Origin of the sequence: Larkinella soli, assembly GCF_003703975.1 — a bacterium.
Lineage (GTDB): Bacteria > Bacteroidota > Bacteroidia > Cytophagales > Spirosomataceae > Larkinella > Larkinella soli.
The window spans coordinates 224487-339829 of sequence record NZ_QTJY01000005.1 but is presented as its reverse complement, the minus strand read 5'-3'; the positions used below and the strand labels follow the sequence as shown (position 1 = coordinate 339829).

The 115343-nt window shown below is 59.4% G+C and carries 69 protein-coding genes (2 of these 69 cut by a window edge); 49 read left to right on the top strand and 20 right to left on the bottom strand.

Annotation, left to right across the window (positions count from 1 at the left end):
- Positions 1 to 1172: the 5' portion of a sigma-54-dependent transcriptional regulator gene (locus tag DX909_RS15080; protein ID WP_128546013.1), read on the bottom strand. The gene continues 214 nt to the left of window position 1, outside the view; the window shows 1172 of its 1386 coding nt (coding positions 1–1172); the start codon lies at positions 1170 to 1172; the stop codon falls past the left edge of the window.
- 299 nt (positions 1173 to 1471) lie between these two features.
- On the opposite strand from DX909_RS15080, the gene DX909_RS15075 reads away from it, so the two are divergent.
- The 5 genes from DX909_RS15075 (at position 1472) to DX909_RS15055 (ending at position 8762) form a co-directional block, all read left to right on the top strand.
- Positions 1472 to 2719 (top strand): efflux RND transporter periplasmic adaptor subunit, encoded by a 1248-nt coding sequence (locus DX909_RS15075; protein ID WP_128546012.1) that lies wholly within the window; start codon positions 1472 to 1474, stop codon positions 2717 to 2719.
- A 38-nt stretch (positions 2720 to 2757) separates the two neighbouring features.
- Entirely contained in the window at positions 2758 to 3435 is a 678-nt protein-coding gene (locus DX909_RS15070) for an ABC transporter ATP-binding protein (protein ID WP_128546011.1), read from the top strand.
- Between the two features lie 104 nt (positions 3436 to 3539).
- Positions 3540 to 3743, top strand: a complete 204-nt coding sequence (locus tag DX909_RS15065; RefSeq protein WP_128546010.1) for a hypothetical protein — start codon at positions 3540 to 3542, stop codon at positions 3741 to 3743.
- 16 nt (positions 3744 to 3759) lie between these two features.
- Positions 3760 to 6180 carry an ABC transporter permease gene (locus tag DX909_RS15060; protein WP_128546009.1) on the top strand — a complete coding sequence of 807 codons (2421 nt, stop codon included), beginning with the start codon at positions 3760 to 3762 and terminating at the stop codon, positions 6178 to 6180.
- Positions 6181 to 6344: 164 nt separating this feature from the next.
- A complete protein-coding gene (locus tag DX909_RS15055; protein ID WP_128546008.1) occupies positions 6345 to 8762 on the top strand; it encodes an ABC transporter permease in 2418 nt (805 codons plus the stop codon).
- Between the two features lie 139 nt (positions 8763 to 8901).
- On the opposite strand, the gene DX909_RS15050 is transcribed toward DX909_RS15055, so the two are convergent.
- Positions 8902 to 9345, bottom strand: coding sequence for a PDDEXK family nuclease (locus DX909_RS15050; RefSeq protein ID WP_128546007.1), 444 nt, complete (start codon positions 9343 to 9345; stop codon positions 8902 to 8904).
- 124 nt (positions 9346 to 9469) lie between these two features.
- Here DX909_RS15050 and DX909_RS15045 point away from each other — a divergent pair, with 124 nt between their 5' ends.
- The 17 genes from DX909_RS15045 (at position 9470) to DX909_RS14965 (ending at position 46372) form a co-directional block, all read left to right on the top strand.
- Positions 9470 to 11935 carry an ABC transporter permease gene (locus DX909_RS15045; protein WP_128546006.1) on the top strand — a complete coding sequence of 822 codons (2466 nt, stop codon included), beginning with the start codon at positions 9470 to 9472 and terminating at the stop codon, positions 11933 to 11935.
- Between the two features lie 18 nt (positions 11936 to 11953).
- Positions 11954 to 14353 carry an ABC transporter permease gene (locus DX909_RS15040; protein WP_128546005.1) on the top strand — a complete coding sequence of 800 codons (2400 nt, stop codon included), beginning with the start codon at positions 11954 to 11956 and terminating at the stop codon, positions 14351 to 14353.
- A 33-nt stretch (positions 14354 to 14386) separates the two neighbouring features.
- Entirely contained in the window at positions 14387 to 16798 is a 2412-nt protein-coding gene (locus DX909_RS15035; protein WP_128546004.1) for an ABC transporter permease, read from the top strand.
- 318 nt (positions 16799 to 17116) lie between these two features.
- Entirely contained in the window at positions 17117 to 19570 is a 2454-nt protein-coding gene (locus DX909_RS15030) for an ABC transporter permease (RefSeq protein WP_128546003.1), read from the top strand.
- 143 nt (positions 19571 to 19713) lie between these two features.
- The gene (locus DX909_RS15025) at positions 19714 to 22119 is read left to right on the top strand and encodes an ABC transporter permease (protein ID WP_128546002.1); all 2406 of its coding nucleotides are present in this window, start codon (positions 19714 to 19716) and stop codon (positions 22117 to 22119) included.
- 24 nt (positions 22120 to 22143) lie between these two features.
- On the top strand, positions 22144 to 24564 hold the full coding sequence (locus DX909_RS15020; RefSeq protein ID WP_128546001.1) for an ABC transporter permease: 2421 nt from the start codon (positions 22144 to 22146) through the stop codon (positions 24562 to 24564).
- Positions 24565 to 24605: 41 nt separating this feature from the next.
- Positions 24606 to 27053, top strand: coding sequence for an ABC transporter permease (locus DX909_RS15015; protein ID WP_128546000.1), 2448 nt, complete (start codon positions 24606 to 24608; stop codon positions 27051 to 27053).
- Between the two features lie 12 nt (positions 27054 to 27065).
- Positions 27066 to 29447, top strand: coding sequence for an ABC transporter permease (locus DX909_RS15010; RefSeq protein ID WP_128545999.1), 2382 nt, complete (start codon positions 27066 to 27068; stop codon positions 29445 to 29447).
- Positions 29448 to 29476: 29 nt separating this feature from the next.
- Positions 29477 to 31927: an ABC transporter permease gene (locus DX909_RS15005; RefSeq protein ID WP_128545998.1), complete on the top strand. Its 2451-nt coding sequence runs from the start codon at positions 29477 to 29479 to the stop codon at positions 31925 to 31927.
- A gap of 12 nt (positions 31928 to 31939) precedes the next feature.
- Complete coding sequence (locus tag DX909_RS15000; protein WP_128545997.1) at positions 31940 to 34342, top strand: ABC transporter permease; 2403 nt, start codon at positions 31940 to 31942, stop codon at positions 34340 to 34342.
- A 255-nt stretch (positions 34343 to 34597) separates the two neighbouring features.
- Positions 34598 to 36955, top strand: coding sequence for an ABC transporter permease (locus DX909_RS14995; protein WP_128545996.1), 2358 nt, complete (start codon positions 34598 to 34600; stop codon positions 36953 to 36955).
- A gap of 36 nt (positions 36956 to 36991) precedes the next feature.
- Positions 36992 to 37291: a hypothetical protein gene (locus DX909_RS14990; protein ID WP_128545995.1), complete on the top strand. Its 300-nt coding sequence runs from the start codon at positions 36992 to 36994 to the stop codon at positions 37289 to 37291.
- 162 nt (positions 37292 to 37453) lie between these two features.
- On the top strand, positions 37454 to 39835 hold the full coding sequence (locus DX909_RS14985; protein ID WP_128545994.1) for an ABC transporter permease: 2382 nt from the start codon (positions 37454 to 37456) through the stop codon (positions 39833 to 39835).
- 111 nt (positions 39836 to 39946) lie between these two features.
- Positions 39947 to 40384, top strand: coding sequence for a hypothetical protein (locus DX909_RS14980; protein ID WP_128545993.1), 438 nt, complete (start codon positions 39947 to 39949; stop codon positions 40382 to 40384).
- Positions 40384 to 41343: a winged helix-turn-helix domain-containing protein gene (locus DX909_RS14975; RefSeq protein WP_128545992.1), complete on the top strand. Its 960-nt coding sequence runs from the start codon at positions 40384 to 40386 to the stop codon at positions 41341 to 41343. The genes DX909_RS14980 and DX909_RS14975 overlap by 1 nt, the downstream gene beginning before the upstream one ends.
- A gap of 10 nt (positions 41344 to 41353) precedes the next feature.
- Positions 41354 to 43777 (top strand): FtsX-like permease family protein, encoded by a 2424-nt coding sequence (locus tag DX909_RS14970; RefSeq protein ID WP_164851290.1) that lies wholly within the window; start codon positions 41354 to 41356, stop codon positions 43775 to 43777.
- Positions 43778 to 43954: 177 nt separating this feature from the next.
- Positions 43955 to 46372, top strand: a complete 2418-nt coding sequence (locus tag DX909_RS14965; RefSeq protein ID WP_128545990.1) for an ABC transporter permease — start codon at positions 43955 to 43957, stop codon at positions 46370 to 46372.
- A 96-nt stretch (positions 46373 to 46468) separates the two neighbouring features.
- Here DX909_RS14965 and DX909_RS14960 read toward each other — a convergent pair whose 3' ends face one another.
- From DX909_RS14960 to DX909_RS14940, 5 genes are all read right to left on the bottom strand, one after another.
- Positions 46469 to 47764, bottom strand: a complete 1296-nt coding sequence (locus DX909_RS14960) for a vanadium-dependent haloperoxidase (RefSeq protein ID WP_128545989.1) — start codon at positions 47762 to 47764, stop codon at positions 46469 to 46471.
- Between the two features lie 278 nt (positions 47765 to 48042).
- The gene (locus DX909_RS14955) at positions 48043 to 51414 is read right to left on the bottom strand and encodes a VCBS repeat-containing protein (RefSeq protein ID WP_128545988.1); all 3372 of its coding nucleotides are present in this window, start codon (positions 51412 to 51414) and stop codon (positions 48043 to 48045) included.
- A 44-nt stretch (positions 51415 to 51458) separates the two neighbouring features.
- A complete protein-coding gene (locus tag DX909_RS14950) occupies positions 51459 to 52172 on the bottom strand; it encodes a hypothetical protein (protein WP_128545987.1) in 714 nt (237 codons plus the stop codon).
- Between the two features lie 88 nt (positions 52173 to 52260).
- Positions 52261 to 54126 carry a RagB/SusD family nutrient uptake outer membrane protein gene (locus DX909_RS14945; protein ID WP_128545986.1) on the bottom strand — a complete coding sequence of 622 codons (1866 nt, stop codon included), beginning with the start codon at positions 54124 to 54126 and terminating at the stop codon, positions 52261 to 52263.
- Between the two features lie 14 nt (positions 54127 to 54140).
- A complete protein-coding gene (locus tag DX909_RS14940; protein WP_229311050.1) occupies positions 54141 to 57260 on the bottom strand; it encodes a SusC/RagA family TonB-linked outer membrane protein in 3120 nt (1039 codons plus the stop codon).
- Positions 57261 to 58066: 806 nt separating this feature from the next.
- On the opposite strand from DX909_RS14940, the gene DX909_RS14935 reads away from it, so the two are divergent.
- From DX909_RS14935 to DX909_RS14925, 3 genes are all read left to right on the top strand, one after another.
- Complete coding sequence (locus tag DX909_RS14935) at positions 58067 to 58333, top strand: hypothetical protein (protein WP_128545984.1); 267 nt, start codon at positions 58067 to 58069, stop codon at positions 58331 to 58333.
- Between the two features lie 157 nt (positions 58334 to 58490).
- Positions 58491 to 59057, top strand: a complete 567-nt coding sequence (locus DX909_RS14930; protein WP_128545983.1) for a hypothetical protein — start codon at positions 58491 to 58493, stop codon at positions 59055 to 59057.
- A 275-nt stretch (positions 59058 to 59332) separates the two neighbouring features.
- A complete protein-coding gene (locus DX909_RS14925; protein ID WP_128545982.1) occupies positions 59333 to 61711 on the top strand; it encodes an ABC transporter permease in 2379 nt (792 codons plus the stop codon).
- Positions 61712 to 61731: 20 nt separating this feature from the next.
- Here DX909_RS14925 and DX909_RS14920 read toward each other — a convergent pair whose 3' ends face one another.
- Positions 61732 to 62415, bottom strand: a complete 684-nt coding sequence (locus DX909_RS14920; protein ID WP_128545981.1) for a MarR family winged helix-turn-helix transcriptional regulator — start codon at positions 62413 to 62415, stop codon at positions 61732 to 61734.
- A 423-nt stretch (positions 62416 to 62838) separates the two neighbouring features.
- Here DX909_RS14920 and DX909_RS14915 point away from each other — a divergent pair, with 423 nt between their 5' ends.
- The 4 genes from DX909_RS14915 (at position 62839) to DX909_RS14900 (ending at position 72577) form a co-directional block, all read left to right on the top strand.
- The gene (locus tag DX909_RS14915) at positions 62839 to 65187 is read left to right on the top strand and encodes an ABC transporter permease (protein WP_128545980.1); all 2349 of its coding nucleotides are present in this window, start codon (positions 62839 to 62841) and stop codon (positions 65185 to 65187) included.
- Positions 65188 to 65205: 18 nt separating this feature from the next.
- Positions 65206 to 67635, top strand: coding sequence for an ABC transporter permease (locus DX909_RS14910; protein ID WP_128545979.1), 2430 nt, complete (start codon positions 65206 to 65208; stop codon positions 67633 to 67635).
- Positions 67636 to 67746: 111 nt separating this feature from the next.
- Positions 67747 to 70119: an ABC transporter permease gene (locus DX909_RS14905; RefSeq protein WP_128545978.1), complete on the top strand. Its 2373-nt coding sequence runs from the start codon at positions 67747 to 67749 to the stop codon at positions 70117 to 70119.
- A gap of 49 nt (positions 70120 to 70168) precedes the next feature.
- Positions 70169 to 72577, top strand: coding sequence for an ABC transporter permease (locus tag DX909_RS14900; protein WP_128545977.1), 2409 nt, complete (start codon positions 70169 to 70171; stop codon positions 72575 to 72577).
- A gap of 25 nt (positions 72578 to 72602) precedes the next feature.
- On the opposite strand, the gene DX909_RS14895 is transcribed toward DX909_RS14900, so the two are convergent.
- Complete coding sequence (locus DX909_RS14895) at positions 72603 to 73094, bottom strand: hypothetical protein (protein ID WP_128545976.1); 492 nt, start codon at positions 73092 to 73094, stop codon at positions 72603 to 72605.
- Between the two features lie 215 nt (positions 73095 to 73309).
- Here DX909_RS14895 and DX909_RS14890 point away from each other — a divergent pair, with 215 nt between their 5' ends.
- The 11 genes from DX909_RS14890 to DX909_RS14840 all read left to right on the top strand — a co-directional run bounded on the left by DX909_RS14890 (position 73310) and on the right by DX909_RS14840 (position 94582).
- Positions 73310 to 73648, top strand: coding sequence for a PadR family transcriptional regulator (locus tag DX909_RS14890; protein WP_128545975.1), 339 nt, complete (start codon positions 73310 to 73312; stop codon positions 73646 to 73648).
- A gap of 19 nt (positions 73649 to 73667) precedes the next feature.
- Complete coding sequence (locus DX909_RS14885) at positions 73668 to 76295, top strand: ABC transporter permease (RefSeq protein WP_206513006.1); 2628 nt, start codon at positions 73668 to 73670, stop codon at positions 76293 to 76295.
- 11 nt (positions 76296 to 76306) lie between these two features.
- Positions 76307 to 78922 (top strand): permease prefix domain 2-containing transporter, encoded by a 2616-nt coding sequence (locus tag DX909_RS14880; RefSeq protein WP_128545974.1) that lies wholly within the window; start codon positions 76307 to 76309, stop codon positions 78920 to 78922.
- A gap of 256 nt (positions 78923 to 79178) precedes the next feature.
- A complete protein-coding gene (locus DX909_RS14875) occupies positions 79179 to 81569 on the top strand; it encodes an ABC transporter permease (RefSeq protein WP_128545973.1) in 2391 nt (796 codons plus the stop codon).
- 16 nt (positions 81570 to 81585) lie between these two features.
- Positions 81586 to 83979, top strand: a complete 2394-nt coding sequence (locus DX909_RS14870) for an ABC transporter permease (RefSeq protein ID WP_128545972.1) — start codon at positions 81586 to 81588, stop codon at positions 83977 to 83979.
- Between the two features lie 11 nt (positions 83980 to 83990).
- On the top strand, positions 83991 to 86414 hold the full coding sequence (locus DX909_RS14865; RefSeq protein ID WP_128545971.1) for an ABC transporter permease: 2424 nt from the start codon (positions 83991 to 83993) through the stop codon (positions 86412 to 86414).
- A 158-nt stretch (positions 86415 to 86572) separates the two neighbouring features.
- Entirely contained in the window at positions 86573 to 88969 is a 2397-nt protein-coding gene (locus DX909_RS14860) for an ABC transporter permease (RefSeq protein ID WP_128545970.1), read from the top strand.
- Positions 88970 to 89068: 99 nt separating this feature from the next.
- On the top strand, positions 89069 to 90175 hold the full coding sequence (locus DX909_RS14855) for a PA14 domain-containing protein (RefSeq protein ID WP_128545969.1): 1107 nt from the start codon (positions 89069 to 89071) through the stop codon (positions 90173 to 90175).
- A 75-nt stretch (positions 90176 to 90250) separates the two neighbouring features.
- Positions 90251 to 91291, top strand: coding sequence for a DUF4097 family beta strand repeat-containing protein (locus DX909_RS14850; protein ID WP_128545968.1), 1041 nt, complete (start codon positions 90251 to 90253; stop codon positions 91289 to 91291).
- A gap of 174 nt (positions 91292 to 91465) precedes the next feature.
- Complete coding sequence (locus DX909_RS14845; protein ID WP_128545967.1) at positions 91466 to 93850, top strand: ABC transporter permease; 2385 nt, start codon at positions 91466 to 91468, stop codon at positions 93848 to 93850.
- 42 nt (positions 93851 to 93892) lie between these two features.
- Positions 93893 to 94582 carry an ABC transporter ATP-binding protein gene (locus DX909_RS14840; RefSeq protein WP_128545966.1) on the top strand — a complete coding sequence of 230 codons (690 nt, stop codon included), beginning with the start codon at positions 93893 to 93895 and terminating at the stop codon, positions 94580 to 94582.
- Between the two features lie 8 nt (positions 94583 to 94590).
- Here DX909_RS14840 and DX909_RS14835 read toward each other — a convergent pair whose 3' ends face one another.
- Positions 94591 to 95418, bottom strand: coding sequence for an aminotransferase class IV (locus DX909_RS14835; RefSeq protein ID WP_164851288.1), 828 nt, complete (start codon positions 95416 to 95418; stop codon positions 94591 to 94593).
- 67 nt (positions 95419 to 95485) lie between these two features.
- Between DX909_RS14835 and DX909_RS14830 the strand changes: the two genes are divergently transcribed.
- The 3 genes from DX909_RS14830 to DX909_RS14820 all read left to right on the top strand — a co-directional run bounded on the left by DX909_RS14830 (position 95486) and on the right by DX909_RS14820 (position 99667).
- Positions 95486 to 96991, top strand: a complete 1506-nt coding sequence (locus DX909_RS14830) for a TolC family protein (RefSeq protein ID WP_128545964.1) — start codon at positions 95486 to 95488, stop codon at positions 96989 to 96991.
- A gap of 113 nt (positions 96992 to 97104) precedes the next feature.
- Complete coding sequence (locus DX909_RS14825; protein ID WP_128545963.1) at positions 97105 to 98520, top strand: efflux RND transporter periplasmic adaptor subunit; 1416 nt, start codon at positions 97105 to 97107, stop codon at positions 98518 to 98520.
- 148 nt (positions 98521 to 98668) lie between these two features.
- Positions 98669 to 99667 carry an NAD(P)H-dependent glycerol-3-phosphate dehydrogenase gene (locus DX909_RS14820; RefSeq protein WP_128545962.1) on the top strand — a complete coding sequence of 333 codons (999 nt, stop codon included), beginning with the start codon at positions 98669 to 98671 and terminating at the stop codon, positions 99665 to 99667.
- A 20-nt stretch (positions 99668 to 99687) separates the two neighbouring features.
- On the opposite strand, the gene DX909_RS14815 is transcribed toward DX909_RS14820, so the two are convergent.
- Positions 99688 to 100077 (bottom strand): HIT family protein, encoded by a 390-nt coding sequence (locus DX909_RS14815; protein ID WP_128545961.1) that lies wholly within the window; start codon positions 100075 to 100077, stop codon positions 99688 to 99690.
- Between the two features lie 110 nt (positions 100078 to 100187).
- On the bottom strand, positions 100188 to 100661 hold the full coding sequence (gene greA, locus DX909_RS14810; protein ID WP_128545960.1) for a transcription elongation factor GreA: 474 nt from the start codon (positions 100659 to 100661) through the stop codon (positions 100188 to 100190).
- Between the two features lie 286 nt (positions 100662 to 100947).
- Between greA and fmt the strand changes: the two genes are divergently transcribed.
- On the top strand, positions 100948 to 101868 hold the full coding sequence (gene fmt / locus DX909_RS14805) for a methionyl-tRNA formyltransferase (RefSeq protein WP_229311049.1): 921 nt from the start codon (positions 100948 to 100950) through the stop codon (positions 101866 to 101868).
- A 1-nt stretch (position 101869) separates the two neighbouring features.
- Positions 101870 to 102388: a dihydrofolate reductase gene (locus DX909_RS14800; protein ID WP_128545959.1), complete on the top strand. Its 519-nt coding sequence runs from the start codon at positions 101870 to 101872 to the stop codon at positions 102386 to 102388.
- Positions 102389 to 102394: 6 nt separating this feature from the next.
- On the opposite strand, the gene DX909_RS14795 is transcribed toward DX909_RS14800, so the two are convergent.
- From DX909_RS14795 to rimP, 4 genes are all read right to left on the bottom strand, one after another.
- Positions 102395 to 104461 (bottom strand): BatA domain-containing protein, encoded by a 2067-nt coding sequence (locus DX909_RS14795; protein WP_128545958.1) that lies wholly within the window; start codon positions 104459 to 104461, stop codon positions 102395 to 102397.
- A gap of 194 nt (positions 104462 to 104655) precedes the next feature.
- A complete protein-coding gene (infB, locus tag DX909_RS14790; protein WP_128545957.1) occupies positions 104656 to 107991 on the bottom strand; it encodes a translation initiation factor IF-2 in 3336 nt (1111 codons plus the stop codon).
- 32 nt (positions 107992 to 108023) lie between these two features.
- Entirely contained in the window at positions 108024 to 109268 is a 1245-nt protein-coding gene (gene nusA / locus DX909_RS14785; protein WP_128545956.1) for a transcription termination factor NusA, read from the bottom strand.
- A gap of 101 nt (positions 109269 to 109369) precedes the next feature.
- Positions 109370 to 109849 (bottom strand): ribosome maturation factor RimP, encoded by a 480-nt coding sequence (gene rimP / locus DX909_RS14780; protein WP_128545955.1) that lies wholly within the window; start codon positions 109847 to 109849, stop codon positions 109370 to 109372.
- 238 nt (positions 109850 to 110087) lie between these two features.
- Here rimP and DX909_RS14775 point away from each other — a divergent pair, with 238 nt between their 5' ends.
- Positions 110088 to 111257 carry an endonuclease/exonuclease/phosphatase family protein gene (locus DX909_RS14775; protein ID WP_128545954.1) on the top strand — a complete coding sequence of 390 codons (1170 nt, stop codon included), beginning with the start codon at positions 110088 to 110090 and terminating at the stop codon, positions 111255 to 111257.
- A gap of 4 nt (positions 111258 to 111261) precedes the next feature.
- Here the strand turns inward: DX909_RS14775 and DX909_RS14770 are convergent, their stop codons facing one another.
- The gene (locus DX909_RS14770) at positions 111262 to 111672 is read right to left on the bottom strand and encodes a molybdenum cofactor biosynthesis protein MoaE (RefSeq protein WP_128545953.1); all 411 of its coding nucleotides are present in this window, start codon (positions 111670 to 111672) and stop codon (positions 111262 to 111264) included.
- A gap of 14 nt (positions 111673 to 111686) precedes the next feature.
- Positions 111687 to 111935: a molybdopterin converting factor subunit 1 gene (gene moaD, locus DX909_RS14765; protein WP_128545952.1), complete on the bottom strand. Its 249-nt coding sequence runs from the start codon at positions 111933 to 111935 to the stop codon at positions 111687 to 111689.
- Between the two features lie 143 nt (positions 111936 to 112078).
- Between moaD and DX909_RS14760 the strand changes: the two genes are divergently transcribed.
- Genes DX909_RS14760 through DX909_RS14750 form a run of 3 tightly spaced genes read left to right on the top strand, consistent with a single transcriptional unit; the run spans position 112079 to position 114697 of the window.
- Positions 112079 to 112288: a hypothetical protein gene (locus tag DX909_RS14760; protein WP_128545951.1), complete on the top strand. Its 210-nt coding sequence runs from the start codon at positions 112079 to 112081 to the stop codon at positions 112286 to 112288.
- Between the two features lie 57 nt (positions 112289 to 112345).
- On the top strand, positions 112346 to 113527 hold the full coding sequence (locus DX909_RS14755; RefSeq protein WP_128545950.1) for an aldose epimerase family protein: 1182 nt from the start codon (positions 112346 to 112348) through the stop codon (positions 113525 to 113527).
- 36 nt (positions 113528 to 113563) lie between these two features.
- Positions 113564 to 114697 (top strand): endo-1,4-beta-xylanase, encoded by a 1134-nt coding sequence (locus DX909_RS14750; RefSeq protein WP_128545949.1) that lies wholly within the window; start codon positions 113564 to 113566, stop codon positions 114695 to 114697.
- 57 nt (positions 114698 to 114754) lie between these two features.
- Here the strand turns inward: DX909_RS14750 and DX909_RS14745 are convergent, their stop codons facing one another.
- On the bottom strand, positions 114755 to 115084 hold the full coding sequence (locus DX909_RS14745; RefSeq protein ID WP_206513005.1) for a hypothetical protein: 330 nt from the start codon (positions 115082 to 115084) through the stop codon (positions 114755 to 114757).
- Positions 115085 to 115255: 171 nt separating this feature from the next.
- Positions 115256 to 115343, bottom strand: the end of a protein-coding gene (locus tag DX909_RS14740; RefSeq protein WP_128545947.1) for an alpha/beta hydrolase family protein. It continues 1106 nt past the right edge of the window; the window shows 88 of its 1194 coding nt (coding positions 1107–1194); the start codon falls outside the window, past its right edge; it ends in the stop codon at positions 115256 to 115258.

The window sequence follows — 115343 nt, the reverse complement described above, 5'->3', positions numbered from 1 at the left end:
TCGAGCACGTTGCCCTGCGCCAGAATCACGGCCCGTTCGATGGCATGCTGCAGTTCGCGGACGTTGCCCGGCCAGCGGTATTGCTGCAGCTGGCGGGCCAGCGCCGGGCTGATGCTCGCCACCTTCCGGTTATATTGCTTCCGGTAGGACTTCAGGAAAAATTCGCCCAGGGGAAGGATGTCCTCCGGCCGTTCGCGCAGGGGCGGGATATGAATTTCGATGGTATTGATCCGGTACAGCAGATCCTGCCGGAACGAGCGGTCGGTCACGTGCTGATAGATGGGAGAGTTGGTGGCGCAGATCAGCCGGACGTCGATAGCCTTGGATTTGTTGGACCCGACCCGCGTCACGACCCGCTGCTGAAGCACCGTCAGGAGCTTGGCCTGCTGGGGCAGCGAGATGTTGCCGATCTCGTCGAGGAAGATCGTGCCGCCCTGGGCTTCCTCGAAGCGGCCGGCGCGGTCTTCGCGGGCGTCGGTGAAGGCGCCCTTGACGTGGCCGAACAGCTCACTCTCGAACAGGCTGTCGCTCAGTGCACCGAGGTCCACGCTGATAAACGGCCTGTCGCGCCGGTGCGAACGCTGGTGCAGCGCCCGGGCCACCACGTCCTTGCCGGTGCCGTTCTCTCCGAGAATCAGCACGTTGGCGTCGGTTTCGGCCACGCGGTCGACCGTGGCGAACACCTGCCGCATGGCCGGGCTGACGGCGATGAGGCTGGAGGAGGTTGCCAGCGTGCCGGTGGCTTTCGCTTCACTTTTCGGCTTGCCCGCAACGGCTGCGTCGCCGTCGCTGCGGCCGGTCTGTTCGAGGGCGTTCTGCAGGGTAGCCAGGAGCTTTTCGTTCTCCCAGGGCTTCAGTACGAAGTCTTTCGCGCCGGCCTTGATGGCCCGGACGGCCATCTCGACGTCGCCATAGGCTGTGATCAGCACCACGGCCGTGGTGGGGTTGATGTCCAGAATCCGGTCGAGCCAGAGGAAGCCTTCGCGGCCGCTGCTGTTGTCGCGCTGGAAGTTCATGTCCAGCAGAACAAGGTCGTAATGACCGTTATTAATCAGGAACGGAATGCGCTCGGGATTTTTTTCGATGTCGACCTGAGGGTAATGGCGCTTGAGCAGAAGTTTTGCCGCGCTCAGGACGTCGACATCATCATCGATAATTAAAATTTTTGACATAGTGTAGGGTCTGCAACTATCGGGAGAACGTTGCCGACAGGACTGCAAAAGTTGTACCCGGGAGCGGGGTTTCTCATTTTCAATAGTTTGCAATATAATACATTTTCGGCCGTGTCCGAAACCGGACAAAACTTGTCCGAAGGTGGACAGAAATTATTCTTTTTACGAGAATTAAAACACTGATTATCAGTAGTCTTAAATTACTGGCACGTCAATTGGCTATAAGCTGGCAAGGGTATCACTTACCAATCTCATCAATCGAATAATCAACCGACCCCCGGGTCAATCTTTGAAAAGTAATGGATCGCGTATTACCAAAACGATTTTGGACCAGCCAGCGGATCGCCATAGCGGTCGGTGGCATAGCGGTAATTGGATTGCTGGCCTATAACTTTATCTGGGCCGATCACCGCTCCAAGCTCAACGTCGAAAAAGATAAGATTACCGTCTCCACCGTTTCCACCGGATCGTTCGATGACTTCATTGCCGTAACCGGGGTGGTTCAGCCGCTGAAAACGATTCGACTGGACGCCATCGCCGGTGGGTATGTCACCGACAAACTGGTCGAGGGCGGCACCATGGTGAAAGCCGGTGACGTGCTGCTGAGACTGGAGAACCAGAACCTGCGGCTGAACTTCCTTCAGTCGGAAACGGAAGCCAACCGACTCGTCAACGATTTGCAGAACACCCGCCAGCGGCTGCGGGTCGAGCGGTATACGCAGCAGAAAACCCTGTCCGATCTGGATTTTCAGCTCGACCAGGCCCGCGACGCCTTCGAGCGGCAATCCCGGCTGTTTAAGGAGAAAGCCATTCCCGAGCAGGACTACCTGACCGCCAAACGGGCCTACGACCGGCTGGTCGAGCAACGGAAAATTGAGGTGGAATCGCAGAAATACCAGGAGGAAAACTCCAAGCTTCAGATCCGCCAGCTGGAAGAAACGCTGTCCCGGACCCAGAAAAACGTGGCTCTCTGGCAACAGACGCTGAACAACCTCGTCGTGAAAGCCCCGGTATCGGGTCTGCTCTCGTCGATGGACGTGGAAGTCGGGTCGAACATCAACCAGGGTCAGAACATCGGCCAGATCGATGACCTGAACGGCTTTAAAATGCGGGTCGGCATCGACGAACACTACATCAGCCGCATCTTTGCCGGACTGAAAGGCTCGTTCGAGTTCAACGGCAAGAATCACGAATTGCAGATTACCCGGGTGTATCCGGAGGTCCGGAACGGCCGCTTCGAGGTGGACATGATCTTCCCGAAAGGCGCTCCTGAAGGCATCAAACGCGGGCAGTCGACGCCGATTCAGCTCGAGCTGGGCAAGGCGTCCAAAGCCACGCTGCTGCCGCTGGGCGGGTTCTTCTCGGATACGGGCGGCAACTGGGTCTACGTGGTGGATCCGTCCGGCAAACGGGCCTCCAAACGGTCGATCACGCTGGGCCGGAAAAATCCCGAATACTTCGAGGTGCTGAGCGGTCTGCAACCCGGCGAACAGGTCATTACGAGTTCCTACGAAAACTTCGGCGATAACGAGGTGCTGGAGTTCTGAGAGGGAATGGAATCCTAACATGAAAAAACCGATAAACGATGATAAGAACTGTTAACCTTCAGAAAATCTTCGCTACCGAAGAAGTCGAAACCACCGCCCTGCACGGAATTTCCATGGACGTCAAAGACGGTGAATTCGTGGCCATCATGGGTCCGTCCGGCTGCGGCAAGTCCACCCTGCTGAACATCCTCGGTCTGCTCGACAACCCCTCCGAAGGGGAATACCACTTCTACGGTACGGAAGTAGCCCGGATGTCGGAGCGCCAGCGGGCACAGTTGCGGAAGGGGTCTATCGGTTTCGTTTTCCAGAGCTTCAACCTCATCGACGAGCTGACGGTCTATGAAAACGTCGAATTGCCGCTGCTTTACCTGAAAACGCCGGCCGAGGACCGCAAGAAGCGCGTCGAGGAAGCCCTGGAACGGATGAACATCATGCACCGCCGGAACCACTTCCCGCAGCAGCTCTCCGGGGGGCAGCAGCAGCGGACCGCCATCGCCCGGGCCGTCGTGGCCAAGCCCAAAATGATCCTAGCCGATGAACCGACCGGTAACCTCGATTCGGCCAACGGCGAAGAGGTGATGAAACTGCTCAACCAGCTCAACACGGAGGGAACCACCATCATCATGGTGACGCACTCGCCCTACGACGCCGGTTTCGCACACCGCATCGTCAACCTGTTCGACGGGAAGATCGTTACCGAAAACTTCCACGTCTGAGTGCCCGTCCTGAACTGTGATTACGGTTGTAAAATGACGGGCCCTGTTTTTAAGCAAGAAATCATTCCATCGACATAATCCCGGTTCAGGACTGGACCCCTTTCATGAAAAAGCTTCTTCTGTTTCTCCTCTTCGTCGTTGCAAGTCTGTCGGCCCAGGCCATGGGCCATCCGCACAATGTTTTCTCGGCGCACCGCAAGGCGAAACAGTACGTTCCGAAAACGACCGAGTGCCAGCAGCGTACGGTCTGCCAATGCTCGAAGCGGACGCTGATCGAGTACGTCCGTGCCACCTTAATCAAAGCCTGAGGCTGCTTTCTTCGCCATGCTGGTCAACTATCTCAAGATTGCGCTCCGCAACCTCTGGAAGCACAAGACGTTCGCACTGGTCAATGTTCTCGGTATGTCGGTGGCTTTTGCGAGCTGCCTTCTGCTGTTTCTGACGGCCTGGCATGAGCTTTCCTTCGACGATTTCCACGTCGACGGCGACCGGATGTTTCTGGTCTACGAACAGGCCGGTCCGGCCAATCGCGGAGCTGCCATGGCCGCTCCGCTCACCCCGGCGCTCCGGAAGGAGTTCGGGTCCGAGCTGACCCACATCAGCCGGGTGGTCGACGGCGGTGATGCCGTTCGGGTGGGCGATCAGGTGCTGGAGAAAAGCATCCGGTTCGTCGATCCCGACTTTCTGAAGATGTTTTCCTTCCCGCTGGTCAAGGGCAGCGCCGATGCCGCCCTGAACAGCCTCAGCAGCGCGGTCGTGAGCGAGAAGGCCGCCAAAGCCGTTTTCGGTGATAAGGACCCCATCGGAAAGACGGTCTTTTTTCGGCTGAACGACTCCTGGAAACCCTTCGTGGTGTCGGGCGTCGTGGCCGATTTTCCGGAAACTTCGAGCATCCGCTACGACTTCATCGCCCGGTTCGAGGCCCATCCGGATTACCAGAATAATAAGGACCAGTGGGACAATCAGTACCACTCGGTGTTCGTCCGGCTGGCCGACCGGATCGACGAGACGGCCTTCGAGCAGCGACTTCGGTCGTTCTACAAAAAATATTTTGCCGGAAATCTCCGCAACCTGAAGCGCGACGGCGGCCGGCCCGACGAGAACGGCGACCTGGCCAGCCTGCGCCTGCTTCCGCTCCGCGACCTCCATTTCGATACCGAGATCGGCGGGGGCAACGGCACACCCGTCAAAAAATCCTATCCGTACCTGCTGCTGGTGGTGGCTGGCTTCATCGTGCTGATCGCCTGCATCAACTTTATCAACCTGTCCACGGCCCGTTCGCTGACCCGCTCGCGCGAAGTCGGCATGCGGAAGGTGCTGGGGGCACTCAAGACCCAGCTGGTGTTCCAGTTCTGGGGAGAGGCCCTCATCATCTGCCTCATGGCCCTCCTGCTGGGCGGGGTGCTGACGGCTTCGCTGCTGGCCCAGGTGAAAAACCTGCTTCGCAGCGCCCCCTCCACGGACTACCTCTTCGAGCCGGCCGTGATGGCGACCATTCTGGTTGGTTTTCTGCTCATTACGCTGCTGGCGGGCGGCTATCCGGCCTGGTTCATGGCCCGCTTCAATACCATCCAGGTGCTGAAGGGCCGGCTCTCGCTCCGGGGTGCCGGGTCATTGCGAAACACCTTGCTGATCGTCCAGTTTTCCATCGCCACCTTTCTGATCGCCTGTACGCTGATCGCCTGGCAGCAGATCGACTTTCTCCGGAGCATGCCGCTCGGCTACAACGAAAGCCAGGTGGTGAGCATCCCGGTGGGCAGCGCGGTCAACGGCCGGCAGGCCCTGAAACTCCTGCGCGACCGGCTGGCCCAGGAACCCCGCATCCTCAGCGTCACGGGGGCTTACAAGAACTTCGGTCGGGGGCTGGACGGATCGTCGTTTACGTCGATCATGGGCTTCGACCACAAGAACCGGCAGGTGAAAACCCACTGGCAGCCGGTCGATTACGACTACCTGAAAACGCTCGACCTGAAACTGCTGGCCGGCCGGGATTTCTCCCGGACCTATGCGACCGATACGGTCACGAGCGTCATCATCAACGAAGCGATGGCGAAGGAACTGGGCGAGAGAAACCCGGTCGGAACGCTGCTGAACGTCGATGAAAACGGACCGAAACTGCAGGTGATCGGCGTCGTGAAGAACTACCACCACGAGTCGCTCAAGAAATCCATACAGCCCAATACGCTGGTGATGCACCAGGGCTGGCCGATCTTTTACATCCTGATCAAAATTGCGCCCGACAACGTGCCGTCCACGATGGGTATGCTGAAAGCCGCCTGGACGGAAGTCGCCCCGCGTTCGTCGTTCGAAGGCAGCTTCCTCGACGAAAACACCGACCGGCAGTACCAGACCGAGGAACGGCTGTCGCAGCTGTTCATCAGCGCGGCCGTGGTCGCCATCCTGCTCTCCTGCATGGGGCTGTTTGCCATTGCCGTGATGGTCATTGCCCAGCGCACGAAGGAGATCGGCGTTCGGAAAGTGCTGGGGGCCAGCACGTCCAGCGTGGTTTCGCTGCTGTCTCGCGATTTTCTGAAGCTCGTGCTGATCGGGATCGTCATTGCCTCACCCGTCGCCTGGTGGATGATGCGGCAGTGGCTGGAAGAGTATGCCTACAAGATCGACGTCGAGTGGTGGGTGTTTGTGCTGGCGGGCCTGCTGTCCATCCTGATCGCCTTCGTGACGGTCAGTTTCCAGAGCATCAAAGCCGCCCTGACGAACCCGGTGAAAAGCCTGCGGTCGGAGTAAGACCACCCCCCATCCCCCTCCTTTTGAAGGAGGGGGTGGCTTTGCAGGAACTGGAGAGTGGCGGAGCACTCCCCCTCCTGTTTTAGGAGGGGGCCGGGGGGTGGTCCAGCCGGGAACAGCCTCTACTACCTAACACCCTCCGACCCTCTAAACCCAAACGACAAATGCTACGGAACTACCTCAAAATCGCTTTCCGGAACCTGGTCCGCCACAAGGCATTTTCGGCCATCAACATCGTCGGGCTGGCGATCGGGCTGGCGGCATGTCTGCTGATTCTTCAGTATGTGGCTTTCGAGCTGAGTTACGATAATTTCCACCAGAACCGCGACCGTATCTACCGCGTCCGGCAGGACCGGTACGACAACGGCAAGCTCAGCACCCAGTGGGCGGGCGGGGCGCAGGCGGCCGGCAACTCCTTCAAAAAAGCCTTCGCCGAGGTGGAGGATTACGTGAAGGTGCTGAAACGGAGGGCGGCCGTGGTCGACTTCGGCGACAAAAGCCAGAAGGCAGAGCGGGTCTTCATCGCCAGTGAGTCGTTCTTTAAAATCTTCTCCTTCCCGCTGCTCTCGGGCGACGTCAACACCGTTCTGAGCGAGCCCAACACCGTCGCACTTTCCGAATCGCTGGCCCGCAAGCTGTTCGGCAGCCAGGACCCGATGGGAAAAACCATCCGGATCAACCGGAAAAATGCCGTCCGCGTGACCGGCGTCTATCGGGACATGCCGGCCAACAGCCACCTCAAAGCCGACCTGCTTATCCCGCACCTGACCTTCATCAAGGAGGTCGGGGCGGAAAACAACCCCGACAACGCCTGGATGTGGGACGGCGCCCTGTCGTACCTGCTGCTGCGGCCGGGCATCGACCCGCAGGCACTGGAAGCCAAATTTCCGGCCTACATCAAAAAGACCATCGGGGCCGAACTGAAGAAATACAACGCCGACGCCGTCTACACCCTCCAGCCGCTCCGTGACATTCACCTCTATTCGCATTTCATGGAGGAAGCCGAACCGAACGGCGACGGCAACACCGTCTATCTCCTGCTCGGCATCGCCTTCTTCATCGTCGTCATCGCCTGGGTCAACTACATCAACCTGGCCACGGCCCGGGCCATCAACCGGGCGAAGGAGGTGGGCGTGCGCAAGGCCGTCGGGTCGCAGCGGAGCCAGCTCATCCGGCAATTCCTGTTCGAATCGCTGCTGCTCAACGCCTTCGCCGTCGTGCTGGCGCTGGTGATGGTGGCGGCCGCCCTTCCGGTATTCAACAGCATCTCGGGTCAGCAGCTGACGCTCTCCCTGCTCGGCAACAAACTGTTCTGGCTGGCTCTCACCGGCCTGTTCGTAATCGGCGTGTTCTTCTCGGGCATCTACCCGGCTTTCGTGCTGTCGGGCTTCAAGCCGGTGGCCGTCCTGAAAGGCCGGATGGTGACCTCGCGGCAGGGCATCGTGCTGCGGAAATCGCTGGTGGTGTTCCAGTTTGCGGCTTCGCTGTTCCTGCTGGTCGGGACGCTGGCCGTGTTCCGGCAGATTCAGTTCATGCGGGAGCAGAACCTGGGGCTGGACATCGACCAGACGCTGGTGATCAGCCGCCCCATCGTCGTGACGGATTCCACGTTCCTGCAACAGATGAATGCCTTCAAGGGCGAACTGCTCCGCCGGGCGGGCATCCGGAACATCGCGGCCTCCTCGGTGGTGCCGGGTGAAGCGTCGGACTGGAACGCGGGCGGCATCCGGCTCAAAGGCACCGACGAAAGCAAAGGAACCCAATACCGGGTCATCGCCGTCGATTACGATTATCTGCCGACGTTCAACCTGAAGCTGCTGGCCGGCCGAAACTTCTCGAAGGAGTTCGGTGCCGATCCCAAGGCGCTCATTTTCAATAAAAAAGCCGTTCAGCAACTGGGCTTCAACAAACCGGAAGACGCCATCGGCAAGCAGATCGAGTTCTGGGGGGAGACGTTCACGCTCGTCGGGGTGACGGACAATTTCCACCAGCAGTCGCTGCGGGACGCCTATGAACCGCTGATCCTCCGGCTCATCCCGGACGTTCGCGGTTATTTCTCGGTAAAAATGACGCCGAAAAACCTGAACGCCACCATTGGCGACATCCGCAGCGAATGGAACCGGTTTTTCCCCGGCAACCCCTTCGAATATTTCTTCCTGGACGAACATTTCAACGCGCAATACCGCGCCGATCAGCGGTTCGGGCAGGTGTTCGGCTTCTTCACGGGGCTGGCCATTCTGGTCGCCTGTCTGGGTCTGTTCGGGCTGGCCTCGTTCACCACGGCCCAGCGGACGAAGGAAATCGGCATCCGCAAGGTGCTGGGCGCCAGCGTCGGCGAGATTCTGCAACTGCTGTACCGGGAGTTTGCGGTGCTGGTCCTGATCGCCTTCGTGGTGGCGACGCCTATTGCGTGGTACGCCGTCAGCCGATGGCAGGAGGGGTATGCGTTCCGGGCCGATCTCCAGTGGTGGCTGTTCGCCCTGCCGTTCGTGCTGGTGCTGCTCGTCGCCCTGCTGACGGTTTCGTTCCAGACCCTGAAAGCGGCTTTGATGAACCCGGTCACGTCGCTGAGGAGCGAGTGAGATGGGGTTTGAGGGTTTAGGGGTTTAGGGGTTAAGGAGTTTGGGAGTTTGCGTGTTTAGGCTGGAAAATAGGAAGTGGACACCCCAACTCCTCAACACCCAAACTCCTAAACTCCCCAACTCCTAAACCCCCCAACTCCTAAACGAACTGACCCAGGTCCAGGCCGAGCACCTCCGAAAAGGAGCCGGGCTCGCTGAGGCCCTGGTCGCCGAAGCGGTAACGGAGCCAGTGGCCGGTTTTGTAGTCATAGATAAAGCCTTCGCGGATGCCGTACAGGTCGCTGTCGATGAGTTGAATAACCTTCTGAAGGTCTTCTTTCAGTCCTTTGGAATGACCTACTTCGATAATGACCGGGGTCTGGTCCGTCTCGTTGTCGCACAGGGAAACGTCGGGCACCGGGCTGGCTTTCCCCTCGTCGAGCATGGTTTCCGGCAGGGGTTCCAGTCGAATGGTTTTTTCCCGATAATAAAGAACGCCGAGGCCCATCGTCAGTTTGGCGATGGCCCGCTGATGAGCGGCCGGGGCCCATACACCCTGCTCTTCGTGAAGAAGTGAGGGAGCCGAAAGGGGTGGGAAGTACATAACAATCCGGTTGATGCCGGTAAACCTACTGAAAAAGGAAGGATTCGGCAATCCCGCCGTCCCCGTCAATTACCCGATAACCAAATACCGGCCACCCGTGGGCGGTGGTCAAAAAAGAACACGTATGCTAAGGAACTATCTGAAAATTGCCGTCCGGACCCTGCTGAGGAGCAAGTCGTTTTCGGCCATCAACATTCTGGGTCTGTCCGTCGGGATGACCTGCTGCATGCTCCTGCTCCTCTACATCCGCAGTGAACTGTCGTTCGACAAACACCACGAGCACGCCGGCGAACTATACCTGATGGGTCAGAAAACCACCATCGGGCGCGGAAGCAGCGGGGCCGGCAACGACGAGAGCGGCCATGCCTCGGCGCCGTTCGCCTTCGCCCTGAAGTCCGAATACCCGGAGATCGCGCAGGTCAGCCGGCTCTGGGTCAACCTGATCGACGACAAGGCGCTGCTTCAGGTGCGCCAGCAGGGAAAAGCCCTCAAGTCATTCTACGAAACCAAAGGCTACCAGGTCGATTCGACCTTTTTCGAACTGTTCTCCTACCGGTTTACCGAAGGCAGCGCCCGCACGGCGCTGAGAGAGCCAAACACGGTCGTGCTGTCGGAAGAAGTGGCGCGGAAGCTGTTCGGCGATGCGCCGGCCCTGAACAAAGTCATCCGCATCGGCGGCACGTCCGGCAACGGCCAGGATTTCAGGGTGGCCGGTGTTTACAAGGACGAAGGCGCCCGCTCGCACATCGACGCCCGGTTTTTTCTGCCCCTGTCGGCCGGCTGGGTCGGCGATTTCATGCGCCGGCAGCGCGTCGATTTCGCCAGCAACAACATGTTCTACCATTACCTGCGGCTGCGGCCCGGAACCGATCCGAAGCAACTGGAGCGGAAGTTGCCGGGCTTCATCGAAAAATACGCCCGCAACGACCTGAAGCTGGCCGGTTTCGACAAAAAGCTGTTTCTGATCCCGGTTCCCGAAACGCACCTGTACGACCGGATCAACGATATCGTTACCCCGACCAACAGCACCACCTATCTGTACATTCTGGCTTCCATCGCCCTCTTCACCCTGCTGATTGCCTGCATCAACTTCATGAACCTCAGCACGGCCCGCTCGGCCAAACGGGCGGCCGAAGTCGGCATCCGAAAGGTGATGGGCGCGGAGCGGGGAGCGCTGGTCGGGCAGTTTCTGGGCGAGTCGATGGTGCTGTCCCTGCTGGCGCTGGTGATCGCCCTGGCGCTGGTGAGCCTGCTGCTTCCGGTGTTCAATGGTCTGACGGACAAGTCGCTGTCGGCCGCGGAGCTGTTCGAGCCGAAGATTCTGCTGTCGTTCATGGGGCTGGCTCTGCTGACGGGTCTGGTGGCCGGCAGCTATCCGGCCTTCTATCTGTCGCTGTTCAACCCGGCGCTGGTGCTGAAGGGCAAATTCGCCAATACCCTTTCGGCGGTGGCCCTTCGCCGGGGGCTGGTCGTGTTCCAGTTCGTCGTGTCGATCGGGCTGGTACTGGCGACCTTCGTCATTCAGGAACAGATGCGGTATCTGCGCAACAAATCGCTGGGCTTCACCCAGGATCAGCAGATTGCCGTTCCGCTCCGGGGCGACGAGTCACGGCAGATCTACAATACCTACCGCACCGAAATCCTGAAGAACAACCAGGTGGTGGCCGCGGCCGGCACGCAGTATTACCCCGGCATCATCAACCCGAGCGATTTCAGTCTCTACCGCCCCGACCAGTCGGTCAAGGAAGGCCAGATCGTCAAGACCAACTGGGTCGACTACGACTACCTCCAGACGATGGGTTTCAAACTGGTGGCCGGCCGGATGTTCTCGCGGCAGTTTCCGGGCGATACCAACAACCGGATGGTCGTCAATGAAGCCACCCTGCGGAAGTTCCAGATACCGCTCAACAAGGCCATCGGCCAGCAGCTTATGTTCGACTGGCAGGGCGAAACGAACCGCTACGAGATCGTCGGCGTCCTGCGGGACTTTCACTTCGAAGACCTGCATAAAACCATCGAGCCGTACGGTTTCATGCTCAATAACCGTCCGAGCTACGGCTACATCATCGTTCACGTCAGCACGGCGAATATGTCGAACGTGCTGGGCTTCCTCGAACAGAAATGGAAATCCCTGCGTCCCGACGAACCGTTCGAGTACACGTTTCTGGACGAGGATTTCCAAAAGAATTACCGGGCCGAGGCCCGGACGTCGCGCATCGTCAGCTACTTCACGGCCATCTCCATCCTGATTTCCTGCCTCGGCCTGTTCGGACTGGCGGCTTTTGCGGCCCAGCAGCGGACGAAGGAGATCGGCGTGCGCAAGGTGCTGGGCGCGTCGGTGACCAACATCGTGCTGATGCTTTCCAAAGACTTTCTGAAGCTGGTACTGATCGCCATCCTGATCGCGTCGCCGATTGCGTGGTGGGCCATGAGCAAGTGGCTCGAAGACTTCGCCTACCGCATCGATATTCCGTGGTGGGTGTTCGTCGTGTCCGGGGTGCTGGCCGTGGCCATCGCCTTCCTGACCGTCAGCTTCCAGAGCATCCGGGCGGCTCTGATGAACCCGGTGAAGAGTCTGCGCAGTGAATAACCCTAACCTCCTGAAACCATGTTCAGAAACTTTCTGGTTACGGCCTGGCGTAATCTGACGAACCATCAGATGGTGACGCTCCTTAACATCGTCGGCCTCGCCCTGGGGGTGGCGACCTGCCTGCTGATCGGTGTCTGGCTTCGGCGTGAACTTCAGTTTGATGATTTCCACCCCGCCGGCCACCGCATCTACCGGCTGAGTAATACGTTCAAATCCGAAAGCGAATCGTTCTCACAGGCTCCCTCCGGGCCGGCCTTCGGGGCTCAGCTGCCCCGGCAGCTGCCCGCCGTCGAGGCCGCCTGCCGCATTTTCCGCGACCAGTTCAAGCTCAAGGCCGGCAACGAAGTGTTCTTCGAATCGGGCGGAATGTTTGCGGATTCGAGCTTCTTCCGGTTCTTCGGCTTTCCGCTCCGGCTCGGCCGCCCCGAACAGGTACTGGAGACCCCGAACCAGATTGTGCTGACCGAGAAAACCGCCCTGCGGTATTTCGGACGCGAGAACCCGGTCGGCCGGACACTCCTGCTGGACGGCACCTTCCCTCTGACGGTTTCCGGGGTGGCCGCCGACCCGCCGATTCATTCCCACATTCAGTTCGATTTCGTCATTCCCGTATCCTTTCTCAGAAAGCAGGCGCAGGAACAGTATAAACTCGATATCGACAACCTCTGGGTCGGAGGATGGCCCAATACCTACGTCCGGCTGGCCGACCCGGCCGACCCGGAGGGCGTCGGGAAACGGATCAACGAGATTGCCGCCCGAAATTCCCGGAAGGAATGGAAGGAAAACCGGATGTCCTACCAGTATTTTCTTCAGCCGATTCGGGATATCCATCTGAAATCCCATTTACGGTATGATGCGCAGAACAACGGGAGTCTGGCCCGGGTCAACGTGTTTACGGCGGTGGGCCTGGTCGTGCTGCTGCTGGCCTGTATCAACTACATCAACCTGACCACGGCCGGGGCCGTCCGCCGGGCGAAAGAGACGGCCGTCCGGAAGGTCGTCGGGGCGGTCCGGGGTCAGCTGATCCGCCAGTTTTTTTTGGAAACACTGATTGTCTGCACCCTGGCGGTGAGTCTCGGCCTGGTGCTGGTCAAAGGGTTCCTGCCCCTGTTTTCGCAATGGCTCGGCCAGCCCTACGATTTTCCGCTGAACGGCCCCAACGTGCTGGTGCTACTGCTTTTCATCGGCCTGATCTCGGCGGTAGCCGGCCTCTATCCGGCCGCCATCCTGTCTTCGTTCCAGCCGGTCACCACGCTGAAAGGGCATGTTTCGCGGGGCATTCGGGGCAACCTGATCCGGAAAGGGCTGGTGGTCTTTCAGTTTACGATCACCATTGCCCTTGTGGCTTCCATCCTGATCATCGGCCGCCAGATGAAGCTGATCAAAAACCAGGCGCTGGGCTTCAACGGGCAGGCCGTTCTCCAGGTGGCCTTCAACGGCGACCCGGCGGTGGTGCAGCGGTATGCCGTCCTGCGGAAAGAACTGCTCGGCCATCCTCACATTCGCCACGTCAGCAAACACAACCAGAGCGTCGTGGGCGGCCTGGGCAACGGCTGGACCACGACCACCAACCTGAAAGGGGAGGAGATCTCGACGAGCCTGTACCAGTTTTCGGTCGATACGAGCTATTTCGCCACTTACGATATGAAGCTGGTCGCGGGGCGGTTTTTCTCCCCGGCCTTCCCGACCGATACGGCCCGGGCCGTGCTGGTCAACGAGGCCGCCGTCCGCACCTTCGGCTGGCAGAAACCGGAGAACGCCATCGGCAAACGCTTCGGCAAGGGGGAAAACACGCGCTATGTCGTCGGGGTGGTGAAAGACTTTAACTTTGAAAGCCTCCATAAGCCGGTCGAGGCCCTGCTGATCCAGTACGCCCGGGAGGGAAGCAGCCTGTCGCTGAAGATCGATGCCGCCCATACCGACGAGGTCATTGCCTTTCTGGAGGACAAATGGCGGACGCTGGTGCCGGAAGTGCCGCTGAACTACTTCTTCATCGACGAGCGAATTGCGCAGCAGTATGGCGACGAGCGCAAAATGGAGGGCGTGTTTTACGGCTTCGCGGGCCTTTCGCTGCTGATCGCCTGCCTCGGGCTGTTCGGCCTGTCGATGTTCGTCGTCCAGCGGAAGGTAAAGGAGATCGGCATCCGTAAGGTGCTGGGGGCCAGCGTCGGCAGTATCGTCGGCCTGCTGTCGAAGGACTTTGTCGGGCTGGTGCTGGTGGCGGTGCTGATCGCGTCGCCGATCGCCTGGTATGTGATGGAACAGTGGCTTCAGGAGTTTGCCTACCGCATCCGGATCGAACCGGGCGTTTTTGCCCTCGCCGGGCTGACCGCTCTGGGGGTCGCCCTACTCACCGTCAGCTTTCAGGCACTCAAAGCCGCCCTGATGAACCCAGTCAAAAGCCTGCGGTCGGAGTGAGACCACCCCCCGGCCTGATAACCATTAGGAATAATGCTGAAAAACTACCTGAAAATCGCCTGGCGGAATCTGCGGAAGCACCCGACCACCACCGGCATCCATCTCGTCGGCCTGACGCTGGGGCTGGCGACCTGCCTGCTGATCGGGCTGTTCATCCGGAACGAGTGGAATTACGACCGGCATCACCGGCTGGCCGACCGCATCTTTCGCGTCAGCATGATCCGGACCACCGGCGAGGAGATCGACCGGTCGGGCATCACACCCTACCCGCTGGGCGATGCCCTGCGCAGGGACTTTCCGGACTGGGTGAAGGTTGCCTCCCTTCATGCCGACCGTGACCTGGAGGTGAGGGTCAGCCGGGACAAGATTCTGCCGGAAGACAACGTGCTGTTTGCCGAGCCGCAGCTTCTGGACATTCTTGATTTTCAGATGATCACCGGCGACGGCCGGGCCATTTTGGGTCGGCCCAACGAAGTGATCCTGACGGAAAGTACAGCCCGGAAGTATTTCGGCAAAGAACCGGCACTCGGAAAAACCCTCCGGCTGGCCAACCGGCTGGATGTTCGGGTCGCCGGTCTCATGCGCGATATTCCGACGCAGTCGGGCTTTACGGCCACGATGCTGGTGTCCTATCTTTCCCTGAAAAATTATTTTCCCTTCGATATTACGCATTGGGACCTGCGTTCGGGGGGCAGCGTCCTGGCGGTCTTGCCGGAAGGCCGATCGCCCGAACAGTATGCCGCCCGGCTCCGGCAGGCCGGAAAGAAATATTTCGCCGACCGGCCCGGTGAAACCAGCGAGCTGTTGCTCCAGTCGCTGACCGATATTCATTTCAACCCGGCTTTCGGCGGAACGCAGTTCACCCCCGCCATGACGCCCACTTACCTCTACGTATTCGGAGCCGTGGGCTTGTTCGTGCTGCTGATTGCCTGCGTGAATTTCATCAACATGTCGACGGCCCGGGCCATGACCCGCGCCAAGGAGGTAGGCGTCCGGAAAGCCGTCGGCGCCACCCGGGGCCAGCTGGTGGGCCAATTCCTGAGCGAAGCGTTCTGGGTGTCGGCCCTCTCGGCCGTTCTTGCCCTGCTGCTGACCAACACCCTCCTGCCGGCCGTCAATGACTTCCTGCAGAAACAGATCGTCTTCCCCTGGGGAGAAGCCGTCGGCCTGACGGCAGTGCTGGCCGTCGGCACCGCCTTGCTGGCTGGTTTGTACCCGGCTTTCTTTCTGTCGCGTTTCCGGCCCGTCCGGGTGCTGAAATCGGCCGCCGGGCCGGTCGGCAGCGGCAGGGCCTGGCTTCGTCAGGGGCTGGTCGTGTTTCAGTTCACCATCTCGCTGGTGCTGGCGGTGGGGGTACTGGTCGTTTACCGGCAGATGAATTATTTCCGGTCGAAAGACCTCGGTTTCGGGCGGGAGGCCCGCGTGGTGGTCGGACTGCCCAAGCCCGGCCGGCCCGCTCCGCTGGCGGCCGCTCTCCGGCAGATTCCGGGCGTCGAAGAACTTTCCTTTGCCCTCGGGGCACCCACTTCGACCAATAACTTCGGTACGGAGATGGTACCCGATAAGTCGAATCCCAACCGGCGCATCTCAATTGCGCTCAAGGTGACCGATGCCGACTACCTGTCAACTTATGGCCTCCGGCTCGTCGCCGGCCGGTTTTTCGAACACCGCGACACGGTGGCCATTTCGCGAAGCCTGCCCGAAGAGAAACGGCGGTATGTGTTTGTAATCAATGAGACCGCTGCGAAGGCGCTGGGTTATGCCCGGCCCCGGCAGGCCGTCGGGCGGAAGATCGCCGTCGGGCTGAACGACATCGAAGCCGAAGTCGTGGGCGTGGTGAAAGACTTCCATATCCGGTCGCTGCGGGAACCCATCGAGCCGATGGTGATGATCAATTTTCCGGCCTTCTACTACACGATTGGCCTGAAACTGCGGACAAAAGACTATGCCTCTACCCTGGCCGCTGTGGAGAAGACCTGGAAGCGTTTTTATCCGGAAGCCCTGTTCGAAGCCCGGTTTCTGGACCAAAGCCTTCAGGAGCAGTACGAGGAGGAAAACCGGCAGTTCGGGATGCTGCGGGTGTTCGCCGGGCTGGCGCTGGTCATCTGCTGTCTGGGCCTGTGGGGGCTGGCGACTTTCGTGATCGAACGCCGGACGAAGGAAATCGGCGTGCGCAAGGTGCTGGGCGCGTCGGTGACGGGCATCGTGACCCTGCTGTCCGGGGATTTCCTGAAACTGGTGGGGCTGGCCATCGGGGTGGCGACGCCCATCGGCTGGTGGGCCATGAACCAGTGGCTGAAGGCGTTCACCTACCGCATCGACATCGACTGGTGGATCTTCGGGCTGGTGGGGCTGGCCGCCGTAAGCATCGCCTTTCTGACGGTGAGCTTCCAGAGCATCCGGGCGGCTTTGATGAACCCGGTGAATTCGCTGCGGAGCGAGTGAGACCACCCCCCGGCCCCTCCTAAAACAGGAGGGGGTGGCTTCGCAGATTGCTGAACATAGCAGCGCACTCCCCCTCCTTGCTAAGGAGGGGGTCGGGGGGTGGTCTTTCAGGAAGGCCGGGCGCAAATCATGGTCAGCAGCATACCGCCCACTTCAGGGAGCTGGGGGTGTCCGCAAGTGAACGGGAAACCGTCCGTTTGCGGACATTTCATTTGATTCTGATTAAGTAAGTAATTGATAGTTAGTAGCTTATTAGTTTGGTACATCGTTTGGGGATAGCAGGGAAGATACCGGTTTCATCCTTTCACTCGTACCGCTATGTTCCGAAACTACCTCACGATCGCTTTTCGGAATCTATGGAAAAACAAGGTGTTTGCCCTGGTCAACCTTCTGGGGCTGGCGGTGGGCATTACGGCCTGCCTGCTGATTCTGCAATACGTCAGCTTCGAGCTGAATTTTGACCGGTTTCATCCTGATTTCGACCGGATTTACCGGGTAACCAACGACCGTTTTCAGCAGGGTAAACTCGTTCAGCACGGCACCATCACCTACCCGACCGTCGGTCCGACGATGGCGAAGGATTACCAGGAAATCGAAGATTATACCACCATCGTTTCGGGCGGAAGCGTCAAATTTCGCCGGGGGAAGGCCGTCTTTCAGGAGGAAAGCATCCTGTTTGCCGATCCCCGTTTTCTGACGTTCTTCTCCTTTCCGCTGGTGGCCGGCGACCTCAAAACCGCCCTGAAAGCGCCCAACAGCTTAATTTTGACGGAAAGTAACGCCCGGCGGATGTTCGGGGCACAGCCGAAAGACTATGCCGGACTGATCGGCCGCACGCTGATGGCCGACACGGACCCTGAACCTTACCGCATCACCGGCGTCATGAAGGACGTTCCGGCTAACTCTCATCTGCAATTCGGGGCACTGGTTTCCTACGAAACGCTTGTCCGCATCTGGGGTCCCTGGGTAAAAGACAGCTGGGAGGGCTCCGACATGTGGCATTACCTGAAACTGAAACCGGGCGCCGACGCCGGGGCGCTGGAGCGCAAATTTCCGGCTTTCAGCGCCCGGTATTTCAAGGGCGACAAGGTGACGGGCAGCACCGAGAAGTTTTATCTCCAGCCGCTGAGAAAAGCGCATCTTTATTCGGATTATGAGTACGAAATCGGGGTCGTCAACAACGGCCGGGCGGTCTGGACCCTGCTCATCGTGGGGGCGTTCATCCTGATCATCGCCTGGATCAATTACGTCAACCTGGCCACGGCCCGCTCGCTGGAACGCGCCAGAGAGGTCGGCGTCCGGAAGGTGGTCGGCGCAACCCAATCCCAACTGGTCGGGCAGTTTCTGGCCGAATCGGTGCTGCTGAACCTTCTCGCCTTCGGCCTGGCGATCATGCTGACCCTGTCGCTCGAGCCGCTGGTCAGCGGTCTGATCGGCAAGCCGCTCTCGCTCTCGCTGCTCACCGGGGCCGGATTCGGCGGCACGGGGATGCCGGTTTTTCTGGTAGCCGTTTTCACGCTCGGGATGCTTCTCTCCGGCTTTTATCCTGCCTTCAGCCTTTCGGCCTTCCGGCCGATTTCCGTTCTGAAAGGCAGCTTCCGGCGCTCGGCCAGAGGCATCTGGGTCCGGCAGTCGCTGGTGGTGTTTCAATATACCGCTTCCGTCGTTCTGATCATCGGTACGCTGATCGTCTACCGCCAGCTCGAATATATGCGCAACCGGAACCTGGGATTCGATATGGAGCAGATGCTGGTCGTGTCGGGACCGGCGCTGACCCGCTGGGATTCGACCTTCATCGACCGGGTCAACACCTTCAAAAGCGAACTAAGACAACTTTCGGGCGTCAAGGCCGCATCGGCCTCCATCAATCTGTTCGGTGACCGGCTGCCCCGGACGTTCAGCGTCCGGCGTCTGGAATCCGACAATGGCCAGGGCATGACCGTCAACCGGATGCACATCGACGCCGACTTTCTGGAGACCTACCGGATCCGGCTGCTGGCCGGGCGGAATTTTCTGCTCACCGATTCGGATCAGAACCCCGATAAGGTCAACAAAACCCTCATCAATCACTCTGCGGCCCGGCTGCTGGGCTTCCGGGACCCGGCTTCGGCCGTGGGCCGGAAGGTGCAGATTTTCGGGCGGCCGTGGGAGGTCGTCGGCGTCATGGCGGATTTTCACCAGCAGTCGCTCCGGCACCGGATCGAACCGATCGTTTTCTTTCCCTACTACGCCACCGGCGGCTATTATTCCGTCAAGGTGGAGACGGCCGACCTGAGCCGGACCATCGATCAGGTGAAGGCCAAATACCGGGAGTTTTTCCCCGGCAACGAATTTACGTACTTCTTCATGGACGAGCAGTTCAACCGGCAATACGAGGCCGACCGGATATTCGGAAAGATCACCAGTTACTTCTCCCTGCTGGCGGTGCTGATCGCGTCGCTGGGTCTGTTCGGGCTGTCGTCGTATACCATCACCCAGCGCATGAAGGAGATCGGCATCCGCAAGGTGCTGGGCGCTTCGATCACCGGGATCGTGGCGCTGCTGTCGAAGGATTTCCTGAAGCTGGTGGCCGTGGCCTTCCTGATCGCCGTGCCGCTGGCCTGGTATGGGATGAGCCAGTGGCTGAAGGACTTTGCGTATCGAATCGAGGTCGAAGGGTGGATCTTCGTCGCAGCCGGGGTGCTGGCCGGCCTGATCGCCGTCGCCACCGTCAGTTTTCAAAGTATCCGGGCGGCTTTGATGAATCCGGTGAAGTCGCTGCGGAGTGAGTGAGACCACCCCCCGACCCCGCACCGGCGGCCCGGCCTCCTAAAACAGGAGGGGGAGTGCGCTGCCGTTTTTCGGCTCCGCAAAGCCACCCCCTCCTTACCAGGGAGGGGGCCGGGTGTGGTCCAGCCTGGTAACTATAAGGAATTATGCTGAAAAATTACCTGAAAATCGCCTGGCGGAGTCTGCTGAAGAACCGCCTGTTCACGTTTCTGAACCTGCTCGGGCTGGCGACGGGCCTTGCCGTGGCGCTCCTGCTTATGCTGTACGTAAAGGATGAACTGGCTTTCGACCGGTATCATACCCACGCCGACCGCATCTATCGCGTGGGCGTCACGGCCACCTTCGACGGCCAGAGCATGCAGTGGGCCAACGCGCCCAGCGCCGTAGGACCCGCGCTGAAAGCCGACATTCCCGGCATCGAGCAGGACGTCCGCATCCTGCGCCATAACTACGGACAGACGGCCTTCGTCCGGTCCGGCGAAAAGAAATTTGCCGAAAAACGGTTCTACTGGGCCGACGGCAGCCTGTTCGACGTGTTCGACGTCCGCCTGGTGCAGGGCAGCCCGGCTTCGGCCCTGGCGGCACCCGGCAAGGTGGTCCTGAGCCGGGAGACCGCCGAGCGGTATTTCGGCAGCGGCAACCCCATCGGCAAGATACTGTACGTGGATAACAGAGATACCCTGGAGGTCAGTGGAGTCTACGAGCCGTTTCCGGGCGCTTCGACCCTGGACGCCGACCTGATCGGCTCGTTCAGCAGCATCCGGTGGGCGAAAAAGCCGACCTGGGACAACGCCAGTTTCGAAACCTACCTGCGGCTGGCTCCGCAGGCCAAAGCCGCGGCCGTCGAGAAGCAGATGGCGACGGTGGTCGATAAGAACATCCCGAAAGCCGAGCAGTGGTTTACGCTCAGCCTTCAGCCGCTGACCGACATCCATCTGCATTCGACCGGGATTACCAACTCCAACACCACCCGCATCGGCGATTTCCGGCAGGTGAAAATCCTGCTGGTGCTGGCCGTGGTGGTGCTGCTCATTGCGGGTATCAACTACATGAACCTCAGCACCGCCCGGGCGCAGATCCGGTTCCGGGAAGTGGGCGTCATCAAGACCGTCGGGGCCACGATGCAGAATCTGGTAACGCGGTTTTACATCGAAACCGGTCTGATGGTGTTTCTGGCGCTGCTGCTCTCGCTGGGGCTGGTGGCGCTCGGCCTGCCCTTCATCAACCAGCTGACCGAAAAGCAGCTGACGTTCAGCTCCATCCTGACGCCCGAAGTGCTGGGCGGCTTCCTGGCGATCGGCGGGTTCATCACGCTGCTGGCGGGTTCGTATCCGGCTTTTTATCTTTCCTCTTTTTCACCCAAAAACCTGCTGAACACCGCCTTCCGTGCCGGCTCGGGGGCGGGTTTGTTCCGGCGGTCGCTGGTAGTCATGCAGTTTACGGCCTCGGTGGTGCTGATCGTCAGTACCTTTATTTTCTACCGGCAGCTCCGGTTCATTCAGACGCAGAAGCTGGGGTACGAACCCACGCAGGTGGTGGCGGTGACGGTCTCCGGCGCCCGCGACGCCAAAGCCATCGACGGGCTGGTGAATGACTACCGCGCCCTGAGCAGCGTCGTGGAGGTGACCCGGACGCAGGCCTATCCGGGCAACGGCGGCAGCGGCCGCTCCATCTCCAAACCGGGCAAGGCCGACCCGACCAATCCGCACGGCGGCATGGCGATTACGACCAACCGCGCCGACCGCGAGATCATCGACGTGCTGGGGCTGAAACTGCTGGCCGGCACCTCGCTCCCGGCGGTGAAAAATCCGCAGGACACCGTCGTGCAGATGGTGCTGAACAAAAAAGCCGTCGATTATCTCGGTTATACGCCGGAGAAGGCCATCGGCAAGATCGCGCAGGGCGTTTTCGGCTACAACCGCGCCGTCATCGTGGGAGTGGTCGACGATTTCCACTTCCAGTCGATGCACACGCCCATCGGGGCCTACGGTTTTCATAACAACGACTCCGAATGGCGGCCTTACCTGCTGGTCAAAACCCGGACGGCCAACCTGCCTGAAACCATGCGGCAACTGGAAACCACCTTCCGGAAAGATCTGCCCGAGTCGGCTTTCGAATACACGTTCTTGGACGAGTACCTGAACACGCTGTACCGTTCCGAGCAGCGGACGGCGCAGGTCGTGCTGTTCTTCTCGGCCCTGGCGATCCTGATTGCGTGTCTGGGGCTGTTCGGGCTGGCGGCTTTCACGGCCGAGCAGCGGATGAAGGAAATCGGCGTGCGCAAGGTGCTGGGCGCGTCGGTGGCGAGCATCGTGGCGCTGCTGTCGAAGGATTTCCTGAAGCTGGTGGTCATCTCGATCCTGATTGCGTCGCCCATTGCCTGGTACGCCATGAGCCGGTGGCTCCGGGCCTTCGCCTACAAGATCGACGTCGAGTGGTGGGTGTTTGCGCTGGCGGGCGTCGTGGCGGTCGGGGTGGCCTTCCTGACGGTCAGCTTCCAGAGTATCAAGGCGGCTTTGATGAATCCGGTGAAGTCGTTGAAGAGCGAGTGAGACCACCTAACCGGACATAAAACCATGTTTCGTAACTATCTGAAAATTGCGGTTCGAACGCTCTGGAAACACCGGACGCACATGCTCATCAACGTGTTGGGCATGGCGGTGGCGTTTGCCACCAGCCTTCTGCTGTTTCTGTCGGCCTCCTTCGACCTTTCCTTCGACCGGTTTCACGAAAAAGCCGACCGCATCTACCGTCCTTATCTGGTCCAGAACCGCAATACCGGCCCGTGGAAAGTCGGCAGCATGCCGTATCCGCTCAGCCCGGCGCTGAAGGCCGAACTGCCGGAAGTCGAAAGCGTGACCCGGTATTTTGCGTCGTCGGGCGTTCTGGAGTATAAAGGCAAATCCTTTCAGAAGGACATCCGCTGTGCGGACCCGGAAGTGCTGCGGATCTTCTCCTTCCCCCTGAAACGGGGTGACGTCCGCCATGCCCTGAACAACCTCAGTGACATCGTCATCAGCGAGGACCTGGCGCGGGACGTCTTCGGGAAGGAAGACCCGGTCGGGAAGTCGGTGCGGGTGAAAGGCTTTGGGGGGTGGAAGGAATTCATCGTGAGCGCCGTCGTGTCGAACGCGCCCGCCAGTTCATCGGTCACGTACGATGCCTTCATCCGGGTCGAGAACCGGGCGGATTATGCGGACCTGAAAGGAAACTGGAATTTTAGTAATCATAGCCTGTATATCCTGCTGAAGGAGGGCGCTGCGCAGAAAGCGTTTGAAGCCCGCGTACGGAGCCTGACCAGCCGGTATTTTTCGGAAACCATCCGGGATCTGAAAAGGATCGGGAGTTTCACCGATGAAAACGGCGACCGGCTGAGCCTGCGTCTTCAGCCGCTTACGGCCGTCCATTTCGACACCGAACTGATTCAGGGAATGGGCGTAAGCCGGGCGTACGTCTACACGCTGCTCGGCATCGGGCTGTTCATCCTGCTGATTGCGGTCATCAATTTTGTCAATCTGACGCTGGCCCGGTCGTTCACGCGGGCGAGGGAGGTAGGGGTGCGAAAGTCGCTGGGGGCGCTGCGGAGCCAGCTGTTCACCCAGCTCTGGGGCGAAGCACTGCTGACCTGCACCCTCGCCCTGCTGCTGGGAATCTGGCTGGCGGTGCAGCTTCTGCCGGAGTTCAACGCCCTGTTTGCCACCCGGCTGAAACTGGAAACGCTCCTGTCGCCGGTGACGCTGGCGGCAATTCTGGGCGGCTTCGGGCTGATCACCCTGGTCTCGGGCGGCTATCCGGCCTGGATGATGGCCCGCTTTCCGACGGTGCAGGTGCTGAAGGGCACGCTGCGGCCCGGCCGGCCCGGTTTGCTGCGTAACGGCCTGATTGTTACGCAGTTTGCGGTGGCCTGTGCCCTCATTACCAGCACCTTCATCGTGTTGCAGCAGATTCGGTACCTCCGGGATAAGCCGCTCGGGTTCGAGGAGGAGCAGGTCATCAGCCTTCCGTTGGTGGGCGATTTTCAGGAGCGGGACGTTCTGAATCGCCTGCGGAGCCGCCTGGCCGGTGATCCGAACGTGGTGGCCGTGACGGGTACCGCCGTCAACCTCGGCGACGGTCTCGACAACAACTCTTCGCGGAGCATGACCGCCTTTTCGTACAAAGGCCGGGAGGTCGTTACAGACTGGCTTCGCATCGATTATGAATATCTGAAAACACTGAACATCCGGCTGCTGGCCGGACGGGATTTCAGTCGTGATTATGCGGCCGACTCGGTATCCAGCGTGATCATTACCGAAAGCATGGCCCGACGGATGGGAGAAAAGAACCCGGTCGGGGCGTTTTTCAAAGCCGGACCGAACAACGCCGGCTATCAGGTCGTCGGGGTCGTTCCCGACTTTCACCTGTATGCCCTGCATAACAAGGTGGAGCCGATCACCATGCATATGTCCCCGCAGGTCGGGATCGCCTATGTACTGGTGCGGGTGCGGCCCGAGGGAACGACGTCCGTGATGGAAACGCTCCAACGGGAGTGGAAGCAGATCGCTCCCCGGTCCGAATTTCTGGCGTCGTTCCTGAACGAAAACACCGACCGCTGGTACCGGCAGGAGGAACGGCTTTCGAAGATGTACGGCATCGCTGCAGGCATTGCCGTGGCGCTGTCGTGCATGGGCCTGTTCGCCGTCACCCTGCTGACCATCGAGCAGCGGACGAAGGAGATCGGCGTGCGCAAGGTGCTGGGCGCGTCGGTGGCCGGCATCGTCACCCTGCTCTCGAAGGATTTTATCAAACTCGTTTTGCTGGCGCTCGTCGTCGGCGGCCCGGCGGCCTGGTATTTCATGAGTGCCTGGCTGAAGGACTTCCCCTACCGCATCGACCTGGAATGGTGGATGTTTGCCGCCACCGGGGCGCTGGCCGTGCTCATCGCCCTGGCGACGGTGAGCGTCCAGAGCATCCGGGCGGCTTTGATGAATCCGGTGAAGTCGCTGCGGAGCGAGTGAGGGACTAAAGTTTGAAAAAAGAGTCAGGACGTAATAAAACTATGCTCGGAAACTACCTGAAAATCGGCCTGCGGAACCTCTGGAAAAACCGGTCGTACGGCTTCATCAACGTGCTGGGGCTGGCGCTGGGCATGACGTGCTGTCTGCTCATCGTCCTTTTTATCCGGTATGAACTGGGCTTCGACCGCTTCCATACGAACGCCGACCGCATCTTCAGGGTCGTCGAACACAGCCGCAAGGCCGACGGGGTGCAGTACTGGTCCACGACGGCTTATCCGCTCGCTCAGGCCATCCGTCGGGAAATCCCGGGGGTGAGCGTCACGCAGACCGCCGGCCCCGATATGCGCATCATCAGTTCGACCGACGGCCGGGGCAACGTGAACCGGTTCGAGGAAAAACGGGTAATGTTCGCCGATGAAAACTATCTGAACACCTTCGACTTCAGTGCGGCATTTCCGGAAGGGCTCTGGCTGGCCGGCGACCCGAAAACCGCCTTCCGGCCGGTCAACGCCGTGGTGCTGACCCGGAAGATGGCCGAGCGGTATTTCCCCGGCGCCGGCGGGAACTTCGCCGGCCTGATCGGGAAAACCCTGACCCTGAATAACTCCGACCCCCTGACGGTCACCGGAGTGATCCGGACTCCGCCCCGCAATACGAACCTGCTGTTCGATATTCTGATCAACTTCCGGTTTTTCGAGAAAAATAATCCGTTTCAGGTGACCAACTGGTCGGGCAACTACCAGGGAACCACCTACCTTACCCTGCCGGAAGGCGCGGATCCGGCGGCTTTCGAAGGGCAGTTGAAGGGGATTCAGAAAAAGTATCAGAACGCCGAAGACCAGCGCCGGATCAGTTACTTCCTGCAGCCTCTTCGTGAGATCCACACCGGCACGCTCTACGGCGGCAGCCTGGGGCGGTATGTGATCAGCCGGTCGGTGTTGGCCGGGCTGGCGGTGCTGGCGGTTTTTCTGGTGCTGATCGGCGCGTTCAACTTCATCAACCTCAGCGTGGCCCAGGCCATCGGGCGCCGGAAGGAAGTCGGCATCCGGAAGGTGATCGGCAGCACGCGGGCGCAGCTCTTTATGCAGTTTATCGGGGAGAGCCTGCTGATGGCGGCCGTCGCCGGGGTGGTGTCTCTGCTGGCGCTCAACGCCCTGCTGCCGCTGCTGAACCGCTCCTTTACCCTGATCGACCTCGACCTGCGGCCCGATGCGGGCCTCTGGGGGTTCGGTGCCGGGCTGGTAGGCGTGGTAGCGTTGCTGGCGGGCGGTTATCCGGCTTTCGTGCTGTCGGGCTTTCAGCCGATCAAAGCTCTGAAAAACGCGTTTGACGGTCCGCAGAAAGGGTTTTCGCTCCGGCAGGGGCTGATCGTACTCCAGTTCTGCATCACCTATGGCCTGCTGGTCGGGACACTTGTAGTGGCGCGGCAGATGGATTTTTTCCGGAACAAGGAACTCGGTTTTACGAAAGAGGCCGTGCTGACGCTGAACGGCCCGCGCAACCAGCAGATCAGTAAAATGGAGGTGTTCCGGGAACGGCTGCTGGAAAACCCCGCCGTTCGGGAGGTGAGCTTCGCCACCGGCGCGCCGACGACGAACAACCACTACGGCACCGACTTCCGGCTGAAATCCGAACCGGAGACCATGAACCGGCAGGCCGAAATGAAGGTGGTCGATCTGCGATACCAGTCGCTGTTCGGGCTGCGGATGGTGGCCGGACACTGGTTCACCCGCACGAACGTCGTGCGGGACGGCCAGCGATTCAACGGCTTCGTCATCAATGAAACGATGGCGAAGATGCTCGGTCTGAGGCCCGAAGCGGCCGTCGGGCAAACCGTGGTCATCAACGAGGGCGAGGCCCCGGTGCTGGGCGTGGTGAAGGATTTTCATAATACGTCGCTCCAGAAGCCCATCGAACCCTGCGTGATGATGGTCTGGAATACCGGCTTTTTCGAGGAACTTCATCTGAAGCTGGCGTCGTCGGCGAACCTGCCGCAGACCCTTGGTGCCATCGCCCGGACCTGGAAGCAGGTCTTCCCGGAGGATGTGTTCCAGTATACCTTTCTGGACGATTCCCTGGCCCGTAACTACCTGATCGAGCAGCTCGTATTCGATGCGTTCCGGGTGTTTGCGGCCATTTCGATCTTTATTTCCTGCCTCGGCCTGTTCGGCCTGATCACGTTTGCGGCCGCCCGACGCACCAAGGAAATCGGCGTGCGCAAGGTGCTGGGCGCGTCGGTGGCCGGTATCGTGGCCCTGCTGTCGAAGGATTTTCTGAAACTGGTGCTGGTCGCCATCGCTCTCGGAACGCCGGTGGCCTGGTACGGAATGCACCGCTGGCTGGAGCATTTCACCTACCGGATCGAGGTGGAGGGGTGGATGTTTGCGGGGGCGGGGCTGGCTGCGGTCGGCATTGCCCTGGCGACGGTCGGCATCCAGAGCGTTCGGGCGGCTTTGATGAACCCCGTGAAAAGTCTTAAAAACGAATAGGTAATCACATATATGCTGCGTAACTACATCAAAATCGCCTTTCGGAACCTTGCCAAAAACAAGGGGTATTCCGCCATCAACATTCTCGGTCTGGCCGTCGGGATGTCCATTGCCATGCTCATCGGTCTCTGGATCTACGACGAGCTGTCCTACAACAAGTTTCACCGGAATTATGACCGGCTGGCCCAGATCTACATCAACCAGACCTTCAACGGCAGCACCGGCAGCGGCCGGGCGGTTTCCATTCCGTCCATTACGGAGATGAAAACCAAGTATGGAGCGGACTTCAAGGCTATTTCCATGGCTTCCTGGAATTTCGGGCATCTGCTGACCAACGGCGACAAAAAGATCAACAAGCAGGGCATGTTTGCCGAGCCGGAACTGCCCCGGATGCTCGCGCTGGACATGGTCCGGGGCGACTACGCCACCGCCCTGAAGGAGACGCGTTCCATCGTGCTGTCGGAATCGCTGGCGAAGACCCTGTTCGGGGAGCAGGACCCGCTGAACAAAATCCTCAAAATCGATACCAAAACCGACCTGAAGGTAACGGGCGTCTTCGCCGACCTGCCCTTCAACTCGGATTTTCACGAGGTCAATTTCTTCATTCCCTGGAGCTCGTATCTGATCGATCAGGGCTGGGTGAAGGAGTCGCAGCAGCAGTGGAGCAACCACTCGTTCCAGGCTTACGCTCAGATCGGCGATCAGGCCGATTTTGAAAAGGTTTCGGCTAAAATCCGGGACGTCGAGAAATCGCATACTTCCAAGCAGGAGAATCCGGAGTACTTCCTGCATCCGATGGCGAAGTGGCACCTGTATTCGGACTTCAAGGACGGTAAAAACGTTGGTGGAGCCATCCAGTTCGTGTGGCTGTTCGGTATCATCGGGGTGTTCGTGCTGCTGCTGGCCTGCATCAACTTCATGAACCTCAGCACCGCCCGTTCCGAAAAACGGGCCAAGGAGGTGGGCATCCGCAAAGCCGTCGGGTCGCAGCGGGAACAGCTGGTGACGCAGTTCCTGAGCGAGTCGATGCTCGTGGTCTTCTTCGCCCTGTTCCTGGCGATCCTCATCGTGCAGCTTTCGCTGACGCCCTTCAACGAACTGTCGGGCAAGCAGGTCAGCATTCCGTACGGATCGCCGGTTTTCTGGGCGGCCGCGATCGGGTTCACCCTGCTCACCGGGCTGGTGTCGGGCAGCTACCCGGCTCTGTACCTGTCGTCGTTCAATCCGCTGGCGGTGCTGAAAGGTACCTTCCGGCTCGGCCGGTTTGCCGCCTTGCCCCGCAAGGTGCTCGTGGTGGTGCAGTTTACGGTGTCCATCACGCTCATTATCGGCACCATCATCGTGTTCCGGCAGATCCAGCACGCCAAAAACCGCCCCGTCGGCTACAACCGCGAGGGGCTGCTTCAGGTGTCGCTGAGCGGCAACCTCTACGGACAGAACAAATACGAACTCCTGCGCGACGACCTGTTGAAAACCAGCGTAGTGGAGGAAATGAGCGAATCGTCCAGCCCGACGACCGGCGTCTGGTCCAACCAGATCGGTTTTGAATGGGAAGGCAAAGACCCTCAGGCAATTCCGCTGTTCGGCACCATCGCCTGCACGCACGACTTCGGTAAAACCATCGGCTGGAAGATCCTGGAAGGCCGCGACTTCTCGCGCGATTTTTCCACCGACACCTCGGCCTTCATCCTGAACGAAGCGGCCGTGGCCCTGACGGGTCTGAAGAACATCGTCGGAAAAACCATCCGGTATAACGAGAAGCCCATGAAGGTGGTCGGAGTAGTGAAGAACATGGTTATGGAGTCGCCCTACACGCCGGTCAAACCGACCATTTTCATGATGCGCTACGACTGGGCCAATTTCATCAACATCAAGCTGCGGCCGAACGTCCCGGTGGAGGATGCGCTGAAAAAAGTGGAAGCGGTCTTCCGGAAACACGACCCGGACAGCCTGTTCGACTTTCAGTTCGCCGATCAGGAATACGACGCCAAGTTCCGGGCCGAGGAACGCATCGGGAAGCTGTCCCGGATCTTCGCCGTGCTGGCGATCTTCATCAGCTGTCTGGGTCTGTTCGGGCTGGCGTCGTTCGTGGCCGAGCAGCGCGTGAAAGAGATCGGGGTGCGGAAAGTGCTGGGGGCCAGCGTGTTCAGTTTGTGGGGGCTGCTCTCCAAAGACTTTGTGCGGCTGGTGCTGCTGTCGTTCCTGATCGCGGCCCCGCTGGCCTGGTATTTCCTCAGCGACTGGCTCAAACAGTATGAATACCGGACCGACATTTCGTGGTGGATCTTCGTCCTGTCGGGCATCGGCGCCACGGTCATTACCCTGCTGACGGTGAGCTTTCAGGCCATCCGGGCGGCCCTGATGAACCCGGTCAAAAGCCTGCGAAGCGAATAACTTTTCCAAACCTAACCTATCCTATCCGAATGTTCAGGAATTATTTCACCGTCGCGTACCGGAACCTGCTTCGGCACAAGCTGTTTTCCCTGATCAACGTCTTCGGGCTGACCATCGGTCTGACGTGCTGCTTCCTGATTCTGCTGTTCGTCCGGCACGAACTGAGTTACGACCGGTTTCAGGAGAAGTTCGACCGGATCTACCGGGTGACGTATCTGCCCAAATTCGCCGGTCTGGAAGATCCCCTGGCGCTGACTCCGCCCCCGGCCTCTCCGCTGCTGGCCGGAAATTTTTCGGAGATCGAGAAGTCGGCCCGGGTGTTTCGGAGCAGCGCGACGGTCGAGCCGGCCGGCCGGCCTCAGGGGCAGCCCGTCAAGTTCGACGAGGACCGGTTTTTCTTCGGCGACCCGGCCCTCCTGGACATCTTCAGCTTCCGGTTCCGGCAGGGCAACCCCGCCACGGCCCTGAAAGACCGCTTCACGGTCATCATTACGGAGGAAATGGCGGCCAAGTATTTCGGGAAGGAGAACCCCGTCGGCAAAACGCTGCTCTACGAGGGCCGGCATCCGCTGCGGGTGACGGGCGTCTTCGAAGCCTTCCCGGACAACTCCCACATCCGCATCGATCTGCTGTCGAACTACGAAACCATGTTCGCGACGGAAACCGAAACCGCCCGGCAGAACCTGCCGCAGAACTGGATCATCTCCCACGGCTATACCTACGTGCTGCTGCGGCCCGGCGCGTCGCCCGAAACGGTGAATGCGCGGTTTCCGAAGTTTCTGCTGACCCACGTCGATAAACAGCTTTCCAAAGACATCGAGTACAAACTCGAACCCCTGAGCGACTTCCACCTGCGCTCCCGGGCGCAGGGCGGCCCCGAGCCGGCCGGCAGTCTGACCTACCTCTACGTGTTTCTCGGCATTGCGGGGATGACGCTGCTGATCGCCTGCATCAACTTCGTGAACCTCTCCACGGCCCGCTCGCTGAAACGGGCCAAAGAGGTCGGTATCCGGAAGGTGCTCGGCAGCGAGAAGGCGCAGCTGATCGCGCAGTTCCTGGGGGAGTCGCTGCTCCTGAGCGTCATCGCGCTCGCGTTTTCCTTCGTGCTGATCGCGGTGCTGCTGCCGGTGCTGAACAACCTGACGGGCAAGGAACTGACGATGCGGTATTTTCTGTCGGATGCGCCCCTGATCGGGTTCTTCGTCGGGATCGCGCTGTTTACCGGCCTGCTGTCGGGTTTCTACCCGGCCTTCTTCGTGGCCCGTTTCCAGCCGATCACGACGCTAAAAGGCAGCTTCGTCAGCGGTAAGGCGAAGGGCGGTGCGGTGCGGCAGGTACTGCTCGGCGCCCAGTTTGTCGCGTCCATCGCCCTGATCATCGGGGCACTGGTGGCCTACCGGCAGCTCAACTACATGCAGAACCGGCCGCTGGGTTTCGAGAAGGATTTCATCATTACGGCCAATACGCGCAACGAGCGGATTACCAACATCTTCGCCAACCGCACCGACAGCACCTACCTGCGGCTGCGGACGTTCCGCGAAATCCTGCTCCGCAATCCGGGCGTGAAGCAGGTGACGCTGACCACCCAGCAGATGGGCGACGGCAGTGTGCGCCGGAACGTGGTGCCGGAAGGGCATAAGCCCGAAGAAAACCTGTTCATCAGTTCGATGGGCGTCGATTATAACGTGGCCGATACCTACGGACTCAAGTTCGTCGCCGGACGGAATTTCTCGGAGTCCTACCCGACCGACCGGACCTCGGCATTCCTGATCAATGAAACCGGCGCGAAGCAGTTCGGCTGGAAGACGCCGGGGGAAGCCGTCGGCAAAACCGTCAACCTGGAGGGCAAGGAGGGCAAGATCATCGGCGTACTGAAGGATTTTCATAACCGCTCGCTGCACAATCCCATCGAAGGTATGATGATGAGCATCGACCTGCCGACGCTGCGGCTGTTCTCGATCAAAATCCAGTCGCAGAACCGGGAGGCCACGCTTAAATTCATCGAGCAGGAGTGGAACCGGTTTTTTCCGGAGAAAGGATTCTCCTACCAGTTTCTGGATGAGACCATCGCTCGGCTTTACGAGCGCGAACAGCGGCTGAGCCGGCTGATCGGCTATTTCGCCGGGCTGGCGGCCCTGATCTCCTGCCTCGGCCTGTATGGGCTGGTGGCGCTCGTGACGCAGCAGAAGACGAAGGAGATCGGTATCCGTAAGGTGCTGGGGGCCAGCGTAAGCAGCATCGTCGGGCTGTTGTCGAAAGACTTCGTGATTCTGGTGGGGGTGGCGCTGCTCATTGCCTCACCGATCGCGTGGTGGGCCATGAACCAGTGGCTTCAGGACTTCACCTACCGCATCGACATCGCCTGGTGGATGTTCGCTCTGGCCGGGGGGCTGGCCATCGTGGTCGCCCTGCTGACGGTGAGCTTCCAGAGCATCAAAGCCGCCCTGATGAACCCGGTCAAAAGCCTCAGAAGCGAATAAACCCTGTGTATCATGTTCCGGAACTACCTGAAAATCGCCTGGCGGAACTTCCGCAACCAGCCGTTCTTCTCGCTGATCAACCTGCTGGGGTTGTCGGTGGGCATGGCCGCCTGCATGGTCATCGGGCTGTATGTTACTTTCGAGAAGAGTTACGACGACTTCCACCCGGACGCCGAACGCATCTACCGGATCGAGCTTGACAACTACCAGGACGGCAAGCTGGCCTGGCGGTCGGCGACCTCGTACCCGGCCATCGTTCCGACGATGAAGAAGGATTACCCGGAGGTCGAGGACTACTGCCGGCTATATGACGCCAACAGCGGGGTGGTCAGCTTCGGCGACCGGTTCTTCCGCGAGACGAACTATTTCTTCGCCGACTCCAACGCGCTGACTTTCTTTCAGATCGGTCTGCTGAAGGGCGACCCGAAAACGGCGCTTGTCGGGACGAAGAAGGTGGTTCTGTCGGAATCCACGGCCCGGAAGTATTTCGGCGGGCAGGACCCGCTGAACCGGATGGTGAAGCTGGACACGAGTTCCTATCTGGTGACGGGCGTTTTTAAGGATTACCCGAAAAATTCGCACCTCGAAATCGACCTGCTGTTCAGTTACCGCACCGAGCCGCAGGCCCGGACGAGCTGGGGCTGGTACGACTTCTTCTCCTACGTGAAGCTGCGCCCCGGCGCCGACCCGCAGAAGCTGGAGGCCAGGCTGCCGGATATGTTTATGAAGTACAACGGCGACTGGTACCGCCGGTCAGGCAACCGGGCCATTGCGCTGCTGCAACCCCTTCGCTCCATCCACCTCGAATCGCACCTGAACCAGGAGGCCGAGGTGAACGGCAACGGCAGGACGGTGCAGTTTCTGGTCTGGGTGGCCTTCGCCATCCTGATCATCGCCTGGATCAACTACATCAACCTCTCCACCTCCCGCGCCCTCGACCGGGCCAAGGAGGTGGGCGTGCGGAAGGTGGTCGGGGCGATGCGCGCCAGCCTGATCCGGCAGTTTATCTTCGAGTCGCTGCTGCTGAACCTGCTGGCGCTGGCGGTGGGCGTCGGGCTGGTAGCCGGGCTGCTCCCGGTTTTCAACGAGCTGACGGGTAAGCCCCTGACGTTTGGGCAGTTATTTGAAAACCAATTGTGGGTCAACGGTATGCTGGTATTTTTCTTCGGCACGCTGCTGTCGAGCCTGTATCCGGCCTTCGTGCTGTCGGATTACGAACCGATTGCGGTACTGAAGGGGCGGTTTGCGCAGACGGCGCGGGGCGTTCTGCTGCGGCAGGGCCTGATCGTGGTGCAGTTTGCGGCCTCGGTGATGCTGATTATCGGCACGCTGACGGTCTACAAACAGCTCCGGTTCATGCAGGAACAATCGCTGGGCTTCGACAAGGAGCAGACGCTGGTGGTGCGGGCGCCCCGGGTGATCGATGCTTCGTTCCGGACCCGCTCGGAGACGTTCAGACAGACCCTTCAGCGGGAAAATCTGGCGACCGGCGTCACGGGTTCGGCTTACGTGCCGGGAACGGAAATCCTCTGGACGAGCAGCTTCCGGCGAAAAGACCGGACCGACGGCGGGACCAACACGATGTTCATTACCGCCATCGACCATGATTTTCTGGATAATTATAAAATCGGGCTGGTGGCCGGGCGCAATTTCGACCGCACCTTCGGGACCGACTCGACGGCGGTGCTGCTGAACGAGACGGCTGTGAAGACCTTCGGCTTCCGTTCCCCCGCCGAAGCGCTGAACCGGGAAATCATCTCGGGCGACACGGCGCACGTGATCGGGGTGGTGAAGGACTTTCACCAGCAGGGACTCAAACTGGCGAAAGACCCGATGATCTTTATCTCGCTGTACCGCAACGCGAGGTCGTTCGAAGACCTGCACTATTACTCCCTGAAGGTGAAAACGGCGAACCTGCCCGGCACGATCGAGGCCGTCGGGCGGGAATTCGAGAGGGCCTTTTCGGGAAATCCGTTCGAATACTTTTTCCTGGACGCGTATTTCAATGAGCAATACCGGTCGGAGCAGCAGTTCGGGCAGGTGTTCGGCCTGTTTGCCGGGCTGGCGATCTTCATCGCATCGCTGGGGCTGCTGGGGCTGATCTCGTTCACGGTGGCCCGGCGGACCCGCGAAATCGGCATCCGCAAGGTGCTCGGCGCGGACGTGTCGACCATCGTTTTTCTGCTGACCAAAGATTTTCTGGGACTGGTGCTGGTCGCCATCGTGTTGGCCGCTCCGCTGGCGGCCTGGCTGATGAACGACTGGCTGTCGGAGTTCGCCTACCGCACGTCCATCGGCCTGGGCATCTTCGTGGCCGCCGGTCTGCTGTCGCTGCTGATCGCCCTGCTGACCATCAGTTTCCAAAGCATCAAGGCGGCTTTGATGAACCCGGTGAAAAGTCTGAGGTCGGAGTGAGACCACCCCCCGGCCCCCTCCTTCAAAAGGAGGGGGTGGCTTCGCAGATGGCCGAACATGGCGGAGCGCTCCCCTCCTTGGTAAGGCGGGGCCGGGGGTGGTTCACCCCGGCCCCGCACCGACGGCCCGGCCTAAAGGGGGAGTTGAATCCGGCGGAGCCAGGCAAGCGGAGCTAAGCTCCTGTAGGGGGTGGCGGTAAAAGCCGGCCGCCATTAACCGCCCAAAAAACTGAACACATAAAAAAACAACAAATAGATGATTCGCAACTACCTTAAAATCGCCTGGCGGAATTTGGTTAAAAACCGGGCATTCTCGCTGATCAATATCCTGGGGCTGGCGCTGGGGATGTCGTGTAGCCTGCTGATCCTGCTGTGGGTGCAGGACGAACGGAGCATCGACCGGTTTCACGCCAACGGCGACCGGCTGTATCAGGTGCTGGAAAACCAGCAGTGGACCGGCAATGAGATCAGCACTACCCCGGCGACGCCCGGCCCGCTGGCCCCCGCGCTGGTGGCCGAGGTGCCGGAAGTGGAGCGTGCCGTGAAGATTACCTGGGAAGAGGAACACCTGCTGACCGTAGGCGAAAAGGCCTACAAGGAAGAGGGCCGGTTTGCCGGACCCGATCTGTTTCGGATGTTCAGCTTCCCGCTCGTGCAGGGCAACCCCGGGACGGCGCTCGTCGGGCCGACCTCCATCGTAATCTCGGAGAAAGTGGCGATGAGGCTGTTCGGCAGCCGGAATGTGCTCGGGCGCATGATCCGCGTCGACAACAAGGAAGACCGCCAGGTGACCGGCGTAGTGAAGGACATCCCCGAAACCTCCTCGCTGAAGTTTGAGTTTGTCATGCCGGTAGAGCCGTTCGAGAAGGAAAACGAGTGGCTCAAACACTGGGACAACAACGGCATCCGGACCTTCGCCCTGCTACGGCCCAACGCCAGCGTGGAGAAGGCCAACGAACGCATTCTGAACTTCGTCCGGAAGCATGACAAGAAGGTGACGACCATCACCACCTTCCTGTATCCCTACCGGGACGGCTACCTGTATTCGAAGTTCACCAACGGCAAACCTGACGGCGGGCGGATCGAATACGTGCGGCTGTTCAGCGTGGTGGCCGTCTTTATCCTGATCATCGCCTGCATCAACTTCATGAATCTGGCCACGGCCCGTTCGGCCAAACGCGCCAAGGAAGTCGGCATCCGCAAGGTCGTCGGGGCGGAGAAAGGTTACCTGATCGGCCAGTTCATCGGCGAAGCGGTGCTGACGGCCCTGCTGGCGCTGATGCTGGCCCTGGTGGTCGTAAAGCTGCTGCTGCCGATCTTTAACCAGCTGACCGACAAGAAGATGACGGTTCAGTTTGACAACCCGTCCTTCTGGCTCACGCTGCTGGGGCTGACGCTCGTGACCGGCATCCTTTCGGGCAGCTACCCGGCTTTGTTCCTGTCGTCGCTCCAGCCCGTGAAGGTCCTGAAGGGCACCCTGCGGTTCAAAGCCGGGGCCGTGTTCATCCGGCAGGGGCTGGTGGTGTTCCAGTTCATGCTGTCGCTGCTGCTGATCATCGGCACGCTGATCGCCGGGGAGCAGGTGCGGTTTATCCGTAACAAAAACCTCGGCCTGAACCGGGAGAACCTCATCTTCGTGCCGCTGGAGGGCGACCTGCCTAAAAACTACGACATCTTCCGCCAGGAACTTCAGCAATCGCCGGGAGTTCAGACGGTTTCGGCTTCCGGTTCCAACCCGATGGAGATCGGCAATTCGACCGTCGGGGTGCAATGGAAGGGCAAAGACCCCGACGACAAGACGCTGTTCACCCAGATGCCGGTTACTTACGACTTCCTCAAAACGATGAATATTCAGCTCATCGACGGCCGGGATTTCTCCCGCGACCGGGTCGTGGACAGCACCAACTACATCCTCAACGAGGAAGCCGCCCGGCGCATGGGCATGAAAAACCCGGTCGGGCAGGACCTGACGTTCTGGGGCCGCAAGGGCAAGATCATCGGGCTGGTGAAGAACTTCCATATCAACTCGCTGCGGGTCGCCATCGAACCGCTGATTCTGCGGATGGATAAGGGCGTATACGGCAACGTGCTTGTCCGGACTCAGCCCGGTCAGACCGAGCAGGCCGTGGCGAGTCTGCGGAAACTGGCCGCCAAATACAATCCGGCGTATCCGTTCAGCTACAAGTTTGCCGACGAAACGTTCGAGCAGCAGTACAAGAGCGAAACGCTGATCGGTCAGCTGGCGAACTACTTCGCCGTGCTGGCGATCTTCATCGCGTGTCTGGGTCTGTTCGGGCTGGCGATGTTCACCGCCGAGCAGCGGACGAAGGAGATCGGCGTGCGGAAGGTGCTGGGCGCGTCGGTGTTCAGCATCGTGGGGCTGCTGTCAAAGGATTTTCTGCGGCTGGTGCTGATCGCCATCGGGATTGCCTCGCCGATTGCCTGGTGGGCCATGAAGCAGTGGCTGGAAGACTTCGCCTATCGCATCGACGTGCCGCTGTGGGCGTTCCTGACCGCAGGGCTGATGGCGGTATTGATTGCGCTGCTGACCGTCAGTTTCCAGAGCGTCAAGGCGGCTCTGATGAATCCGGTGAAATCCTTACGTTCCGAATGAATTTTTTAACCTGTTCAATACCAATCTCATACCACTATGTCAGCACATATCGCCATTCCTATTCCGACCCTGCCCGGTAAGCAGGAAATCGAGATCGAAGTGACCATCAACGGCAAGAAACAGGCCCTGCACTACCGCGTCGAGCTGTTCTACTGGGAAGACTGCAACCTCCCGAATATCAACCGGGTGGAATGCATTCAGCAGATGCTGGCGCATTACGATCAGGACTGGACGCTGTATTACATCGGCTCACCCACCGATCAGTTCGTGCCGATCACCTTCGTGAAGCGCGAGGACCTGGCCCTCCAGCGAAAGCTGATGCTGGCCGAAGTCTGAAACCACCCCCCGGCCGGAGCGCCGGTCCGACTCCTCCTTGCTAAGGAGGGGGTGGCTTCGCAGTTATTGGAAACCGGCAGCGCCCTCCCCCTCCTTGGTAAGGAGGGGGGGCAGGGGGGTGGTGTTTTTAAACCTTCAACCTTAACGATCACCCCGGACCCTATGATCCGCAACTACCTCCTTGTCTCCCTTCGCAACTTCTGGCGAAACAAGACGTTTTCGGCCATCAACATTCTGGGTCTGGCGCTGGGCCTGGCCTGTAGCCTGTTCATCTTCCTCTGGGTGCGCGATGAGCTGAGTGTGGATCAGTACCATGCCAACGGCCCGCAGCTCTACCGGATCATGGAACGCCAGCTCTATGACGGGAAGCGCATCGCCTTCCCGGCCACACCCGGGCTGATCGCCCTCGAAATGCCGAAGAAGTTTCCCGAGATCGTCTACGCGGCCGGCTACAGCTGGGACGAGGATCTGACGTTCGAGGTGGGCAATAAGGCCAATAAGGAGAAGGGCCGCTGGGCCGGCGTCGACTGGTTCCGGATGTTCAGCGTTCCCCTCGTGGCGGGTTCGCCGGAAGCGGCCCTGAAGAGTCCGACGAGTGTCACCATTTCGCGGAAACTGGCCGAGAACTACTTCGGCAGCCCCAAAGCCGCCGTCGGCAAGTCCATCCGGATCGACGCGAAAGACAGTTATCAGGTGACGGGCGTTTTTGAGAATATTCCCGATAACTCTTCCGAGAAATACGATTTTCTGCTGCCCTGGGAGGACTTCCTGAAGCGTAACCCCTGGGCCAGAGACTGGGGCAACAACGGCCCGCGGGCGTACCTCATGCTGCGGCCCGACGCCGACGTGGCGGCCTTCCAGCAAAAGATCCGCCACTTTCTTCGGACTTACAACAAGGGCATCGATCCCAAAAAGCTATCCCGGTTCGACATCGAACTGTTCGTACAGCCGTTCGGAGAGTCCTACCTGCACTCAGAAACCGAGAACGGCGAAATCACCGGCGGACGGATCGAATACGTGCGGCTGTTCAGCGTGGTGGCCGTCTTTATCCTGATCATCGCCTGCATCAACTTCATGAACCTGGCGACGGCCCGCTCGGCCAAACGCGCCAAGGAGGTCGGCATCCGCAAGGTCGTCGGCGCCGAACGGGCCGGGCTGATCGGCCAGTTTATCGGCGAAGCGGTTCTGCTGGCCGTGATGGCCGTGATGGTGGCGCTGGTCATCATCTGGCTGCTGCTGCCGGCCTTCAACCAGCTCACCGACAAAAAGATCGCCATGCCGTTCGCGGAGCCGGACTTCCTGCTGGCGCTGGGGGGCGTGGTACTCCTGACGGGCCTCTTCTCGGGCAGCTACCCGGCTTTGTTCCTGTCGTCGCTGCGGCCCGTGAAGGTGCTGAAAGGGACGTTGAAATTCCGTCCGGGAGCCGCCCTGTTCCGGCAGGGGCTGGTGGTCGTGCAGTTTGTGATCTCGATGCTGCTCATCATCGGCACCGTCGTGGTCTACCGGCAGGTGAACTACATTCAGACCAAAAACCTGGGCCTCGAACGGGAGAACCTGATTTATGTGCCGCTGGAGGGACAGCTATTGCCCAAATATGCGACGCTGAAGCAGGAACTGCAGCGAAGTCCGGGCATCCAGGCGGTCACCCGGATGGGCAGCCAGCCGACCGACATCGGCAGCAGCACCGGCGGGGTCGACTGGGAGGGCAAGGACCCCAACGTCAGCATCGAGTTTTCGCAGGTGCCGGCCGGTTACGACATGGCGGAGGTCCTGAAACTCAAGATGCTGGCCGGCCGGGATTTCTCGCGTGCCTTTGCCACCGACTCGGTCGGGTACATCATCAACGAGCAGGCGGCCCGCCGGATCGGTTATAAAAATCCCGTCGAAAAACCGCTGACCTTCTGGGGTCGAAAAGGGAAAATCATCGGGGTGGTGCAGGATTTCCATTTCCAGTCGCTCCACGAACCGATCCAGCCGCTGATCATCCGGCTGGGCGAACAGGACGGTTACGGTAACCTGCTCGTCCGGACACAGCCCGGCCAGACCCGGCAGGCGCTGGCCAGCCTCGAAAAGCTGTGTCGTCAGCTGAATCCCGAGTTTCCGTTTACCTACTCTTTTGCCGATCAGGAGTACCAGAAGATGTACCGGAGCGAGCAGGTGGTCGGGTCGCTGGCGAACTACTTCGCCGTGCTGGCGATCTTCATCGCGTGTCTGGGCCTGTTCGGGCTGGCGGCTTTTACGGCGGAGCAGCGCACGAAGGAAATCGGCGTGCGGAAGGTGCTGGGCGCGTCGGTGACCAGCATCGTGGGGCTGCTGTCGAAGGATTTTCTGCGGCTGGTGCTGATCGCCATCGGGATTGCTTCGCCGGTGGCCTGGTGGGTCATGAACCGCTGGCTTCAGAATTTCGAATACCATGAAGACATTCCGTGGTGGGTCTTCGCCCTCGCCGGGACTACCGCAATTCTGATCGCCTTCCTGACCGTCAGTTTTCAGAGTGTCAAAGCCGCCCTGATGAACCCGGTCAAAAGCCTTCGAAGTGAATAAAGTCCTGAAAAAGCAGGTTTTACATTTCCTTTACAACGTTTTACAGGCCGTTGACGGGCGGATTTCCAGGAAAGCTTACCTTTGAAACCGTCAGTTAATCTCGCCTGTACCATGAAAAAGCAAATCGCAGTATTTCTGCTTCTGGGGAGCCTGGTGCTGCCCCTCTCGGCGCATGAAAAAGCCGGCCGGACCTTTGTCAGCAATCCGTTGCTGCTGAACGGCCTCACCCTGAAAGCCCAGACGCTTTCCATGTATACTCGCGGAAAGCTGGAGGTCGTCGAAGGCGATCCCTCCCGGCCGCAGGCGGTTCGGGTTCCTTTCCGGGCGTATCTGCGCCGGGACGGCACCATGATCCGGAATGCCCGTCCCGACTTCAATCGCGGCTGGGTGCAGATCGAGATTGCCGAGATACTCGCCAACGCCCGCATCGGCGATGAACTGGTCATCGAGCCCGTTCGGCCCGAAGATCAGCCGGCGAAGCGGGTGCTGCGGGTGAAGAATTTCTGGTTTTATTTTAATTTCTATCTGGACCCCGGTCCCGGTTGCTGATGAATATCCTCAAAAAAATTACCGCTCTGACGGCCTCGGCCCTGGTCGTGGTGGCCGCCCTGCTGGCGGCTGCTTTCGTCCGGCCGTCGGCCGCTCCGGTCCGGAACGATTCGCGGCTGTTTAGCGAAAGCGTTAACCTCGCCCTCCGCCGGACCGGCCATGCCCTGCTGATCTCAGTCGGCGATTCGACCAGTCGAATCGCTCCCGTGCAGCAGGACGACGACCGGACGTTCCGGCTGCGGATGGACCGTGCCTTCGATTACAGCCGGCTGCCCGCCCTGCTCGATGCGTCTTTCCGCCGGTATGGTGTTAAAGTCGCCTATGACGTGGCGGTTTTCGACTGTGCGAAGGGGGAACTTCTGTTGGGGTACAGCGCCCGGGACCTGGCCGATCCGGCCGGAATCCCCTGCCGGGATCGCAGCCGGACGCCCGGGTGCTATACCTTCCAGGTGCGGTTTTCGCCGGGCGAAACTGCTTCGGCTTCCGTCAACGGCTGGATGATCGTGGCCCTGGGTGGGCTGCTGGCGGGTCTGGTCTTTACGGTCTGGCCCCGCGCCGACCGGCCGACGGCAGAAGCGAACACCGATGTACCCGGAACTTCGGTGCCGGGCGTCGATACGTCGGGCGTCGATACGTCGGGCGTCGATACGCCTGATCTGCTGCGGCTGGGTAACTCCCGCTTCGACCCGGTCAACCAGATATTGTTTTCGGGAACAACCCGGCAGGCCCTGACGTACCGCGAAGCGAAACTGCTGCGGCTCTTTGCGGAACATACCAATCAACTCCTCGAACGGGACTTTATCCTCCAGTCGGTCTGGGAAGACGAGGGCATTGTGGTGGGCCGCAGCCTGGACGTATTCGTATCGCGGCTTCGCAAACTGCTCCGCCATGATCCGACCCTGCGTCTGGCCGCCGTCCACGGCGTCGGGTACCGGCTGGAGGTGGAGCTCCCCGGTTAATCGACCACCTATGCTCCGCAATGAACTGAGAATCACCTTTCGCCACCTCCGGCGAAAGTGGCTTTACACGGCCATGAACATCGCCGGGCTGGCGGTCGGGATTTCAGGAATGCTGCTGGCGCTGCTGTATGTCCGGGACGAGGGCAGCTACGACCGCTTTCACCGGAAGAACCCGCACCTTTACCGCATCACGACCACCCTGATCGAAGGACGCGGACAAGCCGTCGGAACCTACGGCGGCACGGGGCAGGTGCAGGGGCCGGCTTTCAAGGCCGCGGTGCCCGAAGTGGTCGATTACGCCCGGGTGATGGGGGGCGATATTTTCGGGAATCTTTCCGCTACCAACCACCGGGCGTTCAATCTCCGGCTGCTGTTTGTCGACTCGACTTTCTTCAATATATTCTCTTTCAGGCTCTTAACCGGCGATCCGAAAACGGCTTTACAGCGGCCTGGCAATGTAGTGATTACCGAATCCACGGCACGGAAGTTTTTCGGCAGCACCGACGTGCTCGGCCGGACGCTGCTCGAAGACGGCCCTTCGGGTAACCGGCTTGGGGCTTCCGTGATCACGGGCGTCGTGCAGGACCCGCCCCGCCATTCTTCCATCCAGTTCGATGTTCTGTTTCCGTTCCGGTTCATGCAGGCGTCGTTCGACGATACCAACTGGCTGAATGCCTACCTCGGCACCTTCGTCGTGCTGCACCCGCAGGCCGACCTCCCGGCCGTGATCCGGAAATTCAACCGCATCTATGCCGTTCGGGCGCGGGAACAGCGGGCCGAGAGCCGCCGGAACGGCGGTTTCGACCCAAAGATCAGCTACGGCCTTCAGGCCATGACCGACATCCATCTGAATCCGCTCGAACGCCGGCAGGGCAACCGGGAAGGGGGGATCGTCGACGGGAGCAGCCCGGTTTTCTCCTACCTTTTTCTGGGAATCGCGGCCTTCATCCTGCTGATGGCCTCCATCAATTTCATCAACCTCAGCCTCGCCGGTTCGCTGAATCGGGCGAAGGAGGTCGGCATCCGGAAGATCAACGGCGGTCGCCGGAGCCGGATCGTCGGGCAGTTTCTGATCGAGTCGGCCGTCCAGTGTCTGGCGGCTTTCGCGCTGGCGCTGGCCATCGCCGGGACGGCTCTGCCGGTTTTCAACCGACTGGCCGGGAAAGCCATTGAATTTTCGGCCGTTTTCGACGGCCGCCTTCTGATTTACCTTCCCGGATTACTCGTGTCCATCACGCTGCTGGCCGGGTTGTATCCGGCCTTGGTGCTGTCGGGATTTCGGCCGGTGGAGGTGCTTTATAATCGGCAGAAGGGAGCGATTCGGAGTCGATTCGGACGGGCGCTGGTGGTAGTTCAGTTCTCGCTGACGATTTTTCTGCTCACCGCCACCCTGGTGTATTACCGGCAGATGGAGTTCGTCCGGACGAAAGACCTCGGCTATAATCCGTATGAGATCCTTCGCGCCCATATTCCCGGCAGCCGCGACCTGAAACCCATCCAGTCGTTCCTGCGGAACCGGCTGGCCGGTGAGCCTTCCATCCGCCACCTTTCGTTCGGCGGGGAGATCGGCGGAGAAAACGAAACCCGGGTCGGCGGGCGGACGCTTCTCAGCGGCTATCAGTATGTCGATGAGCAGTTTATCCCGGCGCTGGAAATCCCACTAAAGGCCGGACGCGCCTTTTCGACGGCTTTTCTCTCCGATGCGACGGAGGCCGTTGTGGTCAATGAAGCCTTCGTGAAAGCCGCCGGGCTGAGAAAGCCGCTCGGTGCCCTGGTTCATCTCCACTCCAACTATGGCGGCAAACCGCTGAGGATCATCGGCGTCGTGCAGGATTTTCATGCCCGGTCCCTGCGGGAGCGTATTCGGCCGATGGCCCTGTTCATGCGGCCGGACCAGTCGGGCGGTATCTGGCTGAAAATCGATAAGAATCGGCGAAAGGAGGCTCTGGCGGTCTGGGAAAAGGCTTTTAAGGCGGCCCTGCCCAACGCGGTGTTCGAGTACCGTTTTCTGGACGAACAGAACGCCGGGGACTACGCCCTCGAACGGCGCTGGCAGCAAATCATCGGGTATGCCGCCGGGCTGGCGGTGCTCATCAGCGGCCTGGGTCTGTTCGGGCTGGCGCATCTGGCCGCCCGGCAGCGGACGAAGGAAATCGGTATCCGTAAGGTGCTGGGGGCCTCGGTCGAAAGCATCGTCGCCCTGCTGACGAAAGAGTTTCTGATACTGGTTCTGCTGGCCCTGCTCCTGGCTTCGCCCGTGGCTGCCTTCGTCATGAATCGCTGGCTGGAAGGATTTGCCTACCGCGTTCCGCTCGAATGGTGGCTGTTTGCGGCCATCGGCGGGCTGGCCGTCGGGATCGCCTTCCTGACGGTATCGTTTCAGTCGCTGCGGGCGGCTTTGATGAACCCGGTGAAGAGTTTGCGGAGCGAGTGAGACCACCCCCGGCCGGATCACCCCCCGGCATAAAAAAGCGTCCGGCCCGGCGTCCGTTTGCGGACAAATCAACAAATGATTTTCTGGTAAACTTTTGATTATAAGGAGGTTGATTTTCTGGTATAAGGTTTGAGAACGATTGGGGAAGTCCTTGTTCGGACAGTAACGACGAATCTTATGCTGAGGAATTATCTGAAAATTGCTTTCCGCAATTTGCGGAAGCACAAAACGTTCAGTTTCATCAACATCATCGGGGTGGCTATCGGTCTGGCCTGTTTTCTGCTGATTGCCCTGTATGTGCAGGATGAGTTGAGTTACGACCGCCATCACCGGAAAGCCGACCGCATTTACCGCGTCGCCCGGACGTTCCTGAATGCGGAGAAGCAGACCGTCGAGCTGGAACTGGCAACGGTGGCTCCGCCCTTCGGGCCGCTGATCAAACAGGATTTCCCGGAGGCCGAGCAGGTGGTGCGGATGCTGGAATACGGCCCGTTGCTGAAATACGGCGAAAAAGTCTTCAATGAGCAGCGGGTATTTTTTGCGGAGGAGAATTTCTTTAAGGTGTTCGACGTCAGGGTGCTGAGCGGTAATCCGGATCAGGCTCTTGCCAACCCGTTTTCGATCATGCTGTCGCGCCCGATGGCCGAAAAATATTTCGGAAGCCAGAACCCCGTCGGAAAAAGCATTCGGATGGATAGCCAGTTCGACTTTATCGTAACCGGAACCTATGAGCCGCTTCCCGCCCAGTCGCATTTCCACCCCGACTTTCTGGCGTCGTTCAATACGCTGAACGACCGCCGGATCTACGGCTCGGACGGCCTTCGCACCAACTGGGGCAACAATTCGTTCCCGACCTACGTGCTGCTGGCGGAAAAAGCCGACCCGGCCAAAATGGAGAAGGCGTTTCCGGCCTTTCAGGACCGCCACATTCCGGCTTTTCAGAATACCAAAGCGTCAAAATACTCAGTGCTGAACCTTCAGAAGCTGACCGATATCCATCTTCGTTCGCATACCGATGCCGAAATGGAGCCGACCGGCGACATGCAGTATATCTACCTGTTTTCGGCCATTGGGCTGTTTATCCTGCTGATCGCCTGCATCAATTACATGAACCTGGCCACGGCCCGCTCGGCCATCCGGGCCAAGGAGGTCGGCATGCGGAAAGTGGTCGGTGCCTATCGGGAACAGCTGATCGGCCAGTTTCTGAGCGAGTCGGTGCTGCTGGTGGTCATTGCGCTCGTCATCGCGCTGACCCTCGTGGTGCTGACCCTGCCGCTGCTCAACGACTTTACCGAGAAACAACTGACGCTGAACCAGTTGACAGACCTGGTTTTCATCGCCGTGGTACTGGGCATCGCCCTCATTACCGGGCTGGTGTCGGGCAGTTATCCGGCCCTGTTTCTGACCTCTTTCCAGCCCGTGAGCGTCCTGAAGGGCAAGATCGCGTCGGCCATGCGCAACGGGCGGCTGCGGCAGGTGCTGGTGGTCACCCAGTTTTCGATTGCCGTAGCGCTGATTATCAGTACGGCGGTGGTTTATAGTCAGATGAATTACATCCGAAACCATAAGCTGGGGTATCAGAAAGACCAGATGGTGGTATTCCGGATGGTGGAGGACTCGACCGTCGATTACGAGGCCGTCAAGCAGGAACTGAAACGCAACCCGTCCATCGTGGAGGTGGGGCGCTCGTCGCGGATCCCGTCCGGGCGGCTGCTGGACTCGTGGGACGCCTACGTGGCCCAGGGCGACAGCATGGCTCCGACGAAAGTCGGTCTGAAAGCCCTGACCATCGACCATGAGTTTCTGCCCGCCTATGAAATGAAAATGGCCGCCGGGCGCAACTTCTCCCGGGCCTACGCCACCGACGACACGGCGGCTTTCATCCTGAACGAAACCGCAGCCCGCCTGCTGGGCTGGCGCGACCCCGCCCTGGCCGTCGGAAAGGCTTTCGGTTATGGACAGCGTCGCGGGCGGATCGTCGGCGTCGTGAAAGACTTTCACTTCGAATCCCTCCACCAGTCGATTGCGCCCGTCGCGATGTTTCTCAATTCGCGTTTCAATAACTGGATGTCGGTGCATGTGGCGGCCGGAGGGCTGAAAACCGCCCTGGCCCATGTGGAGGCCGTCTGGAAGAAGCGTTTCCCCGACCGTCCGTTCACCTTCGAGTTTCTGGATCAGCGGTTCGGACGGCTGTATGCCACCGAGCAGACCCAGCAGACGCTGTTCGGTATTTTCGCCGGCATCGCCATCCTGATTTCATGTCTGGGTCTGTTCGGACTGTCGATGTTCATGGCCGAGCAGCGCACGAAGGAGATCGGCATCCGTAAGGTGCTGGGAGCTACGACCCCCGGGCTGGTGGCGCTGTTGTCCAAAGACCTGCTGAAGCTGGTGATCGTGGCCCTGGTGCTGGCGTCGCCGGTTGCATGGTGGGCGATGAGCAAGTGGCTTGAGGGCTTTGCCTACCGCACCGACATCAGCCCCTGGGTGTTCGTTGTCACGGCCCTGATCGCGCTCCTGATCGCCTTCGCGACGGTGAGCTTCCAGAGCATCAAAGCCGCCCTGATGAACCCGGTGCGGAGCCTGAAGACCGAATAGAAGGCTGGGTCATAATTCCGGGGATGTAATCGACGAATTTAGCTAAATTCGTCGATTACATCCCCGGAATTCCGATAAAAAGAAGCTTTCATTGCTTTACTTCAGCTTCCGGACCACCCATTCGCCGACCTTCAGACCCTGCGTCCGGCCGTTGTCGATGGCGTCCATGAAGTGAATGCCGCCGTAGAAACGGGAAAGGCCGGCTTCGACGGCGGCGGCCTGAAAGGAGGGGAAGGAGCGGGCTTTCAGGCCGTAGCGCTCCTCGACCGTATCGGTGTAGGCGAAGTTTTCCCCGAAGAAGTGGGTCAGGATCACGGCGGAGGCCGACGAAATGGTCGAGTGGCCGCTCAGATACTCCGGAAACGGGGGCGTCTGCAGGAACGGCTTCCACGACGGGTCGAGGTATTTCCGGATAGCGGTTTCGGGCCGGATGCGGTTGCTGCGGTATTTTTCGTCCCAGCAGCAGATGAAGCCGTCCGTCAGACCGACGGCGACGGCGGTATGAATCTTCAGGGCTTCGGCAAAGGACTTCTTCGCCTGGGCGCAGGCGATGCCCGTAATGCCCATCCAGTGGGCGCCCGGCGAAATCTTCTTCATGCCGACCAGCAGGTGGCCGTTGTCCTCCAGTGCAAACGGGTTACAGTCCCAGAAGGCGGCAATCTCACGGTGTTCATCCGGCAGTTTTTCGGCGTAGTTCTGCCTCATCAGCCGATAAAAAGCCGAGTTTTTCTCCTTTGAAAAAGCCACCGGCGGCACCGGTTTAAACTGATGGCAGGTATCGAGCGTAAACGGCCGTATGGTGTTGAAATAAGGCTCGACCGGGGCGAAAAAGCCGGGGGGGGTCGGGTACCAGCTGCCTTCGGTTCCGGCGGGCGTATAGCGGGGGTAGTTGCTGATCCGGTTGTAGCGGTCGGCTTTGGCGTAGGCCAGCATCTGTTTGCTGATAGCTGCGGCATATTCCTGCGACCGGTCGATCACCTCCTGTGAAAAACCCGCCGTCCGGCAGGAGTCCAGCAACTGCTTCTCGAACGGCTGGAGCTTCGACCCCGAGGGCTGCATTTTCTGAGCCGTTTTCAGCATCGCCAGCACGGCGCTCAGATGGGGAGAATACCCATTCACCTCCGGTTTCTGAATGTCCGGAAAACCGTTCAGCACGCCCTTCATGCTTCGGTACCCCGGCTCGTTCTGCGCCACCACTTCGTAACCCGACAGGCAGGCGTAGGCATAGAAACGGGCGGCCAGCGGAGGGTTCGTCACGTCATGGATCATTACCTCCGTCATCTGGTCGATGACCTTCCCGACCTCCCGGCTGCTCAGGGCCGGCGCCTGCACCTCGGAGGTGTTCCGGCAGGCGGAGAGGAAAAGCAATAAAAGGATCAGGGTATACCTCATAACCTATTGATACATATCTTCATAGCCCAGAAGCGCCGGAAATGACCGCACTCCATTTTTCCATCCGGCCTGTTTTGTCATCCCGACGCAGGAGGGATCTTGTGGCTGAATAACCGATCTGACCGAGTGCCGACGCACCAGATCCCTCGTTCCTCGGGATGACAAAGTGCCGAAGCACCGGATTCCTCCTGCGTCGGGATGACAAAGCGCTGCGGTGCCCGGTCAGGCAGCGGGTCCGGTTTTACCGCTAACCCGCTGTCGGGATTGGGGTAAAAGAGTCAAAGAGCCGGCGACGCAGGTTTCGGGAACGCATTCCGGTAGGCCTGGACCCGGTCCTGATTGATGCCGAACCATACCGTATTGCCGACCGGCAGGATGCTCCGGACGTCCCCTTTGATCTGAAAACCGGACTGGCGCTGGGGCACGTAGCGAAAGCCGCCCTTGCCGTCGCCTTTCAGCAGCATACCGTAGTTGGCATCGTACTTCCCGAATCGCAGCCGGGCGCGGTTGATGTTACCGCCCACCAGCAGGTCCTTTCGGCCGTCGTGGTCATAATCCAGGGTGGCCAGGGCAAAGACCGGGGACGCCTGCACCTCCACGGGCAGAGTTTTCTCCCGGAGTTTTCCGCCGGCCGTGCTTTCGAAATAAGCCGTCTTCAGGTAATTGGCTTCCAGCCGTTTGGCGTCCTTCAGTTCTTCCTCCGTGAAGATGTCCTTCAGGGTGGCGTCGGCGTAGCTTTTGTAATCCGGGAAGCGGGTCCGCATGATGCTCATCTGGTCGAGCAGTTCGTCGCGGGTGACGTAGGGATAACTTTTGCCCTGCATGTAAAAGGAGAAGATCGGATCGACGGAGCCGTTGTCGTCGAAATCCTTGTAGATCAGTTCGGCCGGTTCTTTGTCGTCGGCTTTACATTGGGTGTTCAGGCCCTGGTTGCCCACGATCAGGTCCGGTTTTCCGTCGCCGTTGAGATCGTCGACCAGCAGTTTGTTCCACCAGCCCTTATATTCCTTCCCGAAGAAATCCGTCGTTTTGATGGTCAGCCTGCCGCCTTCCTGCGTCAGCACGGTCAGCGGCATCCATTCACCTACGACCACCAGCTCAGGTTTCCGGTCGGCGTTCAGGTCCACCCAGGCCGCATCGGTCACCATGCCGATCCGCTGGAGTTCGGGGGCCAGGGCGGCCGTCCGGTCCTGAAAGCGACCCTGGCCGTCGTTGATGAGCAGGTAGCTTTGCGGTGTCTCGGGATACCGCCCCGGAATGACGCGGCCGCCCACGAAAAGGTCGGGTTTGCGGTCGCCGTTGAGGTCGGTCACCCGCACGCAGCCTTTGCTGGTCCGCATCACCGGCAGGGCGTCGGCTTTACGCGTAAAGTTGCCATTGCCGTCGTTGAGATACAGCCGGTCCTGCAGCAGCGGGTCGTCGGGCAGGAAGCTGGCATAGCCGCCCCCGGCCACATACAGATCGGTAAAGCCGTCGCCGTTGGCATCGAAGAAGGCCGCGTCGGCATCCTCGGCGGCTTTGTCGGCTTCCAGAGCAGGCTGCGGCCGTCGGGCGAACCGCCCGCCCGCTTCCTGCATGAAGATAGCGCCGGCCTGGCCGCTGCCGCCCCCGGCAAATACGTCTTCCAGCCCGTCGCCGTTCAGGTCGGCCCTGATCAGACAGGGACCGGCGAAGGAGAGCGGGTTGATCAGCAGCGGCTGGCGTTTGAAATCGTTGACGGTGTTCCGGGCGGCCGTGTAGGCGATCGGGGAGGCTACTTCCGTGAATACCGGCGGGACCGGTCTGGGCGCGCGGTAGGGGAGGGTGGCCCCGGTTTCCCGGAGCGTCAGCACCTGGTCGGCTTTGACGCCCGTCAGTAACTGTTGTTTCCCGCCCGGCCAGACCACCCGCAGCGAATCCACGCCCGCGTCCCGGCCCAGCCCGAAATGCAGCACCGTCGACACGCTCGACTGAAAGCCACGCGCCGGCATCTGCTCCAGATACTGCTGTTGGCCGTTCCGGTACAGCATGACTTTGGCCCCCAGCCCGAAGCGGTTGGCGCCCGCCCCTTCCAGCTTCACCTTCAGGTAGTGATGTTTCAGCTGCGAACCGGCTTCGTTGCGGTAGATGAAGGCCGGTTTGTTGATGTTGTTGACCACCAGGTCGAGGTCGCCGTCGTTGTCGAGGTCGGCGTAGGCGGCTCCGTTGCTGTTGGAGGGCAGCGTCAGGCCCCAGACCCGGCTCATGTCGGTAAAGGTCAGGTTGCCGTTGTTCCGAAAGACGTAGTTGACCACGTCGGAAGCCGGCATTTTATACACCAGTTCGAGGACGTTCTGCCGCCGGATGTCGCCCTGGCTGTGCTGCATGTAGTCCCCCATATATTTGAGGAAATCCATGTTCGTATAATCCCGGACGTAGCCGTTCGTGACGAAAAGGTCCTTCCAGCCGTCGTTGTCGTAATCGGCAAAGAGGGGTGCCCAGCTCCAGTCGGTATTGGAAAGCCCCGCCAGCTGACCCATTTCGCTGAAGGTGCCGTCGCCGTTGTTGACCTGGAGCATATTCCGCATATACTGGTAGTGAAACCCGGTTTTCAGGTTCAACTCGAACTTCTCGTAGTTGTCGGGGGCAAAGAGCAGCTTCTGACGCCGGTTGTCTTCGGGCAGCATATCGAGCGCGAAGAGGTCGGGCAGGCCGTCGTTGTTGACGTCGGCCACGTCGCTACCCATCGAGAAGTGCGGAAAATGGCCCAGACTCGACTGAATGCGGTCGGTGAAGGTGCCGTTGCGGTTGTTGATATAAAGGTAGTCGGGAACCGTGTAGTCGTTGGAGACGTAGAGGTCCGGCCAGCCGTCGCCGTCGAGGTCCGACACCCCGGCGCTCAGGCCATACGACAGGGAGGTGCTGCGGATTCCGGCGCGGGCGGTGACGTCCTGAAAGCGGTTTCCGTCGTTTCGGAACAGCCGCAGGCCCGTCACGGGGTCGGGTTTTTTCAGCAGGTCGGCCGTGGTCGCTTCGTCCAGAACCGGCAGCGACTTGGGGTTGTGATTCACCAGAAAACAATCGAGATCGCCGTCCCGGTCATAGTCGAAGAAGGTGGCATGGGTGGCGTTGGAGGGGCTGTCGAGGCCGTATCGGGCGGCCTGTTCGCTGAAATGGGGCATGCCCCGGGCGTCCGGCCCTTCGTTGATGAACAGCTGTTTGGTGCGTTTTTCGGGAGGCAGGCTGCCGGAGTAACAGACAAAAATGTCGAGCCGGCCGTCGCCGTTGACGTCGGCCATCGTAACGCCGGTTTTCCACGGACCTTCGCGGCCGGCCACCCCGGCCGGGGCGGTGATGTCCTCGAACTTCAGGCTGCCCCGGTTCAGGTAGAGCTTGTTGGGAACCATGTTCCCGGTGAAATAGAGGTCGTCCAGCCCGTCGTTGTTGAGGTCGCCCACGGCCACCCCCCCGCCGTTGTAGAAGTATTCATACATCAGCACGTTGGTGTTCAGGCCTTCGGAGAGGTTGTTGGCGAAATCGACGCGGGTTTCCTCCACCGGCATCAGGGTGAAGAGCGGTGGGCCGGAAGCCTCGGCTGCGGGTTTTCCCCCGGGAGCGGAGGAGTCCCGGCATCCGGTCAGAACCGTCAGCGGAAGCAGTAGGTAAAGGGTATAAGCTGGATAAAATTTCATAGTGAAGGGCCTTCCGAAACGTTGAGGCCAGGCAAAAGTCCGGTTCAGTAATTACTTAACGAACTACAAAATTGCAGCAATTTTTTCAGATCTGCTTCTTTTTTGAAATCAATGGATTCCGCTTTCAGAAAGGCGTCGATTTCGGATCTGCTTTTCGGGAAAGTCTTCAGCACGGTAGCCCGGTTCAGGCGGTAGAAACGGTTGTTCCGGTCGACCATCAGGTAGACGACATCCTTTTCCAGCAGCAGGTCGCCTTCCTGTTCCAGCCGGGACAACTGCCCGTTGCTGCCGATGAACGATTTGTACTGACTGATGGCCGACGTGCCCGACGACTGGTTATAGCCGCCGTTCTTTTCAGCCCGGACGGTCTTGAAAACGGGCTTCATGGTCAGGGACGCGGCCGGGTGTTCGGAGATCACTTCTATAAAACCAAATTTGGGATCATACCGGAAGCGGCTTTCACCCACCTCCACCTCCCGGACGGTGGTTTCGTTCGCCAGTGAAAGCGTATCGCCTTTGATGTCGATAAACTGCATCTCGCCGATCAGGATGTTGTAGTTCAGACGGCCGGTTGCCGTCTGGCCGGAGGTATAAGTAATTTTACCGTTTTTAAACTGCGGGTAACGGTATCGCTCGCCCAGAGGCACGGACCGTTGCCAGTTGGGACCTCCCTTGACCCGAATCACCCCTGGATTCTGCGCCCGCAGAGTGCCGGAAAGCAGCAATATCATTCCGGAAAGGCAGATGATGGTTTTCATAATGGCCGGCGTTTAGAATGCTATCAAAAAATCCGTGCCGACCCTCTGGAGGCCGGCACGGAGTGATTCGTTGTGCAAATGGAGACGGTCAATATCCCGGGTTCTGAATCAGCTTGTTGTTCCGGTTCATCTCGTCGCGGTGGATCGGCAGGTAGTACTGCTTGTCCGCCCAGTTGCGGTTTTCCTTTCCGGGATCGATCTCGGTAACCTTATACGTATAGTCGTAGCTGGTCGGATCGTACTTGTAGAGCGAGACGGTCTTGCCCGGTTTGAGGATACCTGTAATCGTGATGCCGTTGGCTTTCCGGCCCAGCGTCGTCGGGGCAATCATCCACCGGCGGGTGTCGTGGTAGCGGTGTTCCTCAAAGGCCAGTTCAACCCGGCGTTCGTTGCGGTACCGTTCACGAAGCGCGGCCCCGGTTTCGGTGACGGGGATGGCGGGCATCCCGGCCCGGAAGCGGATTCGGTTCAGCCAGGTTCTGGCATCGGCGTCCTGGCCCAGTTCAATCAGCGCTTCGGCGTAGTTCAGGACGGCCTCCGTGTAGCGGAAGAACGGCCAGGGAACCTGCTGATAGGTGTTCTGATCGACGATGGCGGGGCTCGGATCGATGAACTTCCGCATATAATAACCGGTGTAGCTGCCGTTCCAGTCTTCCACCGAGCTCTTGCGGGTGTCGAGACCGGCAATGGTGGTTTTCGCGCCGTTGACGACTACCTCGTAGCTGCCCGTCTGGATCTGGTTGACCGGGTCTTTGGCGGCTACGTCGGCCGTGCGGGGCTTCCAGGGGGCGCCGTCGTACAGGATCGAGACATAGAAGCGCGGGTCACGGTTGTTGTACGGGGCCGAAGCGTGGGCCGGGTTGCTCCAGCTGAACTTCGTGCCGTCCATCATCTCATAATCGTCGACCATGAGCTGGACCGGGGAGTTACCGGCCCAGTTGTGGTAGCCGTTCGGGCCGTTGAACAGGCCCTGCTGGCCGCCCGGTTCCTGCTTCTCGTTGATGAACAGACGGGAGAAGATCACATCCCGTTCACCCCCGTTGCGCGACATGGCGATGTTGTTGTAGTTGGTCATGCCTTCTTCCTTCACGGCCGGGGCCGCCAGGTTCAGCATGTAGCCGTAGCTGGTCAGGTCCAGCACCGCTTTGGCGGCATCCCGGGCTTTGGTCCAGCGTTCGGCGCGCGTGCCGCCGGTGTAGCCCAGCAGGGCCGCGTTCTGGAAAGCGGCATGCGCCGACGATTTCGCTTTGGCCGTGGCGGCATCGTACAGGTCGCTGGCGGCATACAGCAGGATGCGGGATTTGAGCGCCAGGGCAGCGGCTTCGTTGGCCCGGCCTCTTACCATGCTCACCCCTTTCAGGGCCGCAGCGGCATCGTCGCAATCCTTCACGATGAAGTTGATACACTCTTCCATCGTGTTGCGGGGGGCCAGATAGTCGGCTTCACCCAGCTCATACGGGCGGTCGATGATGGGAACGCCACCATAATACCGCACCAGCTGGTGGTAGTAGTAAGCCCGCAGGAACTTCGCTTCGCCGATCAGCCGCTCCACGATCTTGTTCGTGTTGGTGAAGTTCGGTTTGGCGAGGTTGGCCAGGGCGAGGTTACAGGCCCGGATGCGCAGATACATCTGGTTCCAGTCGATCGTCTCGTTGATCCAGCCCGGATCGGCCGGGTTCGAACGTCCCTCCGTAATGGTGGTGATGTTCCGGCCGGGGTGCGTGAAGATGGTCTCGTCGGTCAGCGAGGCAAGCTGCTGTTCGTTGAAACCGCCCTGTCCCAGACCGGCGTAGATCCCCGTGACGAAGGCCTCGGCCAGCGCTGCGTCCGACCAGACGGCCGCCCCGGATACCTGATCCAGCGGCTGGGTGTTCACGAAATCGTCGTTGCAACCGGTCACGGCGAAGGTGGCGATCCCGATGGCTAAACTTATGGTTTTAAATTTTCTTAGCATGGTCACTTGATGGATTAAAAACGAAGCGATGCACCAAAGTTGATCACACGGGCCTGCGGATAATACTGGCCCGTCGCATTGTCAGCTTCCGGATCGAACGAACCTAATTTGTTGATGAGGGTCGCCAGGTTCAGGGCGTTACCGTACAGCCGCAGGCTGCTCACGCCGGCTTTCTTCGTGATGCGATCCGGGATCGTATAGCCGATCTCCAGGTTTTTCAGGCGAAGGTAGTCGGCCGAACGCAGCCAGTAGGTGTTACCCCCTGAGAAATACTGGTCGCTCCGGTTGGCGATCCGCGGGTGAACGCTGCTCGGGTTGTCGACCGTCCAGCGATCCGTGTAGATCTCTTTCAGGTAGTTCCCGATGTTGCCGGACTCCCCGAGGCTGATGTACTGCTGCGCCCCGGCCGAACCCTGGAACAGGATGGTCAGGTCGAAGTTTTTGTAGGCCGCCGTGATGTTCATCCCTCCCTGGAACAGCGGCAGGTTGGTGCGCTTGTTCCGGACGCGGTCGTCGGGCGTGATCTTGCCGTCGCCGTTGAAGTCCTTGTACTTCATGTCACCCGGGCGGAGCGTTTTCACGATGGCCGAGTAGTCGAGCGTGTTGGCGTCGATGTCGGCCTGATCCCTGAACACCCCGTCGTACTGGTAGGCGATGTAGGTGTTGATCGGCATGCCCGTCGTGCGCTGCCAGGCCGGTGCGCCCGGCGCTTCATCCCAGAAGATGATTTTGTTCTGGGCATAACCGCCGTTGACGGACACCGTAAACTTCAGGTCCTGCACCTGGCCGTTGTAGCCGATCTGGCCGTCGAAGCCGCGGTTGCGCACCTTCCCGATGTTTTCCGGAGGCAGCACCAGACCCGTCGTGCGGGGGATGGATGCGTTCCGCGGATAGAGAATCGACGTCCGCAGGTTGTTGAAGTAGTCGAACTCGAAGTTGATCTTACCGTTGAACAGCTGCCCTTCCAGACCGATGTCCATGTTGTTGGCCACCTCCCACGTAATGGTCGGGTTCGGAATCCGGGCCTCGGTCAGCGTCTTGGCCTGCGAGTTGTTGATAATGTAGGTGTTGAAGCCGTAGGTGGCCAGATACTGATAGGTCGCCAGGTTGGTCGTCCCCGGCAGGTAGATCTGGTCGTTCCCCAACTGACCCCACGAACCGCGCAGTTTCAGGTAGTTGATGGCCGGGACGGAGTTTTTCAGGAAATTTTCTTCCGAGATCACCCAGCCCGCCAGGAAGCCCGGGAAGAAGCCGTAACGGGTTTCTTGTGGGAAGATGTCGGAACCGTCATAACGCCACAGGAACTCGGCCAGATACTTCTCCTTGTAGTTATAGGCTACCCGGCCGAAGTAGTTGATCCGGGCCCGTTCGAACGCTCCGCCGTTGTTGTTTTTCTCCAGGTCACCCCCGGCGAAGAGCTGGTCGATGTTGGCCGAAATAAAGTAGCGCCGGAAGGCTTCGAAGTTGTCACCGTCGATGGTTTCCCGGTTCACCCCGGCCAGTACCGTCAGGCCGTGGTCGGCGCCGAATTTCCGCTCGTAGGTCATGATCCCGCCGAGCAGGATGTTCAGCTGGTTTTCGTTGTACAGGTTCAGACGGGGTTCGGCCGGACCGCGACGGCTCGGAATCAGATTCGGGTTGCCGTTGGCGTCGACGCCCGTGCCGCGCTCATACAGCGTCCAGGGCGTCTGCCACAGCTTGCGGTTGCGCCAGTATTTGTCGATGGCGGCCGTCCCGGAGAACTTCAGACCTTCCACGCCCGGAATTTTGATGTCAAGCTGACCGTTGGTCTGGAAGTAGTCGCGCTTGTCCTGATCGTAACCGGTATCGTTGGTGGTGATGACGACCGGGTTCTCCCCGTTCTCGATGTCCGGACCCGGACGACCGTCGGGCCAGAAGGCCGGCTGGTTCGGTTTTCCGCGCATCTGCATCCGGAAGATGGCACCGGCGCCCCGGGTCGGGTAGAACCGGAACTCCTCGCGTCCCAGCAAACCGACGGCCAGGTGAACGTACTTGTTGATGTTGGCATCGAGGTTGACGCGCAGGTCATACTGCTTATACCCCGTCGCCGAACGTTTGTAGTAGGCATCCTGGTTCTGGTAACCCATGGAGGCCAGGTACTTGAAATCTTCCGTACCGCCCGTTACCTGGAGGTTGTGCTGCTGCTGCGGAGACCAGTTTTTCAGGGTCGATTTATACCAGTCGGTGTTCGGGTGGCCCCAGGGGTCCGAACCGTCGTTGTATTTCGTGATGTCGTCCGGTGAGTAGGGAGCCGTCCGAACGGTTCCGTCCGGGCGGGTATATTTGCCGGTCGATTTGTAGGCCTGCGTAGCGGCTGCCCATTCCGACACCGGAAGTTCATAGACGTTCAGGTCGTTGAGCATCTGGGCATATTCGCCGGCATTGGCCAGTTTCGGAACCACCGTCGGCTGCGAGAAGCCCTGGTTGAATGAATAGGACAACTGCGGCTTGCCGGTTTTACCCCGTTTGGTGGTGATCAGGATAACCCCGTTGGCCGCCCGTGAACCGTAGATGGCCGCCGAAGCGTCCTTCAGGACCGAGATGTTCTCGATGTCGGCCGGGTTGATCCGCTCCAGACCGCCTGAACGCGCCGGAACCCCATCGACGACGACCAGGGCGTTGTTGTTCCCCAGCGTGTTCGTACCCCGGATCCGGATGGCAGAACCGTCGTAGCCCGGCTCACCGCTGCGGTTGACGGCCACGACGCCCGGCAGACGCCCGGCGATGGAGTTGGAAAGGTTCGTCGTCGGTGATTTCACCAGGTCGGCCCCTTTGACGGAAACGACCGAACCCGTAACGGTTTCCTTCTTCTGGACCCCGTAACCGACCACGACGACTTCGTTCAGCTGGCTGACGTCGTCGAGCAATTTGATATCGATGGTCGAACGGCCACCCACTGCGATTTCCTGCGATACGTAACCGATGAAGGAGAAAACCAGCGTGGCGCTCCGGTTCGGCACGTTGAGGGAATAAGTCCCCTCGGCGTTGGTCGTCGTTCCCTGGGTGGTTCCCTTCACGACGATGCTCACGCCGGGCAACGCTTCACCCTGGGTGCTGGTAACTTTCCCTCGTATCGTTACCTGGGCCAGCACTCCGGTGACGGAGACAAGCATCAGAAGGAGTACTAATAGATACCTGGTTTTTGGAGGCACCTGATCAATAGAGTTTTTCATAGAGAAAAAAGGTTAGATTTAGTTAAGAAGGTTGGCAGACCATCAGCCGTCGACCGGTTATCGGTAACAGCCGGAAACAAAAGAGCATAGACGGTATTTCGGACCCATGTAGCAGACAGCCCTTCCTCCCGAACGGCGGGAACGTTATTCAGGGATTGTCTGGAAACCAGTCCAATTCTCAGGCAATCAGGTTAATGATGCCCCAGAGGGGATTCGCTGCCATGAAGCGGGGAAGCGAAGGAGTACTCAGGCAGGGCGGATCGGCTCAGGATCCGGAATCCCCTCAGGTACGTTCGAAGTAAGTCATTCAACGTGTACAATTTCTTCATAAGGTTGGGATAGGGTTTTTGATAAAAGGTGTTAGGGTTTAGGAATTTACTCTCTTTTATCAAACAACGCCCATAGCGTCTAAGGCAATCCTTTACAGCGGGAAACACTGTTGTTTGTTACTATTTAAGATTAAAATTATCGAATAGAATTTATATAATAAAATATAGTACCTAAAGTAGTTAAAATGTAGTCGAAACTTGTTAAAAATAAGTTAATATAGGCTTAGTTGAACATAACCGGCGCGCCGGAGCCGCTTGTCCGCAAACGTACAAAACCTGTCCGATTGCGGACAGAATCGGTACAGGACAACTTTTTAATGTTATGATATACAGCGCGTTGGCGCATCTGGCATAGGCTTGGCGGTCGGATAGGGATGCTCTCCGGGTCGTCTGAGCTTCTTTGAACGGCTCAGTCCAATGCTGAAGAACTACCTGAAAATTGCCTTTCGGAATTTTGCGAGGCATAAAAGCTACTCCTTCACCAACCTGGGCGGCCTCACCCTGGCCCTCGCCGGCGGCCTCCTGATCAGCCGGTTGTCCGGCACGAGTGGAGCTACGACCGTTAGGAGATCAGCATCCGCAAGGTGCTGGGGGCCGGCCGTCGGGGCGGCTTTCCTGACGAACAGCTTCCAAAGTCCGAAGGCGGCCCTGACGAATCCGGTAAAAAGTCTTAAATCGGAATAATAAAAATGCGCGGCAGGCAATGTGCTGAGGGTTTTGACGTTAACATCGTGTTAATGCCCTCCGGAAATTTTCTCAGGTACCTTTTTATCCTTAATTTCATTGCTGCTCCGGCTGCCGGCTCATCCCTGCGCTACCGGCCTTTTATCTCTATAAAGCTATGAAACACCTACTTACCCTCGGCCTTCTGGCAGTAAGCGTCGCCGTGACGGCGCAGGAGCGTTCTTCCATCAGCCGGTGCATCAATGACGACGGAAAAAAGCTGACCATCAAGATCGACATCGAGTCGAAAGACCGGAACGTTCACTACGAGCGCACCTTCGATTCCGCCGAGATGGACCGGGAGGAAAAAGAAGCCCTGGTGCGTCAGGTTCAGGACTCGCTGGGGGTCCGGATCGCCGTAGCTTCCACTCCGAAACCGCCCAAACCACCCCGCTACGAGTCGGGAGAGACCTGGGTGTCCAACGGCAACCGCTCCACCGGACGGTCGAAAAATGACGACGGCCTGCCCAAAAACGTGATCGTCGCCCCCGACGGAACCCCGTATACAAAAACCATCATCGAGGATACGGAGAACAACCGGCTCAAACTCCGGTACGAGTACAAGGTAGACGGGCAGGAGCACGTCTTCGAGCGAACCATCAACCTCAACGGCCGGTCGGAGAGCGACCGCCAGCGCATCATCGCCGATACCGAGCGGAACCTCGGCCTGCCGGCACGGAAGTAAATCCGGCCCCGGCTTCTGCCCCTACGTTAAAGGTGGTTGGAGGAAGCGTTTTTGCTTCCAGGTCGGATGGTCAATCTGGGGGTGGTCCGGCTGGGCACGGTTTGTCATCCCTCGTTCCTCGGGATGACAAAAAGAACTGGGATGACAAACGGATTGGGAAGGCAGAAACGCTTGCCCAGGCAAGCTCTTAAGCCGCGAAAGCGGCTTAACTTTTTTTAACTCCCTGATTCGGGCGGGTGTGCGTACCTTGAAGCGCCTTTTATTCGCACACCGCTATGCTCCGGAATTACCTCAAAATCGCCTGGCGCAGCCTGCGCAAAAACACCGCCTTCAGCTTCATCAACATCGTCGGACTGGCCGTCGGAATGGCCGTGGCAATGCTGATCGGCTTCTGGGTCCGCGACGAACTGACCTTCGACCGGTTCTACGAAAACGAATCCCGGCTGTTCCGGGTCATGCTCAACCGAACGGCCAACGGCGAAACCACCACCCAGCCCAACGGCCCCCTGCCGCTCGCGGACGTGCTGCGCCGGGAGATTCCGGAAATGGCCCGCGTAACCGAAAGTCTGCTGCCGGCCCTGGGGAGGGCCACCGTGCTCGAGCACGGGAAAGTCAGGATTCTTCAGGACGGCCAGACGGTCGGCGGGGAGTTCCTGTCCATGTTTTCCCTCCCGATGCGTTCCGGCGACCGCCATACCGCCCTGAAAGAACCCAACTCCATCGTGCTGACGGAAGGGGCGGCCCGGGCGCTGTTCGGCCCGGCCGACCCGCTGGGGAAGATCGTCCGCTTCAACGACCAGTTCGATCTGAAAGTGACCGGTGTGCTGGACAAACTGCCGCCCAATACCGCCTGGACGTTCCAGTATCTGGTGCCGTTCCGGCTGGTGGAAATCAACCTGCCCTGGATTCAGGACAGCCGCACCGACTGGAAAAACAACATCGTCGAGCTGCTGGTCGAACTCCGGCCCAACGCCGACCCGGCCGCCGTAGACCGTAAACTGCGCGGAATCATCAAACGACATTATCCCGAATCGATCTTCGAGCCGTTTCTGCACCCCGTCAGCCGGTGGCACCTGTACGGTGAATTCCGGAACGGGAAGAACGTGGGCGGCTTTATCACCTACGTCCGGCTGTTCGTTCTGGTAGGGCTGGCCGTGCTGCTGATCGCCTGCATCAATTTCATGAACCTCTCGACGGCCCGCTCCGGGAAGCGGGCGCGGGAGGTGGGCGTTCGGAAGGCGGTCGGCTCCCTGCGCCGTCAGCTGGTCGGGCAATTCCTGACCGAGTCGGTGCTGGTGGCAGGGCTGGCCTTCGTCCTGGCTCTGCTGCTGGTGCTGCTGTTCCTTCCGGCTTTCAACAGCCTGACGCAGAAGCAACTGGCCTTTCCCTGGCGGGAGCCGGTATTCTGGGCGACGGCGCTGGGCTTCACGGTCGTGACGGGCCTGCTGGCAGGAAGCTATCCGGCCCTGTATCTGTCGGCTTTCGGGGCGGTACGGGTGCTGAAGGGTACCGTTCATATCGGCCGGAATGCCAACTGGCCCCGGAAGGTGCTGGTCGTTGCGCAATTCACGGCCTCGATTGCCTTCATCGTCAGCGTGTTCGTCGTCTACCAGCAGATCCGCCATGCCCGAAGCCGCCCCGTCGGTTATCAGCCCGAACGGCTCGTGGCGGTGATGCTGACGGCCGACCTGAGCCGGAATTTTCAGGCGCTGCGAAACGAACTGCTGCAAACCGGGGCCGTGGAGCGGGTGACGAAAGCGTCCAGCCCGGCCACCACCATCCTCAACGACGCCCGGGTCGACTGGGCGGGTAAGGCCCCCGACGAGATCATGCGCGTCAACCTGATCGGCACCTCGCCCGATTACCTGCAAACGATGGGCATCCGGCTGAAAAGCGGGCGGGATTTTCAGCCCAACGGCACCGACTCGCTGTCGGTGATTCTGAACGAAGCCGCCGTGAAGGCCATGCGGCTGAAAGACCCCCTCAACCAGGAGGTACGGCTGGTGTGGGACCCCGGCCGGAAACTGCGGGTGGTAGGTGTGGTCGAAAATTCGATCATCGAGTCGCCCTACCAGCCCGTCACCCCGCTGATGCTGATGTATAACCCGGCTTTCGAGAGCTGCGTGATCTTCCGGCTTTCCGCCCGCCTGGGAACGGCCGAAGCGCTTTCCCGGGTACAGCCGGTCTTCCAGAAATTCAACCCGGCCTACCCGTTCGATTACCAGTTTGCCTCGGAGGAGTACGGGCGCAAGTTCCGGCAGGAGGAACTGGTCGGACAACTGGCGGGCCTGTTTGCCGTGCTGTCGGTATTTCTTTCCTGTCTGGGGCTGTTCGGGCTGGCGGCTTACATGGCCGAGCAGCGGACGAAGGAAATCGGCATCCGCAAGGTGCTGGGGGCCGGCGTTCTAAGCCTCTGGGGGCTGCTCTCCGCCGAGTTTGTGCGGCTGGTGGGTGTTGCCTGCCTGATTGCTTCGCCCATTGCCTTGTTTTTTCTGCGCAACTGGCTCAACCAGTTCGAATACCGCATTGGCCTGAGTCCGTGGGTGTTCGTGTGGGCCGGCGGGGTAGCCATGGGCATCGCGCTGCTGACGGTGAGCTTCCAGAGCATCAAAGCCGCCCTGATGGACCCGGTCAAAAGTCTGAAGAGCGAATAGGACGACCCCCCGGCCGGGGCTTACTCCGCCTTGCCGTTGCCGCCTTTGCCGGAGTTGAGCCAGGCGGCAATCAGGGCGTCGAGGGGTTCTTCCCGCTGTTCCAGAAAGATCGAGTTGTGAAACAGGTGGAGCTTCTGCAGCAGGCTGACCAGCGTCATTTTCTCGGAAACGGTCAGGTTACCGCCCATCAGCGACGCCACCTGCCCCATAACGGGCCAGAGCCGCATGAGCAGGCCCACGCCCGCATCAGTCAGTTTCAGCCGTTTGCTCCGTTTATCGACCTCGTCGTCATACTGCTCCACGAGGCCGTGGGCGATCAGTCGCCGGATGATCTCGGTCCCGGTGGTTTTTTCGTGAACATTGCGCTCGATCAGGGCGGTTTTGGTCATCGGCTGAGAACTCCACAACGCGGCCAGATACGTAAAATCATCGAGCGTGACCAGGGGCGTATCGTCCAGGGCCTTCTTGGAATACAGCCGGGAATACCGGTTCAGGAAACCCACCAGAATGCCCAGCTGCACATCCGGAGACTCCGTGCTGGTTTGACCGGGCGCTTCGGGGTGCGGATTGGCCATGGCCTTATCGACCATCTGCCCGTTCATCCAGGCGATGAAATGGAACAGCGTCTGCCGGTCGGCCCGCGTCTGGTCCTCGTAAGCCTGCAGATAGCTGATCAGTTCCTGAATAATTCCGTACTTCTTCATGCCTCACCGACCCGGTTCACTTCCCGGAAATTATAAATGTTGCAAGGTACAAATAATCATCTAAAGCCGCCGGGCCTTTTGATAAACCGGCTTTGTTTTCATCCGGAATAACCTGTTGTATAACCGGTTCCTCCCGAATAAAAACCACTTTTAACATGATAAACAAAATTTAGTTCAATATTACTTAGTATCGCAACTTAAAAGTTCAAAATTGTATCAAATCTAAATTACTCACTTTAAAATATACTTTCGTAAACGGTAGTGAAGGGAGCCGGCCGGCCGGTGTCCGTAATTGAGCGGAGAACCGTCCGTTTGCGGACATTCTTCCGGTAGAAGCCAAACTGAACCGATTGGTGGTCAGGTTATTACTAATTCTGGTATATAGTTTGGGAAGAAAGAAGCACTGACTTTAACCTAACTCGTATGTTCCGGAATTATCTCAAGATCGCCTGGCGCAGCCTGCTCAAAAACAAGCTGTTTTCCTTCATCAATATTTTCGGGCTGGCCCTCGGTATGTCGTGCAGCCTGATCATTGGGCTGTGGGTCCGGGACGAGATGAGTTTCAACCAGTTTCTGCCGCATCTTGACGACCTGTATTATGTCCGCACCAACAGTGTGTATCAGGGAACGACTTATACGAACAACGTAACTCCCGGCCCGCTGGCGGCTACCCTCAAAAAGGATTATCCCGAGGTGCAGTACGCCGTCAAGGTACAGTTTCCCGAAAACAAACTGATCAAGGTCGGCGAGACGGCGGCCAAGGAGTCCGGGTTCTTCGCCACCAAAGATTTCTTCCTGGTTTTCGATCTGCCGGCCGTGGCGGGTAGTCCGCTCATGGCGCATTCCCGCATCGACCAGATCATCATCAGCCGGAAAATGGCCGAAAAATACTTCGGAACGGTCAACGCCGTCGGCAAGCGCCTGCAATTCGACAATACCAAATATTATACCGTCGGGGCCGTGCTCGACGAACTGCCCGGCAATTTTTCCCTTAGTTTCGACTGGCTGATCAACTACGACGTTCAGGAACAGGATTGGAAAAAGACCTGGGGCAACAACGCCTTCCTGACCTACGTCCGGCTGAACCCGAAGGCCGACCCGGCCCGTTCGGAAGTCTCCATGAAGGGCCTCTACCGCCGGTATACCGACTGGAAGGAGCTGCCGTTCCCGGTGCTCCAGCCGATGAAAGACGTCTACCTTTACGGTACCTACGAGAACGGTAAAGCCGTCGGCGGCCGCATCGAGTACGTTCGTATTTTTGCTCTCGTGGCGGTATTTATTCTGCTGATCGCCTGCGTCAACTATATGAACCTGGCCACGGCCCGCTCGGTCAAACGGGCCCGGGAGGTGGGCGTTCGGAAAGTGGTGGGTGCCATGCGGTCCTCGCTGATCGGGCAGTTCGTCAGCGAATCGGTCATGACCAGCCTGCTGGCGGTTCTGCTGGCGATCGGTCTGGTGGTCAGCATCCTGCCGGCCTTCAATACGCTGTTCCGCAAGAAGCTGACGCTCGACTCCAGCGACCCGACTTTGTGGCTGGGAACGGCGGTGCTGGTGCTGATCACCGGTTTCATCTCCGGCAGCTACCCGGCTTTGTTTCTCTCTTCTCTCAAGCCCATCCGCATCCTGAAAGGGACGCTCCGGTTCGGGGCGGGGGCGGCCCTGTTCCGGCGGTCGCTGGTCGTGTTCCAGTTCACGCTGTCCATCGCCCTGATCGTCGGGATGCTGGTGGTCGGCCGGCAGATGGAGTACATCCGCAGCAAGAATCTGGGACTCGATCGTGAAAACGTGCTGTACGTGCCGCTCGAAGCCGAAAGCTACAACCGTCTGGAAGCCTTCCGGCAGGCTCTGACCCGTTCGCCGGCCATCTCCTCGGCCGCCCCGACCATGTCCCTGCCGCTGAACATCGAATCCAGTTCGGGCGACCTGGACTGGTCCGGCAAAGACCCCAACATGCAGGCTGAGGTGTCGGCGATGGCGGTCGGTTATGACTTTATCCGGACGGCGGGCATCCGGCTCGTCGACGGCCGGGATTTTTCGCCCGCCCGAAAGGCCGATTCGGTGGCCTATCTGATCAACGAATCGACGGCCCGGCTGATGGGAATGAAAGACCCCGTCGGGAAGGAAGTCACTTTCTGGCAGGGAAAAGGGCCGATCATCGGTCTCATGAAGGATTTCCACCTTCAGTCGATGCGCCGTCAGATCACCCCGCTCATTCTGGTGCTCAATCCGATGAACACCAGCTATATGATGGTTCGGGCGAAAGCCGGGCAAACCGCCCGGGCCATTGCCGATATGGAGCGGGTGACGAAGGTGTTCAATCCGAATTATCCCTTTGAATATCACTTTCTGGACGAAGCCTACGAGCGGATGTACCGCAGTGAGGAGCAGGTGCATCTGCTGACCAATTATTTCGGTACGCTGGCGATCCTGATTTCCTGTCTGGGCCTGTTTGCGCTGGCCGCCTTCATGGCCGAGCAGCGGACGAAGGAGATCGGCGTGCGCAAGGTGCTGGGCGCATCGGTAACGGGCATCGTGGCTCTGCTGTCGAAGGATTTTCTGAAGCTGGTGCTGGTCGCCCTGGCGCTGGCGGCCCCGCTGGCCTGGTGGGCGTTAACGAAATGGCTCGGGACGTTCGAGTACTACGTCGAACTTTCGTGGTGGCAGTTCGGGGCGGCCGGGGCGCTGGCGGTGGGGATCGCCTTCGCGACGGTCAGCTACCAGTCGCTCCGGGCGGCTCTGATGAACCCGGTGAAAAGTCTAAGAAGTGAATAAGATACGCCCGAAACAACCATGCTGAAGAACTATCTGACCACCGCCCTGCGGGCGCTGCGTCGCAACTGGAACTACTCGATCATCAACATCGTCGGCCTGACGCTCAGTCTGGCGTGCTGTGTGCTGCTGTTTGCGGTGATTCGTTACGAACTGAGCTTCGACCGCCACCATGCCGACGCCGACCGGACCTACCGCATCCTGACCCATTACCGCAGCCCCGAGGGCGACGGCTTCAACACCGGTATGCCGCTGCCCTCGCTGGCCGCCCTGCGCACCGACTTTCCGGAACTGAAGGGCCGGCTGACCATGATGTACAACCTGTACAACACGCTGGTTTCGACCAAAGACCTGACGGCACCGGGCAACATCCGCCGGTTCGAGGAGCCGGGTGAGGTTACGGCCTTCGTCGAACCCGAATACTTCCGAATCCTCAGCTACGAGTGGGTGGCCGGTCACCCGGCTTCGGCCCTCCGGGATCCCAATACGGTGGTTCTGTCGGAGAGCATGGCACGGAAATACTTCGGCAGCGCCAATCCGATGGGCCGAACGATCCGGGTCGCCAACAAGCAGGATTTCATCGTGACCGGTATCGTGAAAGATCCGCCCGTGACGACGAGCATCCCGTTTCAGATGCTGCTTTCCTTTTCCTCCCTCAAACAGTTCGGGGCCAATTCCGGCTGGGACGACTGGCAGTCGACCTACAGCGGAGCGCAGATCTACCTGACGCTGCCGGAAACGCTTCCTGCTACGAAAGTGGAGCAGCGGCTGGCGGCTTTCGCCAAAAAATACCTGCGCCCGGACGACATTAAAAACATGAAGTACGAGCTGGAGCCGCTGACTGAAATCCATTACAATACCGAAGCCAACAATTTCAGCAACCGCTCGGTCGGGAAGGAGATGATCTGGGCGATGGCGCTGATCGGGCTGTTCCTGCTCGGTACGGCCTGCGTAAACTTCATCAACCTGGCCACCGCCCAGGCCATCCGCCGGTCGAAGGAGGTGGGCGTCCGGAAGGTGCTGGGCAGCACGCGCGCGCAGCTGGTCCGTCAGTTCATGGGCGAAACCGGCCTGCTGACGGGTTTTGCCGTCGTGCTGGCGATGGGCATTGCCGCCCTCTCGCTCCCGCTGGTATCCGACCTGCTGAATATCAAACTTCCCACTTCCCTTTTCAGCGACCCGGTGATTCCGGTCTTCCTGCTGGGGCTGGCCCTGTTCACGACGGTGCTGGCCGGTTTCTACCCGGCGCTGGTGCTGTCGGGTTACCAGCCGGTGCTGGCCCTGAAAGGCAAAATTCGCGGCATCGCCGGCGGCCAGCTGGCGCTCCGGCGGTCGCTGATCGTGTTTCAGTTTGCCATCTCGCAGACGCTGATTATCGGCACCATCGTCGTGTATAACCAGGTCAACTACTTCCGGACCGCCGACCTGGGCTTCCGGAAAGACGCGGTGCTGACGGTGCCGGTTCCGGGGAAAGAACCGGGCCAACTGGAGTCGCTGCACGCCAAACTGGCCGGTCTGCCCGGCATCGAATCGATGGCCTACGGCATGTCGTCGCCCTCGGCCAACGGCAACTGGTGGACGAGCTTCCGGTACGAAAACAGGGAAAAGGAGGCCGACTATTCGGTGGTGATGCGGCCGGCCGATACCGCCTACTTCAACACCTACGGCCTGAAGCTGGTCGCGGGCCGGATGTACCTGCCAGCCGATACGATGCGCGAGGTGGTGGTCAATGAAACGTTCGTGAAAAAACTGGGGCTGAAAAACAGCTTCCAGATTCTCGGAAAACACATCGACCTGAACGGCCGGAAGCTGCCGATCGTCGGGGTGGTCCGGAATTTCAATACCTTCTCGCTGCACCAGGAAATCGAACCCTGCGTGCTGACGACTTTCCGGCGGACCTACAATACGCTGGGCATCCGGCTGGCTCCCGGCCGGACTGCTGCCGCGCAGGTCGCCGGAACGATTGCCGCAGTGGAAAAAGCCTGGTCGGAAACCTTTCCGGACTTTCTGTTCAAATACGAGTTTCTGGACACGACCCTCGCCAATTTCTACCAGAGCGAGGAACGCATGTATTCGCTGTTCCGGCTGCTGGCCGGCATTGCCATCTTCATCGGCTGTCTGGGCTTATACGGCGTGGTGGCTTTCATGGCCGAATCGCGCACGAAGGAGGTCGGCATCCGCAAAGTGCTGGGCGCTTCGACGGCCCACATCTTCGGTCTGTTTTCGCTCGACTTCCTGAAGCTGGTCGGCATCGCTCTGGTGATTGCCGCCCCCGTCGCCTGGTATTTCATGGACAAATGGCTGGAGGATTTCGATTATAAGATCACCATCGAGTGGTGGATGGTGGCGCTGGCCGGGGTGCTGGCCGGTACCGTCGCGCTGCTGACGGTGAGCTTCCAGAGCATCCGGGCCGCCCTGATGAACCCGGCCAAGTCGCTGCGGTCGGAGTGAGACCACCCCCCGCCCCGCACCGGCGGCCCGGCCTCCTTGGTAAGGAGGGGTCGGACCGGCGCTCCGGTCGGGGGTGGTCCCTTTTTTGAGTCAAAACAAGTCTTCTTCTGCATGGTACGCAACACGATTAAAACCGCCTGGCGCAACCTGCTTCGCAACCGGGGCTACGCGCTGATCAACGTCACCGGCCTGACGCTGGGGCTTGGCGTGGCCATTGTCCTGTTCTGGATCGTCCGGTTCGAATACGGCTTCGATCGCCACCATGCCCTGGCCGACCGGCTGTTTCGGATTCAGGCGTTCGACAAGTTCGGCAAGTCTACTTCCCATGTGCCGCAGGGCGTGATCAAGGCCCTGCGGGAGCAGGTGCCGGGCGTGGAAAAAGCCGCCAACGTGCAGCGGTATTCCGACCTGACGGTGAAGGCTGCCGGCCAGGTGTTCAATATGGAGAACGTTTTCTTCGCCCCGGCCGACTTTTTCGAAATGATCGACCTCGAATGGGTGCAGGGATCACCCCGCCGGTCGCTGATCGCTCCCGGTCAGGTGGCCCTCGACGAACCGACCGCCCGGCGGCTGTTCGGCAGTGTCGAAAAAGCCATGGGGCAGCCCATCGTGTACGATACGAAGATCACCCTCACCGTCGGCGGTATTTTCAGGAAGGTGCCGGCCAACTCCGATTTTCAGTTTCAGTTCGTCATGCCCCGGCTTACGCTGCTGACGCTCAACACGTGGCTCCGGAACGAAAACTACTGGTCGGGCGGAGACTCCTGGCATCATGGGTACGTCCTGCTGAAACCGGGTGTGGCACCGGAACGGATCGCCGACGCGCTGACCCGCCTGGCGCAGCAGCACACCAAAGAATCGAATTACGTCCGTTACGGTCTGGAGACGGCATCCGAATCGCACCGGAATCCCGCCAACGACCCCTTTACCTATTTCATGCCGAACTGGATGCTGATGACTCTCAGCGGAATCGGTCTGTTCCTGATCGTGATCGCCTGCATCAACTTCATCAACCTGGCGACGGTGCAGGCCACCCGGCGGAGTTCGGAGATTGCCATGCGGAAAGTACTCGGCAGCAGCCGGCCACAGCTGATGGCGCAGTTTCTGGGCGAAACCGCCCTGCTCGTGGGAGTCGCCCTGGGGCTGGGCGGCCTGCTGGCCGGGCAGCTCATCGGGTACGCCGATCAGGTGCTGACCACGCAGGTGGCGCAGTCGGAGGTCTGGGATGGCCAGACCGGTTTGTTTCTGGCTCTGCTGGGAGTGGCCGTCACGGCGCTGGCGGGTTTTTATCCGGCTTTCGTACTCTCCGGTTTTCAGCCCATCCGGGCGCTGCGGGGGCGGGTTTATATTCCGAAAACCGGTATTTCCCTGCGGCAGGTGCTGGTGGTGACCCAGTTCGTGATCGCCCAGGTGCTGGTGATCTGTACCCTGATCGGCCTCAGCCAGATTCGTTATTTTTATCGGAAAGACCTCGGATTCAGTCGGACGGCGGTGGTGCGGGTCCGGCTGCCGGACAAAGGGAACCCGGTCGTTCGGGAACGGTTCCGGCAGCAGCTTCTCCAGCATCCGGCCGTCCGGGAGGTGACGTTCGGACTGACCACCCCGACGAGCGCTTATAACCACTGGTGGAATACCGCCACCGACCCGCACTTCCCGGGCGGTGTGCAGACGGTCCGCCATCAGTTTGTCGACACGAATTATTTCCGTTTCTTCCGCATACCGGTTCTGGCCGGAAGAACATTCACCCCGGCTGATACGAACCAGGTCCTGATCATCAACGAAAAAACCGCCCGCGACATGGGGTTCCGGCAGCCCCGGAAAGCCGTCGGCGCCCGGCTGGGCTTCAACGGCGACCGGTTTACGGTCATCGGCGTGGTGAAGGATTATTATTCCCAGAACCTGAAGGAGGGGGTTCAGCCCCATGTGTTCGTGTATGCGGGCTGGAATTTTGAGTCGGCCATCATCCGGTTCACGCCGGGGCAGTCGGCCGGGGCGCTCGGTCATATCGAGCGGTACTGGCGCTCGCTGTTTCCGGCGAATTATTTCAAATACACGATGCTCGACGACGAGATCCGGGGCTTCTACGAAAGCGAACGGCGGCTCTCCAATTTTCTGACCCTCTTTGCGGCCGTCGGCATTCTGATCGGCTCGCTGGGGCTGCTGGGCCTGGTGGCATTCGTCGTCGGCCAGCGGACGAAGGAGATCGGCGTACGCAAGGTGCTGGGCGCTACCGTTCTCAGCATCGTTTCCCTGCTGTCGAAAGACTTCCTGAAGCTGGTCGGGGTGGCTTTCGTCATTGCCGTGCCGATCGGCTGGTATGCCATGGACCAGTGGCTCCAGGAGTACGCCAACCGGATCAGCATCGAGTGGTGGGTGTTCGCCCTGGCGGGAGGCCTCGCCGGAAGTTTCGCCCTGATCACCGTATCCGCGCAGTCGGTGAAAGCGGCTTTGATGAACCCGGTGAAGTCGCTGCGGAGCGAGTGAGACCCCCGCGCAGCTTTACCGCCTTAACCCTCTAACTATCCTCAAAACCATGCTCCGGAACTACCTTAAAATCGCCTGGCGGAACCTGTGGAAGAACAGGGTGTATTCCGCCATCAACATCGTCGGACTGGCGATCGGCATGGCCGCCTGTCTGCTGATTCTGCTGTTCGTCTTCTATGAACGGAGCTTCGACCGGTTTCATACCAGAAACATCTACCGGCTCGATGAAGTCCAGAAGTTTCCGGGCATGGTGGCACCCCAGAACGTGGCCCTCTCGATGTTTCCGATGGGCCCGACCCTGAAAAAGGAATATCCCGAAATCCGGAATTTCGCCCGCATCACCTCGTTTGAAAAGGTGCCGCTGGTTTACCGGGAGAAGAAAACCATCCTCCCCAAAGTGCTGTGGGCCGATTCGACCTTTCTCCGGCTCTTCGATTTCAAACTGCGTGAAGGCGACCGGAATTCGGTTCTGATAAAACCGGGCAGTGTGGTGCTGACGGCCGAAAGTGCCGAACGGCTGTTCGGTGCCGGATCGGCTGTCGGGAAAACCCTGACGATGTACGATCAGGATACGCTCACTTTCCGGGTGACGGGCATTCTTGAAAACGTGCCGAAGAACTCCCACCTTCAGTTCGACGGCCTGTTCTCCTTCAACACCATCACCCGGCCCGATTACATGAACAACTGGGGCGGAAACTGGCTGGTGACCTACCTCGACCTTGCCGAAGGAACCGACATCGCGGCCCTGGAGCGGAAGTTTCCGGCCTTCCTGAAAAAACACATGCGGGGCGACGGCTGGAAATTTTACGAACTGTTTCTCCAGCCCCTCGCGGACGTCCACGGCAAGTCGGTGGACATCACCCACGACTACATCAATTTCCAGAAGTTCGACAGCAACCATACCTACGTCTTTTCGATCATCGCCCTGATCGTGCTGATCATCGCCTGCGTCAACTTCATGAACCTCAGCACGGCCCGCTCGGCGGGACGGGCGCGGGAGGTGGGGGTTCGGAAGGCCGTCGGTGCCCAGCGGTTTCAGCTGGCGATGCAGTTCATCGGCGAGTCGGTGATGCTGTCTACCCTGGCGCTGGGACTGGCCCTCGTGCTGGTGTATCTGGTGCTGCCCTACGTGCGCGACCTGAGCCGGCGGGAATTGAACCTGCCGCTGTTCGAACAGCCGGGCCTGCTGGCGGGCGTTCTGGCCGGCACCGTCCTGATCGGCGTTCTGTCCGGGCTGTATCCGGCCGCCTTCCTGTCGTCCTTCCAGCCGACGCGGGTATTGAAAGGAGCCGTGCAGGTGGGCCGCAGCAAAGCCGGCTTCCGCAACGCGCTGGTGATCGGGCAGTTTGCCAGCGCCATCTTCCTGATGATCGCCACGGCCTTTGCGGTCCGGCAGTTGCAGTTCATGCAGGACCGCAACCCCGGCTTCGACCGGGAGCAGGTGATGGTCATTCCGCTGAATGCGCGGACGCACCCCAAGTTTCAGGCCCTGAAGCAGGAACTGACCGCCAGTTCGCTCATCACCGCCGTCACCGGCTCGCAGCAGCGGCTGGGCAACAACCTGCACCAGACCGGCGTGCGGTTTCACGGTCCCGGCCCGGTGCGCGAACTGACCTCCTCGCAGGTCATCGTCGACCCGGATTACCTGACGCTGTATCGGATTCCCATTCTGGCGGGCCGTAACTTCCGGAAGGATGGTGAAGCCGATAACGGAAAAGCCTACATCATCAACGAATCGCTGGCCAAAGAACTCCTGAGAGACCAGCCCAAAGGCACCTATCAGTCGCTGATCGGCCGTAATTTCGGCTTCGGGGGCATGGATTCGCTGGGCCGGATCGTGGGAGTGGCGAAAGATTTCAACTTCAACTCGCTGCATCACAAGATCGAGACGCTCTGCATCTTCGACATGAAAGACTGGGGCTACAACGAAATGTCGGTGCGGATCAACGGCCGGCAGGCGAAACAGGCCGTGGCCTACGCCGAATCGGTCTGGAAACGGCTCGCGCCCGACGAGCCGTTCGACTACACCTTCCTGGACGAACACTTTGCCGAACTCTACCGAGCCGACGGCCAGGTAAGCCGGATCGTCGGCATCCTGGCGACGCTGGCGATCATTATATCCTGTCTGGGGCTGTTCGGGCTGGCGTCCTTCTCGGCCGAACGACGGGTGAAGGAGATCGGTATCCGCAAGGTGCTGGGCGCGTCGGTGACGGGAATCATCGGCCTGCTGTCGAAAGACTTCCTGAAGCTGGTCGGCATCGCCATTCTGATCGCGTCACCCGTGGCCTGGTATGCCATCCGGACCTGGCTTCAGGACTTCGCCTACCGCATCGACATCGACTGGTGGGTGTTCGGGCTGGCGGCTCTGCTCGCCGTGCTGATCGCCCTGCTGACCATCTCCTTCCAGTCGGTGAAGGCGGCTCTGATGAACCCGGTGAAAAGCCTTCGAAGTGAATAACCAGGCGGCTCTGCCGCCCGGTTATTCACAATTTCCTTTCCTCATGATTGATCCTCCGGATGAGGATGAACATGACCACCTCGGCGATCAGAAGATTATAGTGTGTGGCGGAAAGCCCGCCCATTTCGTAGGCCAGAAAGAACTCGTCGGCCAGGATGAAAGCTGCCCAGAGGCCGATCGTCAGCGCAAAGGCCCGGTGGATGGCCACCCGGTATTCCGTCGCCCGGCGAAGCGTCAGCAGAAAGGCCTGCCAGAACAGCGCCAGCCCGGCGGCCTGCCAGCCGATGACCCCCGCAAACATCAGCCCGGCCAGCCAGCCCGGCGGACGGTAGATGCCGACCACCTTCCGGACCAGTTCGTAGTTGCCCGAAACGAAGAGCCAGTCGTCCGGAAGCAGGCCCGCGGCTTTGAGGGCGTCTCCGCTGTTGCTGAGAAAAACGGAGGTGAAATACAGCGACCAGAACAGGAGCAGACCGGCCCGCAGCCGGTGATCGGTGAGGTAGTGGTTTGGTGCCATAAGGTAAGGGCAGACGGGCTGAAGGTACGGATTCCCGGTCATTCACTCAAGGCATTTTTTGTGCCGGAAATTGCGGCCGGCACTGTTCATCCCCGGACAGTATTTGTACGATTTCGGACAATGCCGAAATTTAACTCCGCCCCGAAACGCCGTTTCGGGGCTTTTTTGAAGTTGGCAAAGCATTTGCTCAGCAAAAATAGAACTAATTGACCGGAATGAAACGCAGCTATCTGGGTGAGTTCGAAGAGATCGTTCTGCTGACCGTGGCCGTGCTGGAAGGACAGGCTTACGGGGTAGCCATCACCCATGAAATCATTGAGCAGACCGGCCGCCCGGTGCGTCTGAATCAGATCCATGCCGCCCTGCACCGGCTGGAAGAAAAAGGCATGGTGTCCTCGGAGATGGGCGAGCCGACCGCCGAGCGCGGAGGCCGCCGGAAACGCCTGTTCCAGGTAACGGCCTACGGACGGCGCACGCTGGTCGAGATTCAGGAGGTCCGGACGAGTTTCTGGGGGCGGCTGGGCGGTCTGATCCATCCCGCAACGAGTCTTTGAGATCTAACCACCCGGCGCCATGAAACCGCAACCCCCCCGTTTTGCCGACCGTCTGCTGCGGTGGTTCTGCGCCCCGCACCTGCTGGAAGAAATCCAGGGCGATCTGCACGAAGAATTCGCCTACCAGCTCGGGCGGGTGGGGCTTTCGGCCGCCCGAAGGCGGTACTGGCGCGATGTGCTGGGATTTGCCCGGCCGTTTACCCTCCGCCGGCCCGCAGCCGGTTCGGGATTTCAGGATTGGTCTTCATCCTTTCTACCTCATCCGAATATGGTACGCAACTATCTGAAAATCGCCTGGCGGAATCTGTGGAACAACAAGGTGTATTCCGGCATCAACGTCGCCGGTCTGTCGATCGGGCTGACCTGCTGCCTGGCCATCGGGCTGTATATCTGGGACGAATACCGGTTCAACCGGTTTCACACCCACGCTGCGGACATCTACCGCGTGGTGGAAAGCCAGAACCAGGCCGGGACGATCTACCACGTCGCGGTGTCTCCCGGGCCGCTGGCCCCGGCCCTGAAAACCGAATTCGCCGAAATTATCGGGACCTGCCGGGTGGGCAGCCGGGGGGGCGTGCTGCAGGTGGGAGAGAAGCGGATCGAACCTTCGGCCATGCGGGTGGTGGATAACTCGTTTTTCAGCCTGTTTGATTTTCCGCTGGTGCGGGGAAACCCCCGCCGGGCCTTGCTGGGGCCTGACGAGGTCGTAATCAGCGAAACGGTCGCGGAACGGCTTTTCGGTGCCGACTGGCGGCAATCGGGCCGCCTGCTGGGGCAGCCGATGCGATTCGGCAAAGACCGTATTCTGACGCTGGCGGGGGTAATTCGGAACGCGCCGGCTAATTCGAGCCTTCAGTTCGATGTGCTGCTGTCGATGCGGCACGACGAATTGCAGCAGCGGAACTTTCAATGGGGGAGCAATAATTACCATACCTACCTGCAACTCCGGCCCGGCACCGACGTCTCCGCCCTGGGTGCCAAACTGGAAAACTATCTCACCGAGCGGAAACACTCGGCAAACACGACGCTGGCCCTTCAGCCGCTGCATGACCTTTATCTGTTCTCGAATTTCGATTTCCGGACCGACTGGAACCCGACGGGCAGCATCGCTTACCTCCGGATTTTCGCGGTGGTCGGGCTGATGGTGCTGTTCATCGCCCTTTTCAACTTCGTGAACCTGGCCACGGCCCGGGCTTCCCGGCGGGCGCGGGAAGTGGGCATCCGAAAGGCCGTCGGCGCCCTGCGCAGTCAGCTGGTCACCCAGTTTCTGGGCGAAGCCATGCTGACCACGCTGCTGTCGGTGGTACTTTCGCTGGGTCTGTTGTGGATCGCCCTGCCGGTTCTGAACGCCCTGACCGGAAAATCACTGTCGGTGCCGGTCGGCGAGCCCTATTTCGGGCTGGGAATCGCCGTATTCATCCTGCTGGTCGGTCTGCTGGCCGGTCTGTATCCGGCCTTCATTCTGTCGAGATTTCAGCCCGTCCGGGTGCTGAAGGGCGTGTTCGACCACCGGTCGGGACAACTGTTCCGGCGGGTGCTGGTGGTGGTCCAGTTTACGTTTTCGGTCGTCCTGGTAATCGGCGCCATCCTGATCTACCGTCAGTTGAGATACATTCAGGACAAAGATCTGGGCTTCGACCAGTCGCAGCTGCTCTCCGTCCGGCTGAAGAACGACCTGCCGGGGCGCGTCGCCCTGATGAAGGCGGACCTCCGGCAGGAAAGCAGCGTGGCCTCGGTGGCAGGCACGTCGACCGACCTCGTCGATGTGATCTCCTCGACGTCCGCCGTCGACTGGACCGGCAAGCAGCCGGGGCAGGAGTTGCTGGTCACCCAGATGAATGTCGACCCGGATTTCCTGAATGCGACCGGCATGAAGCTGATGACCGGGCGCAACTTCGATGCCGCCATCCTGACCGATACGACCTCGGCGTATCTCATCAACGCAACGGCCGCCCGCCAGATGGGCTGGACACCCCGGAAAGCCGTCGGGAAGGAGCTTTCCCTCTGGGACGTCAAAGGCCGGGTCATCGGCGTGGTCAATGATTTTCATTTCCGGCCGCTGACGGCCACCATCGAGCCCTGTCTGTTCCGCTACCGGCCGTCGGAAACCTTCTCCCGGCTGCTGGTAAAAACCCGTCCGGGCCGGGTCAGGGAGGCTATTTCGGCCGTCGAACGTATTTATAAAAAATACGAGCGCGAAACGGCTCCCCAGTATACGTTCGTGGACCAGGAACTCGAGAGGCAGTACCGGACCGAGGAGCAGACCGGCCGCATCGTCCTGTATTTTGCCTTACTGGCGATTTTCGTCTCCTGCCTGGGGCTGTTCGGGCTGGTGACCTTCACGGCGGAACAGCGGACGAAGGAGATCGGCATCCGCAAGGTGCTGGGCGCGTCCGTCGGGAGCATCGTGCTGCTGCTGTCAAAGGACTTTCTGAAGCTGGTGTTCATCGCCGTGGCCATCGCTTCCCCGATTGCCTGGTATGTCATGAAACAGTGGTTGCAGGATTTTGCCTACCGGATCAATATAGACGGATGGGTATTTGGCCTCTCGGCGACACTGGCCCTGCTGATTGCTCTGCTGACGATCAGTTTCAAAAGCATCAAAGCCGCCCTGACGAATCCCGTGACCTCCCTGCGCTCCGAATAGCCCCCGCTCCGATGAAGCCGCAACCCCCCCGTTTTGCCGACCGTCTGCTGCGGTGGTTCTGCGCCCCGCACCTGCTGGAAGAAATCCAGGGCGATCTGCACGAAGAATTCGCCTACCAGCTCGGGCGGGTGGGGCTTTCGGCCGCCCGAAGGCGGTACTGGCGCGACGTGCTGGGATTTGTCCGGCCCTTTTCCCTCCGGCGGCCCTCAAAAGAAGAAACAACCACTCTAATGAATCCGATCATGATCCGTAATTATATCAAAATCGCCATTCGAAACCTGACGAAAAACAGGGCCTATTCGGTAATTAACATTGCGGGGCTGGCGGCCGGAATGGGGGTGGCGCTGCTCATCGGCCTGTGGGTGTGGGATGAAATCTCCTACAGCACGAACCATGAACACTACGACCGCATCGCCCAGGTCCGGCAGAACCAGACGTTCAACGGTTCGGTCCAGACCTGGACCTCCATGCCGTACCCGATGGGGCAGGTGCTGCGCAGCAGTTACGGCAGCGATTTCCGGCGGGTGGTGATGTCCTCCTGGAACGAGGACCACATCCTGTCCGTCAACGATCGCAGACTCAACAAACGGGGGCAGTTCATGGAATCCGAAGCGCCGGAAATGCTGTCGCTGAAGATGCTGAGGGGTTCCCGCGACGGGCTGAAAGACCCCCGTTCGATCCTGCTTTCCGAATCCACGGCCCGGAGCCTGTTCGGCGATGCCGACCCGATGGGGAAGCTGATCCGCATGGACAGTCGGTTCGCCCTCAAAGTAACCGGTGTCTATGAAGACCTGCCGGATAATTCGGCTTTCTCGGACGTCACCTACCTGGCGCCCTGGGACCTGGTCTTTGTCTTCAACGACTGGCTGAAGAAAATGGAAGACCCCTGGGGCATGAACGGCTTTCAGGTCTTCGTCGAGCTGGCCGACCACGTCGGCCTGGAGCAGGCTTCGGCCCGAATCCGGTTGGCGAAACGGCAGCATGTCGAGAAGGATGATCTGCGCTTCAACCCGGAGCTTTTTCTGCATCCGATGAGCCGCTGGTACCTCTACTCGGAGTTTGAAAACGGGGTCAACACCGGCGGCCGGATCGAATTCGTGTGGCTGTTCGGCATCATCGGAGTGTTCGTGCTGCTGCTGGCCTGCATCAATTTCATGAACCTCAGCACCGCCCGCTCCGAAAAACGGGGCAGGGAGGTGGGCATCCGCAAAGCCGTCGGGTCGGTGCGCGGCCAGCTCATCGGCCAGTTTTTCAGCGAGTCGCTGCTGGTCGTGTTCATTGCCTTTCTCCTTGCCCTGCTGCTGGTTCAGCTCAGCCTGCCGGCCTTTAACGAGGTGGCCGACAAGAAAATGTCCATACCCTGGACGAGCCCCTGGTTCTGGCTGCTCGGCCTCGGTTTCGGCCTGCTTACGAGCCTGATTGCCGGAAGTTATCCAGCCCTGTATCTGTCCTCCTTCCAGCCGGTGAAGGTGCTGAAAGGCACGTTTCGGGTCGGCCGGTTTGCGTCTTTACCCCGCAAGGCGCTGGTGGTGGTGCAATTTACGGTTTCGGTTACCCTGATCATCGGTACCATCATCGTATACCGGCAGATTCAGTACGCCAAAAACCGACCCGTAGGCTACGACCGCGACGGCCTGGTGATGGTTCGGATGACGACGAAGGAACTTCACAAACACTTCGACGTGGTTCGGGAGGAACTGAAAAAAACCGGGGCCGTCACGGAAATGGCGGAGTCGGAAGGGCCGCCGACGAGCGTCTGGTCGACGAACGGCTCGTTCAGCTGGAAGGGAAAAGACCCCGGTCTGGCCGTCGACTTCCCGAACACCGGCGTGTCGCATGATTACGGAAAAACGGTGGGCTGGGAATTTAAGCTGGGCCGCGACTTCTCCCGGGAATTTGCCACCGATACGGCCGCGTTCGTCGTGAATGAGGCCGCCGTGAAATTCATGGGCCTGAAAAAACCGGTCGGCGAAATCATCGACTGGGACGGGCATCCCTTCCGGATCATCGGCGTCATCCGGGACATGGTCGTCGAGTCGCCGTACGAGCCGGTTCGCCCGTCGCTGTACTGTCTGGCAAAGCCGCACGACAATTTCGCGATCATGCGCATCAATCCGACCGTTGGAACCCGGGAGGCCCTGGCAAAAATCGGGACGGTTTTCAAACGCTACAGCCCGGAAGCGCCCTTCGATTACCAGTTCGTCGATCAGGAATACGGGAACAAGTTCGGCTACGAGGAGCGCATCGGCCGGCTGACGACCTTCTTCGCGGTTCTGGCGATCTTCATCAGCTGTCTGGGGTTGTTCGGGCTGGCTTCGTTCGTGGCCGAGCAGCGGACCCGGGAAATCGGGGTCCGGAAGGTACTCGGAGCCTCCCTGCTCAACGTATGGTCACTGTTGTCGCGGGATTTTGTCCTGCTGGTCGCCATCGCGTTCGTAATCGCCATGCCGACGGCCTGGTATTTCCTCGGCACCTGGCTGCAAAAGTACACCTACCGTACGGAAATCTCCTGGTGGATTTTTGCCGCTGCCGGTTTCGGCGCCATGGCGCTCACCCTGCTGACGGTTAGTTTCCAGGCGATCCGGGCCGGGATGATGAACCCGGTGAAGTCGCTGCGGAGCGAGTGAGATCACCCCCCGGCCGGACCACCCCCCGGCCCCCTCCTTATCAAGGAGGGGGAGGGCGCTGCCGGTTTTACAATCCTGCGAAGCCACCCCCTCCTTATCAAGGAGGGGGTCGGGGGGTGGTCCACAAGCGGACAGGCACTGTACGAATTCGGACAGAAAAAACGGGCAGGACCTTGTTACCGGCTTTAAATCAGTCGTTTATTTCCGTGGCATGAGAGTTGAGCAGGTAGCAGGGAGCTCGAAACCTGCCTGACCTATGCTGCGAAACTACCTGACGATTGCCTGGAGGAGCATCCTCAAGGACAAGTTTTATAGTCTGATCAATATCCTGGGGCTCACCATCGGGGTAACCTGCGGGATGCTTCTTCTGCTCTATGTTACCGACGAACTGAGCTTCGACCGGTATCACACCAACGCCGACCGCATCTACCGCGTCGCTTCCCAGATCCGGGAGCCGGACAAGGCGTTCGGATGGAACGTCACCCAGGCTCCGCTGGTCAAAACGCTGAAGCAGGATTATCCTTTTATTCAGAACTTTGTCCGGTTCTTTCCCTATGGAAAGGTCATGTTCCGGCAGGGTGAAAACCGGTTTTACGAGGATGACGTCTTCGCGGCCGACTCGACGGTGTTCGAGGTGTTCAGCTACAAACTCATCGAAGGCGATTCCCGCACGGCCCTCGACCAGCCGGGCAGCGTGGTGCTGACCCGCTCGACGGCCGAAAAATTCTTCGGGTCGCGGAGCGCCCTCGGTCAGTCGCTGCAAACCAACGATACCACCTTCTACAAGGTGACGGGCGTCATGGAAGACGTTCCGAAAAACTCCCATTTCACCTTTAAAGCCCTGCTCTCCACCGGACAGAACGAGCGCAATCAGGCCAATAACTGGGGCGGTTTCTACGTCACCAGTTATCTGGTGCTTCCCGAAAACTTCGACCCGAAAACCCTCGAGGCCAAATTCCCGCAGGTGTACGACAAATACGTCGGGCCGATCTTCAAGCGGATGGGCATCAAGATCACCTATGAACTCCAGCCGCTGACCCGCATTCACCTGTATTCCAAGCTGGAGGGAGAAACCAACGGCGACATCGGCTACGTCTACACCTTCAGTGCCGTCGCCTTCTTCATGCTCCTGATCGCCAGCATCAACTACATGAATCTGGCGACGGCCCGCTCGGCCAAACGCGCCAAGGAGGTCGGGCTGCGGAAGGTGATGGGGTCGGAGAGAAGCCGCCTGATGGCCCAGTTTCTGGCCGAATCCATCCTGATGACGGCGCTGGCGCTGGGGGCCAGCCTGCTGCTGGTGGCATTGCTGCTGCCATTCTTCAATACCGTCTCGGGCAAGGAGATCAGCTTCATGGAACTGCTGCGTCCGCAGTTCCTGCTCATCGCCCTGTCCATCTTGGTCTTTACCGGCCTGATCAGCGGCAGCTATCCGGCGTTTTACCTTTCCTCGTTCGAGCCGGCCACGGTGCTGAAAGGCTCCTTCAAGGCCAAAGGCGGCAATTCGTTTTTCCGAAAGGCGCTGGTGGTGTCGCAGTTCGCCATCTCGCTGATCATGCTGATTTGTACGTGGGTCGTCTATGAACAGCTGAACTACATGCGGAACAAGGACCTGGGCTACGACAAAGACCAGGTGCTGACGATCAACTACCAGGAAAATCAGCCCCGCGACCGTTACAACACCCTGCGCAACCTGCTCCTGGCCAACCCGGACATCAAAAGCGTATCCTCGGCCTCCTCGCCGACGAGCAACATCGGCGGCCGGGTGATCTTCACGGTCGAGTCCAATACCGGTATGAAGGAGATGGGTTTCAAACCGATGGCCATCGATCCCAACTACCTGACTACCATGGGAATGAAAGTTACGAAAGGCCGGGACTTTTCGGAGAAGATTCCCGCCGACACCCTCAACAGCGTCCTGATCAACCAGGCGGTGGTGGACCGGATGGGCTGGAAAGACCCCCTCGGCAAGAAGATCCTTCTGGGCGGCCAGCCGCAGAACGGCCAGCAGGGCCCCCCGACGGCCCAGGTGGTGGGCGTCGTGAAGGATTTCCACCAGCAGTCGCTCTACAATCCGATCGACCCGCTGATTATGCTGAACCGGCCGGCCAACCCCGTCATCCACATCAAACTGGCCACCACCGAGGTATCGAAAACCGTCGCGTTTATCGAACAGAAATGGCGCGAAATTTACCCCAACCGCCTGTTTGAATACCGCTTTCTGGACCAGGATTTCGCGTCGGCCTACCATGCCGACGAGTTGCGCGGACGCATCTTTACGGCTTTCTCGGCCCTGACGATCCTGATCGCCTGTCTGGGGCTGTTCGGCCTGGCGACCTTCACGACCGAGCAGCGGGTGAAGGAGATCGGCGTGCGCAAGGTGCTGGGCGCCAGCGTAACGAGCGTCGTGCTGCTGCTGTCGAAGGACTTTACCAAACTCGTGCTGTTCTCCTTCCCGATCGCCATCCCGGTGGCCTGGTACTCCATGTATAAATGGCTTCAGAACTTTCCGTACAAGACCGCCATCCCGGTCTGGATCTTCGTCGCGTCCTGCCTGCTGACGCTGCTGATCTGCTGGGTGACGGTGGTGTACCAGTCCCTGAAGGCGTCGCTGGCCAACCCCGTGAAAAGCCTGCGCTCCGAATAGCCTTAACGCCTGACCTATGTTTCGCAATTATTTCAAAATTGCCCTCCGGAATCTGGCCAAAAACCGGTTTTATTCCGTCATCAAGATCGCCGGTCTGGCCGTCGGGCTGGCGGCCGGCATCCTGATCGCGCTCTTCGTGTACGAGGATTTTTCGTACGACCGGTTTAACCGGAACTACGACCGTATTGTGCGGGTGCTGACCATCGACCATGCCGAGGGTGTCAAAAGCAAGCTGGTCGGGGTGAATTATCCCGGCCTGGCGCCGGCCATTGCCCGGGAGCTGCCCGAGGTGGTCAACAGCGTGCGGATTGCCGAGCAGGGCCGCGTGCCGCTGAAAGTGGGCGAGAAGCTGATCAGCTCTGAAGGCACGTTCCGGACCGAGAGTTCCTTCTTCGAAATCTTCGACTACAAGGTGCTGACCGGCCCCGCGAAGGGCGTGCTGGACGAACCCGAAACCGTCATTCTGACCCAAACGCTGGCCCGGAAGCTGTTCGGGGAGGAAAACCCGGTCGGGAAGGTGGTGCAGTCGGGCACGCTGAACCTGACCGTCAGGGCCGTCATGGCCGACCCGCCCTCCAATTCCCACCTGCGGTTCGACATGCTGCGGTCGCTGACGCCGGCGCGGGGCGACACCAATTTCGTCCAGTTCCTGACCTCGTTCAACGGCATCAGCCTGTACAGCTACCTGCTGCTCGACCAGCCCCGCGACCTCGCCACGATCATTCCCAAGCTCAAGCAGGTGGCCGACAAGAACCAGGGCTACGCCTTCTTCGAACCGACGCTCCAGTACCTGCGCGACGTGCACCTGAATTCCGGCGAAATCCTGTTCGAGCATAATACCAACAAAACCGACGCGTCGAATCTGTACGTGCTGGCGACCATCGCCGTGCTGGTGGTGCTGCTGGCGTCGGTCAACTTCATGAACCTCGTGACGGCCCACGCCACCGGACGCGCCAAGGAGGTGGGCCTCAGGAAGATGGCCGGGGCGGTGCGGGGTCAGCTGATCGGGCAGCACCTGATCGAGTCGATTCTCGTCACGGTTATTTCGGCGCTGCTGGCACTGGCGCTGGCGGCTTTGATGCTGCCGGTTCTGAACGGCATTTATCAGCGCGACGCCGGCCTGGGGGCGCTGCTGAACCCGGGCATCATCCTCGGTATCCTCGGTTTTGTGGTGCTGATCGGGCTGGTGTCGGGCAGCTATCCGGCTTTCGTGCTCTCGCGGTTCCGGCCGGCGGTGGTGCTGAAAGGGGCCTTCAAGAATACCGACAGCGGCATCCGGCTGCGGCAGACACTCGTCATTGTCCAGTTTACCATCTCGATTGCCCTGATGGTCGGCACGGGTGTGGTGTTCCGTCAGATGAAATTTATTCGGGAAAAAGACCTCGGGTTCAGCCGCGAACAGATCATTTCGATTCCGTTCAAGAACCAGCAGGCGGCTGCCCGCGCCCGGACGCTCCAGGCCGAACTGAAGCTGAACCCCAGGGTAATCGGTACCGGAACGACCAGCAACAAACTCGGCCAGCAGCTCGGCCGGACCAACATCTACCCGGAAGGCAAGCCCTCGACGACCAACTACATCACCAGCATCATGGTGGTGGACGAGTCGTTCGTGCCGACGATGGGGATGAAAATCCTGAAAGGCCGCAACTTCTCGCTCGATTTCCCGGCCGACTCGGCCTCGTCGATGCTCGTCAACGAGGAGATGGCCCGGCTCCTGAACTGGTCCGATCCGGTCGGCAAAACCGTCCGGCTGCAAACCGGTCCCACCCCGACCGACCTGACCGCCTATAAGGTGGTGGGATTGGTGAAGGATTTTCATTTCGCCACCATCCGGCACAAGGTCGAACCGCTGTTCATGCTGTTCAACCGGAACAACGGCCAGCTGGCGGTGAAGATCAATACCGCCAACGCCCCGGAGACGCTGGCTTTCATCGAGCAGACCTGGAAGCGCATCAACCCCGAGACGCCCTACGACTTCAGCTTCCTGGACGAGGATTTCGGTAAGTTGTACCGGAGCGAGCAGGCGTTTGCCACCATGTTCAGCCACTTCACGATTCTGGCGCTGTTCATCGCGGTGCTGGGGCTGTTCGGGCTGGCGGCCTTCACGGCCGAGCAGCGCCGGAAGGAGATCGGCATCCGGCGGGTGCTGGGTGCCGAAACCGGCAGCCTGCTGTTCCTGCTCTCCAAAGATTTCGTCCGGCTGGTGCTGGTCGCCTTCGTGGTGGCGTCTCCGCTGGCCTGGTACCTGATGGATCGCTGGCTGGCCGGGTTTGCCTATCGCACCGACCAGAGCGCCGTGCTGTTCGTCGTCGCCGGCCTGGCCGCCGTGCTGGTGACGCTGATTACCGTCAATGTACAGGTGTTCAAAACCGTGAACGCCAATCCCGTCAAAAGCCTCCGTAGTGAATAGCCGATACCCTTATGATTCGAAATTATCTGAAAATCGCCGTCCGTAACCTCCGTAAACACCGGGGCTTTACATTCATCAACATCTTCGGCCTGGCCGTGGGCCTGGCTTGCTGCCTCCTGATTCTGCTCTACGTCCTCGACGAGCTGAGCTTCGACCGCTTCCACGAAAAAGCCGACCGCATCTACCGCATCAATTCCGACATCAAATTCGGCGGCAACGATATGCACATGGCCGTGTCGCCCGACCCGATGGGGCCGACGCTGGTGAAGGATTATCCGCAGGTCGAGAACTACGTCCGGCTCCACGCCCGCGGCACCTGGATGGTCCGCCGGGCCGGACAGGTGCAGAAACTGAGCGAACCCAACATTATGTTCGCCGACTCGACACTCTTCGACGTGTTTACGCTGCCGCTGGTGGCCGGTGATCCGAAAGCCGCCCTGCGGGAGCCGGCCACCGTAGTCGTCAGCGAAGCGGCCGCCCGCCGGCATTTTGGGGCCGCCAACCCGGTCGGTCAGACGCTGCTGTTCGACGACAAGCCCTTCCGGGTGACGGCCGTGATGCGCAACATGCCGGCCAACTCCCACTTCCGCACGGATTTCTTCCTGAGCATGCTGAGCGACGACTACCAGTGGGGCGTCTGGCTCAGCAATAACCACCATACCTACGTGCTGCTGAAGGAGGGCGTCGATCCGAAGGCGTTCGAGAAGAATTTCGAAACCATGATCCAGAAGTACCTGGGTCCGCAGGCGTATCAGTTTCTGGACAGCAGCATCAGCGACCTGCGCAAGGCCGGCAACGAGATCCGGTATTCGCTGATCCCCCTGACCGACATCCACCTGCGCTCGAAGCAGAACATCGAACTGGCACCCAACAGCGACATTCAGTATGTCTATACGTTCGCGGCCGTGGCGGTATTTATCCTCCTGATCGCCTGCATCAACTTCATGAACCTCTCGACGGCCCGCTCCGCCAACCGGGCCAAGGAAGTGGGCGTGCGGAAGGTGCTGGGTTCGGTGAAGCAGCAGTTGATCGGGCAGTTCATGACGGAGTCGGTGCTGATGGCGGTGCTGGCGATGGGGCTGGCCCTGATTCTGGTGACGTTCTCGCTGCCGTTCTTCAATGATATGTCGACCAAAGCCCTGAGCGTCAATAGTCTGTGGTCCGGTCCGTTCCTGCCGGTTCTGGTCGCGCTGCCCATTGGGGTGGGTCTGCTGGCGGGGAGTTATCCGGCGTTTTTCCTCTCCTCGTTCCGCCCGATCAGCGTCCTGAAGGGCCGCATCAACCTGGGGCTGAAAAGCGCCGGTCTGCGGAGCGGGCTGGTGGTGTTTCAGTTTATGATGTCGGTCATTCTGATCGCAGGAACGATGATCGTCTACCGGCAGATCAACTACATCCAGACCAAAAAACTGGGCTTCGACCGGAGCCGGGTGCTGACGGTCAACGGCGCCTACGCGCTGGGCAAGGGGGCCGAAACGTTCAAAAACGAAGTCCTGCGGATTCCGGGCGTTCAGTACGGGTCCATTTCGGGGTATCTGCCCGTTCCGTCGGGCCGCAGCGACAGCCCGCTGTTTCCGGAGGGCGAAATCAACGAGAAAAAGGCGGTTTCGACCCAGAACTGGGGCGTCGATTTCGACTACGTCAAAACGCTGGGCATGGAGATCGTGAAGGGCCGGGACTTCTCCCGCAACTTCGGTTCGGATTCGGCCGGGATCATCCTGAACGAAGCGGCCGTGAAGATTTTCGGCTTCAAAGACCCGATCGGCAAGCGGGTTTCGCGGATGATGGACAACGAGGGTAAGGTCCTGAAAACCTACACGATCATCGGGGTCGTGAAAAACTTCCACTTCGAGTCGCTGCGGCAGAACATCGGGGCGCTGTCTCTGGTGCTGGAGCCCAACACCGGGGCGGTGTCGTTCCGGCTTGCCGGGCAGGACCTCCCGGCCCTCGTGAAGCAGGTCGAGGCCAAATGGAAACAGCTGGCGCCCGGCCTGCCGTTTGATTATTACTTTCTGGAAGACAGCTTCGACCAGATGTACCGGGCCGAGCAGCGGGTCGGGCGAATCGTGCTGACGTTCTCGGTGCTGGCGATCCTGATCGCGTGTCTGGGTCTGTTCGGGCTGGCGGCTTTCATGGCCGAGCAGCGGACGAAGGAGATCGGCGTGCGCAAGGTGCTGGGGGCCAGCGTCACCAGCATCGTGGCCCTGCTGTCGAAAGATTTTCTGCGGCTGGTGCTGATCGCCATCGTCGTGGCGACGCCGATTGCCTGGTACGCCATGAGCGAGTGGCTGAAGGAGTTCGCCTACAAGATCGACATTCCCTGGTGGGTATTCGTCGTCTCCGGGGTGCTGGCCGTGGGCATTGCCTTCCTGACCGTCAGCTTCCAGAGCATCAAAGCCGCCCTGACCAATCCGGTGACGTCGCTGCGGTCGGAATAAAACCACCCCCCGGCCCCCTCCTTGGTAAGGAGGGGGTGGCTTCGCAGTAGCTGAAACTGGCAGCGCACTCCCCCTCCTTACCAAGGAGGGGGCCGGGGGGTGGTCTTCAGGGGCCACGCAATACCGCCTTAAACATCACTCCCTAACCCCGACACACCATGCTTCGAAATTACCTGAAAATCGCCCTGCGCAACCTCTGGCGGAACCCCCTGTACAGCCTGCTGAACATCGGCGGCCTGGCCGTGGGGCTGGCCGTCAGCCTGCTGGTGTTGCTGTTTGTCGTTCATGAGGTGACCTATGACCGGTTTCACACCCACGTCGACCGGATTTTTCAGGTATACGGAAAGATGAAGTTCGGGGAGCAGGAAATCCAGATGGCGGCCATGTCGGCGCGGTTTGGGCCGGCCGTGAAGGCGGCTGACCCCGATGTGGTGGACTTTGTCCGCATCCGGAAGTCTTCGGACCGGGTGGTGATCAAAACCGATCCGGAACACCGGGATTTCGAAAACCGCTTCATCCTGGCCGACGGCTCGCTGCTGAAGGTGTTCTCCTTTCCATTGCTGCGCGGCAACCCCGCCACGGCCCTGAGCCGCCCAATGACGGTGCTGCTGACCGAGCGCATGGCCCGGAAATATTTCGGGGAAACCGACCCCATCGGAAGAACACTGACCTACGACGGCAAACTGACCTTCGAGGTAAGCGGTATTCTGAAAGACCCGCCCTCCAATTCCACCCTGGACTTCGATTTCGTCGGGTCGCTGAGCAGCCACCCCGCCGTCGAGCGTATTCGGAACACGATCATTAAAGACGATCAGGTGGCGTTTTTCGACCAGAGCGTCGGCATGGGGTCGTACGAGACGTGGTTTCTGCTGCGGTCCCCGGAAGCCGCCGGGCGGGTGGCCCGGATCGTACCCCGGCTGGTGAAGGCGTCCGGCCACTCCACCGGAGAGACGAAGTTCATTTTCTCCCCGCTCCGGAGTGTGCATCTCGGCACCGCCAATTTCGGCGACACGGCCAACCTGCGGTATGTCTATATCTTCCTGGCCATTGCCCTGATCATTCTGGGGCTGGCGCTCATCAACTACATGAGCCTGACCACCGCCCGCGCATCCAAGCGGGCCAAGGAGGTGGGCGTCCGGAAGGCGATGGGCGCGCTCCGGCGCGAACTGGCCGCCCAGTTCTACGGCGAATCCTTCGTCATGACGGTGGCGGCCTTCGGGCTGGCTCTGCTGCTGGTGCAGTTGCTTCGGCCGGTTTTCTTTCAGATGCTTCAGCTTCGGATCGACGATTCGTTCCTCTACGGCCCGGCCTTTCTGCTGACGATTCTGGGTCTGCTGCTGCTCTGTGTGCTGCTTTCGGGCAGTTATCCGGCGGCTTTGCTGTCGGGTTTCCGGCCGGTCAGCATCATGAAGGGACCGTTTCGGGCCGACCGCAGATCGGTCTGGGTCCGGCGCGGCTTTACGGTCCTTCAGTTTGCCGTCTCGCTGGCCCTGATGGTGTGCAGCCTGACCATCGGAAAACAACTGGATTTCATGCGCAACCGCCACCTCGGCCTGTTCAAAGACCGGGTGCTGGTGCTGCCGCTGGACGATTCGCGGTTCAATACCGCCTTCCGCAGCCGGGTGCAGGCCCAGGCCGGCGTCGAGCAGGTGGCGGCCACCTCCTCGCCTTTGTACCGGAACGGCTATTCGATGTTCTTTGCGGAGGCTCCGAAGACCAAAAAGCAGGTTTCGCTCTACGTTATGTCGGTCGATGAGAATTTTTTCCGGACCCTCCGGATTCCCTGGAAAATCAGCCCTTCGGAACCGACCCGGCTGACGACGGGCAACACCCTCGTCCTGAACGAGGTGGCCGCCCGGGAGATGGGCATCGCCGAACGGCCCGTAGGCCGGCAGCTACAGATCGGCGGTGAAACGCAGGAGGTGGTCGGTCTTCTGAAAAACTTCAATTTCAGCTCGCTCCATTCCCCGATTCAGCCGCTGGCCGTCTGGGTGGCGAAAGACACCGTCCGGCAGCTGAATACGCTCTATGTGCGGCTGGACCCGAAAGCCGACCTGCGGCAGAAAGTCGCGGAGATCGGGGCGGTCTACCGGTCATTCCGGTTTGAAAAGCCGTTCGAGTACTATTTCCTCGACCAGGCGTTCGACGCCCTCTACAAGGCCGAGGACCGTCTGGCTCGGATGTTCCAGGCTTTCACGGCCTTTGCGGTTTTCATTGCGGGCCTGGGTCTCTTCGGGCTGGTGACGTTCATGGCCGAGCAGCGGACGAAGGAAATCGGCATCCGCAAGGTGCTGGGCGCGTCGGTGGCCGGCATCGTGGCCCTGCTGTCGAAGGATTTCCTCCGGCTGATTCTGGTGTCGGTGGGGCTGGCTTCGCCGGCGGCCTGGTACATCATGGAACGCTGGCTGGCCGACTTTGCCTACCGCATCGAACCGGACGTCCGGCTGTATGTACTGGCGGGCGGGGCCACGCTGCTGATCGCCCTGCTGACGGTGTCGGTGCAGTCGGTCCGGGCAGGGCTGGCCAACCCCGTAAAGAGCCTGCGGTCGGAGTAAGGGCCGGGCGCTACGCTAAGTTCTCGGCGGGCGGGCCGGTTTGCCGGACGGCCGTAGCGAATTATTTCGTACCTTCTGCCAGGAAAATCCTGCTTGGTTATGAAGGGGTTACGGATGTTGTGGATGTTGGGGTGGGTGCTGGCGGCCGGCGACGGGTTCGGTCAGTCCTCCAGTCCCCGGGGGTTGAAAGGGGAGTATTTCAACGGCCCGAATTTTGAGCAGAAAGTCTATACCCGGACCGACCCCATGATCAGTTTCAACTGGAACGGGATGTATCCGGCGCCGGGGGTAGCACGCGAGTATTTTTCGGTTCGCTGGACGGGCAAACTCTACGCCCCCAAATCCGGGAAATACCGCTTCAGCGCGATGGTGGACGACGGCATCCGGATCTGGGTCGGCGGAAAGAAAGTGATGGACGAGTGGCGGAAACAGGACGACACCAAATTCATCGGGGAAGTCACGCTGCAGGCCGGCCGGTTCTATGATCTGAAAGTCGAGTATTACAACGACTGGAAGGGGAGTACCATCTTCGTTTTCTGGGAGGTGCCGGAGACGAATCGCAATCCGCTGAGTTTTTCCAGCCCCCCGCGGGAGGAAATCCCTGCGAAGTATCTGTTCAGCCCACCGACCCCGCCCGCCCGCAAAACGGCAACCGGCGACCCGATGGCCGTCGTGAAGCCGAAACCAAAACCGGTGGAGAAACCGGCCGAAAAGCTGGTGACGCAGCGGGGAACCGAAGCCGTCCGGCCGAAGTTGCCCCCGGAGAACCGGAAGCCGATAAAAACCGGCGTGGAGCCGCTCGCCAAACCCGCCCCGCCGGCCGCCGAACCGGTGGCTGCGGTAAAGCCGCCCGAAGCGCCGGCGCCGGGAGCGGTCTTTACGCTGAAAAGCGTTCGGTTCGCCCAGAGCGACTACACGCTGCTGCCGGAGTCCTGCTCCGAACTGGACCGGCTCGTGGCGACGCTCCGGGCGTTTCCGGCCGTCCGGATTCAGATAGCGGGGCATACCGACAACATCGGCGACCCCCGGCTCAACCTGGCCCTGTCGGAAAACCGGGCGCGGGTAGTAGCCAGTTATCTGATCCGCCATGGCATCCCGGAAAGCCGGATCAGTGCCCGGGGCTACGGCGGCACGCGCCCCGTCGCCGACAACGCGGTGCTGGAGGAACGGGCCAGAAACCGGCGCGTCGAATTTATTGTCGAGTGATATGCAACCTGAACGATCTTTTTTCCATCTATACCCAAAAAGTCACCAACACAATCCCTTCCAAACACAATACTTATGAAACGTTCAAGATTTCTCCTAACCACCCTTTTCGCCCTGCCTTTTGCCCTCTGCTGCGTCGCCCAGGACCGCGATGAGACGCCCTACGATACGAAAACCTTCTCGGGTAATTACAGCAACGTCCGGGTGGAAACCTCCGGCGGAAGCATCGCCGTGGAAGGAGGGCAGTCGGGCGGGGTCAAGGTCGAAATGTACGTCCGGCCCAACAACTGGCCCAGCAACAAACTCTCCAAAGAAGAAATCGCCGACCGGCTTCAGGAATACGACATCAACATCAGCACCGAGGGCAATACCGTGATTGCCACCGCCAAGCGCAAACGCAATGAAGACCGCGACTGGAAGCGCTCGGTCAGCATCGCCTTCAAAGTCTATACCCCCCGCAATTTCGCCACCGACCTCCGGACCAGTGGCGGCAGCATCCGGCTCAAAAACCTGAACGGCAATCAGAACTTCGCCACCAGCGGGGGCAGCCTGCATCTGGAGGAGGTGGAAGGCGGCATCCGGGGCCGGACCTCCGGCGGCAGCGTCCACCTCGACCGTTGCCGGAAAGACATCGACGTCGCCACCAGCGGAGGCTCCATCCATGCCCGGGATTCGGAAGGCAACCTGGACCTGCGGACGTCCGGCGGCAGCGTGGAGCTGAACAACCTGCGCGGCAAGATCAACGCCCACACCAGCGGGGGCAGCGTCCGGGGCGACGGCATTCAGGGTGAACTGGTTACCGGCACCTCCGGCGGCTCCGTCCGCATCGCGGGCGTTTCCGGCAGCATCGAGGCCCACACGAGCGGGGGCGGCATGGACGTCGAAATCACCAAGCTGGGCGAATACGTCCGCATCTCGGGCGGCCCGGGCAGCGTCCACGTGCGGATGCCGCTCGACAAAGGCATGGACCTCGACATCTCGGGCAACCGGGTCGATATGCCGCTGAGCAAGTTCGACGGCAATGTGGAGAAGGACCGGGTTCGCGGCCGGCTCAACGGGGGCGGCATCCCCGTCCGGATCTCGGCCGGGAGCGGCAGCGTCTACGTGAATCGCTGATTGCCGGCGTCCTGAACCAACGACGGGACAGGTCTGTCCGTTTATGAACAAAAAAGTGTCCGGTCACGGACACTTTTTTGTTTTTATGGCCTTTAACGAATTGCTAATCAGCGGTTTCCTTTTCTGGCATACCGCTTGCGTCTTTTAGGTCAACTCGTTCTTCCGACGGTCTCTATGTTTCGTAATTACTTCGTTATCGCCTTCCGCAACCTCTGGAAACACCGGTTGTTCTCCCTGATCAACATTTTCGGACTGGCGTCGGGGATGATGGTGTGCCTGCTGGCGATTGCGCACATCAAGGGAGCGTTCGACTACGACACCTTTCATCCGAACCGCGACCGGATTTACCGTGTTCTGACCGAGGTCGACGACCGCCGGTACGGACGGAATCTCTTTGCGACCTCGCCCATGCCGCTGGCCGAAACCCTGAAGCGGGATTACGCCTTCGTCGAGGAAACCAGCCGGTTCGTGCGGACTTACGGCGAATTTTCGGCTAATTACAAACGGTTCGACCTGCTTTCGTTCGCCGTGGACCCCGGTTTCTTCCGGATGTTCGGCTTCCCGATGGCGAAGGGCCGCCCGGCAACCGAACCCGGCACCGCGGTGCTGACCCGCGAAACCGCCGAGCGGTTTTTCGGCACCGCCGACCCCATCGGACAGGTGATTCAGTACGGATCGGCCGGCCCGCTGACGGTAACCGGCGTCCTGGCCGACAGCCCCGTTCGCTCCCATCTCAAATTCGATATCCTGCTGGCGCTCGGCACCCCGACCAAAGCGGTCTTCAACGGCGTTTTCTTCGACTGGCGTCAATACACCAACGGCTATACCTACGTCCTGCTCCGGCCGGGCATTCCGGCCGACGCCCTGGAACGGGTGCTGCCGGCCGTCGCCGGACGGGCCACGCGGGGCCTGAAATTCCAGACCGAAAGAGGCTATTCCTTCCGGACACAGGCGCTGACCGACCTGTCGCCGGCTTTCCGCGAACTAATGTTTTCGACGTACGAACCGCAGGTGAGCGGCCTGCTGGCCGAGCTGTCCGTGGGGCTGGTGACGCTGCTGCTGGCGGGTTTCAATTACATCAACCTGACGCTGGCGCGGTCGCTGGGCCGGGCGCGGGAGGTGGGCATCCGCAAAGTGGCCGGGGCGCTGCGCATTCAGGTGGTTGCCCAGTTCATGGCCGAGTCGACGGTGCTTTCCCTGTTTGCGCTCGGGCTGGCCTACCTCATGCTGGAACTGGTCAAACCGATGGCTTTCGTGCAGCGGTGGCTGATCGGGGGCGTCGAATGGGACCTGACGCTCTGGGGCATCTTCATTGCCTTCAGCATCCTGACGGGGCTGCTGGCCGGGGCGGTGCCCGCCCGGGTACTGTCCGGCTTCGAACCGGCGCAGGTGCTGCGCAGTAAAATGGGTTTGAAGGTCATGCGCGGTATTTCGCTTCGGAAGTCGCTGGTCGTCATTCAGTTCGCCATCTCCATCGTCGCCATGATCAGCCTGATGTCTATGCATCAGCAGATGGAATACATGGCGACGGCCGACTACGGTTTCCGCCGGGAGGGTATTCTCAACATTCCGGTCGGGCCGGCCCCGCACCAGCGGCTCGTCGACGACCTCAGGCAGGTGGCCGGGGTGGAGCGGGTATCGGCCATGTCCAAACTGTTCGGCCATCACGGCGACGGCTTCGGGGCCGTCCGGCGGCAACGGACCGGGGGCGACTCGTCGCAGGCGTTCTCGTTTGCCGTCGACCCGGAATTTGTGCCGAATTTCAGCCTTCAGCTGCTGGCGGGCCGGAACCTGCCGCCGGCCGCGGCCGATTCTCTGCGTCCGGGAGCTTCCGGCCGGTTTGTGCTGATCAACGAGGAAGCGGCCCGGGCATTCCGCTTTCCGGACGCCCGCGCGGCCGTGGGCCAGACCCTCTGGCTGAACGACAGCACCGAGGTGCAGATCATCGGGGTGATGAAAGACTTTAAGTTTACCTCCTTCGCCTGGGCGATCAAACCGCTGATCCTCCGCAACCGGCCCGATGAGTTCCGGTTCCTGAACGTCCGGATCACGCCCGGCAGTGAGGAAACCGCCCTGGCCGACATTCGGGCCATCTGGAAGAAACACAACCCTTACGAAGCCTTTGCGGGCCAGTGGTACGACGATTTCCTGTATGACCACCATACGCATCCCGAAGACATGAATTTCATGGGCCTGCTGATCGGTCTGGCGCTCTCCATCGCCGGCCTGGGGCTGTTCGGGATGGTGACCTATACCACCGAAACCCGCATCCGGGAAGTCGGCATCCGGAAGGTGATGGGCGCAAATGTGGGCCAGATCGTGATGCTACTTTCCAAAGATTTTGTGAAATTGTTGGCACTTTCCGGGGTGATCGCCCTGCCCCTCGGCTATATGGCCGGAAATCTGTTCCTGCATGCCTTTGCCTACCACATCAGCATCGGCGCCGGTATTCTGCTGTCGGGCGTGGGGGTGTTGCTGACCCTGGGGGCGCTGACCATCGGCATCCGGACGTACCGGGCCGCCCAGGCGAACCCGGCGGACAGCCTGCGGGCCGAATAAGAAGACGAACGAAAAAAAGACACGCTTTAAATAGACCGAATCATGATATCACTACGGAACGTTTCCAAGTACTATCCCGCCGGCTTTGGCAAGATTTATGTGCTGCGCAACATCACCCTCGACATCAACGAGGGGGAATTCATCTCGATCATGGGGCCGTCGGGTTCCGGAAAATCGACGCTGCTGCACATTCTGGGCCTGCTCGAAGAGCCGTCGGAGGGCGAGTACCTGTTCTTCGACCAGCCCGTACAGAAGTTGTCGGAGAAAAGACGGACCGATCTGCACCGCAATCACATCGGATTTGTCTTCCAGGCCTACCACCTGATCGACGAACTGACGGTCTATGAAAACATTGAAACCCCGCTGCTGTATAAAGGGCTGTCGTCGTCGGAGCGCAAGAGCCGCGTAGCCGAACTGCTCGACCGCTTCAACATGGTAGCAAAGAAAGACCTGTTCCCGACCCAGCTGTCGGGCGGCCAGCAGCAGCTGGTCGGGATTGCCCGGGCCGTGGCCGCCAAGCCGAAGGTGATTTTTGCCGACGAACCGACCGGCAACCTGCACTCCGACCAGTCCAAGGAAATTATGGAGCTGTTCAAACGGCTGAATCAGGAAGACGGCGTGACCATCGTGCAGGTGACCCACTCGGAAACCAATGCCGAGTACGGCAACCGGATTCTGCGGCTGAAAGACGGCTGGCTCGAACCGTCGGAAGTGATCGGTTCGCAGCTGTAGGCGGGGGCTCAGGCCGGGAGCAGTTCCCGGAACACCGGCTCCAGCCGTTCGGTGCGACGGCCCATCTCCGACCCGCCGACCCGGCGAAGCCACTGGATGCCGGCCGAATTGGAACAGAAAACCGCATCGGCCGCGCCGAGCACTTCGGGTAAAAAGAGTCCTTCGCGGACGGTCAGGCCGTGGCGGGGGGCCAGCCGGAGCAGCTGCCGGCGCAGAACGCCTTCGATGCAGCCCGTGTCGGGTGAAGGCGTGAAGAGCGTATCGCCCTGGACCCAGAACAGGTTTGAGGCAATGCACTCGGCCAGATGGCCCTGTGTGTCCAGCAGGATCATATCGTCGGCTTTGCGCTCACGTTTGGCGATGCCGGCCAGCACGTAGGGAAGAGAGTTGATGGTTTTATAGGCGGAAACCGGTGACCGAAACAGCCGGTACGCGTCAAATACCTCGACCGAGTCTTTTTCGGTGACGGCGAAGGGCGGGCCGGTCCGGGGCGAGATAAAAAAGAAGGCTTCGTCGGTGGCCGGGGTATACAGACCACCGGGCCGGCGCCAGACCTGGAGTTTGATCCGGGCGGTATTCTCGGTTAAGTTATTGAATTTGAGAATATTTATAATCTGACGGTGAAGCGGTTCCGCTTCGAAGCGGAGCGGAGGAGTCAGCGAAAGGGCCTTCATGCCGCGGGTGAGCCGGTCGAAATGATCCGGCCAGAACCAGACCTGCCCGCGTTCGTAGCGGATGGTTTCGAACAATCCGTCGCCGTACTGAACCGCCCGGTCGTTGAGAGAAAGCTGGACGGCGCTTTCGGGGACTATATCCCCATTTAAAACCACGAGCATTTGCATTTTCACCGTTTATCGAAAATACCAAGTCTATACGCAAGATACTTTGTAACATTGAACAACCATGAAACGGATTACGAATTACAAATTTTACCTTACCCTCTGTGCCGCCCTGGCGGTTTTTCAGGCCGAACCGGTGCTGGCGCAGACGACCGTTCAGGGTTCGCAGACCGCCCCGGCATCGAACCGGTTCTCGCTGCGGCAGTGCATCGACATCGCGCTGAAAAATAACCTCCAGATCAAGCAGAGTGAGTTGAACGTCCAGGGGAGCAATCTCCAGTTGAAGCAGGCCAAGATGAATCTCCTGCCGAACCTTCAGGCGTTTGCCAATCAGTCCTTCAGCTCCGGCCGGAACATTAACCCCGGAACCAACGAATTTGTCGAGTCTTCCATTAGTTCGAACAATTACCAGCTCACTTCGGCGGTAACGCTTTTTAACGGGATGGCTCTGCAGAATACCATTAAACAGTTTAACCTGCTGTTCCAGTCAAATCAACAGAATCTGCTGGCGACACAGAATACCGTTGCACTGACGGTGGTGCAGAACTACCTGAATGTGCTGACCTTTCAGGAGCAGCTGGACATTGCCCGCCGGCAGGTCGAAACCAGTCAGGGGCAGTTGCAGCGAACCGAGAAACTGGTCAACGCCGGGACGCTCGCCGAAGCCCAGCTGTACGATCTTCGGGCGCAGGTGGCAAATGACGAACTGGCCGTAGTGAACGCTCAGAATAACCTGGACCTCGCCAAACTGGCGCTGCTTCAGGCTATGAACCTGTCAGCCACGACCCCGAACGGAACACCGGCTCCCGAAACGATTGAAGTGGAACGGTATGATCTTCCGGACCCGACGCTGGAGCCGTATTCTGCTAACGCGCAGCAGGTATACGAAAATGCTTTGCAGTTTATGCCCGACATCAAAGCCGCCGAGTTACGGGTGCGGAGCGATGCTGCCGGTGTGGCGGCCGCCAGAGGGGGTCTATATCCAACGCTTTCCATCAGCGGATCACTGAGCACACTCTATTCCAATGTAGGGTTACAGCGTCAGATCGAGGATGGGGTCACCCAGATTCCGCAGACGATCTTGTTGCCGGATGGAACTCAGCAGCAAATATTTATCCTTGCAAAGAACTTCCGGTCGGAGAAGTTTTCCTACGGGCAGCAGTTGAATAACAACCTGAACCGGGGGCTATCTCTTAACCTTAGTATTCCTATTTTTGGGCGTTACCAGGCCCGGAACCGGATCGTGAACGCGACGATCACGCAGAAATCATCGGAAATCATCGCCGACAACGCCCGGCTGACCCTGCGTCAGAACATCGAGACGGCCTATACGTCGATGGTGGCGGCCGGCCGGCGGTACCGCACGACGCAGGTCCAGGTCGAATCGCTGGAGAAAGCCTTCCAGGCCGCCGAGAGCCGGTTCAATGCCGGGGCGCTCAATTCCGTCGACTACAGCATCGCCAAAAATAACCTCGACCGCGCCCGGGCCAACCTCGTGCAGGCCAAGTTCGATTATATTTTCAGAACCAAGATTCTGGACTTTTATCAAAATAAACCTTTATCATTTTAACTGAATAACGAACAAGACCGTAACCCGGATTGAAAAATGAATAATTTGCAGACGGATTAATACTTTCCATACCCGTTTGCCTGTTCATTGTTCGTTATTCATTTTTCATCCGTATGAAACGCAAGTCAAACCGCATCTGGTGGATACTGGGTGGTGTCGTCATCCTGCTTATTGTCGGACTGGTTGCTGCCAAGCAAACCGGTCTGATCGGTAAAGCCAAACCCACCGAAGTCGATTTCGCGACCGTCAAAAAGGTCGATATCATCGAGCGGGTCAGTGCTTCCGGGCGGGTTCAGCCGGAAGTGGAAGTAAAGATCAGCCCCGACGTTTCGGGGGAAATCATCGCCCTGTATGTGGCTGAGGGCGACTCGGTCAGGCAGGGACAATTGCTGCTGAAAATCCGCCCCGACAACTACGAGTCGCTGCTGGCCCGGGCGCGGGCGACGGTCAATTCCAGCCGTGCGCAGTATGAGCAGACCAAAGCGCTGGCCGCCCAGGCCCAGGCGCGCCTGCTCCGGGCGAAGGCCAATTACGAGCGAAACCGTAAACTCCTGGCCGATAAGGTCATTTCCTCCGCCGACTTCGAACAGATCGAAGCCGACTACAACGTGGCCCGCCAGGACGTTGAATCCTCCCAGGCGAATATCAAAGCCGCTGAGTTCAACGTAGCCGGGGCGCAGGCCGGTCTGCGGGACGCTTCCGAAAACCTCCGGAAAACCACCATCTACGCCCCGGTCAGCGGAACGGTTTCCAAACTGAACGTGGAACTGGGCGAGCGCGTCGTCGGAACGTCGCAGATGGCCGGTACGGAAATGCTACGGATCGCCAACCTCAACAATATGGAGGTGCGCGTCAACGTCAATGAAAACGACATCGTCCGGGTGAGCCTCGGCGACACGGCCGACATCGACGTGGACTCCTACTCGACGACGGGCCGCAAGTTCAAAGGCATCGTTACCGAAATTGCCAATACGGCCAACGGTCTGACCGGTTCGGGCAGTTCGGCAGCCTCCTCCGGCCTGTCGACGGATGCCGTCACCGAGTTTGAGGTCCGGATCAAGGTCCTGAACAGTTCGTATCGTGACCTGATGGCCCAGCGCAGCAAACGCAGCTATCCGCTGAAGCCGGGCATGACGGCCTCGGTGGAGGTCATCACCGACCGCCGGAGCGGAGTGCTGGCGATCCCGATTGCCGCCGTCACCACCCGCGGAGCCGCCCAGGAGGCCATGAACCGTAATCCGAACGACAACAACGATAACAATGAGCCGAACCCCCCCCCGGCGACCGCTAAAAAAGAGGAAGTGAAAGAAATCGTATTCATTCACCAGAACGGTAAGGCGGTTCAGCGGGAGGTTAAAACCGGCATCAGCGACTTCGATAACATTGAAATCAAATCGGGCCTGAAAGTGGGCGAGCAGGTCGTTTCCGGGCCGTTCATTGCCGTATCGAAACGGCTGAAAGACGGAGATCCGCTGGCCAAACGGGACCCCAACAAGGACAAAAAGCCCGAAAAGGGGGGTGAAGAATAAGGAACCGGCTCAGCCGCCTTACTCCCGATTAATTTAGGTTGAGAGTGCGGAAACGCCCGTCCTGTTGAAAGGTGCGGGCGTTTTTTTGTATTTTGCGCCCGCCGTAAAAAGGCAGACGCCGTCGGGTGACGGCGTCCGATTTCAGAAGATGAAGCAACCCGTTCGTCTGACCGTCGTAGGAGGGGGCAGCTGGGCCACCGCCCTGGTCAAGATCCTTTCCGAAGGTAATGTTCATATCCGGTGGTGGCTGCGCAGCGGACCCGATGCCGAACACATCCGTAAATTTCACCATAATCCGAGTTACCTCAGCGATGTCCGGATCAGCCCCCGCAAGGTACGCGTCTGCACGAAGGTCCGGGAGGCTCTGAAAGACAGCGAGTTCGTCATTCTGGCCGTTCCGGCGGCTTTTATTGAGGATGCCCTGAAAGGCGTGAAGCCGGAGGACCTCGCCGGCAAAAGTGTGGTGTCGGCCATCAAGGGTATGATTCCGGCCCAAAACCTGCTCGTAACCGACTGGACCGAGCAGACCTACGGCGTTCCGGCCGACCGGATTGCCGTCATCGCCGGCCCCTGCCATGCCGAGGAGGTAGCCCTCGAAAAGCAATCGTATTTGACCATTGCCTCCCAAAACCTCGGCTGTGCCTCGGACGTGGCGCAGTTGCTCAGCTGCCGCTTCGTGGAAGCCTCACCCATCGACGACATCTACGGCGTCGAATACTGCGCCGTCATGAAGAACATCATTGCGCTGGCCTGCGGCATCACACACGGCCTGGGCTACGGCGACAACTTCCAGGCGGTGCTGGTGTCGAATGCCATGCAGGAAATCCGGCGGTTGGTCGATAAGGTGTACCCGGTTCACCGGGACCTGAGTGCGTCCGCTTACCTCGGAGACCTGCTCGTCACGGCCTATTCGCCCTTCAGCCGGAACCGGACGTTCGGCCATCTGATCGGGCGCGGCTACAGCGTCCAGTCGGCGCAGATGGAAATGAACATGATTGCGGAAGGGTATTATGCCGTCAAGAGCATCCACGAGGTGAACCGGCAGTACGGTGTCGAAATGCCGATTACCGAAACCGTGTATACGATCCTGTACGAAAAAACGTCGCCGGTGACGGCGACGAATGCATTGAAGGGAATGCTGAAATAACCGTCGGCGACCCGGGCGGCTTACAGGAAGCCTCGGATGTGTTCGGCGGTTTCGGCCAGTTCCTCGGGACTCATCTTCAGCTTGGTATTGAAGTTCATGTCGGCCATGCTGTTCATCGGAATCAGATGGACGTGCGTGTGCGGCACTTCCAGCCCGATCACGGCCACGCCGATCCGCTTGCAGGGGACGGCCTGCTTCAGGGCCGGGGCAATGCGTTTGGCAAACTGCAACAGACCGGCATACAGCGCGTCGTCCAGATCGAAGATATAGTCGATTTCCTGTTTGGGAATGACGAGCGTGTGGCCTTTAGCAACCGGAAAAACATCCAGAAACGCCAGAAACTGATCCGTTTCCGCAATTTTATGAGCCGGAATCTCGCCGTCGACGATCCGGGAGAAAATGGAAGGCATGAGGGACGTGGGGGAGTTTAAGAGTGGGGAGTCCGGGAATTTAAGAGTGGAGGGGTTTGGGGCTGGAGCGAACTTCTGAACACCCAAACCCCTCCACTCCCCAACTAATCTCATCTCCCGATTTCGAGAATTTCGAATTCCATAACGCCGGCCGGGACTTTGATCTCCGTGGTATCACCGACTTTTTTGCCCAGCAGCCCCTTCCCGATGGGGGAGCCTACCGAAATTTTGCCCTGCTTGAGGTCGGCTTCCTCTTCCGAGACCAGCGTATAAGTCACCATGGCCCCGTTTTTCCGATTCTTGATTTTAACGGTCGACAATACGGATACCTGGGAGGCATCGATCGAAGATTCGTCGAGCAGGCGGGCGTTCGAGATAATCTCTTCCAGCTTCGCGATCTTCATTTCCAGCAGGCCCTGAGCATCTTTGGCAGCGTCGTATTCCGCGTTTTCGCTCAGATCTCCTTTGTCGCGGGCTTCTGCTATCTGGCGGGCAATGTCGGCCCGTCCTTTTGTTTTCAGATCATTCAACTCGGTCTTTAACCGGCTGAGACCTTCTTCGGTGTAATACGAAATCTTACCCATGATACATACTCTGTAAAATCTGTTTCCTATTGGTCGCCTGTTTCTCTACCCGAGACGCTATATCATTCCGCAGAAGGGCCGAAACCCTTCAAAAAAAGAAAAGAACGGTGCGCTGACCGTTCTCCGTACAAAATCTTGTTTCTTTGTAGCGAAGCGTCAGGACCCTTTGAGCGGTATTGTATGGATGGTTTTACTCATCTTGAAACTCGGGTTGACAAAAATAACAATTCCCCCAAATACTCCCAATGTTGCGGGTGTAAATCGAGTGAACGACAACCGCTAATTTATGAACGATTCGCTGCGAATTATTTTTATGGGAACACCCGATTTCGCGGTGGCCAGCCTGAACCGTCTGCTGGCTGCGGGCTGTTCGGTGGTGGCCGTCGTGACGGCGCCCGACCGGCCTTCCGGCCGCGGGCTGCAGCTGACCGGGTCGCCGGTGAAACGCGCAGCCGAGGCCGCCGGGATTCCCGTTCTCCAACCTGAAAAACTCCGCGATCCGGTCTTTCTCGAACAGCTCGAAAGCTACCGGGCCGACCTGCAGGTGGTGGTGGCCTTCCGGATGCTGCCCGAGGTAGTCTGGGCCATGCCGCGCATCGGCACCTTTAACCTCCATGCCTCCCTGCTGCCTCAATACCGGGGGGCTGCGCCGATCAACTGGGTCATCATCAACGGCGAAACCGAAACCGGGGTAACCACCTTCTTCATCGAGAAGGAGATCGACACCGGTCAGATGATCTTCCAGGAAACTGAACCCATCCATCCGCACGATACCGCCGGAACGCTGCACGACCGCCTGATGGAACGCGGGGCCGGTCTGGTCCTGAAAACCGTCCAAGCCATCGAAGCCGGCAACTTTCCGCGTATCCCCCAGCCGGCCGGTGCCGAACTGAAACCGGCGCCCAAGATTCAGCGCGAAACCTGTGAGATCAACTGGTTCCAGCCGGCCGAAGCGGTGCGTAACTTCGTTCGCGGAATGAGCCCGTATCCGACGGCCTGGACGAAAATCAACGGGAAAGTTTATAAAATCTATTCGGTGTCTGCTTCGGATCATTCACCGTTTGCCGCCGAACCGGGAACGGCTTCTGCTGAACGGAAAGCCCTGCTGATCAAGGCCGAAGACGGCTGGCTGTCGGTAGACGAACTTCAGGCGGAAGGAAAACGCCGGATGACGGCCGAAGAATTTTTCAGGGGAAATACGATCTGATATGCGCATCAGCTTAATTGCCGCCGTGGCGGAAAACGGCATCATCGGCCGGGACAACGACCTGGTCTGGCACCTGCCCGACGATTTCAAATATTTTAAACAGACTACTTCCGGCCACCCGGTTCTGATGGGCCGCAAAACCTTCGAGTCACTCGGGAAACCGCTGGCGCACCGGCTGAATGTGGTTATCACCCGAAACCCTGACTATCAGGTCGAGGGCGCCGTCGTGGTGGATTCGCTGGAAAAAGCGCTTGAGGAGGCCCGGAAAACCGGCAATGCCGAAGCCTTCGTGCTGGGCGGGGAGGAGATTTTCCGGCAGGCCCTGCCCCTGGCCGACCGCCTGTACCTGACCGACGTCAAAGCGGCTTTTGACGGAGATACGTACTTTCCCGATTATCAGCGGATCAAGGGCCACACGACCGAATGGCAGGAGCGCAGCCGCCGGCCTCATCCCGCCGACGAGCGCCATGCCGTGCCGTTCGATTTCGTGGTGTGGGAGCGCGGGACGGAGGAGAAATAACCGGGCTCAGCCCCGCATGAACCGGATCACGGCCACCTCGGCCAGCAGGAACACCAGGGCGGCAATGACGAAGTATTTCCAGAGGTTGGTGCCCAGGTTCTGCTGCCGTAATTCTTCGACAAAATCCTCATCCTGAATGCTGTCGAACACCTGCACGTTCTTCTGACCGGCAAAAATCCGGCGGAGTTCGTCGGGCGTGTAGAAATCCATCTGCGACTCCCGGTTGCCGTGGTTGAAGGCCATGAGCTTTTCCGTCCGGTCGTTCAGCGTCAGTTCGTAATAGCCGGCTTCCAGTTGCTGGCCGGCACTGAGCTGGTTGCTCTTGGGTAGCTCCATCAGCAGCTGGTTACCGTTCACGCGCTGGATGGGAATGATCTCCAGTTTCTCCTTCTTCAGTTTGTAAACCGCGTTCGGAGCGGCATTGGCGACCGGAATTTCGACGGTATTGTCGTCGAACGAAAAGGCCGTACGCTGCGGACGAACGCTCAGGGCCGCAATCTTGTACATGATCGGTACGAAGAGCGCGTGCTGGGCCAGGTTGCCGTATTCGGTGGTGAGGGGGCTGGCAAAGACATAGACCTGACCCTGGCCGGTCCGGGACTGGGTCAGATACGGGGTGCCGTTCCGCAGGGTCAGCAGGCGTTCGCCCACGGCCCGCCATTGCCAGACCGGCACCGCGTCGGGGAGGTTAAGAAGCCCCTGCTGGCTCGACTGCTCGAAAATATCCCGGAAGAACGGGTTCTGACGGTTCGGAGCCGACAGCGGCTGAACCGGAGGCAAAGGCTGGCCCTGCATCTGAACCCCACCGACCCCCAGCCCGGCAAAGAACGACGACCAGGTCGTGCCGTCCGGATTCGTGGGCGGAAATACGGCCAGGCTGCCGCCCTGCCGCACAAACCGCTCCAACTCGTTGCGCAGGGCACCGCTGACCTGCGCAACGCCCTCCAGAACTACCAGATCGGCATTTTTCAACTGACCGACATCGACGTTCTGGGCGCTGAAGCTGCGCCGGACGAACAGACTGTCGTTTCCGTAGACGTTCTCCACGTAGTTGGCTCCGCTTTTCTGGTCGTACAGGTGAACGACCCGTATCGACGGCGATGCCTGAATGACGAAATAATAATTGTTATCGAAGGTGATCGGATAATCCTCAAAAGAGATGCGGCCCCGGCGGTATCCTTTCCGGGTGACGTTGAAATTGAGAGTGGCGGTGGCGGTTCCTCTTCCTGGAAGCGTAACGGAAGCCGTCGATACCTGCGCATCGTCGATGGACAGTTTGACCGGCAGCGACCGGACGGATTCCTCCCCGCTGTTGCGGACCCGGACATTCAGCGTATTGTTCTGCAACTCCCGGATAAAAGGAGTGCTCAGCCAGACCGAGTCGACGAAGACGTTGCGGGTGGGTTTGGTTTCGAGCGGAACGAGAAACAGCCGGTTGGTGGTATCGATTTTCAGCCGTGCCAGGTCGCCCGCCGTGCTTTTCTGAAAATCCGAGAACCAGAACAGCTGATTGGTGCCGGTCGGATTATTGGTGGCCAGCAGGTTGAGCTGACGCCGGTAGACATCCTGGAGCGAACGGGGCGTATGGGCAAACCGGACCGTAGTGACCCGGTCGCGTAGCGCATCGGCCGTTCCGACGGCCTGCTCCTGGCTGCTGAAGTCGTTGGTTACCAGTTGCAGTGAGGTGGCGTTACGGAACAGGCCGAGGAGTTGATCGAGCTTCCCGGTGGCGATGTCCAGATACCGCTTCTCGTTCTGCTCGTTCTGCATGCTGTAGGAGTTGTCGAGATAGAGGCTCGTCAGTCCGGACCGCGAGAGGCCGAGTTTGCTTTTGCTGGGGATAAACGGCTGGGCGAAAGCCAGCACCAGGCAGATGATGAACAGCGACCGGCACGCCAGGATCAGGTAGTGCTTCAGGCGCCGGAACGATTTGGTTTCCGTCTGGACGGTTTTCAGCAGCGAAACGTTCGTAAAGAACATCCGGCGCGTCCGGCGAAAGTTAAACAGGTGTATGGCAACAGGAACAGCAACCGCCAGCAGCCCGAACAGGAACGAAGGATACAGGAAACTCATTCAAACAGGGTTCAATCTTGTTACAATAACGATTGGTGAAACGGTTTTCGTTTGCCTGCGGGCAACGAGCGGATGGCCGTATCGAATTTAACAAGAATACGGGACAGAGAGTTGGCAGGAAACCATTTTTTGATTGAAAAATGAAAAAAGCTCCTGCCGGCGGGGCAGGAGCTTTCTGATTTCGACCGGAGGGCTTACAGCGTCCGCTTCACTTCTTTGAATTCGAAGCTTTCGATGGTGTCGCCCATCTGGATATCATTGAAGTTCCGGATGCTCAGACCACATTCGTAACCGGAGCGAACTTCGCTGACGTCGTCCTTGAAGCGTTTCAGAGCGCTGATCTCGCCGGTATGCACCACGATAAAGTCGCGGATGACGCGCACTTTGTTGTTTCGTTTGATGGTACCGTCGGTCACGTAACACCCGGCTACGGTTCCGACCTTGCTGATCTTGAACACATCGCGGACCTCGATGTTGCCCACGATGACCTCTTCGGTCGTCGGCGCCAGCAGGCCTTCCATAGCGTCTCTGACTTCGTTGATGGCGTCGTAGATGATCGAGTACAGGCGGATTTCGATCTGCTCCTGCTCGGCCAGACGGCGGGCTCCCACCGACGGACGAACCTGGAAGCCGACGATGATGGCATCCGAAGCCGAAGCCAGCAGGATATCCGATTCGGAAATCTGCCCGACGGCTTTGTGGATGATGTTCACCTGAACCTCTTCGGTCGACAGTTGCAGCAGGGAGTCCGAAAGGGCTTCTACCGAACCGTCCACGTCACCTTTCACGATCACGTTCAGTTCCTTGAAGGTACCGATTGCCTTCCGGCGGCCGATTTCTTCCAGGGTAATATGTTTCCGCGTCCGCAGGTTCTGCTCACGCAGGAGTTGTTCCCGTTTGTTGGCGATCTCGCGGGCCTCACGTTCCGTTTCCATGACGTTGAACTTGTCACCGGATTGCGGAGCGCCCGGCAGACCGAGGATCTGCACCGGTGTGGAGGGACCGGCTTCCTTCAGCCGCTGGCCGCGGTCGTCGGTCATGGCCCGGATGCGACCGAAATGCGCACCGACCAGCACCACATCGCCCTGACGGAGCGTACCGGCCTGTACGAGCATCGTCGTTACGTACCCCCGGCCCTTGTCAAGCTCGGCTTCGATGACGGTTCCGACGGCGCGTTTGTCCGGGTTGGCTTTCAGTTCGAGCAATTCGGCTTCGAGCAGCACCTTTTCCAGCAGTTCAGGAATACCCATACCGGACTTCGACGAAATTTCCTGGGCCTGGTATTTACCGCCCCATTCTTCGACGAGCATGTTCATCTGGGCCAGTTCCTCGCGGATCTTCTCGGTGTTGGCGCCCGGCTTGTCGACCTTGCTGAAGGCAAACACGATCGGAACGCCGGCTACCTGTGCGTGGTTGATGGCCTCGCGGGTTTGCGGCATGACGCTGTCGTCGGCGGCAATCACGATGATAACCACGTCGGTGACCTTCGCACCCCGGGCACGCATGGCCGTAAAGGCTTCGTGACCCGGCGTATCGAGGAAGGTAATCATCCGGCCGTCGTCGGTTTTCACGCTGTAGGCACCGATGTGCTGCGTAATACCCCCGGCTTCACCGGCCGCGACGCGCGTCCGGCGGATGTAGTCGAGCAGAGAGGTTTTCCCGTGGTCGACGTGACCCATGATCGTGACGATCGGGGCACGCGAGACGAGGTCTTCCTCATCATCCGCTTCTTCTTCCAGGCCGGATTCGATTTCCTCCTCGGCCGATACGAACTGCACCTCATAGCCGAATTCGTCGGCGATGACCGTGATGGCTTCCGCATCGAGCCGCTGGTTGATCGACACGAACATACCAAGGCTCATACAGGTTGCGATGACTTCGTTGACCGAAACATCCATCAGCGACGCAAGGTCGTTGGCCGATACGAATTCGGTGACGCGCAGGATTTTTGCCTCTTCCTGTTCGAGTTCGAGACGCTCACGTTCCCGCTCGGCCCGTTCCTGACGGCGGTCCCGGCGACGGTCTGCACCGCGGTTGGGCTTGTTCCCCACCATCCGGGCCTGCGTGGCCTTGATCGAGTCTTTTACCTCGCGCTGGGTCGGTTCCTCGCGACGGTCGCGGGTGTTACGACCACCGGGTTTGCCTTTGCCGGCTCCGGCGTTATTGGTACCGGCGGGTTTGTTACCCTGCTGGGTCCGGTTGTTCGGATTGGCATTGTTCGTATTGTCACGGTTGCGCGGACCGCCCTGGGTTTGTCCCTGGGTGCCGGCCGCCGGCGCCTGACCCACGGGGTCGCGACGCAGCCGTTTGCGCTTGCGCTTTTTGTCGTTTTCGTCCGTCGAAGCCACCGGGCCGCCCTGGCGTTTGGGCCGGTCGGAGGGCAGTTCGATCGTACCGAGAACCGTCAGACCGCGAAGTTGCTCACCCCGGGCGCGGATGGTTTCGATGGGTTCGTCCAGCGGCTCATCGGCCGGCGGTTCGGGCTGGCGCTGCGGCTGCTGAACCGGGCGTTCGGGGGCCGGCGTACGTTCCGGACGGTTTTGCGGACGGCCGCCGTCCTGCGGGCGGTTGCCCCGGTCGGCGTTAGGCCGGTCGCTGCTGCCGAACCGCTGCTGTCCCGGCTGGTCCGGACGGCGGTCACGTGAACCGTCGTTGCGGTCGCTGCGGTTTTGCTGCTGCCCCCGGTTGTCGTTCGGGCGATTGCCGCCTTCGTTCCGGTTGGGGTGGGGCGGGCGGGCATTCGGGCCGTCGTTCCGGCGCTGGTCGTTCGGTCGCTGGGCGGGTTTCCGTTCCAGATCGATTTTACCTAATACCGTCAGACCCGGCAGACGCGGACCCGATAGCGGATCTTCGGCCGGCTGGGGCTTTTCAGGCTGCCGGGCTTCGACCGGGGGGGCCGGAGGAGCCGGTGGGGTGACCGGGGCCTGAGGGGCCGGCTGCGGGCGTTCCACAGCCTGCGGAGCCGGTTCCGGTTTGGCCGTTTCCACCGTCGGCGGAGCCGGCTGGGGGGCAGGCGGTGTTTCCCGCTTTTCAACAGGAGCCGGTTGCTCCCGGCGTGCTTCGACGGGAGCGGCCGGTTGCGGCTCGGCCGGTTTGGGGGCCGGAGCAGGCGGTTCCGCTTTAACGGTCGGAGCCGGCTGGGGCGCCGGTGCAGGCACCGGAGGAGCCGGCGGAGTTACAAGGGTTTGGGCAGGAGCCGGTTGCGGTGCGGCCGGGCGTTCCACGGGCTGGGGCGGCTGCGGGGCACGGGCGGGCTCTTCGCGGAAAAACCGCGGCATATCGTCATCTTCCCGGCGCCTGGGTTCGGAAACGGGCATTTCCGACGCAGGTCTGGAGACCGACGCAAAGTCAAGTAATTCGAAATTTTTGTACTCCTTCGCCAGAATTTCCAATTGTTCAAAAGGAATTTTGGCGTTTGGATTCATTTCAACCTTAAACCCTTTGACAGAAAGACTATTTACAATAGCGGGAATGCCTCTATTGAGTTTTTTTGCCACTTGGCTCAGGCGCATGGATCTATCTTCTGCCATACAAATGGTTTAGAATGAACAATAGCTTTTAATTATTCAAATTCCTGACGCAGAATGCTCAGGATCTCTTCGATGGTATCTTCCTCCAGATCCGTCATCCGCACCAGTTCTTCCTTCGACCGGGCCAGCACGCTCTTCGCCGTGTCCAGACCCACTTTCCGGAGTTCTTCAATCATCCATTCGTCGATTTCGTCGTTGAACTCGGACAGATCAACGTCCTCATCGTCCTCCTGGCCTTCCACATCGCGGAATACGTCAATCTCCATACCCACCAGCCGACCGGCCAGTTTAATGTTCTGACCCCCTTTTCCGATGGCCAGCGAGACCTGGTCGGGTTTAAGGAACACCGAAACGCGCTTGGCGTCGCGGTCGATCTGCATCGACGTGATCTTGGCGGGGCTTAGTGCCCGGCTGATGAGCAGCTCGAGGTTATCGGTATAATTGATAACGTCGATGTTTTCATTGCCCAGTTCGCGAACGATGCTGTGGATGCGGGAACCTTTCATCCCTACACACGCCCCTACGGGATCGATCCGGTCGTCGTAGGATTCCACGGCTACCTTGGCGCGTTCGCCCGGTTCCCGGACGATCCGGCGGATCGAGATCAGGCCGTCGTAGATTTCCGGAATCTCGTTTTCAAACAGGCGTTCCAGGAACACCGGCGACGTACGCGACAAAACGATTTTCGGCGTTCCGTTGATCATTTCGACGCGGTGGACGACGGCCTTGGTGGTTTCGCCTTTCCGGTAGCGGTCTTTCGGAATCTGCTCACCTTTCGGAAGGCTCAGTTCGTTGCCTTCGTTGTCGAGCAGTATCACTTCGTTTTTAAGCAACTGGTAGACTTCCGCATTGAGCAGGTCGCCCACCTGATTTTTGTACTTATCGTACAGAATTTCCTTTTCGAGATCCTTGATTTTCTGAATCAGCGTCTGCCGCGCGGTTTGAACGACCCGCCGGCCGAAGTCCACCAGCTTCACTTCCTCCGCCACTTCCTCGCCTACTTCGAAGTCGGCCTGAATCTTACGCGCTTCCGCCAGGGGAATCTTGTCGTAATCCCAGATGTCTTCCGAATCATCGTCCACGATTTCCCGGGTCCGCCACATTTCGAGGTCCCCGCTTTCGGCATTGATAATGACGTCAAAGTTTTCGTCGGTGCCGAATTTCTTGCGAATCATCGTCCGGAATACGTCTTCCAGAATTTTGATCATGGTCGGACGGTCGATGTTCTTCGACCGGGCGAACTCGGCAAACGACTCAATGAGTACTCCGGTATCCATAATATTCAAGTAGTTGTCAGTCGTTAGTCAATAGCCGTAAAGAGGCTCAGTAATGACGGATGAACGTACCGGCAGTTCGGTGACGACTATCGATCAACAGACTATTTAAATGACACTTGTATCGTAGTTTTTTTAATTTCCGTAAACGGTATTTCGATCGGCGCGATTGGCGGGTCGTTTTTCCTGGGCTTTTTGGCGGGCGTTTCCAGAATCACGATCCGCTCGGCGCCGACGTCCTCCAGTTTGCCTTTGAGAGTCTGACCGTCGTTCAGAAGGACGGCGACCTCCCGGCCGATGTTTTTCCGATACTGCCGGTGCGCGGTCAGCGGAAGATCGACACCGGGCGACGAAACCTCCAGGGTAAACGCTCCACCGTCGAATACGTCCAGTTCTTCCAGCCGGTGACCCAGCCGTCGACTAACCTCAGCACATTCATCGATGGTGATTCCGGTATCGCTGTCCAGCAAAACGGTTATTTTAGCACGGGTACGGGAAGGGGATACCTGAATATCAACGATAAAAAACTGATCTTCGTTCAGATACGGCTGTAACAGTTCTTCAACTTTCGCCTTAACATCCATAAATTAACAAAAAAGGGAGTTGAAAACTCCCTGCCAGGCACGAATGCTGATAAGTGCTGCAAATATACACTTATTTTAATAGTTTTCAAGGCTATTCCGGGCCTTGTTTCAACATTTTTCCGAATTACCGAATGGTCCAATTTCCAAACAAAGCTTCGTAACTTTGCACCACTACGCCCTTCCTTATTCGTTACTGAATAAAAGCCGGTCGGCCTGACCTGCACCCATCCGTTATTCTATGAAATTTACGCTGAAGCTTGGCGTTCTGGTATCGTCGTTTATTTCGTCACTGATCTGGTCGCTGAACTTACTGCTGTTTCTGTATACGCTGCTGGTCTATTACCTTCTTTACGAAGTGCCCATCGGGCATTGGGTAGCGGGCGTGCTGATGATCTCGCTCCCCATCGTCTGGGGAGTCAACCTGCTGCTGCTGCTGTTCTGGCTCCTGGTCCGGCCCTGGCGCGCGCTGATGCCCCTGATCGCCATGCTGATCGGCATCCCGTTCTGGCGCCGGACGTTCGCACTGAACCAGCCCGGGAGCAACGGCGAAAAAGGAGCCACCCTGAAGGTGATGACCTATAATGCCATGGCTTTCAACAAATACGATATGGTGGAGACGCAGCACCCCGACGATGCCAATCAGATGATCGAATGGGTCGTGAAGGAACCGGCCGACATCAAGTGTTTTCAGGAATTTTACAACGATAACAACTCGGTGGTTTTCAAGACCATCCGGCGGCTGGGGAAAGGCGGTTATCCCTATTACGCCACCCTGAACCCACCCGAACGACCCGGTTACAAGGGGTTCATCGGCGTCGCGCTGTTCTCCCGCTATCCCATCGTTCGGCGGGGTGACGAGGTCTTCGACAATTTCAACGGCCTGGTCTGGGCGGACGTTAAGGTGGGTGTCGATACGATTCGGGTACTCAGCGTCCACCTTCAGTCGATGGGCATCCGGGTCGGCGGGATGCTCGAACAGCGGGAATCGCAGCAGGTGAAAAGTAACACCCGGGGTTTATTGCGGCAGCTGAGGCACGGTTTTACGCTTCGCCGGAACCAGATTCTGCGGATCGAACAGTATTACCGGAACAGCCCCTATCCGGTCATCATCTGCGGGGATTTCAACGATACGCCCTACAGCTACGTGTACGGCAAGATGCGCCGGCTGCTCCGCAACGCCTTCGAGGATGCCGGCCGGGGCTTCGGTTTTAGTTACAATAAGGCTCCCGGGTTTATCCGCATCGACAACCAGTTTTACAACGCCCGCTATCTGGATGCGATCAATTACGTGACCTACCGCGACATCAAGTTCTCCGACCACTACCCCGTCATGGCCGAGTACGTCGTCAAACCCAAGGAAATCAGTAAGGACCGCACGCCCAGAACTCACATCGAAATCGACTTATGAGGCTTCAGGGATGGGCATCGACCCAGACCTGACCGTCGTCGAAATATTCCTTTTTCCAGATCGGGACGGTTTGCTTGAGCGTGTCGATAATGTACCGGCTGGCGTCGTAGGCGTCGGCACGATGGGGAGTGGCTACGGCCACCAGTACCGCAATCTCGCCGGTCAGGAGGGTTCCTTTCCGGTGAACGACCACATACCGCAGGATATTCCACCGGCGGCAGGCTTCATCGGCGATCTCCTGCATCTTTTTCAGCGCCATTCGGTCGTAGGCCTCGTATTCGAGCTGCTCGACGTTACGGCTGTTGGTACTGTTCCGGACCGTTCCGAAAAAAAAGGTGATCGCGCCGGCTTCATCCGTGGAGACGTACTTGAAAGCCGAGTTCATGTCGATCGGGTCAGTGGTAATCGAAACCATAATTTCAGGCTGAATCACCCTCCGCTAACGGGCGGAATCAGGGCAATTTCGTCATTGGGTTGAATTGGATCTTCCGGTTCCGCATACTCGCCGTTGACGGCAACCAGCAGGGAACGAAGGCCGCTCAGGGCCGGATACTGCGCTTTCAGGCTGTTCAGCAGTTCGCCAACCCGGCCGGGCTGAGGCAGGTCGAGCGTCAGGGTCGATGCGCCGATGATCTCACGGGTGATCCCAAAAAACTGGACAGAAACTCGGTGGCTCATGCGTAAAGATAAGAATTGGAACGCTGAATTAGTAACTTGTCAAACGGCATTCGGGTTCCCACGGGCCGTGTAACGGAATAACGGTCGAAAAATTAATTCATTTTAGGGGGATAAATTTTTAGGATTTCTTCATTTAGTAACCAATGAGCGAGCAGCAGTTTACGGAATTTTTCCACGACATTCTGATTACCGTCCACGAAAACATTCGGGATTTACATGAAAAACAGGGCTTTGCCGACCCTGAGGAGCAGGATTACATCGCCGGTCGCCTGTTCAGTTATCAGGAAGTCCTGGAGATTTTCAGGATGTCGGCCCGGGATACCGGCATCCGGCCCGACGAATTGGGTTTGTAGTTTTCCCGAAATAAGTTTGATATTTGAAGCCTTCGGTTTCAACACCCTGAACCCCTTATGAAAAAACTCATCCTCCCCGCCGTCCTGCTGGCATTGCTGGTCGGCTGCAATAACGCTCAAAACCAACAGGATTCTTCAACTATGTCGGATAGTACAGCCTCGGTAGCCGCCGACTCGGCCGCTTCCCTGCCCGATCGCGCGCGTTTCCAGAAAGAGGTCGACGGTAAAAAGACGGACCTTTACGTACTGACGAATGCCGCCGGCATGAAAGTCGCCCTCACCAACTACGGCGGCCGCATCGTCAGCATCCTGGTGCCGGATAAGAACGGCGCCATGGTCGACGTGAACCTGGGCCACGGCAGCATCGACGATTACCTGAACCGCGAGTCGTTCTTCGGGACGCTGGTGGGCCGCTACGGCAACCGGATCGCCAAAGGCAAATTTACCCTCGACGGAAAAACCTATTCCCTGGCCACCAACAACGGCCCCAACTCGCTGCACGGGGGGAAAAAAGGTTTCAACGCCAAAGTCTGGGACGCCACGCCCGTCGGGAACAACGGCCTGAAGCTGCGGTATGTATCTCAGGACGGCGAGGAAGGCTACCCCGGCACCCTGACCGTCGACGTTACCTACACGCTGACCGACGACAACGGCATTAAAATCGATTATCAGGCGACCACCGACAAGAATACCGTCGTCAACCTGACTAACCACGCCTACTTCAACCTCAACGGCGAAGGCTCCGGCACGGTCGGAGATCATGTCCTGCAAATCAACGCCGACCGTTATACCCCGGTCGACGCGACTCTGATCCCGACCGGTGAACTGGCCCCGGTAGAAGGCACGCCCTTCGATTTCCGGAAGCCGACACCCATCGGCCAGCGCGTCGACGCCGACCACCCTCAGATTAAAAACGGGGGCGGTTATGACCACAACTTCGTTCTGAACGGCGGACAGACCGACCAGCCCCGTTTGATCGCCACGGCTTCCAGCCCCAAAACCGGCATCACCATGCAGGTGCTGACCACCGAACCCGGAGTGCAGTTTTACGGCGGGAACTTCCTGAACGGCCAGGTGACCGGCAAAAGCGGACGCCCCTACGAAAAACGCACCGCGTTCTGTCTGGAAACGCAGCATTTCCCCGACTCGCCGAACCAGTCCAGCTTCCCGAGTGTCGTCCTGAAACCGGGTCAGACGTACAAAACCACCACGGAATACCGCTTTTCGGTAGCTAAGTAAGGCCGGGGGTGGTTCAGCCTCAACAACAACCACAACATGAAAACCCTTTCTCAACGAATCAGTCTGCTCCTGCTCCTGAGCGTCATTGGGGTGCAGAGTTTTGCGCAGCAGTGGAGTACGAAGAAGGCCAACGACTGGTATCATCAGCAGCCCTGGCTGGTAGGCAGCAACTTTCTTCCGTCCAGTGCCATCAACCAGTTGGAAATGTGGCAGGCCGCCAGTTTCGACCCGGCCCTCATCGACAAGGAACTCGGCTACGCCGAAGGGCTGGGTATGAACACGATGCGGGTGTTCCTGCACGACCTGGTCTGGAAGCAGGATGCGGCCGGTTTCAAGAAGCGGCTCGATCAGTTTCTCGGTATCTGTGAAAAGCACGGCATCCGGCCGATGCTGGTTCTGTTCGACTCGTGCTGGGACCCCCAGCCGAAACTGGGCCGGCAGCGGGCGCCGATACCGGGGCGCCATAACAGCGGCTGGGTGCAGAGCCCCGGCGCTGCGGTCCTGTCCGACAAAACCAAGTGGGGCGAGCTGCGCAATTACGTGAAGGACGTGGTCGGGTCGTTCCGGAACGACAAGCGAATTCTGGCCTGGGACATCGTCAACGAGCCGGACAACGACAACGCCAACAGTTACGGAAAAAACCATACCATCAAAACCGAACTGCCGAACAAAGCGGAACTGGGCGTCGAGCTGGTAAAGCAGGCCTTCGGGTGGGCGCGGGAGGCCAAACCCAGCCAGCCCATCACGTCGGCCCCCTGGTACGGCGACTGGTCGTCGGAGGAAAAGATGAACGAGATGAACCGTTTCCTGTTCACCCAATCCGACATCATCACGTTCCACAATTACGGTCCGCCGGCCGATTTCCAGACGCGGGTGACGCAGCTGAAGAAGTACAACCGCCCCATGATCTGCACGGAGTATATGGCCCGGCCCGCCGGAAGCACCTTCCAGGGTTCGCTGCCCATCGCCAAAGCCGAAAAGGTAGGAATGATGAACTGGGGGTTCGTGTCCGGAAAATCAAACACGATCTACCCCTGGGATTCCTGGCAGAAGAAGTATACGGCGGAGCCGCCCGTGTGGTTCCACGACATCTTCCGGGCCAACGGCCGGCCCTATCGCCCGGCGGAAACCATCTTCATTAAGCAGATGACCGGCAAAACCTCCAGTTAAGCCATAAAAAAGGCCGGTATTCTGCGCAGAATACCGGCCGTATTGTTTTCGGGAAAATCAGTTTTCCTGCATTTTCTTGCCTGCCTTTTCCATTTTAGCACCCGTTTTGCGTTTGGCCTCGCGGGCTTCCTGCTTGGCTTCCTTCGCGGTTTCGCGGGTTTCGTCGGCTACCTTGTCGGCGGCCTTGTCGACTTTATCCCCGGCCTTCCGTGCCTTCGTTTTTACTTCCTGAGTCGTTTCACGGGTTTCATCGGCTACCTTATCGCCTGCTTTTCTGGCGGTTTGCTTGGCATGATGAGCCGTTTCCTTGGCTTCCTCTTTCACAGTCTGGGCCGATGCAGAAAATCCAAATACTGCAAGTACGGCGACAATCCACAATTTTTTCATGACGTTGCTGATAAGAATGGTTCTTTCAGGAATAAAACCACCAATACACGTTAAGGTTTTAAATCTCTGCAGGTTTATTCGGTCGGACGTCCGACGGGGCCGGTCCGGAAAAAGCAAACCCGGTTGGAAGGATTGTCCTTCCAACCGGGTTTGCTCCCGAACGCGGATGCGTTACTGAACGGAGGAAAACATTTCGAAGGTACCGAGCAGATAGTCGCTGACGGCGGTAGCGTGGTTGCGGCCCTTGAGCATAAACACC

Coding starts and splice junctions, on each gene's coding strand:
- DX909_RS14965 (WP_128545990.1), top strand. CDS start 43,955: ATGCTGAGGAATTATCTGAAAATTGCTTTCCGCAATTTGCGGAAGCAC.
- DX909_RS15030 (WP_128546003.1), top strand. CDS start 17,117: ATGTTCCGAAACTACCTCACGATCGCTTTTCGGAATCTATGGAAAAAC.
- DX909_RS14940 (WP_229311050.1), bottom strand. CDS start 57,260: ATGCTTGTCTCCGTCACCGGAGTGCTGGCCCAGGTAACGATACGAGGG.
- DX909_RS14835 (WP_164851288.1), bottom strand. CDS start 95,418: ATGCTCGTGGTTTTAAATGGGGATATAGTCCCCGAAAGCGCCGTCCAG.
- DX909_RS14830 (WP_128545964.1), top strand. CDS start 95,486: ATGAAACGGATTACGAATTACAAATTTTACCTTACCCTCTGTGCCGCC.
- DX909_RS14760 (WP_128545951.1), top strand. CDS start 112,079: ATGAGCGAGCAGCAGTTTACGGAATTTTTCCACGACATTCTGATTACC.
- DX909_RS15035 (WP_128546004.1), top strand. CDS start 14,387: ATGCTGAAAAACTACCTGAAAATCGCCTGGCGGAATCTGCGGAAGCAC.
- DX909_RS14770 (WP_128545953.1), bottom strand. CDS start 111,672: ATGGTTTCGATTACCACTGACCCGATCGACATGAACTCGGCTTTCAAG.
- rimP (WP_128545955.1), bottom strand. CDS start 109,849: ATGGATGTTAAGGCGAAAGTTGAAGAACTGTTACAGCCGTATCTGAAC.
- DX909_RS14825 (WP_128545963.1), top strand. CDS start 97,105: ATGAAACGCAAGTCAAACCGCATCTGGTGGATACTGGGTGGTGTCGTC.
- DX909_RS14985 (WP_128545994.1), top strand. CDS start 37,454: ATGATCCGCAACTACCTCCTTGTCTCCCTTCGCAACTTCTGGCGAAAC.
- DX909_RS15070 (WP_128546011.1), top strand. CDS start 2,758: ATGATAAGAACTGTTAACCTTCAGAAAATCTTCGCTACCGAAGAAGTC.
- DX909_RS14845 (WP_128545967.1), top strand. CDS start 91,466: ATGTTTCGTAATTACTTCGTTATCGCCTTCCGCAACCTCTGGAAACAC.
- DX909_RS14865 (WP_128545971.1), top strand. CDS start 83,991: ATGATTCGAAATTATCTGAAAATCGCCGTCCGTAACCTCCGTAAACAC.
- DX909_RS14950 (WP_128545987.1), bottom strand. CDS start 52,172: ATGAAAACCATCATCTGCCTTTCCGGAATGATATTGCTGCTTTCCGGC.
- greA (WP_128545960.1), bottom strand. CDS start 100,661: ATGGGTAAGATTTCGTATTACACCGAAGAAGGTCTCAGCCGGTTAAAG.
- DX909_RS14815 (WP_128545961.1), bottom strand. CDS start 100,077: ATGCCTTCCATTTTCTCCCGGATCGTCGACGGCGAGATTCCGGCTCAT.
- DX909_RS14745 (WP_206513005.1), bottom strand. CDS start 115,084: ATGAAAAAATTGTGGATTGTCGCCGTACTTGCAGTATTTGGATTTTCT.
- DX909_RS14915 (WP_128545980.1), top strand. CDS start 62,839: ATGTTCCGGAATTATCTCAAGATCGCCTGGCGCAGCCTGCTCAAAAAC.
- DX909_RS15045 (WP_128546006.1), top strand. CDS start 9,470: ATGCTAAGGAACTATCTGAAAATTGCCGTCCGGACCCTGCTGAGGAGC.
- DX909_RS14955 (WP_128545988.1), bottom strand. CDS start 51,414: ATGAAATTTTATCCAGCTTATACCCTTTACCTACTGCTTCCGCTGACG.
- DX909_RS14855 (WP_128545969.1), top strand. CDS start 89,069: ATGAAGGGGTTACGGATGTTGTGGATGTTGGGGTGGGTGCTGGCGGCC.
- moaD (WP_128545952.1), bottom strand. CDS start 111,935: ATGAGCCACCGAGTTTCTGTCCAGTTTTTTGGGATCACCCGTGAGATC.
- DX909_RS15025 (WP_128546002.1), top strand. CDS start 19,714: ATGCTGAAAAATTACCTGAAAATCGCCTGGCGGAGTCTGCTGAAGAAC.
- DX909_RS14890 (WP_128545975.1), top strand. CDS start 73,310: ATGAAACGCAGCTATCTGGGTGAGTTCGAAGAGATCGTTCTGCTGACC.
- DX909_RS15040 (WP_128546005.1), top strand. CDS start 11,954: ATGTTCAGAAACTTTCTGGTTACGGCCTGGCGTAATCTGACGAACCAT.
- DX909_RS15020 (WP_128546001.1), top strand. CDS start 22,144: ATGTTTCGTAACTATCTGAAAATTGCGGTTCGAACGCTCTGGAAACAC.
- DX909_RS14900 (WP_128545977.1), top strand. CDS start 70,169: ATGCTCCGGAACTACCTTAAAATCGCCTGGCGGAACCTGTGGAAGAAC.
- DX909_RS15000 (WP_128545997.1), top strand. CDS start 31,940: ATGTTCCGGAACTACCTGAAAATCGCCTGGCGGAACTTCCGCAACCAG.
- DX909_RS14975 (WP_128545992.1), top strand. CDS start 40,384: ATGAATATCCTCAAAAAAATTACCGCTCTGACGGCCTCGGCCCTGGTC.
- DX909_RS14925 (WP_128545982.1), top strand. CDS start 59,333: ATGCTCCGGAATTACCTCAAAATCGCCTGGCGCAGCCTGCGCAAAAAC.
- fmt (WP_229311049.1), top strand. CDS start 100,948: ATGAACGATTCGCTGCGAATTATTTTTATGGGAACACCCGATTTCGCG.
- DX909_RS14880 (WP_128545974.1), top strand. CDS start 76,307: ATGAAGCCGCAACCCCCCCGTTTTGCCGACCGTCTGCTGCGGTGGTTC.
- DX909_RS14775 (WP_128545954.1), top strand. CDS start 110,088: ATGAAATTTACGCTGAAGCTTGGCGTTCTGGTATCGTCGTTTATTTCG.
- DX909_RS14875 (WP_128545973.1), top strand. CDS start 79,179: ATGCTGCGAAACTACCTGACGATTGCCTGGAGGAGCATCCTCAAGGAC.
- DX909_RS14840 (WP_128545966.1), top strand. CDS start 93,893: ATGATATCACTACGGAACGTTTCCAAGTACTATCCCGCCGGCTTTGGC.
- DX909_RS14935 (WP_128545984.1), top strand. CDS start 58,067: ATGCTGAAGAACTACCTGAAAATTGCCTTTCGGAATTTTGCGAGGCAT.
- DX909_RS14860 (WP_128545970.1), top strand. CDS start 86,573: ATGCTTCGAAATTACCTGAAAATCGCCCTGCGCAACCTCTGGCGGAAC.
- DX909_RS14820 (WP_128545962.1), top strand. CDS start 98,669: ATGAAGCAACCCGTTCGTCTGACCGTCGTAGGAGGGGGCAGCTGGGCC.
- DX909_RS14870 (WP_128545972.1), top strand. CDS start 81,586: ATGTTTCGCAATTATTTCAAAATTGCCCTCCGGAATCTGGCCAAAAAC.
- DX909_RS14910 (WP_128545979.1), top strand. CDS start 65,206: ATGCTGAAGAACTATCTGACCACCGCCCTGCGGGCGCTGCGTCGCAAC.
- DX909_RS14800 (WP_128545959.1), top strand. CDS start 101,870: ATGCGCATCAGCTTAATTGCCGCCGTGGCGGAAAACGGCATCATCGGC.
- DX909_RS14920 (WP_128545981.1), bottom strand. CDS start 62,415: ATGAAGAAGTACGGAATTATTCAGGAACTGATCAGCTATCTGCAGGCT.
- DX909_RS14755 (WP_128545950.1), top strand. CDS start 112,346: ATGAAAAAACTCATCCTCCCCGCCGTCCTGCTGGCATTGCTGGTCGGC.
- DX909_RS14930 (WP_128545983.1), top strand. CDS start 58,491: ATGAAACACCTACTTACCCTCGGCCTTCTGGCAGTAAGCGTCGCCGTG.
- DX909_RS14960 (WP_128545989.1), bottom strand. CDS start 47,764: ATGAGGTATACCCTGATCCTTTTATTGCTTTTCCTCTCCGCCTGCCGG.
- DX909_RS14795 (WP_128545958.1), bottom strand. CDS start 104,461: ATGAGTTTCCTGTATCCTTCGTTCCTGTTCGGGCTGCTGGCGGTTGCT.
- DX909_RS15055 (WP_128546008.1), top strand. CDS start 6,345: ATGCTACGGAACTACCTCAAAATCGCTTTCCGGAACCTGGTCCGCCAC.
- DX909_RS15005 (WP_128545998.1), top strand. CDS start 29,477: ATGTTCAGGAATTATTTCACCGTCGCGTACCGGAACCTGCTTCGGCAC.
- DX909_RS14750 (WP_128545949.1), top strand. CDS start 113,564: ATGAAAACCCTTTCTCAACGAATCAGTCTGCTCCTGCTCCTGAGCGTC.
- infB (WP_128545957.1), bottom strand. CDS start 107,991: ATGGCAGAAGATAGATCCATGCGCCTGAGCCAAGTGGCAAAAAAACTC.
- DX909_RS14945 (WP_128545986.1), bottom strand. CDS start 54,126: ATGCTAAGAAAATTTAAAACCATAAGTTTAGCCATCGGGATCGCCACC.
- DX909_RS14980 (WP_128545993.1), top strand. CDS start 39,947: ATGAAAAAGCAAATCGCAGTATTTCTGCTTCTGGGGAGCCTGGTGCTG.
- DX909_RS15050 (WP_128546007.1), bottom strand. CDS start 9,345: ATGTACTTCCCACCCCTTTCGGCTCCCTCACTTCTTCACGAAGAGCAG.
- DX909_RS15010 (WP_128545999.1), top strand. CDS start 27,066: ATGCTGCGTAACTACATCAAAATCGCCTTTCGGAACCTTGCCAAAAAC.
- nusA (WP_128545956.1), bottom strand. CDS start 109,268: ATGGATACCGGAGTACTCATTGAGTCGTTTGCCGAGTTCGCCCGGTCG.
- DX909_RS14995 (WP_128545996.1), top strand. CDS start 34,598: ATGATTCGCAACTACCTTAAAATCGCCTGGCGGAATTTGGTTAAAAAC.
- DX909_RS14970 (WP_164851290.1), top strand. CDS start 41,354: ATGCTCCGCAATGAACTGAGAATCACCTTTCGCCACCTCCGGCGAAAG.
- DX909_RS14905 (WP_128545978.1), top strand. CDS start 67,747: ATGGTACGCAACACGATTAAAACCGCCTGGCGCAACCTGCTTCGCAAC.
- DX909_RS14895 (WP_128545976.1), bottom strand. CDS start 73,094: ATGGCACCAAACCACTACCTCACCGATCACCGGCTGCGGGCCGGTCTG.
- DX909_RS15015 (WP_128546000.1), top strand. CDS start 24,606: ATGCTCGGAAACTACCTGAAAATCGGCCTGCGGAACCTCTGGAAAAAC.
- DX909_RS14885 (WP_206513006.1), top strand. CDS start 73,668: ATGAAACCGCAACCCCCCCGTTTTGCCGACCGTCTGCTGCGGTGGTTC.
- DX909_RS15065 (WP_128546010.1), top strand. CDS start 3,540: ATGAAAAAGCTTCTTCTGTTTCTCCTCTTCGTCGTTGCAAGTCTGTCG.
- DX909_RS14850 (WP_128545968.1), top strand. CDS start 90,251: ATGAAACGTTCAAGATTTCTCCTAACCACCCTTTTCGCCCTGCCTTTT.
- DX909_RS15060 (WP_128546009.1), top strand. CDS start 3,760: ATGCTGGTCAACTATCTCAAGATTGCGCTCCGCAACCTCTGGAAGCAC.
- DX909_RS14990 (WP_128545995.1), top strand. CDS start 36,992: ATGTCAGCACATATCGCCATTCCTATTCCGACCCTGCCCGGTAAGCAG.
- DX909_RS15075 (WP_128546012.1), top strand. CDS start 1,472: ATGGATCGCGTATTACCAAAACGATTTTGGACCAGCCAGCGGATCGCC.